Origin of the sequence: Nocardiopsis codii (assembly GCF_036327455.1) — a bacterium.
Taxonomy (GTDB): Bacteria; Actinomycetota; Actinomycetes; order Streptosporangiales; family Streptosporangiaceae; genus Nocardiopsis; species Nocardiopsis codii.
Window position 1 is genome coordinate 1 of the sequence record NZ_JAUZMY010000021.1, and the last position, 115,343, is coordinate 115,343.

Consider the following 115,343-nt stretch of genomic DNA (forward strand, 5'->3'; position numbering starts at 1 on the left):
GTCCGAGGCCGAAAAGCGGGAGGCGTTCACCGGATGGCTGTACCACTACAATCACCACCGGTTCCACACCGCCATAGGCGGCCCTCCCGCCTCCCGCGTCACCAACCTCTCAGGTCAGTACACCTAGTCGAACTGGAAGGAGCGCTTGGCCAGGCCGTGCCAGAAGCCGTCCACGGTGGACTGCGAGCTGCGGTGGCCGTCCAGGCCCGCGCCCAGGGCGACGAACAGCGGCGCGAAGTGGTCGCTGCGCGGGTGGGCGATCGCGGCGGCCGGGGCCTTGTGCCCGAAGTCGAGCAGGGCGTCGACGTCGTGGTCGGCCACGGCGCGGTTCACCCAGTCGTCGAACTCCACCGACCAGGAGGGGGCCTCCCCGTGCGCCTGGCGGGACATCTCGCGCAGGTTGTGCGTCGTGAACCCGCTGCCGACGATGAGGACGCCCTCGTCCCGGAGCGGAGCCAGGCGGCGTCCCAGAGCGAGGAGCTCGGCCGGGTCGAGGGTCGGCATGGACACCTGGAGGACCGGGATGTCCGCGTCGGGGTACATCTCCCGGAGGGGGACGTAGGCCCCGTGGTCGAGCCCGCGGTCCGGGTCCTGGTGCAGGGTCTCACCCGGACCAGTGACGAGGTCGCGCACCCTCTCGGCGAGTGTCGGCGCTCCCGGGGCGGGATAGGTGACTCCGTAGTAGCGTTGTGGGAAGCCCCAGAAGTCGTAGGTCAGAGGAACTCCGTCCGCCGTCGCGCCGACGGTGAGCGGAGCGTCCTCCCAGTGCGCCGAGACGACGAGGATCGCGCTCGGCCGGGTGAGGCCACCGGACCAGTCGGCCAGCTCCCGGGTCCACCGGGTGTCGTCTGCCAGAGGCGGCGCCCCATGGCTGAGGTACAGGGTCGGCATGCGTGTCGGCCGCGGTGCCATGGAGGTCCTCCTGTGACTGGGACATCGGATTTTGACCAGAACACAATTGAACTCTCAAGTATTCCGGGGGGCATGGGCCCGATGGCCGACACGAGGTGGCTCGACGAGGGCGAACAGCGGACCTGGCGGACCTTCCTGGCCGCCGTCCACCTGTTGGAGGGCTCGCTGGACCGGCAGCTCAGAAGGGACTCCGGACTTCCGCACGCCTACTACCAGGCCCTGGTCGCGCTGTCCGAGGCGCCGGGCGGTGCGCTGACGATGACCGAGCTGGCCGGGCGGTTGAGGTCCTCGCCGAGCCGCCTCTCGCACGCCGCGGCCAGGCTGGAGGAGGACGGGCTGATCCACCGGTTCAAGCGGCTGGGGGACAGGCGCACCACGATCGCCGAGCTCACGCCCCGCGGGCTCAAGGTGCTGCGGGAGGCGGCCCCGGGCCATGTGCACGAGGTGCGCCGGGTGCTGTTCGACTCCCTGACGCAGGAGCAGGTCGACCAGTTGCGCGCGATCTCCGAGGTGATGCTCGGCGAGTTGGACCCCGAGGGGCGGGAGCCGCGGTACGCGGGTCCGAACGGTGCCGGGATCCGGGACTGAGTGGTGGTCCGGCACCTGTCCTGACCGGGGTCGACCGTGTGCGGAGGAAAATCAAGGGCCGACACTCTATGTGTTCGGGCAGATGCGTACTATCATCTGGCTTCCCAGGAAAAGGTTGCAGTCTCAAGTGTTGGACTCGGGCTGCGATCTCCCCTGGGATACCCGCTCACAGAACAGGAATCACCCATGACCGAGAAATCAGTCGTGTCCAGAGTAAGCGACACCACCTCGCTCGTCGCGAGAGCGGTCGTCGGCATCGTATTCATCGCCCACGGTTGGCCGAAGGCGACCGACCTCGAAGGCACCGCCCAGGGATTCGCCTCCCTGGGAATTCCCTTTCCCCAGTTCTCGGCCCTTCTCGGCGCGGGCATCGAGATGGGCGCCGGCCTGGCGCTCGTCATCGGATTCGCCCTGCCCCTCGCCGGACTCCTCCTGGCCTTCATGATGGCCAGTGCCTACTACTTCGCCCACCTCGGTGACGCGTTCATCGGCGGTTACGAGTACCTGGTGGTCCTCGCCGTCACCGCCGTCGCCCTCGGGTTCTCCGGGGGGCGCTACTCCCTGGACCGCGTCATGCCGTGGGGTCGCACCTCGCGGCGGACCCCGGAATCACTACCGGCCTCCTGACAGGGGTGCCCGGTCGCCCGCTGCCGGAGGCGGGCGGCCCGGCCGCCAGGAAATCACACTTTTAACTTACTTAACTCCTTTCACAAAACCTACTTAAGTTCGCACAGTCTCGTGTTTCTGTCCGACGCACATGGTGTTTTGGGGTCGATTGGTAGAATCAACGATAAAGAAAATCCACGTTGACAGCGGGGTCGCGTCACCGGTTCCGTCCGCCGTATTCCGACCCCCTGTGCCGAACGGGAGTACCGTGTCCCCTCTGGCCACTCGACCGAACACCCCTGACTGGCAGCTCCGCGTCACCGACCGGGACGGTACCGCCCTCCACGGGGCGGCGGTACTGGTCGCCCCGGAGTACGCGGTCACCTGTGCCCACGTCGTCATCGAGGCCCTCGGACCCACCGCGGGCCCCGGCAGCACGGTCCGACTGGACGCGCCGCGCGGACTCCCCGGATGGGAGTCCGCCGGCACCGTCCCCGCCGACGGGTGGTGGTGGGAGGGCTCCGCACCCTGGGACGTCGCCGTGCTGCGCCTCGACCGCGCCGCCCCCGGGCCGCCCGCCGCCGTCGCCCGGCACCGCGTCGGGGACCGCGTCAGGGTGCTGGGCTTCCCCAACGCCGAGAACGGACGTTGGGTGACCGGACGGATCACCGGCGACAGCGGCAGCCGGTTCGGCTACACGCAGATCGACGTCGACTCCGTCACCGGCTTCACCGTCCTGCCGGGCTTCAGCGGCAGCGGCGTCCGGGAGGAGAGGGACGACGGCCTCCTGGGCGTCGTCTGCGAGGCGGCCGCGAACGGCAGGGCGGGCTGGATGATCCCGATGGACGGGATCCCCCGGGTGTGGGGGCCCGGACCCGACCGGAGCGCCGCGCCCGACACCGGGACCGCTGTCGCGCTCACCGCCCGTGCCATGACCGACCTGCGCACCCTGCTCTCGCCCGACCTGCGGTTCGACCTCTACGTCGCGCTCGACCCGCGGCTGCGGCGCAGACTCCGCGCGGACCAGGACCTCACGGTCTTCGCCTCGCAGCTGGTCTCCCTCGCCCACGGCGAGTACCGCCTCCTCGGAGCAGTCCTCGACCTCCTCGACGAGCGGGAGGACGGGAGCGCGGGCATGCTCCGCGTGCGCGAGGCGGCGGCGCCGCTCCTGACGGGGCACGACGGGTGAGCAGGTCGGCCGGCATCGAGGACCAGCCCCTGGAGGGCCCGGCCCCGCCCCGGGTGGACGAGGCCGACTACGCCAGGCTGGCCAAGGCCCTGTGCTCGGTCACGTGCGTCACCTCCCCGGAGTACCACGATCTGCTGCTGGGCAAGCTCCCCCGGGTCCGCTCCGGCGTCAACCGCAACGCCGTGCCGGTGGTCTTCACCGACGCGCTGGTCGGCCGGTGCCGGGACAGCCGCCTCCTCGGCGTCCTCATGCGGTGGATCGGCTACTGGTCGGACGACAGCCAGAGCTGGAGGACGGCCTCCCTGATCGCCGAACCCCTGGTGCGGGAGGAGGAGTGGGACCAGGTCAGCCAGGCGATCCCCGAGGCCACGCGGCAGCAGGTCGACACCGTCCGCGAGGAGCTGGACCGGTACGACGCCGCCGCCTTCCGGGAGGACGCCGACCGCGTGCGCGGGTCCCGGCACATCGACCGGACCCCCTCCGACACGGCGTGGCACACGTTCGTGGCCCTGGCCGAGATACCCGGCGCCGGAGGGGAGTCCGCGCTGGTCGAGTTCTGCGCGATCCTGGGCGCCGGGGGCGTGCTGCACTGCGCGGGACTGCTGGAGGGCTGGGGCGGGGGAGCGGTGCCCGACCCGGCCGGCGGGCCCCCCGGGCCCGGCGCCTGGCAGGACGTGCCCGCGCGACTGGTCGTCCACGTCGAGAGGGGCGAGGAGCGGGGCCGCCACGACCTCCGGTACTGGACGGTGCTCCGGGAGCACCGGGGCGACCCTCCCGACTTCTGCGACTCGGGCACCCGGAGGGGCGTCACCCAGGACAGGATCGCCGACAGCGTCGGAGTCCTGCTCGGCCTCGTGGAGGTGGACCACCGCAGGGACCTCCACGGGGGGAGGATGCGGGTGGAACTGGTCGGGGAGCTGGACCTGCTCCGGGAGCTGGAGGCCGACCGCTGGCAGGAGGCGTGCGCCGGGCCGGGCCGCCTGCCGCTCGGAGCCCGAGCGGAGGTGATCTACCGTGCGGCGGAGCTGGAGGTTCCGACGTGGCGTGACTACGACGCGGGTAGGAAGTCCCTGGCCCAGCGGTGGGCGGCCCTGTTCCGGTGCGGCTCGGCGCTCCACCTCGACACGGCGCACGAGGCGGAGACGAAGGAGCGGCTGAGCGGTCGGACTTATCGGGAACCATTGGAGGATCGACTCGTGGACGATAGAATCGCACTCCTCTCCGTCCCCTCCCATTTGGACGACTGTCACCAGTCCGTCCGGTCCGCGATCAGGTTCGGAGTTCCGGTTGTGATGTGGCGTTCCGCCAACAATGGCCGGGGAATCGGACCGTGGCTCAATCTGGGGAAGACGGGACGGGAGGTGACGGTGTCATCAGAGAAAATCCAGGCAATCCCCCAGGTGCTCCACAAGTCCCGTGTCGGGGGCGTTTCGCCGGACGATAGCGGGTACATCGAAGAAAGCTTCGAGGTCGCCGTCTTCTATCACGATTCCCTGCCGGTCCTCCCCGACCCCACGCCGCTGGCCGCCAGCAGTATCCGTACCGCCCCCTGTTGACCGAGGCTCGAAGGGCTCGCCATGACCACATCAGCCGAACCCGGGTCCACCGACTCCGTGCCGGAGTGGTGGGTCTTCCACGGCACAGGTCAGCCGCGTGCGCACCTCGACCTCGCGACACGGTTACCTCCCCCTCCGCAGTGGCGTACCTACGGCGGGGCGTTGAACTCCGGTTCGGCGTCCCCCTTCTACGAGCCGTCCGCACCCCTCGGTGAGCCGGGGGAGCCGGAGGAGGACGACCCCTCCCCCGCGGAGGGCACACGGCACCTCGGTCCCCTCCACCGCCGTGCCGGCCCGGTCCCGCTCGGCCCCCACCGCAAGCACCTCCTGGACAAGGTCAACGCGGCGATCCACCTGCGCAGGCCGCTGCTCGTCACCGGACCGCCCGGGGTGGGCAAGTCCAGCCTGGCCCACCAGATCGCCCGCGAACTCAACCTCGGCAGGACGCTCCGCTGGGCCGTGACCAGCAGGAGCACCGTGCGGGACGGCCTGTACTCCTACGACCCGCTCACACAGATCCACGACCTCAACCTCGAGAACGCCCACCGCCGGGCCACGGGGCAGGCGCCCGACCGGCGCTACGCGGGCGACGGCGACGCCCACCTGCGCAGCAGCGCGGAGGCGATCAGCCGCTACCTGGCCCTGGGCGCCCTGGGCACCGCGTTCCTCCCCACGAGGACCCCCCGTGTCCTGCTGATCGACGACTTCGACCTCGGCGACTTCGACCTGCCCGGCGACCTGCTCGACCTGTTCGAGAACGGCGGCTACCGCATCCCCGAGCTGACCAGGCTGTCGGGGGTGGCGCCGACGATCGAGGTGGCCACCGACGACCCCGGCCGCACCGTGCCGGTCTCCCACGGTGAGGTGCTCTGCTCCGCCTTCCCCATCACCGTGCTCACCTGCAACAGCGGACGCGACCTCCCGCCCGCGTTCATGCGGCGCTGCATCCCGGTTCGGATGGGCCTTCCCGACGAGCACGAGCTGCTCGCCGCCGTGGCCGGACACTTCGGGGGCGATGTGCCCGCCGGGGCGCGACTGCTGGTGACCGAGTTCCTGGAGAGGAGCGGGAGCGGGCACGAACTCGCCATCGACCAGCTGCTCAACGCCGTGCACCTGGTCGGCGCGCTCGGTCCGGACGAGACCGGTCCCGAGGGGGAGCAGGTGCGGGAGCTCTCGGAGCTGCTCTGGCACCGGTTGACGGAAAGCCCGGGATGAGTTCGGGGCGGGATCCGGGGAGCGAGGGCCCCCGGGTTACAAGCGACGCGGGCGGGTCTCCACCCCGGGGGTTCGGACTCACCGCCACCGACCTGGCGGACGCGATCCATCTGGCGGCCCTGTGCGACGCGAGCGCGCGGCGGGCCCCGCGGACGCACCGCCTCGGTGAGGACCCGGGCGGCCCCCCTGGCGACGCCGGCCACGAGGACGGATCGGAGCCGTGGCCGCCGGCCCCGGACCGGGGCGCCGACCACGGGTACGTCCGCCCCCCGGACGCCGGGTCCGCCGTCGGCGCGGGAGGCGCCGTGCCGACGGGCCGGAAAGGACACGACCCGCCGGCCGCGGAGCGGCCGGAGGGGCCGGGGCCGCCCCCCGGCTCCGGGCCCGGGAGGGGGACCGAGCCGCCCGAGTTCGTCCAACCGGTCCTGGAGGGGCGGCAGGACCTGGTCGCGGCGCTGTCGCCGTTCAACCTCAAGACCCCGCAGGGCGTGGCCGACCAGGTCGATCCGGAGGGCACCGCGCGCGGCTACGCCCGCTCGCTGCTGGACAGCCTCCACTGGTCGGACGGCGAACGCGAGCGCGCCGGTGTCCCCGTCGTGCCGGTACTCCGGGCACGCGAGCGGAGGGCGGTGGACCTGACCCTGCTGCTCGACGAGGGCGTCACCATGCTGTTCCAGCGGGGCCTGGCGGGCGAGTTCGCCGGGCTCCTCCGGGACAGCGGGGTCTTCCGGGGGGTGCGCACACTGCACTTCGACTCCGAGCGCACGGGGCGGCCGGTCCTGAGGGACGCCCAGGGGCGGAGCCGCAGGCTCGGCGGGCGCCGCCCGACCGGCGCGCACGTCACCCTCATCCTCACCGACGGGCTCGGCGGCGCCTGGAGGGACCGGGGCTTCCAGGAGTGGGTGGCGGGAGCCGCCGGGGACGGCGCCCTCGCGATCCTGCACCTCCTCCGTCCCCGGCTGTGGAGCCGTGGCGCCATCACCACCCTCCTCACGGAGCTGGGCGTGTCCTGGCCGGCCGCGGCCGGCGCCCCGAACACCCGGTACGTGCGCCAACGGACGCTCGCGGACCTGGTCGCCGAGGAGGACGAGCCCGCGGCGGGGGCCCTGGTCCCGGTGCTGCCGCTGAAACCGTCCGCCATCCACGAGTGGGCGTCGTTCGTGATGGGCCTGGGCCGCTCGCGGCTGTGGGCGCACACCGCGGAGTTCCCCGGGCGGCCCGGACCGGTGCTGCCGGAGGCGCCGGACGCCGGGACCGGCGAGGGGTTCGACGCGGACCAGGAGGTCCTCCGCTTCCAGAGGGCGGCGACCCCCGAGGCGTTCGACCTGGCAGTGGCGCTGTCCGCCGTGCCGCTGGACCCGCGCCTCGTGGAGGCCGTGTGCGAGGACGTGATGGGCAGGGCGACGCCGTCCGAGCTGACCGAGGTGTTCTTCAGCGGGCTCGTGAGGATGAGGGATCCCTCCGAGCACGGAGAGGTCCGGTGGGACTTCCGTGAGGGCGTCCGCACGTCCCTCCTGGCCCGGGGAGGGCGGGTGTCCGACATCCGCCGGATGCTCGGCCTGGCGGCGGAGCGCCTGCTGCGGGTGGACCCCTGGTTCGGCGACCTCGCGAGGATGCTCAAGGGTGAGCACGTGGTCTCGCCGACGAACACGGTGACGTCGCGCCCGTGGGTGCGGTTCATGCTCCCGGCCGTGGAGAGCGCGGCCCTCGTCCGCCGATATTCGGCTCCTATCAGAGAGTACGCGGAAGCGGCCCGAAACAACGGATATCGGGATTCTGTCGCGTCAGAGGTCTGGGCCCGGACCGCCCCTGGTTTAGGATTGTCACAGGTTCCCGGATCTGCGCAAACGAGCAAGAGCGACAACAGGAAGACACGGAATACCGCATCCTTTTCTGATCGGTCGGGTGAAACGCCAATTATGTCTACAAACCCGTCAATTGGGGACAGAATGAACGATTCTGGCGAAATTCACACCGGCCACACGAGCAGATCGTCCACCAGCGGTCGGCCGCTGAGCGCTGTCTGGGTGCAGGTTCCCCGCAAGAACAGCGCCTTCACGGGACGTGAGGAGCTGCTCTCCGCGCTGAGGGCCCAGCTCCTCACGGGACAGCGCCAGGTCATCACCGCGCTGAACGGCATGTCAGGGGTGGGCAAGACCGAACTCGCGAAGGAGTACCTGCACAGGTACGCCTCCGAATACGACCTGATCGTCTGGATCCCCTCCGCCCACAGCAACCAGCTGCGCGAGAGCTTCTCCGTGCTGGCGTCCCGCCTCAGGCTGGACAGCGCCGGTGCGGGCAGCGGTCACGTCGTGGAGGACGTGCTCGCGGCACTCCACCAGGGCGGGCTCTTCCAACGCTGGCTTCTCGTCTACGACAACGCGCAGGCCCGGACCGAACTGGAACAGTATCTTCCTGTCGGGGGCGAGGGGCACGTGATCATCACTTCTCGGGACAACAGTTGGACCGTGGCGGGGGGTGACGCCTTCCTGGCCGTCCAGGAGTTCGAGCGCAAGGAGAGCATCGAACTCCTCAAACGGCGGGGACCCGCCACCCTCACCGACGACGAGGCGGACGCCCTCGCGCGCGAGCTCGGCGACCTCCCGCTGGCGCTCAACCAGGCGGCGGTGTGGCTGCACGAGAGCGGTATGGCGACCGAGGAGTACCTGCGCCAGTTCGCGGACAAGAGCGAGGAGATGCTCGCGCTGCTGCGGCCGGACGGAACGTACCCCGTGGCGGTCGCCGCCGCGTGGAACGTCTCCCTGGACCGGTTGGCCATGACCAACCCGGCCGCGCTCCAGATGCTCCAGCTCTGTTCGTTCATGGCGACCTCGCCCATCCCCCGTGCCCTCTTCAACCACGCGCGGGGCATCGACGGCCCGCCGGAGCTGCGGGCCGCGCTGGAGGATCCGGCCAAGCTCGGCATGGCCATCCGTGACATCGGGCGCAACAGCCTCGCCCACATCGACCACCAGCGCAACACGATCTCCCTGCACCGGCTGGTGCAGCGGGCGGTCCAGGCCCCCATGGGCGAGGCGGAGCGCGAGGAGATGCGCCACTGCGCGCACCAGCTGCTGGGCCGCAGCGACCTCCAGGACGTGTCGACCGACGCCGGTCGCTTCACGGACCTGCTCCCGCACGTGTGGGCGGCCCAGGCCTGGGACTGCGAGGACCCGTGGGTGCGCGCCGTCGTGGTCCAGATGTGCCGGATGGCGCTGTTGCGCCAGGAGTTCGACGACGCCCGGCGCCTGGGCGACACCGCGTGGGCGTGGTGGCGCGAGCACCTGGGGGAGAACCACCCGTCCACCCTCAGCATGGCGGTCCAGGTCGCCGTGGCGATGCGCGGCCAGGGCCACCTGGCGGAGGCCCTCCAACTGGGGGAGTCCACCCTGGCCACGCTGCGCGAGCTGCAGAACCCGGAGGACCCGGAGACCCTGGAGGCGGAGATCGAGCACATCCGCAGCCTGCGGTTCGTCGGCAGGTTCCGGGACTCGCTCACCGCCGCCGCGGACGCCTACCACCGCCGGGTGCGCCTGTTCGGCGAGGAGGACCCCCACACGCTGCTCACGGCCCACTTCCGGGCCTTCAACCTGCTGCTCAGCGGTGACCCGGCGGCTTCGGCCGAGCAGTACCGCGACACCCTGACCCGGCTGGAGATCGTCTTCGGCCCCGACCACGGGCGCACCCTCGGCACCAACAACGGGTACGCGGAGGCGCTGATGGAACGGGGCCTGTACCGGGAGGCGGAGGCGATCCAGACCAACCAGGTCGAACGGGTCACCAGTCTGCTCGACGAGGACGACCCGGGGATCCTGAGCAACGTGCGGACGCTCGCCGTCATGCGCCGTCGGATCGGGCGCCACCGGGAGGCCTTCGCCCTCTCCGAGAAGGCCTGGCAGCGCTTCCGGATCAAACAGGGCGCGGACAGCAACGACACCATGTACGCGGCTCTCGTGCACTCGATGTCCCTCAGCGCGGTCGACCAGCACGACGAGGCCCTGGAGCTGGCGCAGACCACCGGTGAGCGCTACGTCAAGCTCCTGGGGGACCAGCACCCGTACGTCGGAGCCGCGAACATCAACCAGGCGATCATCCTGCGCCGCCTCGGCAGGGTCGCCGAGGCGCGCGAGCTGGACGAGCGTGCACTGGTGCTGTTCCGGGAGCGGATCGGCGGCCACCACCCCAGTGCGCTCTCCTGCCTGGTCAACCTGGCCAACGACCACTTCCTCACGGGGGACGTGGCGGGGGCCCGGGAACTCGACGAGGAGGCGCTGGCCGGGTGCACCAGGGAACTGGGGCCGAGGCACCCGCTGACCCTCCTGGCCCGCCGCAACCTGCTCGTGGACCGCAGGGCCCAGGGGGAGGACGTCGACCCGGAGTTCATCGAGGTGGAGGACCAGTACCGGGAGGCGATGGGTGCCGACCACCCCGCGACGCTGAGCATCCGCAAGAGCGTGCGCGGCGACGCGGACATCTACCTCGCCCAGATGTGACCGCAGTGGTCCGGGGGCGACCCCGGACCACGCCCGGTCAGGCGCGGTCGGCGAGCCGGAGCAGCGTGACCCACTGGTGTACGGGCAGGGCGAGCTCCACACGGTCACGGTGCGTGGAGTCGCGGATTCCGACGACGACGGGTTGGCGCAGAACCACCTCGACGCACGAGTTGTTCACTCCGCCGCTGTGGCTCGACGTGCGCCACTGCCCGGGCTCCCGTCCCAACCCCCTCACGAGAGCACCCGTCCGGGATGTCTTTCCTGGTTGTTTCTACGCACGCGGCGGCCTCGATTCTTCCGGTCCGACCATTGGTCGCTCCTGTTTCCCGTGCGGCCCTGTCAGTTCGACCCGGTCCGACTTCGGATCTCCCATATATTCTGCTGACTTTCGAACCGACTTGTACATGCCCACTGGGGTAGTGATCATGTTGTCCGGATGCATCCATCCTCGGACTGTTCATAAAACGATGCTTCCAGAACGTTTCCCGTTCGTCGGGCCGAACACAGCGGACAGGAAGTGTGAGGAGATTTCCGAAGTGTCCTGTTCAGTGGGGGTTCGGTGTTCCCCGGTGCCACTGAGGCCACGGCGTCATCGGAGGTGAGCGCGTGTCGGAAGGTAAAGCTTTTCGGTGGTCCTGACCGGAATCGCGCCAGCTCGCGGTGGTCCCAAAGTGGCGTTGCCCGGGAAAGAGCCGGGACCCTCGGGTCCGCGATGGCGAAGGCCTTGACCGGTGGAAAGCGGGCGGACGTACCGGGATCTATAGGGAGAACTTCGCGAAGTCGGACCGAAGGGGAGTTTCTGCAGGTAATCCATTGTGAGTGCGTCCGGTCGGGGCGGGTTGCCACTTCTCCAGGGAGGCGGAGGGATTGGTGTTCTCCTGGTCCGGCCCGGGAGTGCGGGAGGGAAGCGGTGTGAATCCGGGCAGAACGCGCAATTCCGCCGGTGGCGGAGTCCACGGCGTGTCGGCCGTGCACACCGGGGACGCCGCCCTCCACCGGTGACCGCCCGGACGGAGCCCCGAGGAACCGGCGGAGGGGCCGGGTCCCGTGGCCGCGGTCGACCTCGTGTCCCAGGGGACCGCCTGCCCCGGGAGCGGACCGGCCCCGTCGCGGCCCGTCCGGCAGGCGGGGCGGCCGGACACCTCCACCGGACAGGTGGCGGAGCGGTTCCGACACCGCGCCCCGACCGCGCGGAGACGCCGCGGGGGGCCGCTCCGCGCCTCCCGCCGCGGGAGTCGCGGGGCGTCCGGCCGTGCGCCGCCGTCCGCGGTGGCCCGAAACACTGCCTACCATGCTGGACATGCGCATTCTCGTGGTGGAGGACGACGATCGGGTCGCCCGTGGCCTGGTGACCGCCCTACGGGCGGCGTCCTTCGACGTCCAGCGGGTCGCCACCGCCGAGCGCGCGCTCACCGCACCCGCCGCCGACGTGGTCCTTCTCGACCTCGGCCTCCCCGACGCCGACGGCATCGACCTGTTGCGCAAGCTCCGGGAGCGGCCCCAGACCGCCATCATCGCCGTCACCGCGCGTGGCGAGGAACGCGACCGTGTGCGCGGGCTGCGCGCCGGGGCCGACGACTACGTGGTCAAGCCCTTCGGCGTCGCCGAACTCCTCGCCCGGATCGACGCCGTCCTCCGTCGCACCCGACCGGCGCGGGCCGAGGCCGTCGAGGCCGAACCCCCGCTCACGGTCGGCGCGCTCACCGTCGACCCCGACTCCCGCGAGGCGCGGGCCGCCGGCCGGGAGCTCCAACTGACCCGCAAGGAGTTCGACCTGCTCGTCCTGCTGGCCTCCCGCTCCCCGTCGGTCGTCGCCCGCGACCAGATCCTCGACCAGGTGTGGGGCGACGCCTGGGAGACCTCCTCCAGGACCCTCGACACGCACATCGCCTCGCTGCGCGCCAAGGTCGGCCGCGCCGTCCGCATCCGCACCGTGCGCGGTGTCGGCTACCTCCTCGACGGGGCCTGACCGTTGCTGCGGCGCCTGCTCGCCATCCTGCTCCCGGTCGCGTTCGTGATCGTCGCCGCCGTGTTCGTCCCCCTGGGCACGGTCATCGCCCAGCAGCGCACCCAGGAGGTGTACGTCGACAGGCTGGGGGACGCCGGACGGTTCGCCGCCCTGGCCCGCACCGCCCTGGAGACCGACCGGCTCGACCCCCTCGCCCAGGAGATGGTCCGCTACGAGGAGCTGTACGGCATTCCGGCGCTCGTGGTCGCGCCCGACGGCCAGGTCATCACCGGCTCCGGGGACCGGCACCGGATGCGCGACGTCCTCGACGAGGTCCCCGACCCGCGGACCATCCGCGCCGCGATGGCGGGGGAGCGCCCGGCACCGCCGTCCACCGTGTGGCCGTGGAACCCCGAGCCCCTGGTGGTCGCCGAGCCGATCGGGCGCGACAGCGAGGTCGCGGGCGCGGTGGTGGTGGTCGCCCCCACCCAGGCGCTCGACGCCGACACCCTCCAGGTCTGGGGCCTGCTCGGCCTGCTCAGCATCGCGCCCCTGACGGTCCTGGCGACGGCGTCCCTGCCGCTGTCGCGTTGGGTGCTCCGGCCCATCCGCAAGCTGGACGCCGCCACGACGGCGGTCGCCTCGGGCGACCTCGACGTCCACGTGGACGCCGAGCGGGGCCCTCCGGAGCTGCGCCGCCTAACCGAGTCGTTCAACACGATGGTGGGGGTCGTGCGCAGGGCCCTGGACCGCCAGCGCTCGTTCGTCTCCGAGGCCTCCCACCAGCTGCGCAACCCCTTGGCCAGCCTGCGGTTGTCCGTGGAGAACCTCGCGCCGCACCTGGACACCCCTGAGGCGCGGGAGGCCCACGAGGTCGCCGTCGACGAGGCGGCGGTCATGCACAGGATGCTGAACTCGCTGCTGGCCGCCACGCGGCTGGAGAGCGTCACCGGGACCGAGGCCGTGGAGGTCGCCGAGGTCCTGGAGAGCAGGGTGGAGCGCTGGAAGGCGCTGGGCGCGGCCCGCGGCATCACCGTCGGCACCGAGGTCCCCGCCGGGGTCCGCGTGTACGCCCCGGCGGGCGGCCTGGGCAGCATCCTCGACGAACTGGTCAGCAACGCCATGCGCCTGTCCGGCGGCACCCGGGTGGTGGTGGAGGCCGTTCCGGGCGACCCCGTGAGCATCAGTGTGCTCGACGACGGCGACGGGCTGCCGGAGGACCAGTACACGGCGGCCCTGGACCGGTTCTGGCGTTCTCCGCAGCACCAGAACACGGAGGGCACCGGTCTCGGCCTGGCGATCGTCGCCGACCTGGTCCGGGAGGCCGGTGGACGGCTCACGCCGGGCCCCGGCCTGCCCGGGGGCGAGCGCCGCGGGTTCGGCGTGGTGATCACGCTCCCGCCGGTGCGCGACACCGGGGACTGACCGGTCGGACGGCACTCACGGCCCGCCGACTCAGGCCGGCTTGTTGTCCCGGTACCAGCGTTCGGAACCGGGGTGCAGGGGCACGACACCGGTGGAGATGCCGGTGCGCACGTTGATCTGAGCGGCCTCGGGGCGCTGGGCCGCCAGCCGCGCCTGACCCCGGTAGACGGTGTCGGTGACCCGGTACGCCAGGTCGTCGTCCAGGTCCGCCCGGCACAGCAGCAGGTTGGGGATGGAGATGGTCGGGCAGGCCGGGACCTCCGAGTAGGTGGTCGCGGGGAGCGTCGCCGGAAAGTAGGCCTCCGGGTAGACGTCGGCCATCACGTCGGCCGTGTCGGCCAGGTCGATCAGACGCACCGCGTGCCTCTCGGCGAGCTCGGCGACGGCCGGGGTCGGCAGCCCGGTCAGCGAGAACATGGCGTCGATCTCCCCTGCGGACAGGGCGTCGGCGGAGGCGGCCTGGTCGAGCCGGACGGACTCCACGGTCAGCCCGGTCTCCTCCAGGATCTCGGCGACGGTGAACTCGGTGCCGGAGTTGACCGACCCCACCGACACGCGCAGGCCCTCCAGGTCGGAGAGTTCGCGCACGGGCGAGTCGTCGAGGACGACCAGGTGGACGAAGCTGTCGTAGAGGCGTCCGACGGCTTTGAGCCTGGCGCCCGCGCCGGTGTCGTCCTCGTACGACAGCACCGCGTCGAGGCTGGTGAAGCCCAGGTCGGCCGCGCCCTCGTCCAGCAGGTACAGGTTGTCGAGGGAGGCGCCGGTCTGCACCGTCGCCACCTCCAGGCCGGGCAGCGCCTCCTGGAGCAGGATGGCGAACTTCGCGCCGATCTCCCGGAAGACCGCGCCGGGCGGCCCCGTGGCGACGACCAGCTCGGTGATCCCGTACTCGGGGCCGCGCGAGCAACCGCCCACGGCCGCGGCGACGGCTGCCCCCGCCGCGCTCAGCAGCACGGTGCGCCGGTTCGGTCCCATCGGATACATGCATGCAGCTTAGGCAGGACGGACGGTGGCCGGGGACGGTGTGTGCCGCGGGGAGCGCCGTCCTCGGTCCGGGGCGCCGGCGCCCGCCGGGCGCGGGGCCCGCGGATTCCGACGCCCCGGCCGCCGGGCCCCGTTCGTGACGCCCCGCGCACGCAGGTACGAAACACGCGGAAACACGGGGAAACCCAGGCTTCACGGGGAGGCAGGGCCGTCGAAACACGTCCTTCCTAGCGTCGGGCCCCATGGACACACCGATGTATACAGAGGCGGATCCCGTCCCGGAGGCGTCCGTCCGCGGCGGGCGGCGGACGGGAGCGCGGGCGGAGGGGACCGCCACCTCGCGCCGGGACCGGGTCTACGCCCTGATGCGCGAGGAGGTCCTGAGCGGGCGTATCGCGCCCCACACCCGGTTGGGCGAGGTGCGGCTCGCCGAGCGCTTCGGCGTCTCCCGCACCCCCGTGCGCGAGGCGCTCGCCCGCCTGCACTCCGACGGCCTGGTCGAGCGGCGCGAGAACGGCTTCTACGCCACCGTCCCCAACCTCGCCGAGCTCCGCGACCTCTACGAGCTCCGGGTCACCCTCGAACTCCGCGGCATCTCCCGCGCCATCGAGGACCCCACCGTCCGGCACGACCCCGAGATCCTCCTCGTCGAGCTGGATCGGTGGGGGAAGCTCCGCGCCGACCCGCCCGCGCCGGACCCCTCCTTCGTCCTCCTGGACGAGGAGTTCCACGCCGCCCTCTCCCGCGCCTCCGGCAACCGCGCCCTCACCGACTCCCTCGTCTCCGTCAACCAGCGCATCCGCCGGGTCCGCATGTACGACTTCCTCACCGGCGACCGGATCACCTCCACCATCACCGAGCACATCCAGATCACCGAACACCTCGTCGCCGGCGAGCTCGACTCCGCCTACCGCGCCATGCACGAGCACGTCGGCGCCTCCATGGAGGTCGTCCTGGAGCGCGCCCGGCGCGCGCTGACGCAGATGGCCCTCCACTCCGACGCCCGCTGACACGGGCGCCCCGCCGCACCACGCCCCGCCGCACTGATCATCGGACCAAGGAGAGCCACCGTGTTCGACTCCGTGCTCGTCGCCAACCGCGGCGAGATCGCCTGCCGCATCATCCGCTCCGCCCGTGAACTCGGCCTGCGCACCGTGGCGGTGTACTCCGACGCCGACGCGGGCGCCCTCCACACCCGGCTCGCCGACGAGGCCGTGCGGCTCGGACCGGCCCCGGCCGCCGAGAGCTACCTCGACGTCGAACGCGTTCTGGCGGCGGCCTCGGCGACCGGGGCGGGGGCCGTACACCCCGGTTACGGGTTCCTGTCCGAGAGCGCGGAGTTCGCCCACGCCGTCGAGGCCGCCGGCCTGGTGTTCGTCGGACCCGAGCCCCGCCACCTGGAGGAGTTCGGCGACAAGCACACCGCGCGCAAGGCCGCGGCCGCTGCCGGGCTCCCCATGGTCGCGGGCAGCGAGACCCTGCCCGACGTGGAGCAGGCGGTCACCGCGGCCGAGCGCATCGGCTACCCCGTCATCCTCAAGTCCACCTCCGGCGGCGGAGGGATCGGTCTGCGTCCGTGCGCCGACGAGGAGGCCCTTCGCGCGGCCTTCGACCAGGTCAGCCGGATGGCCGCGACCCACTTCGGCGGCGGGGGCGTGTTCGTGGAGCGCTTCGTCTCCCGTGCCCGCCACGTCGAGGTCCAGGTGTTCGGCGACGGACGCGGCAACGTCGTCACCCTGGGGGACCGCGACTGCTCCCTCCAGCGCCGCAACCAGAAGGTCGTCGAGGAGGCCCCCGCCCCGGGGCTGCCCGACGCGCTGCGCGCCGAACTCCACCGCACCGCCCGCGACCTGTGCGCGGGCGTGTCCTACCGGAGCGCCGGGACGGTGGAGTTCGTCTACGACGTCGAACGCGGCGAGGCCTCCTTCCTGGAGGTCAACACCCGGCTCCAGGTGGAGCACCCGGTGACCGAGGAGATCACCGGGGTCGACCTGGTCGCGTGGATGCTGCGCCTGGCCCGGGGCGAGGACGTCCTCGCCGACGTCCCCCCGGACGGGCCGGTGCGCACCGGACACGCGGTCGAGGCCCGCGTGTACGCCGAGGACCCCGCCCACGACTTCCGGCCCAGCTCCGGTCTGGTCACCCGCTTCGAGACCCCGCCCGGGGTGCGGGTGGACGGCTGGATCGAGGCCGGACAGCGCGTCACCAGCGACTACGACCCCATGCTCGCCAAGGTCGTCGTGCGCGGCACCGACCGCGCCGACGCACTCGACCGGCTCGGCGACGCCCTCGCGGAGGTGCGCGTCGACGGCCTCCAGACCAACCTGGGCCTGCTGCGCGCCCTGGCCGGCCACGCCGACGTCCGCGCGGTCGGGCACACCACCGCCACGTGTGCCACGGTCGGCGACCCGGAGCCCCGCGTCGGGGTGGAGCGTGCCGGAACCCTCACCACCGTCCAGGACTTCCCGGGACGCACGGGCTACTGGCAGGTCGGCGTTCCGCCGTCGGGCGCCATGGACGACCTGTCCCTGCGCCTGGGCAACCGCGCCCTGGGCAACCCGGAGGGCGCACCCGGCCTGGAGTGCACCATGGAGGGCCCGGCCCTGCGGTTCTCCGCCCCGTCCACGGTGTGCGTCACCGGGGCACCCGCCGACGTCACGGTGGACGGGGAGCCGGTCGCCCAGTGGGAGCCTGTGGAGGTCCCCGCCGGAGGCCTGCTCGACGTCGGTCCGGCCCGGGGACCGGGCATGCGCACGTACGTGCTGGTCCGCGGAGGGCTGGACGTGCCCGAGTACCTGGGCAGCGCGTCCACGTTCACGGCCGGGGAGTACGGCGGCCACAGCGGCCGCGCCCTGCGCCTCGGGGACGTCCTCAGACCCGCCCCCGTCCCGGCAGGGGCGCCCTCCCCCCGCCCTGTTCCGGAGGCCGACCGCCCCGACTTCGACGCCCCGCTGCACGCCGCCGCCTCCCCTGACACGGCACCCTCCCCGGAGGCTGCCGGCAGGAACGCCCACTGGGACGTGGAGGTGTCCGAGGGGCCGCACGCCGCGCCCGAGTTCCTGACCCGCGAGGGCCTGGCCGCCTTCTACGCCACCGCCTGGAAGGTTCACCCGCAGTCCGCCCGCAACGGCGTCCGCCTCTCCGGCCCCAAGCAGTCCTGGGCCCGACCGGACGGCGGTCAGGCCGGGCTCCACCCCTCCAACGTCCACGACACCGCCTACTCGATCGGTGCCGTCAACCTCTCCGGCGACACCCCCGTCCTCCTGGGCCCCGACGGCCCCAGCCTGGGCGGGTTCGTCTGCCCCGTCACGGTCGTCACCGGCTCCCGCTGGAAGGTCGGACAGCTCCGCCCCGGCGACACCGTCCGGTTCCACCCGGTCACGGAGGCCGCAGCCGAACGGCTGCACTCCGAGCCGGTCGCGGCCCCGCTCCTGCGCGGCACCGGCTCGGACGGCGACGACGGCGTCCTCGGCCGCATCCAGGCGGGCGAGGGCACGCCCGAGGTCACCTACCGGCGCGGGGGCCACGACAACGTCCTGGTCGAGTACGGGCCCATGGAGCTGGACCTGGGCCTGCGACTGCGTGTCCACGCCCTGATGGCCGCCCTCGACCGGGCCGCGCCCGCCGGGATCGTGGACGTCACCCCCGGGGTGCGGTCCCTGCACCTGCACACCGACCCGGCGGTGCTGCCGCTGCGCACCCTCCTCGGCCTCCTCAGGGAGATCGAGGCCGACCTGCCGCCCACCTCCCGGCTGCGGGTGCCCAGCCGCACCCTGCGCCTTCCCCTGTCCTTCGACGACCCGTCCATCCACGAGGCCGTCGCCCGCTACCGGACGGGCGTGCGCGACGACGCCCCCTGGAACCCCGACAACATCGAGTTCATCCGCCGCATCAACGGCCTCGACTCGGTCGGGCAGGTCCGGGACATCGTCTTCGACGCCTCCTACCTGGTCCTGGGCCTGGGAGACGTGTACCTGGGCGCACCGGCGGCCACCCCGCTCGACCCTCGCCACCGGCTCGTCACCACCAAGTACAGCCCCGCGCGCACCTGGACCCCCGAGGCGGGGGTCGGCATCGGAGGCGCCTACCTGTGCGTGTACGGCATGGAGAGCCCCGGCGGCTACCAGCTCATCGGCCGCACCGTCCCCATCTGGTCGGGGCTGCGCCAGTACGGCCCGTTCGAGCCCGGCACCCCGTGGCTCCTGCGGTTCTTCGACCGGATCAGCTGGTACCCGGTCGGCCACGAGGAACTCCTCGACGTCCGCGCCGACCTGCTCGCCGGGCGCCACGAACTCGAGATCGGGGACGGGGAGTTCGTCCTCGCCGACCACGAACGGTTCCTCGCGGAGAACGCCGGTTCCATCGGGGCGTTCGAGAGGCGCCAGGCCGCCGCGTTCGAGGCCGAACGCCGGGCCTGGGAGGCCGCGGGCGAGTTCGAGGACCGGCCCGAACCCGAACCCGTCGCCCCCGTCGCGCTCGACCTGCCGCCCGGCGCCGCCCTGGTCGAGGCGCCCCTGTCCGCCTCCGTCTGGAAGGTGGACGCGGCGCCCGGCGACACGGTGGAGGAGGGCCAGCCCGTGGTCCGCCTCGAAGCCATGAAGCTGGAGGTCGTGGTCCGCGCGCCCCGAGCGGGAAGGATCTCGGACATCCTCGTCAGACCGGGCCAGCACCTCGACCCGGGGAGCGCCATCGCCGTCATCACGCAAGGAGAACCCGCCTGATGCCCCACCCCACCGACCGCGTCCGCTCCGCCTACCTGCGGATCGCCGAGGCCGACCGGCCCGAGGTATGGATCACCCTGCGTCCGGAGCAGGAGCTGGCCGTGGAGGCCAAGGCGCTGGAGGACCGCCTCGCCTCGGGGGAGGACCTGCCGTTGGCAGGGACGCTCCTGGCGGTCAAGGACAACATCGACGTGGCGGGCCTGCCCACCACCGCCGGCCACCCCGGCTACGCGTACACACCCGGGGCGAGCGCGCCCGCGGTGGCGCGGCTGGTGGACGCGGGCGCGCTCGTGCTCGGCAAGACCAACCTCGACCAGTTCGCGACCGGTCTGGTCGGCACCCGCAGCCCCTACGGCGCGGTCCGCAACGCCTTCGACCCCGACCGGGTCTCCGGGGGGTCCAGCTCCGGCTCGGCCGTGGCCGTCGCCCTGGGGATCGCCGACATCGCCCTGGGCACCGACACCGCCGGTTCGGGGCGCGTACCCGCCGCACTGCACGGCCTCGTCGGTCTCAAACCCACGCTCGGCCTGGTGCCGTCGTCGGGGGTGGTCCCGGCGGCCCGCCCCTACGACTGCGTCACCGTGTTCTCCCGCGACCTCGCCTCGGGGCGCGCGGCCCTGGCCGTGATGACCGGGCCCGACGCCGGCGACCCCTTCAGCCGCGACTGGCCCGCCGACGCCAGGCTCGCCCCGCGCGGGCCGGGAAGGGTGGCGGTGCCCACGGGGGAGGGGCTCGAACCGCTCAGCGCGGCCGAGCGCGCGGCCTTCCACGCCGCTGTGGGCGTGCTGCGGGAGTCCGGGACGGAGGTCGCCGAGGTGGACGTGGCCCCGCTGCTGGAGGCGGCCAGGCTGCTCTACGACGGGGCGCTCGTCGCCGAACGCCACGCCGCCGTCGGCGGGTTCCTGGCCGGGCACCCCGAGGGCGCCGACCCCACCGTGGCCGGGATCATCCTGGCCGCCGGGGACCTCCCCGCCCACCGCCTCGCCGCCGACCAGCACCGGCTGGCCGCCTACAAGGCGACGGCCCGGGGGATCCTGGACGGCTTCGACGCGCTGCTCCTGCCCACCACGGTCGGGCACCCCGCGCTGGCGGAGGTCGCCGCCGACCCGGTCGGCGAGAACTCGCGACTGGGCACCTACACCAACTTCGTGAACCTGCTGGACATGGCGGCGGTCGCGGTTCCGGCGGGGACCGCCGACGGGCACCCGTTCGGGGTCAGCGTCGTCACCCGCGCGTTCGAGGACCAGGTGGCCCTGGACCTGGCGGCCGACCTCGTCGGCGAGGAGCGGGGAGGGGCCTACCCGGAGCCCGGCATCGAACTGGCGGTGTTCGGCGCCCACCTGCGCGGGCAGCCGCTGCACCACCAGCTCACCGACCGGGGCGCCCGGTTCGTCGCGGAGGAGGCCACCAGCGACGACTACCGGATGGTCGCCCTGCCGACCGTTCCTCCCAAGCCCGGTCTGCTCCGCGTCGACGGCGGTGGGGCGTCCGTGCGCTGCGAGGTCTGGCGGATCTCCCCCGCGGGCCTCGGGACGTTCCTGGCGGCGCTCCCCTCACCCATGTCCCTGGGCGCGGTGACGCTGGCCGACGGCCGCACGGTGGTCGGCTTCGGGTGCGACCCGGCGGCGGCCGAGGGGGCGGAGGACATCAGCCACCACGGCGGCTGGCTCGCCTACCGGAGGTCCCTGGAGGGCTGAGGGCCCCGGGAACGGGAACGGGAACGGCCCCCTTCCACAGGTGGAAGGGGGCCGTTCCTCGACGACCGGTGCCGTGCCCCGGGGACCGGGGCGCAGGATCAGCGGCGCGGCCGGCGCCTGCCCCGCGACGGGGGCCTGCTGGACCGGGAGGCCTCCTGGCGGGGCTCCGCCGGAAGCGTCACCGGAACGCCCGTGGGCGTGCGGGCGCCGGTCACCCGGGCCAGCTCCGGGTCCTGCGAGCTGATCTGCGCGGTGCGCGCCTCGATCTGCGCACGGCTCATCAGACGTGCCATCTCACGGCGCTGGTTCGGCAGGACCAGGGTGACCACGTTGCCGGACTCGCCCGCGCGGGCGGTACGGCCGCCGCGGTGCAGGTAGTCCTTGTGGTCGGTCGGCGGGTCGATGTTGACGACCAGGTCCAGGCCGTCGATGTGGATGCCCCGGGCGGCCACGTTGGTCGCCACCAGCGCGGTCACCGTGCCGTCCTTGAACTGCTTGAGGGTCCGGGTGCGCTGCGGCTGCGAACGGCCGCCGTGCAGGGCCGCCGCCCGCACGCCGTTGGCGAGCAGGTGCTTGGCCATCTTGTCCACGGCGTGCTTGGTGTCGAGGAACATGATCACCTGGCCGTCGCGGGCGGCGATGTGCGTCGCCGTGGCCTGCTTGTCGGCGTTGGACACGTGCAGGACGTGGTGCTCCATGGTGGTGACCGCGCCGGCGGTCGGGTCCACCGAGTGCACGACGGGGTCGTTCAGGAAGCGGCGGACCAGGGTGTCGACGTTGCGGTCCAGGGTCGCGGAGAACAGCATCCGCTGGCCGCCGGTCGGCACCTGCTGGAGGATCGCGGTGACCTGGGGCATGAACCCCATGTCGGTCATCTGGTCGGCCTCGTCCAGGACCGCGACGTCCACCTGGTCCAGGGCGCAGTCGCCCCGGTCGACCAGGTCGCGCAGGCGCCCCGGGGTGGCCACGACCAGTTCGACGCCCTGGCGCAGCGCCCGGGCCTGGCGGGAGATCGGCATCCCGCCCACGACGGTGGTCAGGTTGAGCTTCAGCGAGCGCGCGTACGGCGCCAGGGAGTCGGCCACCTGCTGGGCCAGCTCACGGGTGGGGGCCAGCACCAGGGCCAGCGGCTTGTGGGGCTGCGCGGTCCGCCCGTCCAGACGGGCGAGCAGGGCGAGCCCGAAGGCCAGCGTCTTGCCGGAGCCGGTCTGGCTGCGGCCCAGGACGTCGCGCCCGGCCAGCGAGTTGGGCAGGGTCGCGGACTGGATGGCCGACGGCGTCGTCAGGCCCTGGCGGGCCAGGGTCGACTTCAGCGGCGCCGGCATGTCCAGTTCCTGGAACGTGGACACCGGGTCGAGCGCCGGGGTGGTGGAGACGGGGAGGGCGAACTCCCCGGCCGGACGGCCGGAGCGCGCGCCGCCGCCCGAGGGGCGGCCGGAGGGTCGGTGGGGGCGGGAGCGGCCGTAGGAGCCGCCGTGGCCACTGCCTCCGGAGGAACGTCGTTGTCCGTTCACGCGGGACGGATGGTTCATGCGAGCCTTTCGTCGACGGCGCGTGCCGGTCGAGGAAGCCTCTGGGGCTTCGACGTGAAGCATCGGTGGTGCGCCGGAAGATTCTGCGATTTCCACGGCCCACGCGGAGAACACGCTGTGGGGTGGGGTGGTGCGACCGGTGCCTGTCGGAAGTCGACGGCCAGAAAACCGGTCAGGAAAAACATGAAAAAGAGACAGAGGCCCTGCACCCGGAGGGCGGGCCTCTGTCACGGCCGGAGCGCGGGGCTCCGTCAGAGCAGGGTGATGTTCTCAGCCTGGAGACCCTTGGGGCCCTGGGTGGCGTCGAACTGCACGGCCTGCCCCTCCTGGAGCTCGCGGAAGCCGGTGGCCTGGATGTTGCTGTAGTGGGCGAAGACGTCGGGGCCGCCGCCGTCCTGCTCGATGAAGCCGAAGCCCTTGTCACCGTTGAACCACTTGACGGTACCGGTAGCCATGTTTTCTCCTTCGTTCTGGGCAAGGAAAACCGCGATCTGACGGTTTCCCCGTCACCGTGATGACCACCCGAATAACGAACCCTGAAGAAGACCCAGCCTGAAGGCCGAACAACGCAAAATCCAACGGGAATCACAACTGCAACTGGACTGAACCTAGCACACCGTGGTTTCGGTGTCGCGGGAATTGTCGTGTGTGTCAAGGCACGGTCGGACCCGGTATCGACCGTCCCGGTGTGGGCGTTGGACGGTGTCCGCCCCCGCGCCCCGGGGTCACCCCCCTGCCGCGTCGGTGGGGGCCGTGGCGCGCATGAGTCGCCTGTAGTGCCGCGACCGGGCGCCCAGCACGACCGAGGCCAGCAGGGTCGCGATCAGGGACGCGACCAGCACGCCCGTCTTGGCGTGGGCCAGGTGCTCGGGCGAGTCCGCGAACGACAGTTCGCTGATCAACAGGGACACGGTGAACCCGATGCCCGCGAGCTGGGACATGCCGACGATGTCGATCCACTTCAGGCTCGGGTTGAGCTCGGCGCGGGTGAGCTTCGTGGTCAGCCACGAGCCGCCCGCGATGCCGACCACCTTGCCCACGATGAGGCCGGCGATGATGCCCAGGGCCGCGGTGTCCGCGAGGACCTCTCCGACGCCGTCGAAGACCACGCCCGCGGAGAAGAACGCGAAGATCGGCAGGGCCAGCCCCGCGGACCAGGGGCGCAGCACGTGCTCCACGCCGTGGCTGGGGTCGTGCGCCTCTCCCGGCAGCTTCGTGGTCCTCATCAGCAGACCCATGGCCACGCCGGCGATGGTGGCGTGCACGCCGCTCTCGTGCACCAGCCCCCAGACGGCGAGGGCCAGGGGGACGTACACGATCCAGTTCGGCAGCGGGGAGGCGTTGAGCTTCGCGGCGAGGCCCTTGCCGCGCTGGAGGTACCAGAACAGCACCAGGCCGGCGGCGGCGGCCAGCAGCGCCAGGAAGTTGATGCCGGACGTGTAGAACACCGCGATGACGATCACCGCACCGAGGTCGTCCACGATCGCCAGGGTCAGCAGGAAGGTGCGCAGGGCCGGGGGCAGGCCGCGGCCGACGACGGCGAGGATCGCGACGGCGAAGGCGATGTCGGTCGCCATCGGGATGCCCCAGCCCTGGATCGTGTCCGGGGACGTGATGTTGATCGCCGCGTAGATGGACGCGGGCACGATCATGCCGCAGATCGCGGCCACGATCGGCAGCATCGCCCGTCGCGGGTTGCGCAGCTCGCCGTGCACGAACTCCTGCTTGAGCTCGTTGCCGACGACGAAGAAGAAGACCGCCAGCAGGCCGTCGGCGGCCCAGGTCTCGAGGGACAGGTTCAGGTGCAGCGACTCGGGGCCGAAGGTGATCGCGCGCAGGTCCTCGTAGACCGCGCCGATCGGGGAGTTGATCCAGACGAGTGCGACGAGCGCGGCGCCGATGAGGAGGAAGCCGCCGACGGTGTCGCTCCGCAGGGCGTCCGCGAAACGCGTGACGGGTCCCCCGGTCGTGGTGTGCTTGTTCGGGTCAAGGCTCATGTGCGGTTCTCCGGGCATGGGTCGGGGACTCGCCGACCAGTCTTCCCGGCACACCTAGGCGCGGTCACGCCGCGCCCATGCTCGCCGAAGATGGGGTGAATGTCCACTCCAGAGGCCTGTGTCCGTTCCTGGGGGGCGCGCCGGAACGCGTGGAGTACAGTTCATCAGAGGTGTGCCGGGAAGACTGGTCGGCGGTAGCTGTCGCCTATCCGGAAACAACAGGTGTCCGATGTCCGAGTCCAGCCCTCACGGCGCCCACATCTACCGTTCCGCCGCCGGCGCCCGCGCGGTCCGCGCCTGGTGCGAGGAGCGCATCGACGGCTGGCCCGCCCTCACCGCGCTGCCCGACCTCGCCACCTCCCTCGGCCCGACCCGGGCCTTCCAGGCGCCTGGCGGCGGCGCCACCCCCGTGCTCGTCCTCAGCGGGACCAACTTCAACTCCGCGACGTCCGTGGACACCGCGCGGGTCATCGCCGGGGACCGCCCGGTCACCCTCGTCGACCTGCCCGGCCAGCCCGGCCTCAGCATCGGGGTCCGGCCCAGGAGCGACCGTGCGGCGGCGTACGGTGCGTGGTTCGACGAGGTCCTGCCCCTCCTGACGGCGCGGCCCGTCACCCTGCTCACGCATTCGCTCGGCTCCGCGGTGGCCCTGGCGGCGAAACCCTCACCGCTGGTCCACGCCGTGGTGATGATCGGCCCCGCGGGTCTGACGTCGGCGGCCAAGACGTCCGAGCTGATGCGCGCCACCCTGCCGTGGATGATCGGCCCCCGGGACGACAAGAGCACCCGCCTGCTCAACTTCATGAGCGGTCCGGCCTACGTCGCCCAGGGCCCGCACCCCTTCGCCCCGTGGATGACGCTGGTCGGACGCCACTGCCGCACCAGCCTGGCCCCGGGGCCGCTCCCGCTGGAGTGCCTGCGCCCCTGGGAGAACACCCCGGTGGTGGTGGCCACCGGCTCCGACGACGTCTTCTACTCCCCGGCGCGCCTGCACGGACCCGCCCGCCGCTTCCTGGACGCCGACGTCGTCGTCATGGAGGGCGCGGGCCACCTCGCCATGAACGAGCAGCCGGAGCGCGTCGCGGAACTGCTCCGCTCGGTCGACTGACCCCGACACGCGCAAGGGGGGCGGTTCCGCGACCTGCGCGGAACCGCCCCCCCTCACGGGACCGGGGTCAGGCCGGGCCGCCGGAGCTCTCGGGCTCGACCTTGGAGGCGCGGTGGGCCAGGGACACGGCGACGATGGAGATGAGCGCCGTGAACACCAGGTACACGGCGATCGGCACCCACGAGTTGTCGAACCGGGAGAGGAGCCAGGTCGCGATCAGCGGCGCGGTGCCGCCCGCCAGTGCCGCGCCGATCTGGTAGCCGAGGGTGACGCCCGTGTAGCGCACCCGCGTCGAGAAGATCTCCGAGCTCAGGGTGCCGATGGTCGCGGTCACCGGGGCCCAGAACACGCCCAGGCCGATCACGGTGGCCAGGACCAGCAGGGGCACGCTGCCGGTGCCCAGCATGAGGAAGTACGGGGCGGCGAACAGCGCCAGGAGGACCGCGCCGACCAGGTAGACCCTCTGGCGGCCGAAGGTGTCCGAGAGGCGTCCCGCCAGCGGGATGCACACGGTCGCGACGATCGCGCCGGCGGTCACCGCGTTGAGGGCGGCCGTGTTGTCGAAGGACAGCGTGCCCGTGGCGTAGCTGACCACGAAGGTGCCGAAGATGTAGAACGGCGCGGTCTCCACGACCTTGGCGCCGACGGCGACCAGCACCGCGCGCCAGTGGAAGCGGAAGGTCTCCACGACGGGCAGTTTGGCGACGTTCCCCTCCTCCTTGGCCTTCTGGAAGGACGGGGTCTCGTCGATGCCGGAGCGGATCCACAGGCCCAGGAGCACCAGCAGGACGCTGCCGATGAACGGCACACGCCAGCCCCACGCCTCGAACTGGGCGTCGGGCAGCAGCGACATGAGGGTCAGGGCGAGGCTGGCCAGCAGCATGCCCAGGGTGATGCCCATCTGCGGCACGCTGCCGAAGAAGCCGCGGCGCTCCTTGGGCGCGTACTCGTAGGCGAGGAGCAGGGCGCCGCCCCACTCGCCGCCGATGCCCATGCCCTGGACGATCCTCAGCAGGACGAGGAGGACCGGGGCGAGGACGCCGATGCTGTCGTAGGTGGGCAGCAGGCCGATGCACATCGTCGCGCCGCCCATGAGGGAGAGCGTGATGATCAGGGTCTTCTTGCGGCCGATCCGGTCGCCGATGTGCGAGAAGACCACACCGCCCAGCGGACGGATGAAGAACGTCAGCGAGAAGGTCAGGTACGACAGCATCAGCGAGACGAGCGGGTCGTCCGACGGGAAGAACAGCTTGTTGAAGATCAGGGCGGCTGCGGTGCCGTAGAGGAAGAAGTCGAACCACTCGATCGTGCTGCCGGTCAGGCTCGCGATGAGGACCTTGGCCCTCGGCGGCCGCGCCTGCGTGGTGTCCACGCTCATGTCCAGAGCTCCTGCTTGGGTCGGGGATTTCGCGGGCCGACGAGGGGGAAGGACCGCGAGTATGGCCGGGAGCCTAGGTCCGCGCGGCGCGCACCACCGTTGTCCGAACGCACGACATGAGCACCGCAGCGGTGTCGGTTCCGACAATCAGGGGCCGGGGGAGGGCCGGGGGGCGGCCCCCGTGACCGGGCGGAGACCCCACGGGAGCCGTACCGCGATGCGGCGTGCCCCGGTCAGGCCCTCAGCGTGATCGCCGCGAGGAGCCGCTGGTCGGCGTCGTCGAGGTCGAGCCCGGTCAGCGAGCAGATCCGCCGGACGCGGTGCCGCAGCGTGTTGGGGTGGACGTGCAGCCTCCCGGCCGCCGCCGTCACGTCGCCGAAGGCGTCCAGGAACGCGGACAGCGAGCGGCGCTGTTCGCCGTCCAGCGCGTCGAGGCGGTCGTCGCGCAGCCGGGGCGTGTCGGCGAGGGTGTCGAACAGGTCGCGCAGCACCACCGACGAGCGGACCTCCTCGAACGCGGTCACGCGCCGCTCCGGGCGGTCCGCGACGACGTCCAGGGTCCGGCTGGCCACCTTCTTCAGCGAGGGGACCGCGCGCATCCTCGGGGCGGTCCCGGCCACGGCCGCCTGCACGGGCGTGCCCAGGTTGTCCCGCAGGACCTGCACCAGCTCGCCGGTCCACGCGGCAGGGGACCGGCCGGTGGTGGCGGGGAGCAGCACGTACAGCAGTCCGCAGGCGGGGATGACCAGGGCGTCCCTCCGGTAGGCCGCCGCGTACACCGAGGTGATCTCCGCCGCCTGGTCGAGCCGCCAGGGGAGGTCGGCCTCCGGGCCGCGCAGGGCGAGGGCGACCACCGAGACCGGGGTGGAGGGGTCGGCCCCCAGGTGGCGTGCGAGCGCGTCGGTGTCGAAGGCGCCGGTCAGCAGGCCGACGGCCAGCTCCTCGGTGTCCCGCCCCGTGCTGCGCGCCCCGCTGTTGGCGCGCATGACGTGCACCGAGGCGAGCCTGGCCGCGCCGTGCAGCACCTGCGCGCTGGCGGGCGCGAGCGGGCGGTCGCCGACCTGGACCCAGATGGTGCCGAGCGCGCGTTCGCCGGCCCTGATGCCCACGACGAGGCGGCGGGCGGCGCCGAGGTCGGGGCGCTCGGCGACCTCGACGACCTCCCCGGCCCAGATGCGCTCGTTGACGCCCCACTCGCGCATGTGCGCCAGGAACGACTCGGGGCAGCCCCGGCCGAGGATGGTCTGCCTGCGCAGTGCGTCGGCGCCCTCGCTGGACGCGGAGTAGGCGAGGACCTGTCCCGCGGCGTCCTCGACGCTGACGATGCCGCCGGTCAGCGTCGCGACCGTCTGGGCGAGGGAGAACAGGTCGCCGTGCCGGGACTCGGTCGGGTCGGCCTCCAGGACGGACCGGGCCAGGGCGGCGAACTCGTCGGGGCCGATGGAGGGGTCCACGGACAGGACGGGCAGGCCGAGGTCGCGGAGCCCGTCGGCGTCGTCCCCGGTGGCGGCCACGGCGCTCGCGCCCTGCCGCTCGGCCCGCACGGCGAGCGCGGTCGCGCCGGAGGGGATGACGACCAGGGCCGCAGGGGGGACGGTGCCGTCCTCGTCGGCCACGACCGCCGTCCGCACGAGCCCGCCGAGCCCACGGGGTGCGGCGACGAGCCCGTGGACGGCGCCGTCGAGTGCCTCCATCAGGGCTTTGACGGTCAGTCCGGTCTTGCTCACGTTCCACTCCGGGGGTCGGTACGCACTGGTGAAGACCATTGTGCGCCTTCGTCCGGTATGCCCGGTGACCTGGCGGTCAGTGACCGGAGGCTGACAGGACCTGGTCGACGGTGTGCGCGCCGACCGCCGTCTCCGTGGGACACGTGTGCCAACGGTGCCATGTGTACCATTGGTTCCATGAGTGAGATGCAGGTGGAGTCCATTCGCCAGGTGCGCGACCACATCGCCGACGTGGTCGACCGCGCGGACAGAGACGACTCGCCCACCGTGATCACCAGACGGGGGCGGGAGGTCGCCGCCGTCGTTCCCATCGACATGCTGCGCCGCTACCAGCAGTTGGAGGAGCAGGAGGTCATGCGCATGGTCAACGAACGCATGGCCAATCCCGCTCCCGGCATTCCCATGGAACAGGTGATGGCCGAGATCCTGGAGGGGCCCGAGTGAGCTATCGGACCGTCTTTCGGCCCGAAGCGCGGGCCGAACTCCGAAAGCTGCCCCGCAACGTCGCGATGACGGTGTTCCGCAAGCTCACCGAACTGGAGACCGATCCACTGGGCTTCGGCAGCACCGCCCTGGTCGGTGACCCGGACGTGCGTCGTCTCCGTGTGGGTGACTACCGGGTGATCTACACGGTGGAGAGGGGCGAGCTGATCGTCTGGGTCGTCCATGTGGGGCACCGCTCCGGCGTCTGCGAGTGATCCGGGCCGCGGCACGGATCGCCCCGGGGCGGTGCGGTCCGGTATGCCCGGCGACCTGGCGGTCAGTGACCGGAGGCTGACAGGACCTGGTCGACGGTGTGCGCGCCGACCGCAGCCAGGAGCGGGTTGTCGGTCGAGGGCGAGGCCATGAGCGACCCGAAGGAGACCGCCCAGGCGCGGGCGCGGTCCCAGGTGGCGGGGTCGACGGGGGAGAGCCGTTCGCGTGCGGCGCGGAACGCCGCACGGCCGGGGGCGTCGAACATCATCCACGCCACGGCCAGGTCGGTGGCGGGGTCCCCCGAGGTCAGGTCGCCGAAGTCCAGGACCGCCGCCAGCCCCGGAGCGCCTCCGGTCGACGCGAGGATGTTGGCGGGGTGCAGGTCGCCGTGGATCCACACCGGCGGGCCCTGCCAGACGGCGGTCGCGGACAGCCGCTCCCACAGGGGCAGGAGTTCGTCCGCGCGCGGGAACGGAGCGCCCGCCAGCCGTTCGCGGACCCGCGCGTCGCGCGAGGCCAGGGGGACGCCCCGGACGGGGTTGGGCGGTGCGTCGCCGGGAGCGGGAACGTGCATCCGGGCGGTGAAGGCGGCCAGCGGAGCGGCGAGGCGCCCGCGCTCGGGGACCGGCAGTGCGGCGGCGACGCGGCCCTCGAACCACGGGATGACCGACCAGGGCCACGGGTAGCCGCAGCCGGGCCGTCCGACGCGCACGGGTGCGGGGACCGGGACTCCGGCGCGCGCGGCGACCGGTCCGAGCCAGCGCTGCTCGTTGGCGGCCAGTGCGGCGGCGCTTCCGCGACGGGGGATCCGCACGGCCAGATCGTCCCCCAGGCGCAGGATGACGTTGTCCCAGCCGCTGGAGTGGAGTGTCAGGGGGAGCCCGGCCAGGTCGGGGTGCTGTTCCCGGAGCAGGCTCCGGACGAGGTCGACGGTGACGGCGACTTCGGCGGCGGGAGTACGCATGCGCCCATCATCCACCGGGGCCCGGAGGGTCGCGCCCGCCGGGTGCGGGGCGGATGCCGGGCGGCGCCCGGCATCCGCGTGCCCGTCGGGGCTCCCGGGAACCCCGAACCGGCAGTGCGAGCCCGTGACCTGCGAGGACCGGCCGGGGCGGGGTGGGGTCCGGCATCGGGAGCCAAGGATGATAAACGCTCCCCGTGCGGGGCACAGGGGTGCACGCACCCCGAAAAGTCAGCATGGCCGTGCCATGGTCGGGAGGGTCGAGCGCGCTTACTGTTACCTGGAACACAAGAGTGTTCCGTTCACCTTTCCAGGGGAGAGAGCATGCTCGACGCCGAGGCGACGACGCTAGGCCGACGTCGGGGCAGTGACTTCGCCCAGCTGTCCCGCCGTATCCAGGAAGCCGGGCTGATGGAGCGGACCCCGGTGTACTTCGCCGTGCGACTGTCCCTGATCGGACTGTCCTTCGTCGGCGTGTGGGCTGCCTTCTTCCTCCTCGGCGACACGTGGTGGCAGGTGCTCACCGCCGTCGCCATGGCCGCCGTCTTCGGGCAGGTCGGCCTGGTCTCCCACGAGCTGGCCCACCTCCAGATCTTCCGGAGCCGACGCATCAGCGAGGTGTGCGGCCGGATCGTGGGCAACCTGGGGATCGGGCTCGGCTACGGGTGGTGGCAGGACAAGCACACCCGGCACCACGCCAACCCCAACCACGAGGAGCTCGACCCCGACGTCCAGCCGGACATCTTCGTGTGGTCCGAGGACCAGGCCCACGCGGCCAAGGGCGTGCCCGCCTTCATCGGCCGCTGGCAGGCCTTCCTCTTCTACCCGCTCCTGCTCCTGGAGGGCCTCAACCTGCACGTGGGCAGTGTGCGCGCCCTGTTCCGGCCGAGCACCAAGCAGCGGGTCCTGGAGGGTGTGCTCCTCGCGGCGCACTTCGCGCTCTACCTCGGAGCCGTGTTCGTCGTCCTCGAACCCCTCCAGGCCGTCGCGTTCATCGCGGTCCAGCAGGGTCTGTTCGGCGTCTACCTCGGCTGCATCTTCGCGCCCAACCACAAGGGCATGCCCACCCTGAAGAAGGGCGAGAAGCTCGACTTCCTCCGCAAGCAGGTGCTGACCTCGCGGAACGTGCGGGGCGGATGGTTCACCGACATCGCGCTCGGCGGCCTCAACTACCAGATCGAGCACCACCTGTTCCCGAACATGCCCAGCCCGCACCTGCGCCGGACCCAGCCGATGGTGCGCGACTACTGCGCGGAGATCGGTGTCCCGTACCACGAGACCGGCTTCGTCCGCTCACACGTCGAGGCCCTCACCCACATGCACAGGGCGGGAGCCTCGCTGCGCGCGGAGGCGCGGGTCTGACCGGTCAGGGGTGCTCACCGCGCTCGCGGGCCCGCGCCGACTCGGTGCGCGCGTTCTCGGACTCGGGCAGCGGGACAGCCCGCAGCACCTCACCCGGCTCGTAGAAGTCGGCGGACGGCATCGCGCGCAGGGCGCTGACGATCTCCTCGTCACCGCCCGCCTCGAGGGCGTGGGCGACGATCCGGTCCTTGTCCGCCGGAAACTCCATCTGGTCCAGGATCTGCCGTAGCCCGCTGATGCCGCGCTTGACGCCCATGGTCGGTCCCCCCGGATCGTGAGAGGGCCCGACCGCGCCCGCGCCCCGGCGGGGCACGGCACGCGGTCGGACCCGCGAAGTCACGTAGTGGTGACTACCCGGTCACCGAGCGCCCCAATCGCGGGGTCGGCTCCCGCGGCGCGCGCCTGGCTAGGCCTGGCGCAGCCGGGGCATGACCTGCTCGCCGAACGCCGCCAGGTCCGTGTGGTAGTCCGGGAAGATCAGCATCAGGCCGTCCAGCTCCGCGTACTCGACCATCTCGCGGATCCGGCCGGTCACCGTCTCCGGCGATCCGGTGACGAACGGGGTCTGGAACGCCTCGTCCTCGGGCCGCTCGGAGGTCAGGGACAGGGCCTTGTCCAGGGGCAGCCCCCAGGAGAGCTTCATGTTGACGATCGCGTCCACGTCGGCGCCCCGGCCGTACGTCAGCCGCCGCTCCTCGGCGGCGGCGTCCGTCTCGTCCATGATGACGGTGAGCATCGAGTAGGTCCGGATGCTCCGGCCCTTCTTGTCCGCCCTCGCCTTCACGTCCAGGCTGGCCTCGCGCAGGCCGGGCAGGTCCTGCGCGGTCAGGAACGACCCGTCGCAGTGCCGCGCCTGGAAGTCGAGCCCCGTGTCGGAGCGCCCGGCGCTGATGAGGGTGGGCGCCGGGTCGGGGTGCGGCCGGGAGCGGCAGTCGTCGAGCTGGAAGAACTCGCCGTCGTGGGTGACCGAGTCCTCCGTCCACAGGCGTCTGAGGACGCTGGTCCACTCCTCCGTGTACCGGTACCGGTCGGCGTGGCCCAGGTCGTCCCGCCACAGGCCCATCTGCGCGAACTCGCCGGCGTAGGAGCCCACGACGATGTTCATCCCGGCCCTGCCCCCGCTGACCTCCTGCAGGGTGGTGTACATCTTCGCGGCGAGGGCCGGGTGGAACAGGTTCGTGTGGATGGTCGCCCACACCTTGACGCGCTCGGTCGCCTCGGCGAGCCCCGACATCATCGTCATGGACTCCAGGGTGCGCCCCCAGTGGTCGGTTGCCCCGTCGTATCCGCGCCACTTGCCCATGGACATGACGAAGTCGAGTCCGTGTGCCTCGGCGAGGATCGCGGCCTTCTTGTTGTACTCGTACGTGGCCTGCGGATGCGGTGCCGTCTCCGACACGATCCAGCCCCCGTTGCCGATGGGCAGGAAGATCCCGTACTCGGTGTCGGCGGTCGGGGCGCCGCCTGGTGCTGCCATCCTGTGGGCTCCTCGGTCTCTGGCGGCGCTTCGTCGCGCCGCCGTTTCGGGTTCTGCGTGTGCCGCCCGCGCGGCCGGCGCCGCCCCTCCGGGGGAGGGAGGCGCCGACCGCTCGCACGTGCGGCGGGTCCTGCTCGTGGGCGCTACTCGGCCGGCCAGGACACCTCGGTGGCGACGTGCACGGCTTCCAGGTAACGGGGGTCGAACAGGGGCTCGAGGTCGGGGAGCGTGTCCAGCTGACCGTTGTCCACCAGCGTCTCCCCCTCGGCCTCGGTGAGGTTGAGGTCGATGTATCCGGGCGGTGCGTCGTCGGGGGTGGACGAGGTCACCAGTTCGTGCTCGGCGTTCCACACGCGCAGGTTGTGGTCGACGTCGTACCCGGACTCCGCCAGCTCGGCGGCGTAGCCGACGCACTCCTCACCGTTCTCCTGGCAGTACGAGAACGCCTGGGCGATCGCACGGAGGTAGTCCTCGACCACGGTCGGGTTCTCCTCGGCCCATTCGGGGTGCGTGGCCATCACACCGAACGAGCCGACGACCCCGTAGTCCTCGGGCAGCCACTCGTTGTACTCCTCGTCCATGTCGGCGAGCAGGAACGGCTCGTTGGACCGGAACCCGGTCAGGGCCTGTACCTGGTCGCGGGGCAGGACGCTGGGGTCGTAGCCGACCTCCACGATCTCGACGGCGTCGAGGTCGACGCCGTCGGCGACGAGCATCGCCTCCAACGGGGCGGGCAGCATGCCCTTGTGGCCCAGGGTGGTGCCCTCCAGGTCGCCGAGCTCCGCGATGTCGGTGCCCGTCAGCAGGGTGGCGATGGGGACGTGCCCGTACGTGGAGATGCCGATGACGTCGTGACCGGCGTCGTTGGCCTGGAGGACCTCGGCCTCGTTGCCCAGGGACGTGAAGTGCGCCGTCCCGGCGGAGACCAGCTGGGAGTTGCCGATCGTGTCGCCGGTGCCCGGCTGGATCTCGACGTCGATGCAGACGGCGTCGAAGAAGCCGAGCGCGTCGGCGGCCACGGCCTCCAGGATGCTCACGGAGGCCTGGTACTGGTAGCCGGTGATGTAGGTGACGGTCCCGGCGGCACGGTTGGTCTCGCATCGCTCGTCGTCGATCACAGAGGCCACACCGGTCGGTTCCTCGGACGCGTCCTCGCCCGCGCAGGCGGTGGCGAGGAGGACGGCCGAGGTGAGGGTCGCGGCCGCGAGGGGGCGTATGCGTCGGATCCGGGGACGGGGGAGGGAGACGGGGGGGAGTGCCACGAGGGCTCCTTCGGGTGTGTGGGTCACTGCTGCGACTCGTGCCAGAACAGCAGTCGTCGTTCGAGGACGGTGATGAGTGCGAGCATCAGCACGCCCATGGCGGCCAGACAGGCGATGGCCGCGTAGACGTACTCCAACCGGGCGGTCGCGGCCGAGGTGCGGATCATCGTGCCGAGGCCACTGGAGGACCCGGCCGCGACGAACTCCGCGACCACGGCGCCCACGATGGACAGGGGGAACACCACCCGCAGTGCGGCGAGGGCGTAGGGGAGGCTGCTGGGGACGCGCAGCCTGAGCAGCACCTCGAGGCGGGAGGCGTGCAGGGTCGAGAACACGTGCAGGACGGGCGAGGGCACCGACCGCAGGCCGGTCGTCATGTTGATGAGCACCGGGAAGAAGGTGATGATCGCGGTCACGATCACCTTGGGCGCCATGCCGAAGCCGAACGCGACCACCAGGGCGGGGGCGAGGGCGACGACCGGGGTCACGTTCAGCACCACGGCCAGCGGCATGATCGCGCGCCGCACCACCGGCGCCTCCGACATCACCAGGGCGAGGACGAACGCCGTCCCCGCGCCGAAGCCCACGCCCAGGAGGGCGATCTGGAGCGTGGACCACGCGTTGCTGAGGAACAGGAGGGGGTCGCCCACCAGCACCCCGCCCACCTCCGGGAGCAGGGGGAGCAGGTAGGGCTGGTCCTCGGCGACCGCCGTCCAGGCGAAGCCGCAGATCAGCACGGCCACGGTGGCGGGCAGCCACAGCCCGACCCCGAACAGGTCGCGGCGCACGCGTGCTGCGGGACGGCCCGGGCCCTCCTCGCGGTCGGGACGGGGACGGACGGGGGTTTCGGTGGCCATGGCCGTTCCTCCTCTCAGGACGGTGCTCACAGGGGGATGAGGTCGTCGGGGGCGGCTCCGGCCTCCCAGGCGGTCTGGAGGGATGCGCGCACCCTGTCCTCCAGGACGTGCATGTGCGGTCCGGTCACGACGTCGCGGTCGCGCGGACGCGGCAGGTCCACGTGCAGCACCTCGTGCACCCGGCCGGGCCGGGCGGACATCACCACGACCGTGTCGGAGAGGGTGACCGCCTCGCGCACCGAGTGGGTGACGAACAGGACTGTCGTGGACATGCGCTCCCACAGGCCGAGGAGCTGCAGCTGGAGCGCCTCGCGGGTGAACTCGTCCAGGGCGGAGAAGGGCTCGTCCATCAGCAGCAGGTCGGGGCGGATGCCGAAGGCGCGGGCGATGGCGACGCGCTGCCTCATCCCGCCGGAGAGCTCGTGGGGGTACTTGCGGGCGGAGTCGTCCAGGCCCACCATGCGCAGCAGGAGGTCCGGGTCCTCGCTGCCCCGGCCGGCCCGGCGGTTGACGCGGGAGGGCAGGGAGACGTTGCGCCGCACGTTCAGCCAGGGGAGCAGGGCCGGGGTCTGGGGGACGAGGCCGACGGCCTTGGCCGCCGCCATGTTCTGCGGGGTGGACCCGAACACGGAGACGGTGCCGGTGTCGTGCTCCTCGAGCCCGGCGACGACCCGCAGCAGGGTGGACTTCCCGCAGCCGCTGGGGCCGATGAGGCTGACGAAGCGGCCCCGGGGGATCTCCAGGTCGACGTTCTGCAGCGCGGGTCGGAGCGGGTCGGCGCCCTCGTAGGTCTTGGTGAGGCCGCGCACCTCGATACGGTCGCCGCTCACGCCGCGTCCACGTGCCGGAACGGCCGCTCCCCGAGGGGCGACGGGCGGAGGGGGCGGTGGCCGGTCCGGGTGAGGAGCGGGCCCGCATTGGGCGTGCGCGGAACGGTGCTGTGCGTGGACCGGTCGGTCAGCGGCGGTTTCATGCCTGCTCCTCGTGGTGCGTGATCGGATGATCGCACACGGTGGCGCCGTGGTGAGCGGGTCTTCCCGGAGCGGGGAGGGGCGCGCCGTCCGGGGAGGTCGGACCGCTGCGGGGGGAGACGGGTGCGGCGGTGCCCCGCGCGGAGCGGAGGAGGCCGGGGCGCCCGAGGGGGAGAGAGGCTCCGTGCGGCGGCGGTTCGCCGACGCCGGGGGGACGGGGCGCTCGTGCGTGCGGCGCGCGGCGGCGCGCGGGCGCGCCCGCGAGGCGCGGATGCGCGGCGGCGGGGACTACATCCATGAACACCCTCCAGGGATGACTGCCCCCGGACATGGCGAACCATGGACCGGAGACGTTCGTTGGAGAGCGGGTGGGAGCACGGAATGCGGCGGCCCGCGGGGTTTGACGCGTGGAACGTTAGGGCTGATCGATTAACACGTTATGAAGTGTTCATCACGTACTGATATCGAGTGTGCGGATTCTGTGACGGTCGTCGACCAGGGCGACGGTGATCCGGTAGGAGGCGAACGCAGCGGGCAGCCAGGCGCCGCGCCCGAACAGTCGGGCAAGTGGTTCACCGAGCACCAGCAGGACGTGCGCGTCCGGGAAATGGTGGTCGCGCAGCCACACGAGTTTGAAGGCGTCGGCGATGACCTTGTTGCGCTGGGTCGACTTCACCGGCCCCTGGTGGGGGGAGAACTGCACCAGGAGGGTCGGTCGACCCTCGTCGGCGCAGTCGACGCCGATCCTCGTGCCGTCCGCCAGGGTGAACTCGCGGGGTGCGAGTTCGATGCCCAGGTGTGCCGACAGCGCCTCGACCAGGGTGGTGTCACCCTGGCGGGCTGGTCGGGCCGCGGTCACCGACGACGGACTTCTCGCTGAATACGCCATGGTAGGAAGACTTTAGTGCACAGAAGCCCCATAGTCATCGCGGCGGCAACCTTGCGGACAGGGAATCCGCGACTCTCGCCGGTTCCCACCTGCGACTTTATGGAAGGGCTTCATGGCGCTTCCCTCGGGCACTTTTTCTCTTCCTGGCAAGGCATCGCAGGCCCCTCGCGGCGCGGGTTTCCCGACGCTTCGCAGGTCGGACGGCATGGGTCGAAAGGTGGGGCTTCCCCTGTGCTCGAAGGTTAGGGAAAAGGGTTCTTCTATTGTCGTTTCCCATGGTTCTCGAAAAAGGCCAGTTCAGGGCGTGTTTCGGGCCTCGGGATGAAATGTGGGATCACCGGTTGTCCATGAATCGGAGATAACGAATTCGTTGCACGGCTGCTCCGGGGCGCCCGGCGACCCCGTCCTCCGGTCCGAAGCCGGGTCCGGGTGGCCGGTGACCACCGCTCTGTCCGCCCCGGGCACCGGGGGCGACCGTGGTCCACCCGGTGCCCGGTCCCGGTGCCCGGGGCGCGCCCTAACCGGCGGCCAGGAACTCCGTGAGCGCGGGCGCGAGCCGCTTCGGCGCCATCATCACCGCGCCGTGGTTCAGGCCCGGCAGCGTGCGGTGCTCGGAGGAGGGGAGCACCCCGGCCAGGTCCTCCGCCGCGCGGTGGAAACCGGCCGGGCTCCCGCCGCCCGTCAGCACCAGTGTCCGCACCTCGGTCGACCACGCGTCGGCGTCCAGCGGCACCCCCTGCTGGGTGTCGCCCATCACCGCGATGTCGTAGGGCAGGGTGTGCGCCATCGCGGTCAGGTTCGCCCACTCACGGGGCATCAGCCTCATCATGCTCACCATGAACCCGGGCATGCCCTGCGCCCTGGTCATGAACTCCCGCACCGCGTCCGACCGCCGCCCCTCGGCGAGCAGCGCGTCGACGCGTGCGGGGAACCCCGCCGGAGGGCCGAACCCGTCCGACGCGACCACGAACGGCGGCTCGTAGAGGGCGAGCCGGTCGACGTCCAGCCCGGCCACGGCGGCCCGCAGCGCGAGCACCGCACCGGACGAGCTGCCGAACACCGACGCCGAGCCGCCGACGTGCTCGATGAGCGCCGCGAGGTCCTCGACCTCGCGCTCCACCGCGTAGGACGCCGCGTCGCCGCTCGCCCCCCGGCCGCGCCGGTCGTAGTTGACCACGGTGAACCTCCGGGCGAGCAGCCCGGCGAGCTTGCGGGCGTCCTTGCGGTCGGCCAGGGCCGAGGAGACCAGGATGAGCGGGCTCCCCTCGCCGAGGCACTCGAAGGCGATCCGTGTTCCGTCCCGGGAGACGACCGCCGAGTCGGTCGGGGTTTTCCTCTTGTCGGTCGAGGTCATGGGTCCTGCTCCGATCCTGGTGTTCCGTCGTCGCGTTCGACCGTGTGACGGCGGTCCGCCGGAAAAGGAATCGGTCCTGCCGATCCGGTTCCGCCTCCGGCCCCGTGCCCGTGCCCGGGCCCGCAGGAGTGCGCTGCGGTCGTTCCCCCGGTGTTCCCCCCGCGCCTCGCGACGCGGGCCCCGCGCGGAGGCCGCGGCCACCGCCGGGGCGTGGCCTCCGCGCTGCCGGGCGCGGCGGGCGGCCCCGGTCCCCGGCGCCGCCGTGGGGCTTCCCGGCGTCCGACACGTCCCTCACCGAAGGTGAATTCAGCGGGCGAGAACTCGCTTCAGGGGCATTTGCTGCCGCCTTCCCCTCCTTTCTGTAGGCCGAAATTTTATGAGTGGAAAGCACTTTTGTTCGCGCTTGTCACTGGTGTCCGGACTGGGTACCGTGCGCCTTCTGTGTCACGCGTGCGCCCAGGTGGGCGGCGCTCCCGTGTGTCGGGCGCGGATATCCGCCATCGTTCTCCCCCGGAGGTTGTGTGTTCTCCCCTGTTGCAGGTCACAGTGTCACCCGTGCCGAATCCCGCACCGCGTCCGGAGTTTCCGGGGGTGTCTCACGGCGCGGAATGCTCAAGCTCACCGGAACGGCGGGAGCCGCCGTCGCAGCGGCGGGAACGCTCGGAACGGCCCGCGCGTCGGCCGCCGAGCGCACCTGGAGAGTCACAGGCGAGGACGTGGCCCCGCTCGCGCACTTCGACGACGTGATGAAGGACTACATGCAGGCGCGCGGTATCACCGCGGGGTCGCTCGCCGTGGCGCGCAACGGGAAGCTCTCCCTCGCGCGCGGCTACACGTGGGGGGACGAGAGCGTCGCGACCACCGGTGAGACCGACGTCTTCCGCATCGCGAGCCTGAGCAAGCCCGTCGCCGCGACGGCGGCGATGCGACTGGCGCAGGAGGGCGAACTCGACCTGGACGCGCCCCTGGCCGATCTGATCGACCTCTCGCCCCTGCCCGGTGGGACGGCCGACCCGCGCCTGGGAGAGGTCACCGTCCGGCGGGCGCTGCAGCACCTGGGCGGGTGGGACAGGGACCTCTCCGGCGACCCCCTGTGGAGCACGATCGCGATCTCCCGGGAGATGGGCGTGGACCTGCCGCTGGGTGAGGAGGAGGTCGTCTCCTACGTCAGCGGTGCGGCACTCGACCACGCCCCCGGCACGACGTACGCCTACAGCAACTACGGCTACCTGCTGGTCTCCCGGGCGATCGCCGCGGTCACGGGGACGTCCTTCGAGGACTACGTGGTCTCCGACATCCTGGGCGCGGTCGACATCGCGCGTATGCGGGCGGGCCGGTCCCTCGCCCGGGACCAGGCCGGCGAGGTCCGCTACAACTCCCGGTACACGTCCACGTCGGCCGTCGACATGTCGGGCGCGCAGGTCCCCTACCCGTACGGCGGGTTCAACCTGGAGATCCAGCTCGGCAACGGCGGCTGGGTCGCCTCCGCGGCCGACATCGCGCGGTTCTGCACCGTCTACGACACCCCCGAGGCGGCCGGGGTGCTCACCCCGGCGTCCGTCGACACGGTGTTCGCCGCACCCGAGGCCGGAGGAGGGGCCACCCACTACGGCCTCGGATGGTCGGTGCGTCCGACCGCCGACGGGGAGAACACCTGGCACACCGGCAGCATGCCGGGGACCTACACGTTCCTCGCGAGGAGCAACGGCCACACCGTCGTCGCGCTCTTCAACCAGCGCAAGGAGGGCGACGACCTCAACTGGGGGGAGATCGACCCCCGGTTGTGGGGCGCGGTGAACGAGGTCGGGACCTGGCCGACGGAGGACCTCACCCCGATCTACTTCTGAGGCCGACCGGTCGCGGAACCGGTATCCACCACGACAGCGCCCGCCGGAACCCGGCGGGCGCTGTCGTGTCCGGCGCGCCCGGTCCGGGTACCGGCCGCGGATCCCCTCGTCCTCCGGGTCCGTGCCGGCCCACGCCCCCGGGCCGAGCCGGCCTCCCCGTGCCGCGGAACCCCCGCGTCGGCCCGGCGCCGGGCGGGCCGCCCCAGGCCTTGATAACCGTATCTACATATGGTTAAAGTAATACGCCCATACGGTTATCAAGGATCCGCGGAGACCCCATGCCTCGCCGACCAGCCCGCTCAGCACCGCTGTGCGCCGCCGCCCTCAGTGCGGCACTCCTCCTCGCCTCCGTCTGCGGCGCACCGGCCGCGGCGGCCGAACCCCCCGACGACGAGCCCTACGCCGCCGTCGACGCCTACGTGCAGAGGCGCATGGAGGAGACCGGGACGCCCGGGTCGTCCTACGCGGTGGTGGGACCCGACGGGCCCCTCCACCGGGCGGCGTGGGGCACGGACGGCGACGGCGCCCCCGTCACGCCGGAGACACCGTTCCTGTGGGGGTCGGTCGCCAAGCCCGTCACGGCTACCGCCGTCCTCGCCCTGGTCGAGGACGGCGAACTCGGACTGGACGACCCGGTCACCGACCACCTGCCGGGGTTCGGGTTCGGAGGCGTCCACGCTCCGGACACCACGGTGCGCCACCTGCTCGCCCAGACCTCCGGGCTGCCCCCGTCGGCGACGCCCGTGGTCGCCGACTGCCGGGGGGACTGCCCACGGCCCGCCGACCGGCTCGGGGCACTGGACCGGATCGACCCCCTCGCACCGCCCGGCGAGGAGTACGCCTACAGCAGCGCCAACTACCTGGTGCTCGCCGCCGTGGTCGAGTCCGTCACCGGCACGTCCTTCGCCGACCACGTGCGCGGCGCGGTCCTGGAACCGGCGGGCGCGGACGGTGCGGTCACCGATCCCGCCTCGGCCCGCGACCGCGGCCTGCCCCCGGGGCACCTCCCGCTCTGGGGGGTCACCGCACCGGTGGCGACCGGCATGGACCCCCACGGCGCGGCGTACGGCTACCTCGGCGGGGACCTCGACGACCTGGCGGCGCTCGCCTCCCTGTACCTGCGCGAGGGAGGGGACGTCCTCTCGGCGGACTCCTTCGGGCTGATGACCAGCGAGCAGACCACGAACGACGGGGAGGGGATCGGCTACGGGCTGGGATGGCGCGTCGGCGGGCTCGACGCCCCACTGGACGGAGCCGTGTGGCACAGCGGTGGCGCGCCGGGCTACTCCGCCTTGCTGCTCCTGCTGCCCGAGCAGGACCTCGCGCTCGTCATGCATCAGAACAACCACGGGCTGCTGCACGACGCGGCGAGCACGGACGTCCTCTTCGGCGCCTCCGCCATGCTCGCGGGCGCCCCCGAACCCGGATCTGCCCCGTCCCGCACCGTGTACCTGCTGGCCGTCGCGGCCACCACCGGCCTCGCGGTGTGGATGCTGGCAGCGGCCGTCAGGGCGGCCGCGGCGGTGCGCCGGGCGCGCGCCGGAGCCCCGGCACCGTCACCGGCGGCCACCGTGCTCCGGGTGGTCCTGGGCCTGCTCCCCGTCGCGGCCGGAGCGGTCTTCCTCTCCCGGGCGGGTGTCGACGGCGCCCTGGCCTGGCTGCCCGACGTCGCCCTCTCCCTCGCCGTCGCCGCGGCGGCCGGCGCCGCCTCCGCAGTGCTGTGGACGTGGGGCGCCGTTCGCGCCCGGAACGCCGCTCCCGCGCAGGACTCCTCCAGGGACCGGACCGTTCAGGGCTCCCCGGCGTCCTGACACGAGGGAGCGCACCCCGGGGCTGAGCCCGGGCGGGCGGGGGCGTCGGGGACTGCCCCCGACGCTCCGGAGGAGTTGGGACGCGGGACAGCCGCGGCCCAGCCCCCGGGCGCCCGCGCTCGTCGGCGCCGGACCGCCGCCCGGGGAGCCGTCCGCGCCGGTCTCGGCCCGCCCCTACAGCCAGTCGTGTTCGCGCGCGTACCGGGCGGCCTCGTGCCGGGTCCGGGTCTGGGTCTTCTGCATGGCGTTCGAGAGGTAGTTGCGCACGGTGCCCTCCGCCAGGTGGAGCTGGCCCGCGATGTCGGCCACCGAGTAGCCTCCGCCGGTCGCCCGCAGGACGTCGACCTCCCGGTCGGTGAGCGGGCAGTCGTCGACGAGGGCGAGCGCGGAGACGTCCGGGTCGATCCACCGCCTGCCCTCGTGCAGGGCCTTGATGACCGAGGTGATGTGCGCCGGTTCCGCCGACTTGCTCACGAAGCCCTGGACCCCGAGCTTCAGGGCCTTGCGGAGCACCCCGGGCCTGGCGTGGCGGGTCAGCATGAGGATCACCTGGTCCGGCCGGTCGCGGCGGATCTCCGCGACGGCGCCGAGCCCGTCCACGCCGGGCATCTCCAGGTCGATGACGAGCACGTCGGGATCGTGTCGCAGTGTGGCCTGCACGGCCGTCGCGCCGTCCTCCGCCTCGGCGAGCACGGTGATCTCCCCCTCGAGGGGGAGCAGCGACGCCAGCGCCTTGCGGAGCAGGGCCTCGTCATCGGCGAGCACCACGGTGGTCATCGGTCGTCCTTCCGGGTTGTCCGAGGGGCGCCTCGGAGCGCAGGTTCGGGAACATCGCGGCGGTCAGGAACCGCCCGTCCTCCAGGGCCGCGGTCAGCTCGCCGCCCTCGCCCTCCAGCCGCTCCCTGAGGGTGGCGAGCCCGCCGAGCGCCGGCAGGGAGGCCTCCCGGGCGCCGTCGTTGGCGATGGTGATGCCCGCCTTCGTGAGGGTGACCCGCACCTGTGAGGCCTGGGCGTGGCGCAGGATGTTGGTGGTGGTCTCCCGCAGGACCTGGCCGAGCATCTCGCCCGCACGCGGGTCGACGTCGTCCTCACGGTCGACCCGTACGCGGATGCCCGCGGCCTCGAAGAGGTTCTTGGCGTTCTCCAGCTCCGCCGACAGGTTGAGCCGCCGTTGAGCGTAGGCGAGTTCACGGGTCCGCGCGATGGTGTCGCCGACCAGGGCGTGGATCTCCCGGAGCTCCTCCTCCGCCCGACCGGTGTCTGAGCGCACCAGTTTCCGCGCCAGGGCGGTCTTCAGCTTGACCACGTGGAGCGTGTGGCCCTGGATGTCGTGCAGGTCGCCGGCGAAGCGCACCCGCTCCCGTGCGACGGCCAGTTCCGCCTCGCGCCTCCGCGCCTCCTCCAGCTCGGCGGCGAGGCCGAAGACCACCTGGTGGAGGGCCGTGAGGACGACCGCCACCAGGGCGACCGCCGCGGAGACGAGGACGTACTGGACCAGGACGCCGAGAACGTCCCCCGGCTCGATCAGCAGCTTCGCCGCGAGCACCGCGGAGACGAAGGCGGTCACCGCCAGGGCGACCGCGCGGCGGCGGCCCGGCAGCTGGTGGGCGACGACGGCGGTCACGACCGCGAGGCCGTAGGAGGCCGTGGCGCTCTCCGTCACCAGCACTCCGACGAGCCACACCGCCGCGGTGACGACCAGGGACGGGTAGGCGACGCGCGTACGGCCCGCCGTCCACCGCGAGAAGGTCATCAGCGCCGTCACCAGCCCCAGGGTCAGAACGACGGCCTGGTCCCAGGTCCGTGCGTCGATCACCACCAGGAGCGCCCCCACGGTGGAGAGCGACGCCGAGACGATGTTGAGGTTGAGCGTGCGCAGCTGCCCCTGAGCCGTGTCGGCCTGCTCGGACACCGTGCCGTCCCCTGCCGGGGCCGGGCTCACCGGTCCACCGCCAGGGGCGGGGAACACCGCGCGGACCCCGGGCAAGGCGGCTGCGCCGGCCCTCGCCGGGGTACGCGGGAACGGGGGTCCATGGACGGCCCTCCGGGATCGGACTGCAGAGTCCGCACCAGTATTCATCCTGCTCCGCGCCGCCGACAGTGACACCGCGTCATGCCCTGGGCCGAGGAGGCGTCACGCCGGCGCGGTGGCGAGGTCCCGCCGGAGGACCGGCGGGCCGCCTCCCGCACACGGAGCCTCCGACAGCCGGCCCGACCGGCCACGCGCTCGTCCGCCGTGGAGGCCGCGTCACCGCCCGCCATGACATTCCTCGGGGTGAAGACATGACGCGGTGTCACTGGTGGCTCCCCGGAGCGGCAGGAACACTGAGAGTCGATCCCGCGGTCCGCCCCGCGGCACCGGACACGAACGAGAGGAACGACATGGCACTGCCCGACCTCTACACGGTCGAGGACCTCTTCGGCTCTCCCGAGCGGGCACGAGCGTCCATCTCTCCCGACGGCACCCGGATCGCCTTCCTGGCCCCGTGGAAGAACCGGCTCAACATCTGGGTCCAGGACCTCGACGGCGCCGACGAGCCCCGCTGCGTGACCGCCGACGAGACCCGCAGCGTGCAGAACTACGAGTGGACCGACGACCCGCGCTGGCTCCTCTACACCCAGGACAGCGGCGGCGACGAGAACTGGCACCTGTTCCGGGTCGACCTGGACACCCCGGGAAGCGAGGCGGTCGACCTCACCCCGTTCCCCGGCGCCAGGGTCGTGAGCTTCGAGCCCTCCAGAGGGCGGCCGGGAAGGATGACCCTGTCGATGAACGCCAGGACGGCCGCGGAGTTCGACGTCCACGAGGTCGACGTGGCCACCGGCGAGCTCGTGATGCTGGCCCGGAGCCCCGGCCCCGGGCAGGGGCTGTTCCAGGTCGGCGACGAGTGGTTCGTCGCCGGGTTGACCGCCGAGGGCGACCAGGAGATCTCCCGGCAGGACCCCGGGACGGGCGCCCGCCACCGCATCCTCGTGTGGGAGGGAGCCGACTACCCGGTGGGCGTCTTCCCGTTCGAGCCCACCCCGGACGGGACCGGCCTGTGGGTCGGTTCGAACCGGGGCAGCGACCGCACCCGGCTGGTCCGGGTCGACCTGGCCACGGGTGAGGAGACCGAGGTCGACAGCCACCCGGTCCTGGACCTCGACATGCGTGCGCAGGTCTTCCCCGTCCTGCCCCCGCCCCTGATCCGTGACCGGCGGGGCGAACTGCTCGGCGTGCGCTACCTCGGGGAACGCCAGGTCATCCATGCCCTGGACCCCGGTTTCGCCGAGGTCCTGGCGAACCTGGAGAAGCTGTCCGAGGGCGACGTCGGCGCACTGTCCTGCGACGACAGCGGGCGGCGCTGGATCGTCTCCTTCACGCACGACCGCGATCCCGGGGCGACGTGGTTCTACGACCACGCCACCGGGGAGCACCGTCTGCTGTTCCGGCCCTACCCCCACCTGGACCCGGAGTCGCTGGCCCCGATGCGGCCGGTCACCGTCACCGCCCGCGACGGGCTGGAACTGCCCTCCTATCTGACACTGCCCGTGGGCGTCGAGCCCTCCGGGCTGCCGATGGTGCTGATGGTCCACGGCGGACCCTGGGCCCGCGACGCCTGGGGGTTCAACGCGGGTGTCCAGCTGCTGGCCAACCGGGGCTACGCGGTGCTCCAGGTCAACTTCCGCGGTTCGGCCGGGTTCGGCAAGGCGCACATGCAGGCCGCGATCGGCGAGTTCGCGGGCAAGATGCACGACGACCTCATCGACGCCGTCGACTGGGCCGTCGAGCAGGGCTACGCCGATCCTGACCGGGTCGGGATCTTCGGCGGCTCCTACGGCGGCTACGCCGCGCTGGTGGGGGCCGCGTTCACCCCGGACCGCTTCGCCGCGGCCGTCGACGTCGTCGGCATCTCGAACCTCGCCACCTTCATGCGGACCCAGCCGGAGTTCGTCCGGCCGGCGCTGGTCAACAACTGGTACCGCTACGTCGGCGACCCGGACGTCCCCGAGCAGGAGGCCGACATGCTGGCCCGCTCGCCGATCTCCCGGGTGGACGACATCACCGCCCCGCTGATGGTCGTGCAGGGAGCCAACGACGCCCGCGTCGTGCGGGCCGAGTCGGACCAGATCGTCGACGCGCTCCGGGCACGAGGCGTCGCCACGGAGTACATCGTCTTCGACGACGAGGGCCACGACCTCGTGAACCCCGAGAACCTGATCACCGCGTTCGGTGCCGCCGAGCGCTTCTTCACCCAGTACCTGGGAGGACGGAAGGACCATGGCTGACCACCGCACCGCCCCGGACACCACCGACGAGACCACCCACCCCATCGCCCCGGAGACCACCGAGGAAACCACCCGGGCCGAGCCGCCCGTCGACCTGAAGCAGGCCGTGATGGACGGCATGGGCGGACCGTCCGGCATGGTGTACTCGGCCCTGCCCGTCGTGCTCTTCGCCGCGGCCGTGCCCTTCGTCCCGCTGACGACGGCCGTCGCGGTGGCGATCGCGATCGCCCTGGCGCTCGCCGTGTTCCGGATGTGGCGCGGAGAGGGCTTCGGCTCGGCGATCGGCGGCGTACTCGGCGTCGCCGTCGCAGGCGGTATCTCCGCCTGGACCGGGTCGGCCAACGACTTCTTCCTCATCGGGATCTGGGCGTCCCTGGCCGGGGCCGTCGTCACGCTCGTCTCGCTCGTGCTGCGCCGCCCCCTGACCGGGGTCATCTGGAACGCGGTGCACGGCGGCACCCACCCCTGGCGCCAGGACCGGCCCACCCTGCGCATCCACGACCTGGCCACCCTCGCCGTCACGGCCGTGTTCGCCGGCCGGTTCATCGTCCGCCAGTGGCTCTACCTCGCCGACTCCACCACCGGCCTGGCCATCGCCGACACCGTCACCGGCTTCCCCCTGACGGCCCTGGCCGCCGTCGTCGTCATCTGGGCCTTCCGCCGCTCCACCAAGCGCCTTATCGGCGACGGCGACACGGGGAGCACCACCCGGACCTGACCGGCCCGCCCGCGACGGGCCGGGGCCCCGACCGCCCCGGCCCCGCGGACCACCGCATCCGCCACCGACATGATCCGGCGCACGACCCCGGCAGGGGGTTGTGTGCCGCAGCGGCATGGAGTCCACCGGTCGTACCCGCTCCACAGCACGGAACCGGCGCCGGAGCGGCCGGCCGGGGACGTGCGGGAGCCCGGTGGCCCTGTTCCGTCCCCGGACCTCCGTGCTCAGGACACCGTCGTGAACATGCGAGAGAGGTGACCGCCACCATGGCCACGGTCCAAGGCCCCGTCGTTCGACCGCTGGGCGCGTTCGAGCGGACCATCGACCACTCCTCGTGATCGGTGGGGCCCGCGACGTGTCCGGGAAGGCGGCATCCACCGTTCGGTGGATGCCGCGGGTCGACCGGATCCGCGCGGGATCGGAGTCGGACGGGCGATCCGCCCCGGGACCCGGTCGGCCAGGCTTGCGGGTATGGCGATCATCGAGGTCGAAGAGCTCAGCAAGAGGTACGACGACCAGGCGGTCCTGGACCGGGTCTCCTTCTCCGTGGAGGAGGGGGAGGTCTTCGGGATACTCGGTCCCAACGGGGCGGGCAAGACCACCGCCGTCGAGTGCGTGGAGGGGTTGCGGCGTCCTGACTCCGGGACGGTGCGGGTGCTCGGGTTCGACCCGCTCCGGCAGGGCGCGCGGCTCCGTGAGCACATCGGCGTCCAGCTCCAGCACACGCAGCTCCCCGAGAACATCAAGGTGTGGGAGGCCCTGGACCTCTACGCCTCGTTCTACGACAGGCCCCGCGACTGGCGCGAGCTGCTGGAGCAGTGGGGTCTCGCCGACAAGCGGAACGCGCGGTTCTCCAAGCTGTCCGGCGGGCAGAAGCAGCGCCTGTTCATCGCCCTGGCCCTGGTCGGCGACCCGAAGGTCGCGTTCCTCGACGAGCTCACCACCGGGCTCGACCCCCAGGCGCGCCGGGCCACCTGGGAACTGGTCCGGCGGGTCCGCGCCGAGGGCGTGACCGTGGTCCTGGTCAGCCACTTCATGGACGAGGTCGAGGAGCTGTGCGACCGGGTCGCGATTCTCGACCGGGGCGGCATCGTCGCCCTCGACAGCCCCGAGAGCCTGATCGACGGTGTCGACGCCGAGTACCGGATGAGCTTCCGGCTCATGGAGGGGACCGCCGCTGAACCGGTCCGCCTGCTGGGGAACCTCGACGGGGTGGCCTCGGTGTCCCGCACCGGCGAGCTGGTCGTCGTGGCCGGGCGCGGCGACTTCGCCACGGCTGTCACCGCCTCCCTCGCCCGCGAGTACGTCACCGTCCGGGACCTGCGCATCGACAAGCACACCCTGGACGACGCCTTCATCGCTCTGACCGGACGCTCCCTCCAGGTCTGACCGACCCGCGCCGGGACCGGTCCCGAACGGCCCGACCCACCCCCACGAACGGAAGAACCGCCGTGAAGTCCCTCGTCAAGCTCACCACCGTCGAGACAAAGCTGCTGGTGCGCGAACCGGGCGCCGTGTTCGCCCTGCTCATCCCCCTCTTCATCCTCCTCGTGTTCGGCGGTGCGATCACGGAGGGGGACACCGTCCTCCTGCCGATGGCGGTCACCCTGGCGATCGGCATGGTCGGCCTGTACCTGCTGCCCACGACCCTGGCCACCTACCGGGAGAGGGGCGTCCTGCGCAGGCTCTCGGTGACCCCGGTCCGCCCCGGCAGCCTGCTCACCGTGCAGCTCCTGCTCCAGCTGGTCCTCACCGTGGTCGCGGTGCTCCTGCTGCTCGTCGTCGGGGTCGGCGTCCTCGGGGCCCGGTCGCCCGTGCCCCTGCGGTTCCTGGCCGCCTTCCTGCTCGGCACGGCCGCGCTGTTCTCCGTGGGCCTGCTCATCGCGGCGCTCGCCCCCAACGGGCGGTCCGCCAACGGTTTCGGCGTGCTGCTCTTCTTCCCGCTGGCCTACCTGGGCGGACTCATGCAGCCCGTCGACCACATGCCCGATATCCTGGCGCTCGCCGGCGGGTACACGCCGCTGGGCGCCCTGCGGCAGAGCCTCCACGACGTCTGGAGCGGCGGAGCCCTCGGTCTGCCGCCCCTGGTCACCATGGCCGTGTACGCCGCGGCCACCAGCCTCGTCGCGGCCAGGTCCTTCCGCTGGGAGTGAGCATGGAGACGGTGTCGGAACGCGACCTCGACCTGCGGGAGGAGCGGCTGCGCCGTCTCACGGGTTCCGTGCCGTACGTCCTCCTGGCGGCCTCCACCGCCCTGACCCTGGTCACCCACGACCTGTCCCGGGCGCGGCTCCTGGAGACACTCGGCCTGGTGGCCCTCACCGCGGTCCTCATGTGGACGATGAACCGCCTGAACCCCGACCGGGCCCACCGCCCGGGGCTGCTGCCCGCCTTCGTCGCCGCCCTGATCGTGATGATCGCCGTGCTCAGCACCCGCAGCGTCTGGTTCGCGGGCTTCTTCGGCTTCGCGGGCTACGTGTACTCCTGGGAGTTCCTCCGGGGCCGGTGGAGGTTCGCGGGGGTGGCTGCCACCGCCGCCGCCACCGTCACCGCCTACATGGGCGGGCTTCCCGAGCCCGCCCCCGCCTCGGTCCTCCTGTACCTGTTCTTCGTCGCCTCCATGGTCGTCCTGGTCGCGGTGTTCAGCCACCTCGGCGAGGTCACCACGGAACGCGGCGACGAGTACAGGCGGATGGTGGCGCGGTTGCGGGAGACCATCCGGGAGAACGAGGGCCTCCACGCCCAGCTGCTGGTCCAGGCGCGCGAGGCCGGGATGCACGACGAACGCGAACGCATGGCCCGGGAGATCCACGACACCCTGGCCCAGGGGTTCGTCGGCATCATTACCCAGCTCCAGGCGGCCGAACGGGCAGGGGGAGGGGCCGGGAGCTCCACGGAGGGCACCACGGTCTCCGCGCGCGGCGCCGGCACCGCCGACGAGGTGGAGCGGGGCGGTGCCGAGTGGCGGCTCCGGGTCGCCAACGCCACCCGTCTGGCCCGGGAGAACCTGGCGGAGGCGCGCCGGTCCGTGCACGCCCTGGGCCCGGCGCCCCTGGAGGCCGCTCCGCTGCCCGACGCCCTGGCCGACCTCACGGCCGAGTGGGCCCGGCTCAACGGGGTGCACGCCGACTTCACCGCGACCGGCCCGGTCCGCCCGCTGCACGGTGAGGTCGAGGCCGCCCTGCTGCGCACCGTCCAGGAGTCCCTGGCCAACGTGGCCAGGCACGCCCGGGCCACCCGGGTCGGGGTGACCCTGTCGTACATGGAGGACGTGGTCGTCATGGACGTGCGCGACGACGGTGTGGGCTTTGTACCGGCCTCCGACCCCGCGCCGGCCCCGGATGCGGTTCGGGGTCCCCGCGGCGCACCCGGTGACGACGGCGCGAACGGCGGATTCGGCCTGACGTCGATGCGGCAGCGGGTGGCCCGCCTGGCGGGCACCCTGGAGATCGAGTCCGAACCCGGTGCCGGAACGGCGGTCTCCGCCGCCGTTCCGGCCGTTCCGAGGGAGTCCCCCGGTGAGTGAACCCCCCATCCGCGTTCTGATCGTCGACGACCACCCCGTCGTCCGGGACGGCATCCGGGGCATGTTGGCCGGTGATCCGGGGTTCGAGGTCGTCGGGGAGGCCGGCGACGGCGCCCGTGCCGTCGAGCTCGCGCGGTCCCTGGGACCCGACGTCGTCCTCATGGACCTGCGCATGCCGGGGACAGGGGGAGTGGACGCCATCCGTGAGCTGGCCCGACTGGGACTTCCGGCCCGTGTCCTGGTCCTGACCACCTACGCGACCGACGGTGACGTCGGTCCCGCCATCGAGGCCGGGGCCACCGGGTACCTCCTCAAGGACGTCCAGCCCGAGGAGCTGGCGCGCGCCGTCCGCCTGGCCGCGCGCGGCGAGACCGTGCTCTCCCCACTGGTGGCGACCCGGCTGGTCGGCAGGGTCCGCGAGCCCGCCGTGTCCCTGAGCGACCGCGAACTGGAGGTCCTCCGGATCATCGCCGGCGGCTCCACCAACCGGGAGGCGGCGGCCCGCCTGTTCATCAGCGAGGCCACGGTCAAGACCCACGTCCTGCACATCTACGGCAAGCTCGGCGTCAACGACCGGGCCGCCGCCGTCGCGGTGGGCTTCCGGCGGGGTCTCCTGGACCTGGGCGACGGGTGAGCCCGGTGGTACCGGTGGTCCTCGTGGTGCGAAGCCCTGGAACAGGGGGGCACCGGCCTTCGCCTCCGGGCCCAGGACACGCGAAAACCCCAGGTCTGAGCGGTGTTGAGTGCGCTCTGACCTGGGGTTTCCTCTGGTAGGGCCCCAGGGGATCGAACCCTGAACCCGCGGATTAAAAGTCCGCTGCTCTGCCAGTTGAGCTAAGGCCCCACGACACGGCCGGGCCACGGGCACCGGGCATCGCCGGGACAACTGTACCGCAGGGCCGCGGCGAGCGCGGAGTAACGGTTTCAGCCCGTTTCGTCACACCGCTCCGGAGCCGGTTCCCGCCGCCGGGGCGGGGCGGGAGGCGGCTCCGGCAGGGTGCTCCCGGGCGCCGCCCCGCAGGCCCGGACCGCCTGGCCGGGCGCGCCGCCGGGCGGGGGACGGGCACTGTTGGTGTACTCGGACAGTCGGGAGACCGGCCACAGACCGACGGCCGTGGTTCGGCGGCCGAGGAGCGACGACCAAGGAGCGGCATGGCGTTCTCGGAGAAACAGCAGGCGGTACTGCGCAAGCCCGCGTTCGGGCACGTGGCCACACTCGGACCGAATGGCGAGCCCCAGTCGAGCCCGGTGTGGATCGACTGGGACGGGGAGTTCCTGAGGTTCAGCCAGACGACCACGAGGCAGAAGCTGCACAACCTCGAACGCGACGGGCGGATCGCGGTGTCGGCCACCGACCCCGACGACCCCTACATGTACGTGGAGGTCCGCGGCGTGGTGGACAGGATCGAGGAGGACGAGGGCAAGGCCTTCATCGACGAGATGTCCCAGAAGTACATGGGCACCCCGTACCCCTGGGGCGACCCCGCCGAGAAACGTGTCATTGTCTACGTTCGGCCCTCACGTTTCGTGGGCCGGTAGGCAGTCGGTAGGACACGGGCGCGGCTCCGCTCCGGCGGAGTCGCGCACTCCCCGGCACGGGCGGCTCCGGCGCCGCCGCGGAGCACACTCGTTGAGAAATATTGCATGGTCTGCAAAGGTTGGCCGTGTACGGGGAGGACCAGCATGGGACTTCGGGAACGGAAGAAGCGGGCGACCCGCCGCGCCCTCCAGGAGGCCGGCATACGCCTCACCCTGGAACGCGGCCTGGAGAACGTGACGGTCGAGGAGATCGCCGTGGAGGCGGACGTCTCGACGCGCACCTTCTTCAACTACTTCGCCACCAAGGAGGAGGCCCTCCTCGGTGACGTTCCCGCGACCCCCGACGAGCAGGTGCGGCAGGCGTTCGTCGACGGCGGCCCCACCGGGGACTTCGTCGAGGACCTCATCACGGTGCTGATCACGTTCCTGGTCAGCACCGAGGACCTCGCCACCCAGCGGGCCGACATGCTCCTGCGCAAGCAACTCACGGAACGCGAGCCCCAGCTCGTGCGAGGACTGCTCGCCCGCTTCCACAACGTGGAGCTGGAGCTGGCCGGGGCCATCGCCGAGCGGACCGGCGCGGACCCCGAGGACGACCGGCCGCAGCTGCTCGCCGCGGCGAGCATGGCGGTGATGCGCCACACCATGAAGCGTCTGCACTACTCGGAGACCGAGGAGCCGGCGGACGTCCGCGCCAAGATCCGAGAGGCGTTCCGCCGCCTCGGCGAGACCTTCGCGCCCCCTTCGAACACGGACTGACCGGCCCGGGCACGCCGCCCGTCCGAGGTCTCCCAGCAGGCGAACGGAACCGTCTATGCCCACCACCAGTCCCACCCGGCTGCGCTGGATCCTCCTGGCGATCATCCTGACGATGCTGCTGGCCTCGCTCGACCAGACCATCGTCGCCACCGCCCTGCCCACGATCGTCGGCGAACTCGACGGCCTGGAGCGCCTGTCCTGGGTCGTCACCGCCTACATGCTCGCGGCCACGGTCGGCATGCCCGTCTACGGCAAGGCCGGGGACGTCTTCGGCCGCCGCCACGTGTACATCTTCGCCATCGCGGTGTTCCTGCTGGGATCGGTCCTGTCCGGCCTGGCGCAGAACATGACCCAGCTCATCGTCTTCCGCGCCGTCCAGGGCATCGGTGGCGGCGGCCTGATGATCAGCGCCCAGGCGATCATCGGCGACGTGGTTTCGCCCCGCGAACGCGGCAGGTACATGGGGGTCATGGGCGCCGTGTTCGGCGTCTCCGCCATCACGGGACCGCTCCTCGGAGGGTTCTTCACCGACCAGCTGGACTGGCGCTGGATCTTCTACATCAACCTGCCGCTGGGAGCGGTCGCGCTGGTCACGGCGCTGGCCGTGATCCACCTGCCCAAGCCGGCCGGGCCCCGGCCCCGGCTGGACTACGCGGGCACGGCACTGCTCGCCGCCACGAGCGTCTGCCTGGTGCTGGTGACGAGCCTGGCCGGGCACACGTACGGCTGGACCGACTGGCAGATCATCGGCCTGGGCGCGGGCGCCGTCGTCTCCGGCCTGCTGTTCGTGGTGGTGGAGCGGCGCGCGGCCGACCCCGTCGTCCCGCTGCGCCTCTTCCGGGACCGCGACTTCGTCCTGACGGCCCTGGTGGGCGTCACCGTCGGCATCGCGATGTTCTCGACGGTCGCCTACCTGCCCACGTTCCTGCAGATGGTCGGCGGAGCGTCCGCCACCGAGTCCGGCCTGCTCATGCTCCCCATGGTGGCCGGGATGCTCACCAGCACCATCACCACGGGACGACTCATCTCCGCCACCGGCCGCTACAAGCACTGGCCGATCATCGGCACGGCCCTCATCACGGTGGGCCTGGTCCTGCTGTCCCGGATGACCGCGGACACCCCCTACGCCTACAACGGGACGGCGATGCTGGTCCTGGGCCTGGGTGTGGGCATGGTGATGCAGAATCTGGTGCTGATCGTGCAGAACACGGCCCCCCGCCGCGACCTGGGGGCCGCCACGTCGGCGAACAACTACTTCCGGCAGATCGGCGCGTCCTTCGGTATCGCCGTGTTCGGGTCGCTGTTCGTGTCCCGCCTGAACCAGCGACTGGAGGGCGCGCCCGGCGGTGGCGTGGAGTTCGGGGGCGGCGAGGCGGGGATCAGTTCCATGACCCCGCAGATGCTCCAGGGCCTGCCCGCGCCGCAGCGCGAGTTCATCGTCGACGCCTTCGCGGGAGCCCTGCCGCCGATCTTCCTGTACGCGGTCCCGGTCGCCCTGGCCGGTTTCGCGCTCTCCTGGTTCATCACGGAGAAGCCCCTGGCCACCAGCGTCCCCGGCCACGGTCAGGACGAGATCCCCGGCCGCCCCGGGGAGGCCGACGAGCCCGACGAGACCGGAACGTCGGAGGGCACCGCCGGAGGGCTCACCACCGGCAGGGACTGACCCCGGGGCCCACCGTCGCCAGGGCGGGAGCCCCGGGCGCAGCCGACGTTCCCCCTCCGCCCGCCACCCCTCAGGGCGTCGACTCCCAGCGTCCTGACCACGGGGCGGGGTGTGAGGCGTCGCCCTCGGGGGAGGAGGTGGGGAGACGGTCCGGTGATCCCGTGTCGGAATGTGCCCCACGCCTCAGGAACGCCGTGGGACTCCGTTCCGTCGAACCCTGCACGGGGGTGTCCGGACTCCCCCGGGCGGCCCCTCCAGAGGGGTCGGGGGGATGTCAGGGGAGGGCCAGGGCTGTCCCCGATGGGAATCGTCGTGGGGAAGGGGCATGGTGGAGACATGAACGAGAACTACCAGAGCAAGCGGTTCCGACGCAGTGGGACCGACCGCTACCTCGCCGGCGTCTGCGGCGGCATCGCCGAGTTCCTCAAGGTCGACTCCACCCTCGTCCGTCTGGTCCTCGTGGTCCTGACCTTCTTCGGGTTCAGCGGTGTCTTCGTCTACATCCTGGCCTGGCTGGTCATGCCGGCCGCGAACGAGCAGCGCTCCCTGCTGGAGCAGATCATCCGCAACTTCCAAGGAAAGCCGAGCGAGAACTGATGTGGACCCTCAGAGCACACCCGGGATGGGAACGCCGCGAACTCCGCTCCCCACGGGAGGAACGCGAGACCGAGGAGGCCCGCGAACCCTCCGTGGAGTGCCGCGGAGAGCGCTAGGGCCGCTCGGTCGCGTCCATCCGCGCGATGGTCTCGCCCGAGAGGCGTGACCACGGGATCGCCAGAAGCGCGGCGAAGCCCACCCCGAGCACACCGGCCGAGACGATGACCACGCCGGTGCCGAAGAACTCGGCGAAGAACCCGGCGAGCAGGATGCCGACGCCCTGCGCGGCCTGGAGCCCGGACGCGACCAGCCCGAAGGCCAGTCCCCGGCCCTCCTGGGGCACGCACAGCACGAACGCCGCGTTGGCCACGAATTGGTAGGAGCCCGCGACGCCGCAGAGGGCGAGGGCGGTCACCATCAGCCACAGCGGCGGGTCGAACAGCCACAGCAGCAGCGGCACCGACGTGAGCACCGCCAGCGGCCCGAGCAGGCGCATACGGGTCGGCGGCGGGATCAGGCGGGTGAGGACGAACCCGCCGAGGAACGCGCCGATCGACGAGCCGGCCATGATGAACCCCGCCGCGGCCGCTCCGGCGCCGATCTCGGCGGCCATGGGGTTGGCCAGCCCGTAGGGGATCATGTAGAGCCCGGCGAGCCAGGCGAGCAGCGCCAGGGTGCGCAGCCGCGGGTCGCCGAAGACGAGCTTGGCGCCGTCCCGGGTCATGGCCAGGAACCCGGGCCGCTCCTCCTTCTCGCCGCGGGGTGCCGGGCGGGCCCGCACCCCGATCAGCACGACGGCCGCGGACAGGACGAACAGGATCCCGGTCGACATGACGGTGATGTTGGGGCCGACGTGCGCGACGATCACCCCGCCCGCCACGAGTCCGGCGAGCATGCCCAGTTGCGAGGTCAGCTGGATGATGGCGGTGCTCGCGACGTAGCGCTCGCCCTGGATGATCTCCGCCATCATGGCGGCGCGGGCCGCGGAGAAGGGGATGGACGGAAGGACCGAGCAGAACAGCAGGAGCCAGATCGCCCAGATCGGCATGCCCGGGATTCCGATGAGCACGATCACGGCGGCGCGCGCGAGGTCGCAGATGATCATCATCCGGCGCCGCGGGAAAAGGTCGGCGAGCCCCGCGATCAGGGGGCTGATGATCGGCGGCAGGAAGGTGAGGGCCAGGGTGACGCCGGCGGCGAGGGCGGAGCCCGTCACCTGGAAGACGAGGATGGTGGTCGCGATGTTCAGCAGGTTGGTGCCGATCATCGAGAGCGCGTGGGCGAGCCAGATGGCGCGGAACTCACCGATCGCCATGACGTCGCGGTAGCTGCTGCGCCAGTCGTCCTTGCCCGGTTCGCCTGAGGTCGCGTGGTCGGGGGCGCTCGAAGACTCGTGGTCTCCGTTGTCAGGTGTGTTGTCGAGGCGCGGTTTGGCCACCCGGCACTCCCTTACTGTTACAGGGTTGAAATCACGCTGTGTCGTGTCTCAATGACCAACCGTTCCGGAAGGTGAGCTTCCTCGCAAGCCACTTGGGCACATTCGTGTCTGATTCGTTGCTGCGGGTAATGGACGGCGGGTCGAATCGGCAATGTCGAATCCGGCGTGCACACGGAATGTTTTCGCTGGTGACAATGTGTACACGTGCGATCGCGGTGCCGTCACGGGGTTTCGGTTGCGGGGCAGTGGTTTCCGAATGTGTACGCAGAGCACTGAAAATGGAACCCCGTACCGAAAAACGGGGGCGGGATTCGGAGCCCCCGGGCAGGGGTCAGCCCCACCCGAGTTCGGTCAGGCGCGCGTCGTCGATCCCGAAGTGGTGCGCGATCTCGTGCACCACTGTGACCAGGACTTCCTCCACCACCTGCTCGGGGGTCTCGCAGATCGCGCAGATGTTCCGGCGGTAGATGAAGATCTGATCCGGGAGGACGCCGAAGTAGGAATCGCCGCGCTCGGTCAGCGGGATGCCCTCGTACAGGCCGAGCAGGCCGTCCGGGGACTCGTCCTCCACGGTGATCACCACGTTGTCCATCAACCGGGACAACTCGGACGGGATCTCGTCCAGGGCGTCGACGACCAGCTCCTCGAAGGCCCTGCGTGTCAGTTCAACCACGCCTGCCATTGTGCTGCCTCCCGGGGTGGGGCGGAAGCGCGTCCCAAGCGACATAACACTCTGGAAAGGGAGGAAATATTGGGAACGAACCCTGTCGGCGGCATGATGGGGGTGTGTTGTCTTGGGAATCTATCCGCGGTCACGATCTCCGTGGGGCCTTCGCGCGGCTCCGCGTCTCCCTCGACCGGATGCGCGCCGGGCGAACGTGGCGGTGGGGGTGCGTCGTCGTCGCCGGCCTGGTCGGGGGCTGGCTCGGCCTTGCGCTGGGCGGGCAGGTGGTCACCCCCATCGGCCCCGCCGACGTCACCCTGGGGCTGACACCCCAGTGGCGCGGGGAGACGGTCGTCGACGTGGCCCCGCTGGGCCAGCTCGCCTTCGACACGCACAGCGCGCCCCTCAAGCTGGAGGCGACGATCTCCGACATCCGGCTGTCGGCGGCCCAGGAGATGTTCGCCGACCCGGACGCCATCAACAGGATGGCCGCGGGCATCGGATCGGACCTGCGCGACGGTGTGGTCGCGCTGCTGGTCCGCGCAGTCCTCGCAGCGACCCTCGGCGCCGCCCTGATGGGCCTCCTGCTCTTCAGGAGCGCCCGCCGGGCCGCGTGCAGCGCGGCGGTCTCCCTCGCCGTCCTGGTGGCCTCCGGCGCCGCCGCGGCGGGCACCTTCAACCCGAGCGCCATCGCCGAACCCCGCTACACCGGCCTGATCGCGGGCGCCCCGCAGGTGGTGGGCAGCGCCGAGGAGGTGGTGGGCCGCTTCAGCCAGTACCAGGAGCAGCTCGCGGGCCTGGTCGGCAACGTCGCGATGCTCTACGAGGCCACCTCGACCCTCCCCGTGTACGAGGAGGACGAGTCGGTGATCCGTGTGCTGCACGTGTCGGACATCCAGCTCAACCCCGCGTCCTGGAGCATCATCCGCACCCTCCAGGAGCAGTACGGGGTGGACGTGGTCGTGGACTCCGGGGACCTCACCGACCGCGGCAGCGCCACCGAGGACGTGTTCGCCGACGAGATCGGCAAGCTCGACGTGCCGTATGTGTGGGTGCGCGGCCAGCACGACTCCATGGGCACGCAGCGCGCGGTCGAGGCCCAGTCGAACGCCGTGGTGCTCGACGGCGGCATCGAGGAGGTGGGCGGACTCACCTTCTACGGTTCGGGGGACCCCCGGTTCACCCCCGACGCCACCCGCCTCAACCCCGACGCCGCCGGGGTGTCCGCCCAGGGCGAGGAGGAAGCCGGTGAGGTGATCGGCTCACGCGAGGACGTGGACGTGGTCCTCATGCACACGCGCACGCAGGCGGAGGCGTTCGACGGGGTGGTGCCCCTCGTGCTGACGGGCGGGGACCACCTGAGGTCCACCGAGCTGACCGATCTCGGCACCCGGTTCCTCGTCCAGGGCTCCACCGGGGGTGCGGGTCTGCGTGGCCTTGATCACGGTCCGGACCGTCCGACCCCCTACCAGGCGTCGCTGCTGTACTTCGACGCCGAGAGCGGGCGCCTCCAGGCCCGCGACGACATCGATCTGGGCGGCATCGGACTCACGTCCGCGCAGGTCGAGCGGCACATCGAGGCCGACCCCGACCGTCCGGTCGGTGACCCCCCGGAGGACGCGGAGACGGAGGGCGGCGAAGGCGGCCGCACGCCGTAGCGCCCGTGTGTGCGCGAGCGTTCGCGCAGGTCGTGGAGGTGGGCTCCGACAGAGGCAATCGCTTTGGCGTTGGTGGGAATCTCCCCTATGCTTGACCTGTCACACGGGCCCCCATCGTCTAGCGGCCTAGGACGCCGCCCTTTCAAGGCGGTAGCGCGGGTTCGAATCCCGTTGGGGGTACGACGCGGTTCGAGCACTGTCGGACGTCTGGCAGAATAAGAACCGCAACAACGCGCCAGGTCGAGCGCCGGGCGCGACAACAGAACAAGGTCCTGTGGAGCAGTTAGGAGTGCTCGCCACCCTGTCAAGGTGGAGGCCGCGGGTTCAAATCCCGTCAGGACCGCCGTCGCCGAGTGATCGGCGAGTGCGGCTAGGTAGCTCAGTTGGTACGAGCGTCCGCCTGAAAAGCGGAAGGTCGGCGGTTCGACCCCGCCCCTAGCCACCCAGATTGAGCAGCATCAAAGCCCGGTAGCCCTTTGGCTCCGGGCTTTTTTGGCGGCTACGTGACAGCAACCGGGTCACCCGAGAGCGTCCCCGAGCTTCCCCGGAGCCCTCCGCTTGTCATCGGGCGGGGCGTGCGCGTAGATGGTCATCGTCACCCCGATGTCGCTGTGCCCGACGATCTCCCGGACCACCCGCGGCGGCACCTCCAGGTTCAGCAGCAGCGTCACGCACGTGTGCCGCAGGTCGTGGAAGCGCGTCCCCTCCAGCCTCCCGCCCCTCCGCTGCCCCGCCTGCCTCCGGGGCAGGGGGCTTCGGTCGCCGTTCCCGATTCGCCGGGTCAGCGTCTTGACCTTGACCCAGGGTCAACCCTCCATCGTTGTTCCGGAGCCGCTTCGCAGAGGGCGGGAGGCTCGGACAGGAGGCAGACGATGACACCTTTCGCCGAAAGAACCGCGGGTGATCCGGTGGGCGGGCCCGTGCGGCGAGAACCCGCCCGGGCAGGGGACGAGGTGACCCCCGCATGACCCCCGACTTCCCGATCAGCGTCAAGGGCCTGGAGAAGTCCTACAAGGACCTGCACGTGCTGCGGGGCGTGGACTTCGAGGTGGCGCGGGGGAGCATCTTCGCACTGCTCGGCTCGAACGGTGCGGGCAAGACCACCGTGGTGAGAATCCTGGCCACCCTGCTGAGGGCGGACGCCGGGACGGCGCGGGTGAACGGTTTCGACGTCGCCACCCAGGCGCGGGACGTGCGCGAGTCCATCAGCCTCACCGGCCAGTTCGCCGCGGTGGACGAGATCCTCACCGGCCGGGAGAACCTCGTCCTCGTCGCGAGGCTTCGACACCTGCCGACCCCGGGCGCGGTCGCGGACGACCTGCTGGCACGGTTCTCGCTGACCGAGGCCGCGGGCCGCAGGGTGGCGACGTATTCGGGTGGCATGCGACGCCGCCTGGACATCGCGATGAGCCTGATCGGGAACCCGCCCGTCGTCTTCCTGGACGAGCCGACCACCGGGCTCGACCCGCAGGCGCGCATCGAGGTGTGGGAGACGGTGAGGGAGCTGGCCTCGCACGGAACGACGGTGCTGCTCACGACCCAGTACCTGGAGGAGGCCGAACAGCTCGCCGAGCGGATCGCGATCCTGCACCGGGGCCGCATCATCGTCAACGGCACCCTCGCCGAGCTCAAGAAGCAGTTCCCGCCGGCCGAGGTCGAGTACGTCGAGAAGCAGCCCGCCCTGGAGGACATCTTCCTGGCCCTCGTCGGCGACAACGGCGCCACCGCCACCAGCACGGACACCGCCACCGGCCCGGCAGCGTCGGCGCCGACGATCAGGGAACAGGGATGAACACGCACTTCCTCGGCGACACCGCCGTCCTCACCGGCCGCTCGTTGCGGCACATCATGCGCAGTCCCGACACCATCATCACCACCGCGATCATGCCGATCGCGTTCATGCTGTTGTTCGTCTACGTGTTCGGCGGAGCGATCGACCTCGGGTCCGGATCCGGCGCGGGCGCCGCCGAGTACGTGAACTACCTGCTGCCGGGCATCCTGCTCATCACGATCGCGTCCGGCATCGCCTACACCGCGTTCCGGTTGTTCCTGGACATGCAGGGCGGCATCTTCGAACGGTTCCAGTCGATGCCGGTCGCCCGGTCGTCCGTGCTCTGGGCGCACGTGTTGACCTCGCTCGTGGCCAACCTGGTCTCGCTCGGCGTCGTCGTGGGCGTCGCGCTGATCATGGGCTTCCGCTCGGGGGCGGGCCTTGGGGCGTGGCTCGCCGTGACCGGTCTCCTGGTCGTCTTCACACTGGCGCTGACCTGGATGGCCGTGATCCCCGGCCTGACCGCGAAGACGGTGGACGGTGCGAGCGCGTTCTCGTACCCGCTCATCTTCCTGCCGTTCCTCAGCTCGGCCTTCGTGCCGACGGAGTCGATGCCCGGCCCGGTCCGGTGGTTCGCCGAACACCAGCCCGTCACCTCCATCGTCAACACGATCCGCGACCTTCTCGCGCAGGAACCGGTGGGCGGGGAGGTGTGGACCGCCCTCGCCTGGTGCGTCGGCATCCTCGTCCTCTTCTACGCCCTCGCCATGGTGGTCTACCGGCGTAAGACCGGCTGAGGCAGTCTGGGATCCATGCTCACCATCAGCCAACTCGCTGCCTACGCCGGGGTGACGGTGCGGGCCGTGCGCCACTACCACCGGATCGGACTGCTGCCCGAGCCCGCGCGTGACCGCTCCGGGTACCGGGTCTACGATGCCGACGCGGTCGTGCGACTGATCCGTATCCGTACCCTGGCGGACGCGGGAGTGCCGCTGGCCCGGGTGCAGGAGCTCCTCGACGCCGGACAGGAGGAGTTCCTCAGGGGTGTTCGGGAGATCGACAAGGAGCTGCGCGCCGAGGCGCGTCGGCTGCAGGACACCCGCAAGAGGCTCGCCAGGCTCGCTGCCGGAGATCATCTGGCGCTCCCGCAGGGCGTGGTGGACTACCTCGACCGGCTGCGCGGACTCGGCCTCGACGAGCGGTACATCGAAATGGAACGGGACGCGTGGATCATGATCGCGGGCCAGATCCCGCACAAGATCGACGCCGTGATCGCCACGAAGCACAGGGAGCTGGACGATCCCGACATGGTGGAGTTCTATCGCCTGGTGAGCGAGGCGCTCGACTGGTCGGCCGACGACCCGCGGATCGTCCGGATCGCCGACATCCTGGAAGGGTTGATGATCCGCGCCGTGGAGGCCGACGGACTGCAGGAGGACGGCTTGGACGACCCCTTCGTCGACCTGATGGACTCCACCATGCTCGAATCCTCACCGGTCGCGGAACGGCTGCTGGCGATCCTGGGGGAGCGGGGCTGGAAGGGCTGGACGCGCGTTGAGCGCGTGCCTTCCGCCAGGCTCCGCGACGAGTGCTCCGGGGAGGGGGAGATCGCCGCCGCGCGTGCGTCCGGGGAGGCGGCTCGGTCGGAGACGTCCGGCCACTGCGGTGCGGGCCAGCGGCGCGCAGACGGTTGACCCGGCGGCCCGCTTCTGGGAACCGGCTACGCGCACACCGGGGGTCCGGCATCCGACGGGGGCCGTCCCTCCCGGACCGCCCCTGATCGGCCTCCTTCCCCCGCCCCCGCGGTACCGGCCTCCCGGGCCCCGGGCCGTTCCCGCGTGCCCGGCGGTCAGCGGTGTCACTCGCCACACGGGACGGGTTCCACGCGGCGTAGAAGCACGTCAGAGGCGTCGAGAACGCCCCCTCCTGAGACGGTCCGGGGCTCGGTGTCCTCCGCCGGGCTTGACCGTGCCCCCACGGCATGGTCTGCAATGGCACCTACCAGCGCGGGACACGGGGTGCTGGATCGTTGAGGGAGGAGCAGCCATGGCGTGGAGCACCCGTCAGCTTGCCGAACTCGCCGGAACCACGGTGAAGGCCGTGCGGCACTATCACAGGATCGGTCTGCTCGAAGAGCCCGAGCGTGCCGCCAACGGCTACAAGCGCTACGGCGCCGAGGACCTGGTGCGGCTCCTGCGCATCCGGAAGCTCGCGGACATCGGGTTGTCGCTGGCGCAGATCGCGGAGACGGTGGACACCGGCGAGCCCCCCGAGGAGGCGCTGCGCCGGCTGGACGTCGAGTTGGCGGCAGCGGTGGACCGTCTCCAGGAGGTGCGCTCCGAGCTGTCCCTCATCCTGTCGCAGCGGCTGCCCGTGGACCTGCCCGTGGAAATCGCGTCGGTCGCCGGGACGCTCACGGAGACGGACCGTTCACTGGCCCTGGTGATGACGCGGGTGACCTCTCCGGAGACGGCGGGGGCCTACGTCGAGCTGCTGCGGGACTCCGAGCCGCACCCCTCGGACGAGGCGTTCGCGAGTCTGTCGGCGGACGCCGACGAGCAGAGGCGGCGCGACGTCGCCGAGCTGATGCTCCCCCTGGCCCGTCGGCAGCTCGCCGACTACCCCGAGCTGGACTGGGCCTCCTTCCCCACGGCCTCGCCCCGGATCGTGGAGGCGGTGGTCGCGATGATGCCCGCCCTGTTCAACCCCGCCCAGCTCGACGTCCTGGTGCGCGTCGGACGCGAACTCCTGACGGACCGCGAACGTGACGGACAGACCTGACCGGACACCCCTGACACCGACCGCCGACGGGAAGGAACCCGCCAGCATGACGACCGCCCACTCCGAAGCCACGGCCCCGGAGCCACCGGCTCCCGCCGAGGCCCCGGTGCGTTCGACGCCGGTCTCGGAACGCGCCCTCGCCCCCGACCTCGCACGCGGCATGATGCTGCTGCTGATCGCGCTCGCCCACGTGCCGTGGTTCCTCTACGACGCCCCCGCCGGCCTTGCCATGCTGCACCCCGCCGACGGCAACCTCGCGGACAGGGTCGCGCAGGTCGCGTCCCTGATGGTGGTGGACGCCCGGACCCACACGATGTTCGGGTTCCTCTTCGCCTACGGGATCGGGCAGATGTACGCCCGGCAGAAGGCGCGCGGAACGAGTGAGAAGGACGTCCGCGGGATCCTGCGGACACGGCACCTGTGGATGCTCGCCTTCGGAGCGGTACACGCCCTCCTGCTGTGGCAGGGCGACATCCTCGGCACCTACGGCCTCATCGGCCTCATCATGGTCCCGCTCTTCTTCCACCGCAGCGACCGCACCCTCAAGATCTGGCTGGCCGTCCTGCTGGCCCTGGGGGCCCTGTTCACCCTCGTGTCGGTCATCGCGGCCCTCGCGACGCCGGACGCCGTGTCCGCGGTCACGGCGGCCGACATGCAGAGGGCCAGCATCGCCGAGACGAGCTACCTGCTCTCCGCCGTAATCCGCTTCCCCACCTGGGTCTTCGCCCTGGGCTCCGGCCTGATCAGCCTCGCCCTGCCGACCGTGTTCCTGATCGGCGTGCTCGCGGCACGGCACCGGTTCCTGGAGGAGCCGGAGCGCCACCTGCCGCTGCTGCGCCGGGTCGCCGTCCTGGGCATCGCCGTCGGCTGGATCGCCGGACTGGCGCTGGGACTCCAGCACATCGGTGTCCTCGACCTCGCGAACGGCTCGGCGCTCGCCTCGGTGCACTTCTACACCGGCATCTTCGCCGGGGTGGGCTACGCCGCCCTGTTCGGGCTCGTCGCGCACCGGATCGCTGCCCGCGGGGGCCGGTGGTCCCTCCCGGTCCAGGCGCTGGTCTCCCTCGGCCGCCGGTCCCTGAGCGGCTACCTCGCCCAGTCGCTGGTCTTCGCGCCCTTCCTGGCGGCCTGGGGCCTCGGGCTGGGGGTGCACCTGTCCAGCTGGACGGCGGTGCTGGTGGCCGTGGGCACCTGGCTGCTGACCGTCGTCGCCGCGTACCTGCTGGACCGTTCGGGCAGGCGCGGACCGGCGGAGGTCCTGCTGCGGAAGCTGACCTACCGCAGGACGAGCCGCCGGAGCCCGGCCGCGCCCGACGCGGCGCCGGCGCAGGTGTGACGGAGGCGCCCGCGGAGCCCCGGCACCACAGGCGCCCACGCCCACGGAGCCGGCCACCCGGGATGCCGAGCCGGTCCGGGGAGGCCGGTAGGCACACCCGGGAGGCGGAAGCCCGGCGGACCGTCCCCGCCCCCACCCCGTGATGGGCGCAGGCGACGCCCGGAGGCCGACAGGCTCCGGGCGTCCTCCGTGTCCGGGACGGACCCGGGGTGCGGGGAGGGGGAATTGGGTCGCGGTGTCCGCCTCCGTGCGGCACAGTGCGTCCATGGACGACACGCGGGGACTGGATCCGGACGGCACGATCGCGCGCGAGGGCTCGCCGGCACGGGTCGCCCCGGCCTTCGCCCCGGTGGTGGAGGCCGCCCGCGCCCGGATCGCCGCCGGGTTCGGCGACGCCCTGCACAGCGCCTACCTCTACGGGAGCGTCCCCCGGGGCACCGCCGTCCCCGGAACCTCCGACCTCGACCTGCAACTGGTGTTCCGCGAGGCGGTGACCGAGGAGCAGCGCGCGGCGGCCAGGAGGATGGAGGCCGACCTCGACGCCGCCTTCGACCAGGTCGACGGGGTCGGGATCCTGTCGGGATCGGTCCATGACGCGCTCAGCGAGCGCGAACGGCACGACTTCGGGTTCTTCCTCGCCTGCCTGTGCACGCCACTCCTCGGCGAGGACCTCGCGGACCGGCTGCCGCGCTACCGCCCCACGTCCCTGCTGGCCCGCGAGACCAACGGGGACCTGCACCTGGTCCTGCCGCGCTGGCGGGAGAGGGCCGCGCGGGCGGAGACCGCGGACGAGCGCGCCGCGCTCGGACGCAGTGTGGGCCGCCGTCTGGTCCGCGCCGGGTTCACCCTGGTCATGCCCCTCTGGGGCGGCTGGACAAGTGATCTGGGGGAGTCCGCCGAGATCTTCGGCCGCTACCATCCCGAGCGGCTCGCCCCGATGCGGGTGGCGGCGGCCGAGGGGCGCGCCCCCTCGGGGGACCCCGGGACACTGTCCGCGCTGATCGACGGCCTGGGGCCCTGGCTCGCCGCCGAGTACAGGGCGGTGCACGGGGAGAAGGCGCCCCGCCCCTGACCCCTGGGCCGGTGCGGGGAGGCCTCGGAGGCGGGTCCCGGGCGCGGCGGTCGACGGCGGGGAGCACGCCGACCGCGGCGCCCCTCCGGCGCGACGGGCACCACCGGTACGGCCCCTCGGGCCAGGGGTGACGAGGGCCACGGCCTCCGCCCGCGACATCGGGTAGGGTCCGGACCCGTGAGCCATGTGACCGCGGCGGACGGAACCCGCATCTGGTACGACGCCCTCGGTGAGGGCGATCCCCTGCTGCTCCTCAACGGGCAGTCTCTCGACCACGGGATGTGGGACGGGGTCCGCGGCGGGTTGGCGCGCGGGCACCGGGTCGTCCGGGTGGACTTCCGGGGCACCGGCGGCAGTGACGCCCCCCTCGGGGAGCCCTACGACCTGGAGCTGTTCGCGGGGGACGCCCTGACCGTCCTGGACGCGCTGGAGATCCCGAGGGCCCACGTCTACGGGTTCTCCATGGGCGGCAAGGTCGCCCAGGCGTTCGCGGCCTCGGCGCCCGACCGCCTCGGCGCGCTCGTCCTGGGTTCCACCGGCCCGGGCGGGAGCAACGAGGTGGAGCGCCCGGCGTCGTCCACCCTGGCGCTGCGCAGGGCCAACACCGCGGCCGGGCGGGACGCGATCGCCGAGCTGTTCTACTCGCCCGCGTGGGCGTCCGCCCATCCCGACACGGTGACCCGCATCCTCCCCCACGGACCGCTGCGCGCCCAGCGCCTGCACTTCGGGGCGAGCACCGGGTACGACGGCTGGGACCTGCTGCCGCGCATCCAGGCGCCGACCCTCGTCGTGCACGGTGAGGACGACGACCTGACGCCGGTCGGCAACGCCGCCCTCCTGGCCGAGCGGATCCCCGGCGCGCGCCTGCTCGTGCTGCCGGGCATGCGCCACGGGTACCTGCACGAGGACGAGTCGAAGGCCACCCGCGAGGTGCTCGACTTCCTGGCGGGCCACCCGCTCTAGGCCGCGTTCCGCGGATCATTCCGGGCTCGCGTCCCCCAGGCTGCCTCTCGCTGCGCCGACTGCGCTTGGACAGCCAAACCCGGGCTGACCTGCGCTACTCGTCTTGCGAGAGATGGCCTGGAAGCCGCTCGCGTCGATCGGCGCAAGCGCCGAGTCAACCGAAAGCATCCACAGAACACGCCCTAGCGGGGCCCGAGCCCACCGCGTGCCCGGCAGGGGAGCGCCGTCCCGGGCCTCCTCCGGGCGCACGGGCGCCCGCGTCGCGGTCCGACGCGGGGACCGCGCAGGCCGCGGAGCCGCCGTGCGTCAGGCGGGCGGGGGGAAGTCCGTGCGGAGCCGGTCCAGTACGCGCCGGTCCCGCTTGGTCGGGCGCCCGGCGCCCCTGTCCCGCCGGATGACCGGAAGGTTGGCCTCCGGGGGAGCCTCGGGGGTGTTGTCGACGTAGCAGCGGACGGCGACCGGGGCGCTGACGCGCTTCTCGATGACGTGGCCGACGTCCACGATCCGCGTGGTCCCGTGCAGGCGGACCCGCACCTCGTCGCCGACCTTGACCGGGGACGCCGGCTTGGCGGGGCGGTCGTTGACGCGCACGTGCCCGCCGCGGCAGGCCTGCGCCGCGTCGGCACGGGTCTTGACCAGGCGCACGGCCCACAGCCAGCGGTCGACCCGGGTGCTCTCCGGTCCGGGTGGCAGGGGTGCCGGTGACTCGTTCACGCCGGGTCCTCTCGGGGTCTCGTCGGGGGTGAAGCGGATGCCAGCCACTCTAGGGGGATGCCGGTACGAAGTACTCCGAAGTCGCGCTAGAGTTGTACCAGCAACGAGGTCCTGTGGAGCAGTTAGGAGTGCTCGCCACCCTGTCAAGGTGGAGGCCGCGGGTTCAAATCCCGTCAGGACCGCATGAGAAGGCCCGGTGTCCCAGGACACCGGGCCTTCGGCGTTCCACGGCCGTACCGGGTTCCGGGCCGTGACCGGCGACCGGGTGTCCCGGATCCCCAACCGGGACACCCGGTCGGATCCTCCGGCCCGCGGGGCGAGCCGCCCTTCGTGCCCCTTTGACCTGGGAGAACATGGTGGTCTACGCGCGGGCTGTCCGCCGCGAACTCCGTGCGCGGCCATGCGGACCGCTGTCCCGCGGTTCCGCACCGCGGAGGCGGGGGAGACCCGTGCCGGGGCCGGTCGAGGCCGCCCCCGGGTGTCGCGGGCAGGACGCCGAAGACGCAGGACACGGAAGGGCAGGGGCACTGTGAGCTACCGGTACGCCGTTGAGCGGACCGACCACTCGGCTCTGGCGAGCGGGCAGGTGCTGCGGTCCGCGCCCGGCTTCCCGGGGTTCCCGGTACGGATGGCCAGCGAACTGTTCCAGCGGGCGATGGTGCACACCAAGGAGGAGCGCGTGCGCCTCTGGGACCCCTGCTGCGGCAGCGGCTACCTGGTCACGGTCCTGGGCTTCCTGCACCGGGACCGGCTCACGCGGGTCCGCGCGAGCGACGTGGACCCGGATGCCGTCGCCCTGGCGGCCCGCAACCTCCGCCTGCTCTCCGCGGAGGGCCTCGCCGAGCGGGAGGACGAGCTCCGCCGCTCCGCCCGCGACTTCGGGCGCCCGGAGTTCGTCGAGCGCGCCGAGTCCACCCGGGACCTCGCCGCCGGGCTCTCCGCCATGGGCGGCGACCTGCCGCACGAGGCGGTCGTCGGGGACGTGTTCGCGTTGCGGGAGCCGGTGGAGGCCGACCTGGTGGTGACCGACGTGCCCTACGGCGAGATGACCTCCTGGGCGGGCGACGTCCCGGGAGGCGCGGGCGACGGGTCCGCGGGGCATGACGCAGGCGGCGGGGACGGCCGGGCGTTCCGCCCCGGAGAGGGCGGGGGCGGGGGCGGAGAGCCCCTGCGGGCGATGCTGGCGTCCCTGGGACGGGTCCTGCCCGAGCACGCCGTGGTCGTGGTGACGGCGAGGACGAGGCGGATCTCCCTGCCGGAGGGCGTACGGGCGCTCGAGCGCGTCAAGGTGGGCAACCGGGCCGCCGCCCTCGTCCGAGCCCGGGACATCGCCCCGTAGCGACCGGACCGGGGCGCCCGGCACGCTTCCCCTCCGGGCGACCGTGCCCCCACGGCGGGTATCGCCGCCGGTCCCCGCCGTGCTCACACGGTCACGGCAGGCTGCGGCGGGCCGGAGCCGGTGGGGACGCGGCAGGGGCGCGGTCCGGCCGGGGCTCTGCCGGGCGGACTCAGGCGGACACGTCGCGGAAGGCCCGGGAGGTGTACAGGGCCACCGCCAGCGAGACCGCCGCCAGCAGCACGAAGCCCAGCGTGTAGGCGCCCGTCGCCTGGTAGACCACCCCCATCAGCAGCGGCGGGAAGTAGCCGCCCAGGCCGCCGGCCGCGCCCACGAGACCGGTCACCGTACCGACCCTGGACGGGTCGACCAACTTCGCGACCAGCGCGAACACGGCACCCGTGCCCAGCCCCAGCGACAGCGCGATCAGCACGAACGCCGCGCCCGCCGGGAACTCCGCGGGCGGGTGCAGGGCCAGCACGATCGCGAACACGCCCGTGCCGGCGAACGAGGCCAGGCACACCCTCACCGGACCGATCCGGTCCGACAGGATGCCGCCGATCGGCCGGGCGATCACGGCGGCCACCGCGAAACCGGCGGTGCGCAGCCCGGCGGCGGTCTGCGCGTAGTCGTACGACATCGTCAGCAGGGTCGGCAGGTAGGTGGAGAAGGCCACGAACCCGCCGAAGGCGACCGCGTACAGCAGGGACGCCTGCCAGGTCGCCCTCAACTTCAGCGCGGCGCGCATCCCCGGCAGGGCGGGCTCCGTCCGGGGCTTCCACGCGGGCGCGTCCCGGCTGAACACCCACATCACCGCGCCCATCGCCGCCAGTGCCGCGCACATCAGCAGGTGCGTGGTGAGGATCCCCAGCGTCTCGACGAGCAGGGGGGTGAGGAACGACGACAGGGCGGTGCCGCCCATGCCCGCTCCGAACACGCCCGTGGCGAAGCCGCGCCGCCCGGCCTTGTACCAGGCGTTGACGAAGGGGATCCCGACGGCGAACGACGTGCCCGCGATCCCCAGGAAGAAGCCCCAGAGCAGCAGCATGCCGTAGGACGCCGACGAGACCCCCACCAGGAAGGTCGGCACGATGCTCACGAAGCAGAGGACCGTGAACATCAGCCGGCCGCCGTAACGGTCGGTCAGCGATCCCACCGGGATGCGCCCCAGGGAGCCCACCAGCACCGGGAACGCGACCAGGATCGAGGTCTGCGTCGGTGTCAGGTCGAGCTCTTGCGTGTAGGTCCGCGACAGAGGACCGACGAGGTTCCAGGCCCAGAACGTCAGCGCGAACGCCGCCGTGGCCAGGGCGAGGTTGGCGCCCGCTGTTCCCGAGCGGGTGGACCGCTCCCCGACTTGCGCTCTCATCGCGGCTCCTCACGTCCTGTCGACCAGGCCTGCTGTGTCCCGTTCAGCCGCGATTGTCACCCCTTCCGGTGTGGGATACGTGACTTCCCCGCCGGAGAAGGCATATTCATTAACGGAATGTGGTGGGTGATGGACTCCGGAAACACTCCGAAATGCCATGCGCGGCAATGAGCTGTTAAACGAGGTGTCTCCTGAATGGCGGAAAACAGCAAAGGCGGCGGTGCCGGGGACGCCCTTCTCCGGATGGGCAGCCGCCTGGTCCGGGCGGAGCCGCTCGACGGTGTCCGCGCACAGGTCAGGCACGGAGGCCGCGACGGTGACGTCTTCTACAGGGACCGTTGGAGCCATGACCGGGTCGTGCGTTCCACCCACGGCGTGAACTGCACCGGTTCGTGTTCCTGGGACGTGTACGTGAAAGACGGGATCATCACCTGGGAGACGCAGGCCACCGATTATCCCTCCGTCGGCCCGGACCGCCCCGAATACGAGCCCCGCGGCTGTCCGCGAGGTGCCGCCTTCTCCTGGTACACCTATTCTCCGACCCGTGTCCGCTACCCCTACGCGCGCGGTGTCCTCGTGGAGATGTACCGGGAGGCGCGCGGGCGCCTCGGGGACCCGGTGGCGGCCTGGGAGGAGATCACCACCGATCCGGTCAGGCGCCGCCGCTACCAGCGGGCGCGGGGCAAGGGCGGCCTCGTGCGGGTCACCTGGGACGAGGCCCTGGAGATCGCCGCCGCCTCCCACGTATTCACCATCAAGCGGTACGGGCCGGACCGCGTCGCCGGGTTCTCGCCGATCCCCGCGATGTCGATGGTCTCGCACGGGGTGGGCGCCCGCTTCGTGAACCTCGTCGGCGGCTCCATGCTGTCGTTCTACGACTGGTACGCGGACCTGCCGGTGGCCTCGCCGCAGGTGTTCGGCGACCAGACCGACGTCCCCGAGTCCGGCGACTGGTGGGACGCCGCCTACCTGGTCCTGTGGGGCTCCAACGTCCCCGTCACCCGCACCCCCGACGCGCACTGGATGGCGGAGGCCCGCTACCGGGGCCAGAAGGTGGTCGTGGTCTCCCCGGACTACAGCGACGCCACCAAGTTCGCCGACGAGTGGCTGGCCCCCCACCCCGGCACCGACGGGGCGCTGGCCATGGCCATGGGCCACGTCATCCTCAAGGAGAGGTTCGTCGACCGGACCACGCCGCGGTTCGAGGACTACGTCCGCCGGTACACCGACCTGCCGTTCGTGGTCTCCCTGGAGAGCCGCGACGGCCGCCTGGTGCCCGGCAAGTTCCTCACCGCGTCCGACCTCGGACCCGACCGGGAGCAGTCCCGGAGCGAGAACGCCGACTGGAAACCGGTGATCTGGGCGGACGGCGAGGACGCACCGGTCGCGCCCAACGGCACCATCGGCGACCGGTGGGGCGAGGAGGGCGTGGGCAGGTGGAACCTCGACCTGGAGGGCCGCACGCCCGCCCTCACCTTCTACGAGGTGGGCGGTGAGGCCGCCGAGGTCGCCCTGACCCGCTTCGACACCCCCACCGGTTCCGCCGACGTCGCCACCCGCGGCGTCCCGGTCCGCAGGGTCGGCGACCGCCTCGTCACCACCGTCTTCGACCTGCTCCTCGCCCAGTACGGGGTGTGGCGCGACGGCCTGCCCGGAACCTGGCCGACCGGCTACGACGACCCCTCCGAGGCCTGCACCCCCGCCTGGCAGGAGGCGGTCACCGGGGTCCCGGCCGAACGGGCGGCCCGCATCGCCCGCGAGTTCGCGGACACCGCGGAGGCCTCCGGGGGCCGGGCCATGATCATCCTCGGGGCGGGCACCAACCAGTGGTTCCACGGGGAGAACGCCTACCGCGCCTTCCTGTCCCTGCTCCTGCTCACCGGCTGCCAGGGCGTCAACGGGGGCGGTTGGGCGCACTACGTCGGCCAGGAGAAGTGCCGTACCGCCACCGGATGGGCGGCCTACGCCTCCGGGACGGACTGGTCGAGGCCGCCGCGCTTCATGGCCGGGACCGCGTACTGGTACTCCCACACCGACCAGTGGCGCTACGACACCTACCGCGCCGACGCCCTCGCCTCGCCGCTGGGGCCCGGGCGCGTCCGGGGCATGCACACCGCCGACCTGGTGGCGGCCTCGGCCCGGATGGGCTGGATGCCGTCCTTCCCGACGTTCAACCGCAACCCCGTCGACCTCGGCCGGGAGGCCGCCGAGCGCGGTCAGGACCCCGGCGAGTACGTCGCCGGCCAGCTCACCGACGGCACCCTGCGCTTCGCGGCCGAGGACCCCGACGACCCCGCCAACTGGCCCAGGACGCTCACCGTCTGGCGGTCCAACCTCTTCGGCTCCTCCGCCAAGGGCAACGAGTACTTCCTCAAGCACCTGCTGGGCACCCACTCCAACCTCCAGGCGGAGCCCGCCGGGCCCGACGACCGGCCGCGCGACGTCACCTGGCGCGAGGAGCTCCCCGAGGGCAAACTCGACCTGCTGCTGTCGATGGACTTCCGGATGACCAGCACCACGCTGCTGTCCGACATCGTCCTTCCCGCCGCCACCTGGTACGAGAAGCACGACCTGTCCACCACGGACATGCACCCGTTCGTGCACGCGTTCAACCCGGCCATCGACCCGCCGTGGGAGACCCGCACGGACTTCGACGCCTTCCACGCACTGGCGAAGGCCTTCAGCACCCTCGCCGCCGTCCACCTGGGCGAGGTCACCGACCTGGTGGCGGTCCCGCACCAGCACGACACCCCCGGCGAGCTGGCCCAGCCGCGCGGGGTCCCGACGGACTGGAAGGCGAACGGGGAGCGGCCGGTGCCCGGACGGACCATGCCCGCCATCGTGCCCGTGCGCCGCAACTACTCGGCCGTCGCGCAGAAGATGGCGGCCCTGGGCCCGCTGACGGAGTCCAAGGGGCTTCCCGTCAAGGGGATCTCCTTCACCCCCGACAAGGAGGTGGAGTGGCTGCGCGAACGCAACGGGACCGTGCGCGGCGGCGTCGCCGACGGGCGGCCCTCCCTCGACACCGACGTCAAGGCATGCGAGGCGATCCTCGCCCTCTCGGGCACCAGCAACGGCCGCCTTGCCGCCCAGGGTTTCGCGCGACTGGCGGCCCGCACCGGAACCGACATGGACGAGCTGTCGGCCCACTCGGCCGAGCGCCGCGTGGTCTTCGACGACGCCCGCCGGGGCCCCACGCCGGTGGGCACCAGCCCCGAGTGGTCGGGCAAGGAGGCCGCGGACCGCCGCTACTCGCCGTTCACGATCAACGTCGAGCACGACAAGCCCTGGCACACCCTGACCGGACGCCAGCACTTCTACCTGGACCACGACTGGATGCACGAGTTCGGCGAGGCCCTCCCCGTGTACCGTCCGCCGCTCGACATCAGCCGCCTGTTCGGCGAGCCCCGGATCGGCCCGAACGGCCGGCGCGAGGTCACGGTCCGCTACCTGACCCCGCACTCGAAGTGGTCCATCCACTCCGAGTACCAGGACAACCTGCTCATGCAGACCCTCTCCCGGGGAGGACCGACCATCTGGATGAGCGTGGAGGACGCCGCCGCCATCGAGGCCTCCGACAACGACTGGGTGGAGGCGGTCAACCGCAACGGCGTGGTCGCCGCGCGCCTGGTGGTGTCGCACAGGATGCCCGTCGGCACCGTGTACATGCACCACGCCCAGGAGCGCACCATCGACGTCCCCAAGACGGAGACGACCGGCAGGCGCGGAGGCATCCACAACTCGCTCACCCGGCTCCTGGTCAAACCGACGCACCTCATCGGCGGGTACGCGCAGCTCTCGTACGCGTTCAACTACCTCGGCCCCACCGGAAACCAGCGCGACGAGATCACCGTCGTGCGCAAGCGGACCACGGAGGTGCGGTACTGATGGCACACCGGAAGGACACGGGCCGGGCGCACGGGACCGGGACCGGCGGTGCGCGTGGGGAGCGCGCCATCGGCCGGGTCATGGCCCAGGTCGCCATGGTGATGAACCTCGACAAGTGCATCGGATGCCACACCTGCTCGGTCACGTGCAAGCAGGCGTGGACCAACCGCAGCGGAGTCGAGTACGCCTGGTTCAACAACGTCGAGACCCGCCCCGGCCAGGGGTACCCGCGCACCTACCAGGACCAGGACAGGTGGAAGGGCGGCTGGGTCCGCAACGCCAGGGGCCACCTGGTGCCGCGCGCGGGCGGGCGCATCAAGCGGCTCGCGACGATCTTCGCGAACCCCGTCATGCCGTCCATCCAGGACTACTACGAGCCCTGGACGTACGACTACGACACCCTCCTCAACGCACCCCTGGGCGACGACTTCCCGGTGGCCTCGCCCCGGTCCGCGCTCACCGGTGAGCCCATGCAGGTCACCTGGAGCGCCAACTGGGACGACGACCTCGGGGGCGGCCCGGAGCTGGCCCGGCACGACCCGGTCGTGCGCAAGCTCGGCGACAAGGTGAAGTTCTCCTTCGAGGAGACCTTCATGTTCTACCTGCCGCGCATCTGCGAGCACTGCCTCAACCCGACGTGCGTGGCGTCCTGCCCGAGCGGCGCCCTGTACAAGCGGGTCGAGGACGGCATCGTGCTCGTCGACCAGGACCGCTGCCGGGGCTGGCGCATGTGCGTGACCGGCTGCCCGTACAAGAAGATCTACTTCAACCACAAGACCGGCAAGGCCGAGAAGTGCACGTTCTGCTACCCGCGGGTGGAGGTGGGCATGCCCACCATCTGCTCCGAGACGTGCGTGGGAAGGCTCCGCTACCTCGGTGTCGTCCTCTACGACGCGGACCGGGTCGGCGAGGCGGCGGCGGTGGAGGACGAGAAGGAGCTGTACCGCTCCCAGCTGGACGTGTTCCTGGACCCGTCGGACCCGGCCGTGCGCGCGGCGGCCCGGCGCGACGGCATCCCCGACCGCTGGGTGGAGTCCGCCGCCCGCTCACCCGTCTACGCGCTGGCCAAGCGCTTCCGGGTGGCGCTGCCGCTGCACCCGGAGTACCGGACGATGCCGATGGTCTGGTACATCCCGCCGCTGTCGCCCGTGGTGGACTCGCTCGCCTCCACCGGCCACGACGGGGAGGACGCCGGCAACCTGTTCGGCGCCATCGACAGCCTGCGCATCCCGATCGAGTACCTGGCGGAGCTGTTCAGCGCGGGGGACACCGGCCCCGTCGACCTGGTCCTGCGGCGCCTCGCCGCCATGCGGTCCTACATGCGCCGCGTCAACCTCGGACAGGAACGGGACGAGGGCATCGCGGCGGCCGTCGACATGACCGGCGCCGAGATCGAGGACATGTACCGGCTCCTCGCCCTGGCCAAGTACGACGACCGCTACGTCGTCCCCACCGCCTACGGGGTGGACGAGGCCGACCGGGGGGTCATCGAGGAGGTCGGGTGCAGTCTCGACTTCGACGGGGGGCCCGGGATGGGCGGAATGGGGGACGTGCCGTTCGGTGAGGCGTCCGGCCGCCCGGACGCCGCGTCCGTGGAGACCTTCCACGCCCTGCGCACCCGCCAGTCCAGCGGCGCGGCACAGGGGGAGGGCCGCGACCGCACGGACGGTCGCGTCAACCTCCTCAACTGGGACGGCAACGGCCGGCCCGACGGGCTCTTCCCGCCCCGACCGGGCGGGGACGGCGACGACACCGACGGCGGTGACGGGGGCGGATCCCCCGCACCGCGTGAAGGGGGTCAGGCATGAGCACCACCACCGATGCGGACGGAGCGGACGGGAACGTCGGCGGCGCGACCGGAGGAGGCCGGGAGACGGCCGACGGGGGAGCGGACGCGCCCCGGATCCCCGCGCCGCGCGGTCCGGGCTGGCTCGGCGCGGGCCGGTCCGCCCGCCGCACCCACAGGATCGCGGTCACCCACCAGGTGGCGTCCGTGCTCCTGGGCTACCCGGACCAGGCTTTCTTCGAGCGCCTGCCACTGGTCGCGCGCGCGGTCGCCGAACTGCCCAGGGGCTCGGTGCGCACCGAGCTCCAGGAGTTCTGCGAGCACGCCTCCAGCACGCCCGAGCTGGAACTGTGCGAGCACTACGTCGACGTGTTCGACCTGCGCCGGCGCCGCTCGCTGCACATGACCTACTACACCGACGGCGACACCCGGCGGCGCGGGCACGCGCTGGCCGAGGTCAAGCGGGTCTACACCGAGTCGGGGTGGTCGGTGACCGAGGGGGAGCTGCCCGACCACCTGGCGGTCCTCCTGGAGTTCGCGGCGCGGGGGGACGCCGCCAGGGGCGGGTCCCTGCTGCTGCGCTTCCGGCCGGGCCTCGACCTGCTGTGGGAGGCGCTGCGCGCCCACGGGACCCCGTACGCGCGGGTCGTCGCCGCGGTCCGCATGACACTGCCCCCGCAGCGGAGGGACGACCGGGAGGCGGTGCGGCGGCTCGCCGCCCAGGGTCCGCCCGCGGAGGACGTGGGCCTGGAGCCGTACGGGGTCCGGGTCCCGCTGCCGCTGACCGACGTCTCCGGACAGGGCCGCGCGGTCCCGCCCGGGACCGCTCCGTCGGGGGCCGGTCCGGGCGCCGGGACGCCGCCCGTGCCGGGGCCGCGGCCGTCGGATCCGTCCGCGCGGGACACGCCGGGACCCGACGGCGCGAACGGCGCAGGGGGGCGGCCGTGAACGGCATCGGCCCGCTCGACCTGATCCTGTGGGGCGTCCTGCCCTACGCCGTGCTCGTGATCGTGGTGGGCGGGCTGGTCTGGCGGTACCGGTACGACCGGTTCGGGTGGACCACCCGCTCCTCGGAGCTCTACGAGTCGCGGCTGTTGCGCATCGGCAGCCCGCTGTTCCACGTCGGCCTGCTCTTCGTCATCCTCGGCCACGTGGTGGGGCTCCTGGTACCCGAGGGGTGGACCCGGGCGCTCGGGGTGTCCGACGCCGTCTACCACGTCACCGCCCTGAGCCTGGGGCTCGTGGCGGGGGTGTGCACGCTCGGCGGGATCACCCTGCTGATCTGGCGCCGCCGCACCACGGGCCCCGTCTTCAGCGCCACCACCCGCAACGACAAGCTCATGTACGTCGTCCTGGTCCTGGCCATCCTCACCGGGCTGGGCATGACGACCTACTTCGCCGGGGTGGAGCTGGCGGGCGGGCACACCCAGGACTACCGCCGGACGGTGTCGCCGTGGTTCCGCTCGATCTGGATCCTGCGGCCCGACCTCGCCGCGATGGCCGCCGCCGAGGCGCCGTACAAGCTGCACGCGCTGGTGGGGCTGGGCCTGTTCGCGCTGCTGCCGTTCACGCGGCTGGTGCACGCGTTCAGTGCGCCGGTCGGCTACCTGTTCCGCCCCTACGTCGTCTACCGCACACGGGACCCGCACCCGGCCGCCGCCGGACAGGCCGAGCGGTCCACACGCCGGGGCTGGTGAGCCCCGCACGGTCCGCACCGCAGGAGCCGGGCCCCGGGCCCGGGGCGGAACGGCCGTGTACGCCGACACGCGCCAAGGAGAGAAGGAGAGTCCCGTGGAGCTGTTCCCAGCCATCCCGCTCGAATCGTGGTACGACACCAAGCAGACCCTGCACCGCTTCGAACAGGTCGTCGGCAAGGTCCGCCTGCACCACAGCCCGCGACGCAACCACTGGTGGAACGTGCCCTTCCACGTCACGGGCCGGGGGATCACCACCCGTCCCATGGGGATCGTCGACGGGAACCCCGTCTTCACCATCGACTTCGACTTCGTCGCGCACCGGCTGATCGCGTCGAACCTGGACGGGCAGACCGCCGACTTCCCTCTCCAGGGCCTCAGCGTCGCGTCGTTCTACCTCCAGCTCCAGTCCGCCCTGGACAGCCTGGGCGTGGACGGCAGCATCGCGCACGCGACGCCGTTCGACCTGCCCGACACCGGCCGGCCGTTCACGGAGGACCGTGAGCACGCGACCTACGTTCCCGAGCACGCCACCCGGTACTGGCAGGTGCTGAGCCAGGTGGGCCTGGTGCTGGAGGAGTTCGCCGCCGGGTTCTCCGGCAAGACCAGCCCGGTGCACCACTTCTGGCACACGTTCGACATCGCGGTCACCCGCTTCTCCCCGCACCCCGTCCCCCAGCCCCGCGCGGCGGGGCAGCTGGTGCGCGAGGCGTACTCCCGGGAGGTGGTGAGCTTCGGCTTCTGGTTCGGCGACGACGCCGTCCCCGAGCCCTGCTTCTACTCCTACACCTCGCCCGAGCCGGACGGGCTGACGGAGCAGCCGCTGAACCCCCCGTCCGCGGAGTGGGCGAGCAGCGGCAACGGGCACCTCGCGCTGCTGCGCTACGCCGACGTGCGCAAGTCGTCGGACCCGCGCGCCGCCGTCCTGGAGTTCCTGGAGAGCGCCTATCGGGCCGGCGCCCGCCTGGCCGGATGGGACATCGAGGCACTGGCCTGCCCGCGGGGGATCACCGACCCGTACCTCGGCGGGCGCTGAACCCGGTCGGCCTCCGGCGGCCCCGGAACGGGGGCGGAGCCCGTAGTGTGCGTGGTGGGTATGTGTGGGAACGTGGCCCCTTGGGCCCACCCATCACGCGCACACGGCGTGCGCGGACGCAGTGAGCGGGGGAGTGTCATGGACCTGACGGTCGTCGACGTGCCGGAACGGTCGCGTTACGAGATCAGCGCCGACGGAGAGGTGGTGGGGTTCTCCGCCTACCACCTGATCGACGAGGGCGTGTACGCCCTGCCCCACGTGGAGGTCGACCCGGCCTTCGAGGGCAAGGGCGTGGCCAGCGCGCTCATGCGGGAGTCCCTGGACCACATCCGCGGGCGGGGACTGAAGATCGTGCCGATCTGCCCGTTCGCGCAGGCGTACATCAAGAAGAACCAGGGTTACGCGGACCTCGTCCACGAGGGCTGAGGTGGCGCACTCTCAGTAACGGAATCATCACCATTCCCCCTCCGTGGGCTCCGGGTGGTGATTCGGTGTATTTCACGGGTAGGTGGGGGCGGTTGTCCTTTCCGGAGCAGAGGAGCCCCGACCCCCGTGACATCAGCAGACGCAGCGCCGGCGCTCGACGCACGCCTCACCGAGGCCGTGGCCTCCTTCAACGACGACTTCTTCTGGGCCTGGGTGCTGATCCCACTCCTGGTGGCGGTCAGCGTGTACATCACGGTCAGGACCGGATTCGTCCAGATCCGGCTGATCCCCGAGATGTTCCGGGTCCTGCGGAGCAAACCCGGGACCGCACCCGACGGCAAACGGGCCGTCTCCTCCCTCCAGGCGTTCATGATCTCCGCGGCGGCCCGTATCGGCACGGGCAACATCATCGGGGTGTCCATCGCCATCTCCCTGGGAGGGCCCGGCGCCGTCTTCTGGATGTGGGCGATGGCGGCCGTCGTGAGCGCCGCGAGCTTCGTGGAGTCCACGCTCGCCCAGCTCTACAAGGTCCGGGACCCGGCAGGGTACCGGGGCGGCCCCGCCTACTACATCGAGCGGGGGCTGGGCCAGAAGTGGGCGGCCGTCCTCTTCTCCCTCACGCTCATCGTGACGTTCCCGCTGGTGTTCAACGCGGTGCAGAGCAACACCATCACCAACACCGTCGCGAACTCCGCAGAGGACCTGGGCGGCGTCACCGGCCCGTGGCTGTCGCCGACCATCGGCGTGCTGCTCGTGGGCCTGACCGCGCTGGTGATCCTCGGCGGTGTCCGGCGGATCGCGAACACCGCGCAGGCGCTCATCCCGTTCTTCGCCGGGATGTACGTGCTGCTCGGCCTCGTCGTGATGGCCCTCAACTGGCAGGCCGTCCCGGGCATGTTCGTCCTCATCCTCGAGCACGCCTTCGGGGTCCGGGAGTTCGCCGCGGCGAGCCTGGGCGTCGTGGTCATCCAGGGTGTGCGCCGGGGCATGTTCTCGAACGAGGCCGGCCTGGGATCGGCCCCCGTCGCGGCGGCCAGCGCCTCGGTCTCCCACCCGGTCAAGCAGGGACTGGTCCAGACGCTCGGCGTCTACCTGGACACCCTCGTCGTCTGCTCGGTGACCGCGTTCATCATCCTGCTCGGCTACGAGGGGGCCGGCGACGGTCAGCTGCAGGGCGACCTCACCCAGTTCGCGCTCCAGGCCGCGCTGGGCCCGTGGGCGCTGCACCTGATGACGCTGATCATCTTCCTGGTGGCGTTCACGTCGGTGCTCGGCAACTACTACTACGGCGAGTCCAACGTGGAGTACCTGACCGGCGACGGCAGGGTCCTGGTCGGCTACAAGGCGGTGTTCCTGACGGCGACCTTCCTGGGGGCGCTGGGCTCGATCGACCTGATCTGGACGCTGGCCGACACGACCATGGGCCTGATGGCGCTGGTCAACCTGGTGGCGCTGGCGCCGCTGACGGCGGTCGCCTGCCGCCTGCTCAAGGACTACCGGGACCAGCGGAGGCAGGGGATCGAACCGGTCTTCACCCGGGACCGGATGCCGGACCTGCGCGGTGTGGAGTGCTGGGGGCCCGAGGACGTGCTGCGGCCGGAGGAGCCCGAGCGCTCGCAGGTGTGATCCGGCGACCGGGGGGCGGATCCGCCCCCCGGGCACGCACTTGAGGACTTTCTTCCATGAATGACCAGAAAGTGTTCGATCGAGGGCATCCGTGTTCTTTCGGTCACGGCGAATAATCGCTAGTGTGCTGGATCACAGTCGTGGCGGCCAGTGTGTCTCGTCGAGGGAGTCCGATGTCCATCGTCTCAATCGAGCCCGCCACCGCCGAGCGGTGGGATGACCTGGAGAATCTTTTCGGACCGACCGGAGCGTACGGGCACTGCTGGTGCACGTTCTTCCGCAGGCGGGCCAAGGACCACACGGCGAGCACCTCCTGTGACCGGTCCATGCGCGGAGTGGACAACAAGGAGGAGTTACGCCGTCTGACCCTGGACGGCCGGGTGCCCGGCCTTCTCGCCTACGACGACGAGGGGCCGTGCGGCTGGGTGTCGGTGGCTCCTCGCGACGACTTCATCCGGCTCTCCCGGTCGCGCTCCCTGCGGCCGGCCGACCCCGACGAACCGGGGGTCTGGGCTCTGGTGTGCTTCTGGCTGCCGCCGCGCCGGCGCAGACGGGGGCTGGGCAGCCGTCTGCTGGACGGGGCCGTCGAGTACGCCCGGACCAACGGCGCGCGCGTCCTGGAGGCCTATCCGGTGGACACGGTCGGCGGTCGCGCCCCCAGCGCCGAGGTCTACACGGGCACCGTGGAGATGTTCCAGAGGGCCGGATTCACGCTGAGCGGGCACCACCTGAGCGAGCGCGTGGTCGCCCGGTTGGAGCTGAAGACCGAGTAGCGCCCTCGTGCCCCGGGTCCGGTCGGTGAGGAAACGGGGGGAGGGTATACGGGCATGTGTCCCCGGGAGCGGGGAATGTCCTCCGCCCCGCGGGGCGGAGGAGTCGAGGTCCCCGCGCGGAGCGCGGGGGCCTCGCGTCGTGTCGGTCGGGGTTGCACCTCATGGGAGTACCCCCCTGGGGTAATCTGGGCGCCGAGGGATGCGTCGGGGTCGACGGTGCTGCCCCCGAGGGCGGCGGGCGGCCCTGTCCGAGGTGCTCCGTGGCGGGCGTTTGACAGGCGCATACCCCTGGGGGGTATATTGAGTCCTGTCGGAGCGGTCCATCACGGAGACCGGCACACCACACACGTCTCAGGAGGCGAAATGGCTGTCACCACCACTGCTGTTTACACGGTCGACGGCATGACCTGCGGGCACTGCGTCAACTCCGTCACCGAGGAGGTCGGCGGGGTCAGCGGGGTCACCGACGTCCAGGTCGACCTCGGCGACAAGAGGGTGACCGTCACCAGCGACGGCCCGGTCGACGACGCGTCGATCCGCGCCGCCATCGACGAGGCCGGTTACGAGGTGCGTGACTGACATGAACGTGACCGCGAAACTCGGGCTCTACGCCCTGGGTCTCGTGGCCGTGTTCGCCGCGGCGTTCGGGGTCGGCGGCCTGGCCGGCCCCGTCCTGCCGCAGGAGGCCCCGGAGCACGCGCGGAGCGCGGAGAGCGGGGACGGCTCCTCACCGGGCGGACGGGACCACACGGAGGACGCGGAGCACGGGGACGGCCCGAGCGACGCCACCAGGGACCACGAAGAGCGCCAGGAGATCCGGGAGGGCCCATGAGCGGCGGCAGAACCACGGCGGGACCGGCCGACACCGCGTCGGTCGAACTGTCCATCGGAGGAATGACCTGCGCAGCCTGCGCGAACCGGGTCGAGAAGCGGCTCAACAGGATGGAGGGCGTCACCGCCACCGTCAACTTCGCCACCGAGAAGGCCCGGGTGTCCTTCGAGGGGCCGCCCGCCACCGTCGAGGAGCTGGTCGCGCAGGTGGAGAAGGCGGGCTACACCGCCACCGTCCCCCGCCCCGACCCCGAGCCCTCCGCCGCGGAGCCGGCCGACCCCACCGCCGCCCTGTGGAACCGGGCCATGGTCTCCCTCGTGCTCTCGGTCCCCGTCATCGCCATGGCGATGGTCCCCGCCCTCCAGTTCACGTACTGGCAGTGGGCCTCCCTGGCCCTGGCCGCGCCCGTCATCGTCTGGGGCGCCCTGCCCTTCCACACGGCCGCCTGGAAGAACCTCAGGCTCGGCACCGCGACCATGGACACGCTGGTCTCCCTGGGCGTCTCCGCCGCGTTCCTGTGGTCGCTGTACGCCCTCTTCCTCGGCACGGCCGGAACACCGGGCATGACCCACCCGTTCGAGTTCACCATCGCGCGGACCGACGGCTCCGCCAACATCTACCTGGAGGTCGCCGCCGGGGTCACGACCTTCATCCTCCTCGGCAAGTACTTCGAGGCGCGCTCCAAGCGCCGCGCCGGAGCCGCCCTGCGCTCCCTGCTCGAACTCGGGGCCAAGGAGGTCACCGTGCTGCGCGGGGAGGGGCCCTCCGCCCGTGAGGAGCTGGTGCCCGTGGCGGCCCTCTCCGCCGGCGACCGGTTCCTGGTCCGCCCCGGAGAGAAGATCGCCACCGACGGCACGGTCGAGGAGGGCACCTCCGCCGTCGACATGAGCATGCTCACCGGCGAGTCCGTGCCGGTGGAGGTCTCCCCCGGCAGCACCGTCGTCGGGGCGACCGTCAACGCCGGGGGCCGCCTCGTCGTACGGGCCTCCCGGGTCGGCTCCGACACCCAGCTCGCCCAGATGGCGCGGCTGGTGGAGGACGCCCAGACCGGCAAGGCGGCCGTCCAGCGGCTCGCCGACCGGGTCTCCGGGGTGTTCGTCCCGGTCGCCATCATGATCGCGGCGGCCACGCTCGGCTTCTGGCTCGGCACGGGCGAACCCGCCGACGCCGCCTTCACCGCCGCCGTCGCGGTCCTGATCATCGCCTGCCCCTGCGCCCTCGGCCTGGCCACGCCCATGGCCCTGATGGTGGGCACCGGCCGGGGCGCCCAGCTCGGCATCCTCATCAAGGGTCCCGAGGTCCTGGAGAACACCCGCCGCGTCGACACCGTCGTCCTCGACAAGACCGGCACCGTCACCACCGGGAGGATGGCCCTGACCGGGGTGGCCGTCACCGAAGGCGAGGACGAGGAGGAGGTGCTCCGCCTGGCCGGGGCGCTGGAGAACGCGTCCGAGCACCCCATCGCCCGGGCCGTGGCCTCCGGGGCCGCGGCCCGGGTGGGCGCCCTGCCCGTGCCCGAGGACTTCGCCAACATCGAGGGCCTCGGCGTGCAGGGGGTCGTGGACGGCCGCGCCGTCCTGGTCGGCAGGGTCGCACTGCTGGAGGAGTGGTCGCAGGCGCTGCCCGCGGACCTGTCCCGGGCGCTGGAGGCGGCCCGGGCCGAGGGGCGCACCGCCGTCGCCGTCGGCTGGGACGGCCGTGCCCGGGGGGTGCTGGTGGTGGCCGACACGGTCAAGCCCACCAGCGCCGAGGCGGTCCGCCAGTTCCGCGAGCTCGGCCTCACACCGATCCTGCTGACCGGCGACAACGAGGCGGTGGCCCGCTCCGTGGCCGCGGAGGTCGGTATCGACGAGATCTTCTCGGAGGTCATGCCCGCGGACAAGGTCGACGTCGTCACCCGCCTCCAGGCCGAGGGCCGCACCGTGGCGATGGTCGGCGACGGGGTCAACGACGCCGCCGCACTCGCCCAGGCCGACCTGGGCCTGTCCATGGGCACCGGCACCGACGTGGCGATCGAGGCCAGCGACCTGACCCTGGTGCGCGGCGACCTGAGGGCGGCGGCGGACGCGGTCCGACTCTCCCGACGCACCCTCACCACCATCAAGGGCAACCTGTTCTGGGCGTTCGCGTACAACACGGCGGCCCTGCCGCTGGCGGCCGCCGGGCTGCTCAACCCGATGCTCGCGGGTGCGGCCATGGCCGTCTCCAGCGTGTTCGTGGTGACCAACAGCCAGCGCCTGCGCAGGTTCCGGCCGCTGTCGGACCACGCGGAGGCCTCCCCGGCCGCCCGCTGAGGACGACGCGCGACGGCGCCCCGCCCGGAGAAGGTCCTCCGAGGGCGGGGCGCCACCGCGCGCACGGGGCCCGACCTGGTGGTCCGGGCGCGGGAACGGGGCGGGCCCGCGCGTGCGAGGGGGACGGCGACTCGGGAAAATCCCTCCGCATAACAGCAGATCGCCACCAATTCTCGCCGCGGCGGAGGAGAATCGGGTCTCGCGCCCCCTGGGGCGGGCCGCTAGGGTGTGCGCCGAGTGGCACCGGTCGCGGGCCCTTCCGCGCGAGGCCGGGGCGGTCCCGCCGTGCCCGGCAGCCCCAAGGACGCGAAGGACGGACTCCAACCCGTACCCGACCAACCCCCCGGGAGGTCCCTGTGTCCACTGGTTGTCCCCACGCCGCACTGCACCGGCGCGATCCGCACCCCGACCCCTACGCCGTGTACGCCAGGATGCGCGCCGACCACGGCCCCGTGATCCCGGTCGAACTCGAACCGGGTGTGCACGGGTGGCTCGTGACCGACTACTCCACCCTCATCTCCTGGTCGCGGGACACCACCGTCTTCACCCACGACGCCCGGCTGTGGCGGGACTTCACCGAGGGCCGGGTCCACCCGGACTCCCCCCTGCTGCCGATGATGGCCCCGCGCGCCAACGCCCTCTTCGTGGACGGGACCGAGCACCAGCGCTACCGCAGGGCGATCACGGACAGTCTCGGCGCCGTCAGCACGGCACGCCTCTGCAGGATCACCGGCATGTACGCCGACCGGCTCATCGACGAGTTCTGCGGGCGGGGCGGGGCGGACGTCCTCAACGAGTACGCGCGCATGCTCCCGCTCCTCGTCATGAACGACCTCTTCGGGTTCGACGAGGACCAGGGCCTGCGCTTCGTCACCGCCATGCGCAACCTGTGGCTGGGAGTGGACGCGGAGAAGTCCAACGCCGACGCCGAACGCGCCCTGTCCGAGGTGGTGTCCGACAAGCACCGCGCACCCGGCGACGACCTCACGTCCAGGCTGATCCAGCACCGCGCCGGGCTCAGCGACGAGGAGGTGATCATGCAGCTCCTCCTCGTCGTCGCCGCGGCCAACGAGCCGACCTCGAACCTGATCAACGCGGCGGTCCGCTCTGCCCTCGCCGACCCCGCGGTCACCGGCGGCGACGCCGTGTCCCTCTCGGACGCCGCCCTCAACGACCTCGTCGACCAGGTCCTGTGGGAGGACCCGCCGATCACCAACTACCCGGCCATCTACCCCCGTGTCGACATACCCCTCGGTGACGGCCGGGTCATCGAGGCCGGATCGCCGATCCTGCTCGGCTTCGCCGCCGCGAACCACTTCTTCCTGCAGGACAACGCGGAGCAGATGGCGGAGTCCTCCAACCGCGCCCACGTGGCCTGGGGTGCGGGTCCGCACCGCTGCCCCGCCCGCGACGAGGCCACCTCCATCGCGATCATCGCCACGCGCACGCTCCTCGCCCGGCTTCCCGGGCTCCGCCTGGCGGTCCCGCCGGAGGAGCTGCGCTGGCACCTGACCGGGTTGTCCTGGATCCCCGTCGAACTCCCGGTCCTCTTCTCCCCGCAGTCCCCCCTGCTCCCCATGCCTGTGGAAGGAACCCCTTGGAGACCGTCAGACTCGCCCCTGGAAACCTCCGAGCGCAAGCAGCCCACCTCAGGGACCTCGCCCCTGTCGTCCCTGTCGAACTTCCTGGTGAGGTTGCTGCGTGGGTCGTGACCACGCACGCCGCGGTCACCGAGGCCCTGGCCGACCCGCGGGTCCAGAAGGACAAGCGGCACTGGAGGGCGTTCAACGCCGGTGAGATCCCGGCGGACTGGCCGCTGATCTCCTGGATCATCGCCGAGAACATGCTGACCAGCGACGGCGAGGACCACACCCGCCTGCGCAAGCTGGTTTCCACGGCGTTCACCCCCCGCCGGGTCGACCGCATGCGCGGGAGCGTCGTCGCGATCGTCGACTCCCTGCTGGACGAGGCCGAGGCAGCGGCCGGGCGCAGCGCGGACGGCGTGGTCGACCTCAGGGCGCTGGTGGCGCAGCCGCTGCCGATGGCGGTCATCAGCGACCTGTTCGGCCTGGCCGAGGAGGTCCGTCCCCGGCTCCACCGCCTGGTCGGCTCGTTCTTCGACCAGAGCGTCACGCCCGAGCAGGCGATGACGGCGTTCATGGAGATGTGGGTCCTGCTCGCCGAGTTGGTCGCCGCCAAGCGCGCGGAGCCCGCCGACGACCTGACCTCCGCCCTCATCGCCGCCCGCGACGAGGACGACAGGCTCAGCGAGGACGAGCTGCTCTGGAGCCTGGTGCTCATCATCAGCGCCGGCTACGAGACCACGATGCACCTCATCACCAACGCGGTCCGCGCCCTGGTGGACCACCGCGACCAGCTCGACGCGGTCATGGAGGGCCGGGTCGCATGGCCCAGGGTGACGGAGGAGGTGCTGCGCTGGGACAGCCCGGGAGGGTTCGTGCCCATGCGCTACACGACCGAGGACCTGGTGCTGGCCGGGGTGAGCGTTCCGGCGGGCGAGCCCCTGCTGCTGGGCTACGGGTCGGCGGGCCGGGACAGGGCGCGGTACGGCGGGACCGCCGACGAGTTCGACATCACCCGGGAGGACGCCTCGCACCTGACGTTCTCACACGGGCGGCACTTCTGCCTGGGCGCGAACCTGGCCCGCCTGGAGGTCAACGAGCTGTTGCCCCGCCTGTTCGGGCGCTTCCCCGGGCTCGACGCGGCCGTGCGCTCCGAGGAGCTCGTGCCGCTGCCCTCGATCATCGTGTCCGGGGTCGAGACCCTGCCCGTGCGTCTCCATTGAACGGGTTCCGGGTGTGACACTCCCGGTGATTCGGTCCCGCCGGATGAGCGCCCTCGGGTGTTCCCGGCGGGATTCCCGCATTTCAGAGAGGTTCCACGGGGTCAAGCCTCCGCACGGGAACACACATGACACCCCGGCGAAGAGCGGCAGGAGTCGCCCCGGGCTCCTAGAATCGTGGCGTCCCCGGATCTTCCCTCCACGCCCCGGACCCTCTCCCACACCGCCCTCCCCCCACAGAGGAATCGCGCCTTGACGAACAGTTCGGAAGCCGACCCCGGCCGCCTCCTGGCCAACCGGTACCGCCTGGACGAGGTCATCGGAGCCGGCGGCATGGGACGGGTCTGGCGGGGTACCGACACCCTCCTCGACCGCCCGGTCGCGGTCAAGGAACTGACCACGCCCCCCAACCTCCCCGCGCACGAGGTCGACGTGCTGCGCACCCGGATGCTCCGCGAGGCACGCAGCGCCGCACAGCTCAGCCATCCGTCCATCATCACCGTGTTCGACGTGGCCGAGGAGGACGGCCGCCCGTGGATCGTGATGGAACTCGTCCTGGGCCCGTCCCTGGGCGACCTCATCCGCTCCGACGGGGCCCTGTCGACGAAGAGGGTCGCCGACGTCGGCGAGCAGATGGCGGCCGGGCTGGCCGAAGCGCACGCACGGGGCATCGTGCACCGCGACATCAAGCCGGGCAACGTGCTCATCGCCGGGAACGACCGGGCCGTCCTCACCGACTTCGGTATCGCCCACCTGGACGGCTCCACCCACCTCACCAGCACCGGCCTGCTGATCGGATCGCCGAGCTACCTGGCGCCGGAGATCGCGCACGGGCACTCGGCCACCCCGGCCTCCGACATGTGGGCCCTGGGCATCACCCTCTACCAGGCGGCCGAGGGCACGCTTCCGTTCGACCGGCCGACCCCCATGGCGACGCTGACCGCCATCGTCACCCAGGACCTGCCCGACGCGGTCAACGCCGGGCCGCTGCGCCCGGTCCTGGAGTCGCTGTGCGAGAAGCGGCCCGAGGACCGGCCGTCCGTGAGCGAGGTCCGGGCCCTGCTCCGTGAGATCCGGGACGCCTCCGACACGCCGGCCGCGACGCCCGCCCCCACCCTGGTCACGACGAGGCCCACGGAGGAGCCGGTCGCGGTCGAGTCCGCAGCCCGCGCCGAGCCCGCCGCGCCCGACCCCGAGCCGGCCGCCGCCACCCGGCCCCCGGGCGACCGCTCCCGCTCCGGGCGCGGTCCCCTGCTGCTGGTCGCCCTCGTGCTCGTCCTGGTCGTCGCGGGCGCGACCACCGGTGTCCTGATGACGGTGAACCGGCCCGGCGACTCCGGAGCCGGCCTCGTCGGCGACACCGAGCAGGCCGGAGTCGAACCGTCCGCGGAGAGCGGGGCCGGAGCCACGGAGGAGGAGGCGGACGCCTCCTCCGACCCTCCCGCCGAGGCGGAGGACGAGCCGGAGCCGGAGGAGACCGAGGACGACGAGGCCGACGACGACAAGTGGGACTACCTCGTCCGCCACGAGGACGACAACGGATTCGCCGTCGACGTCCCGGAGGACTGGAACATCGACCGGTCGGGCCTCCAGGTCTACTTCCGCAACCCCGACGGCGGGTACCTGCTCGTGGAGTACACGGACAGCCCCAACCCCGACGCCGGTGACGACTGGCGCGCGGCGGAGCCCGGCGTACGCGGCAACTTCTCGGGCTACGACCTCGTCGGCATCGAGGACGTCGACGCCGACTGGGCCGACGACTACGTCAGCGCGGCCGACTGGGAGTTCACCTTCGACGGGCGTGGCGGCCAGCGCATGCACGCCATCAACCGGGGCTTCCACACCGAGGACAGGGGATACGCCCTCTTCCTGGTGGCCAGCAACGACCACCCGGACCTCAACCGGGAGATGCTGGACCACATGGCGGAGAACTTCGACCCGGACGCCTGACCCGTCGGGGCGGGTGCGGCGTCCCGGCCCGGCCCGCACCGGGGTCGGCGGCCGTCCGCGGCGGAGCTCACCGGCCGGGCTCTCCCGGAACGCGGCTCCGGGACCCGGCGCCGTGGTTGAACCCGCCCGCCTCCGCCTGGGTGAGCGACGGTGAGGGCGTGTGCCTGCGCAGGTGGCCGACGCAGTCCACCATGTCCTCCAGGAACAGGTCGGCCATGTCGCGGCTGAACCCGTGCCGGACGAGGACGCGCTGCACGATCTCGTCGTCCCGGTCCCGCGGCAGCGGGTACGCGGGCACCAGCCACCCCCGGGTGCGCAGCCGGTCGGCCAGGTCGTACGGGGTGAACGACTCGTCGCCGGCCATCCTCCAGGCGACCGCGGTGATGCCCAGGTCGGGGTCGCCCCCGCTGATCACCTCGAACGGGCCCATCCCGGCGACACCCGCGGCGATGTGCCGGGCGGTCTCGTACTTGGCCCGGTGGACGTGCGCGTAGCCCTCGTGTCCCAGCCGGACGAAGTCGTAGTACTGGGCGACGACCTGGCCTCCGGGGCGGGAGAAGTTGAGGTTGAACGTGGCCTCGTTCCCGCCCAGGTAGTCCACGTCGAAGACGAGCTCCTCGGGAAGGTCGGAGGCCTCGCGCCAGAGCGCCCAGCCCGCGCCGAGCGGTGCGAGGCCGCCCTTGTGCCCCGACGCGTTGAGCGAGCGGACGCGGGGGAGGCGGAAGTCCCAGACCAGGTCGGGGTTGACGAACGGGGCGACGAACGCGCCGCTGGCGCCGTCCACGTGGAGGCGGACGTCGAGGCCCGTGCGCTCCTGGAAACGGTCCAGGGCGTCCGAGATCCCGCGGACGTCCTCGAACAGGCCGGTGAAGGTCTGACCGAAGTTGCAGACCACCATGATGGTGTTCTCGTCGCAGTAACGCCCGACGTCGTCCGGGGTCATGAGGAGTTTGTCGCCGCTGAGCGGGACCTGCCGGATCTCCACGTCGAAGTACCGGGCGAACTTCTCCCAGCACACCTGGACGGGCCCGCACACGAGGTTGGGGCGGTCGGTGGATTCCCCCGCGGCCGTGCGGCGCCCGCGCCACGCGAACTTGGCCGCCAGCCCGCAGAGCATGGCGGCCTCGCTGGACCCCGTCGTGGAGGTGCCCCTGGCGGAGGCGGGGTCGGGTGCGTTCCACAGGTCGGCGAGCATGCGCACGCAGCGCCTCTCCAGCTCGGCGGTCTGCGGGTACTCGTCCTTGTCGATCATGTTCTTGTCGATCGACTGGTCCATCAGCTTGCGCACCTCGGGTTCGACCCAGGTGGTGCAGAAGGTGGCGAGGTTCATCCGGGAGACGCCGTCGAGCATCAGCTCGTCCTGTACGAGCTGGTAGGCGACCCGGGGGTCCGTGCCGCGCCGGGGGAAGCCGCGCCTGGGCGCGCCGTGGCGCATCAGCCCCCGCGCATAGACGTCGTCGTCCTCGTTGTTGCTCTCACCGGGACCGCTCACCGAAGTGCCCCCTACTCCATGTGATGGAATGGCCACGGTAAGTATGGGTCGGGGTCGGAGGCGGCTCCGGGAGGCGGGGAGGGGCGCGGCGTGTCACCGCTCGCCGCACCCCTCCGGCCGGTCAGAACACCGAACAGCCGGTGACGTCGGTGAAGGCCTCCAGCGCCAGCGCCGCCGTCACCGAGTTGCCCTTGTCGTCCAGCCCCGGCCCCCACGCCGCCACCGTGCAGCTACCCGGAACGACCGCGAGGATGCCGCCGCCCACGCCGCTCTTGCAGGGAAGCCCGACCCGGTAGGCGAACTCCCCCGCGGCGTCGTAGGTGCCGCAGGTGAGCATCACCGCCAGGATCCGGCGGGCGTCGGAGGGACTGAGCAGCTCCGAACCGTCCGACCTCTTCCCGCGGCGGGCCAGGAACAGGCCGGCGCGGGCCAGCTCCTCGCAGCTGACGGTGATCGAGCACTGGCGGAAGTAGTGGTCCAGCACCTCCGGAACCGGGTTCTGCATGTTGCCGAAGCTCGCCATGAGGTAGGCCAGCGCGCGGTTGCGGTCCCCGCTCCGGGTCTCGGACTCCGCGACGAGGTTGTCCGCGTGCAGATCGGGGTCCCCGGTCTCCTCGCACAGCAGCTCCCGCAGCGCGCCGACCGCGTCCCCGGTGTCGGACAGGAGCTGGTCGGTGACGATGAGCGCGCCCGGGTTGATCATGGGGTTGCGCGGAACGCCGCTCTCGAACTCCAGCTGGTGGAGGGAGTTGAAGGCGTTGCCCGACGGTTCGCGATGGACCCGTTGCCACACGTCGGAGCGCGAACGGCCGCGCATCACCAGGGCCAGGGTGAACACCTTGGTGATGCTCTGCATGGAGAACCGGGTGCGGGCGTGGTCGCCGACGCTGTACAGGTCGCCGTTCACGGTGGCCAGCGAGAACCCGAACTCGTCCGGGTCCACGCAGGCCAGTTCGGGGATGTAGTCCGCGACCCTCCCCTCGCCGATGTGGGAGCGCACCCGTTTCATGACGGCCTCGAGAACACCGGTGTAGTCGTCGCTGTCGTCCACCTGATCCTCCCTCCCGCGGGTCGTTCTCCTCGGGGAGTACCCGGTACGGCCCTACCCGCCACGGAGAAGGGCACGCCCGCGCCTCGGGGCGCCGGCGGACGGGCGGGCGGGGCGGGCGCGGGGGCCGCCCGCCCCCGTCCCGGGGTGTGCGGGCGGGTGTGCGGGGACCGCTGCCCTCCGTCCCCCGCGGGCCTCAGCCGCCGTCCAGGAGCTGCGCGTCGTGCACCAGGAGGGCCACCTGCACACGGTTGTTCAGTCCCAGCTTGGTCAGGATGCTCGACACGTGCGTTTTGACCGTCGGCACGCTGAGGAAGAGGCGCGACGCGATGTCGGCGTTGGACCGGCCTTCGCCGACCGCCACCGCCACCTCCAGCTCGCGGCCGTTCAGCGCCGCCAGCCGCTCGCGCGCCCGGCCCGCCCGCGCGCCGTGGTCGCTGTTGCCCACCCGGTCGACCAGGCGGCGCGTCACGGCCGGGGAGAGCACCGACATGCCCCGGGACACCTGCCGCACCGACTCCACGATCTCCGCCGGAGGGGTGTCCTTGAGCAGGAACCCGGCCGCACCGGCGCGCAGCGCGCGCAGCACGTGCTCGTCGGCGTCGAAGGTGGTCAGCACCAGCACCTCGGGCGGGTCCTCCAGCGCGCGCAGCCGTTCCGTGGCGGTCAGGCCGTCCACCGTCGGCATACGGATGTCCATCAGCACCACGTCGGGGGAGTGCCGTTCGACCAGGTCGAGCACCGTCCCGCCGTCCTCGGCCTCGGCCAGCACCCGGATGTCGGGCGCGCCGCCCATCATCATCACCAGGCCGACCCGGACGAGCGCGTCGTCGTCGACGATCACGACCCCGATCTCCCTGGCACCCCGCTCTGTTCGACTCATACGGGCCACGGTAGCCAGGCGTACAGGCGCCAGCCACCACCGGCGGCCGGGCCGTGCTCCAGGCGCCCCGACGCGAGGGAGACCCGCTCCGCCAGGCCGACCAGGCCCTGGCCCGAACCGCTGCCGGAGGACGGGGGGCGCGGCTCGGGGGAGCGGCCGTTGAGGACCTCCACCACGAGACCCTCGCCGGGGGCGCCTTTCACCCGGACCCGGGTGTCAGCGCCGGGGGAGTGCTTGCGCACGTTCGTCAGCCCCTCCTGGACGATCCGGTACGCGGTCCGGCCCGCGCGCTCCGGGACCGTCCCGGTGTACTCCTCCGCGAACTCCACGCGCGCGCCGACCTCGTCGGCCTCCTCCACCAGCTGGTGGAGGTCGGCCATGGTCGGCTGCGGAAGCTCCCCGACGGGCGCGCGCAGGACCCCGATCACCTCCCGCAGGTCCTGGAGGGCCTGGTGGGCGCTCTCCCTGATCACCTTCGCCGACCGGGCGACCTCCGCCGACGGGGCGTCGGGCCGGTACTCCAGGGCTCCGGCGTGCACGCTGAGCAGCGACAGGCGGTGTCCGAGCACGTCGTGGATCTCACGGGCCATCGCCTCCCGGACCTGGTGCTGGGCGTGCTCGGCCCGCAGTTGCGCCTCGGTCTCCGCGTGGACGGCCCGGTCGCGCAGAGACTCCACCAGCTCGCGCCGGTGGTGGACGGTCAGCCCCCAGCCGATCACGGCGCCCTGGATGGCCACGCTCAGCAGAACGACGACCAGGAGCGGCAGGTGCGGGTCCGGCCACAGGACCGCGTGCAGGTAGGCGGTGGCCGCGCTCACCCCGAACACGGCCAGGCTCGTGCGCGGCGACCGGTGGACGGCCAGGGAGAAGAGGGCGATGAGCATCGCACCCATGGCCAGTGTGAAGACGGCGGAGACCAGCACCAGGATCACGGCGAGCTGGACGGGCCAGCGGCGGCGCCACCAGAGGGCCAGGCAGGCCAGGAACGCGGCGAGGCGCCCCGCGCCCTCGAACCAGGTGGACGGCGGCCCCGGCGGGACCAGCTCCGGGCCGGCCCCGGCCCCGGGGGGAGACGCCCCCGGCAGTTCGAGGGAGGTCATCACCGCGAAGGCGAGAGCGAGCAGGAACATGGACAGGTCCACGATCCAGTCACGCGCACTGCACCGCTGCGCACCGGTCATCGTGGAAGCGTTCATCGCTGCGAAGTCTACGTTCGGCTCCCCGCCCCGGACGGTCGTCCGGCGGCACGCCCTACCGATGGCGGCCAGGTCCATACTTTGGTCGGCCGGTCGGGGACGTCGGAGGAGGTGGCCGACCCGGGCGCCCTCCTGGTCGCGACCGCTCCGGCGGCCGGCACGGCGGCCCGGCGGGGCGGGGGCCGCGCCCGAAATCGCGGCCCCGTGTGCGGTTCGTGTCCGGTGGGCCGTGCGCCGTCGGTACGGTGGTGCCAATGAGCACACTGGTCACCGGAGCCACCGGAATGGTGGGCCGCCGCGTCCTCACCGAGCTGACGAGGCGCGGCCTGCCCGCGACGGGAGCGTCCCGCACCTCCCCGACACGCCTCGACTGGACCGACACGTCCAACTGGGACGAGGTCCTCAAAGGCGTGAGCAGCGTCTTCGTGGTGACGCCGGTCGGCAGCGCCCTGGGCAACCGGGTCGCCGGGTTCCTGGAGAAGGCCGCCGACGCCGGGGTCCACAGGGCCGTGGTCATGTCGGCCATGGGCACGGAGCACGCCCCCTCCGACTCGGACCAGCGCGCCGCCGAACTGCGTGCCAAGGACCTGTTCACGACGTGGACGGTCCTGCGGCCCAACTGGCTGTTCCAGGACTTCACGGAGGGCACGTTCGCGAGCCTGGCCCGGTCCCGCAACGGCCGCCTCGAACTCCCCGTCAAGCGTCGGACCGCGGTGAGCTTCGTGGACGCCCGCGACGTCGCGGACACCGCCGTCGCCGCCCTGCTGGGCGACCACGGGGGGCGGGAGTACACGCTGACCGGCCCGCAGGCCCACACCTTCCGCGAGGTGGTCAAGCGGACCAAGGGCACCGAGAGTCCCGTGTGGCGGTTCAAGTCCGTGGACGAGGCGGGCTTCTACTTCCGCGCCACCAACCGGGGCTGGGGCGACAGGTACATCGACACCCTCAACGAGCGCTTCGCCGCGGCCGTCGCGGGCCGGGCCGCCGAGGTCACCGAGGGGGTGCGGTCGGCCCTGAGCCGCGATCCCATCCCGCTGGCCCGCTTCATGCGGGAGTCCGTCCTCTGACCCGCGCCGTCCGCCCCTGACGGGGGCGTCCCCGGGCCGTCGAACGCGGAGCGCCCACCCCCCAGGGGGCGGGCGCGCGCTCGCGGGACGGCCTACTTCTTGAGCAGCTGGCGGGCCATGACCATGCGCTGGATCTGGTTGGTGCCCTCGTAGATCTGCGTGATCTTCGCGTCGCGCATCATGCGCTCCAGCGGGAAGTCCTTGACGTAGCCCGCGCCGCCGAGCAGCTGCACGGCGTCGGTCGTGATCTCCATGGCGGCGTCGGAGGCGTAGCACTTGGCGGCGGCGCCGTAGAAGGCCAGGTCGTCGTCGCCCCGCTCGGACTTGGCTGCGGCCACGTAGACCATCTGCCTGGCGGTCTCCAGCTTCATCGCCATGTCGGCGAGCATGAACTGGATCCCCTGGAAGTCGGCGACGGCCTTGCCGAACTGCTTGCGCTCCTTGACGTAGGCGACGGCGTGGTCCAGGGCGCCCTGGGCGATGCCGACGGCCTGCGCGCCGATGGTGACGCGGGTGTGGTCGAGGGTGCGCAGGGCGATCTTGAGCCCCTCGCCCGGGGCGCCGACGATGCGGTCTCCGGGGATCCGCACGTTGTCGAAGAACAGCTCACGGGTGGGGGAGCCCTTGATGCCGAGCTTGCGCTCGGGCTCGCCCAGGGTGAAGCCCGCGTCGTCGGCGTGGAGGACGAACGCCGAGATGTTGCGGCCGCGGGCGCCCTCGGGGTCGGTCACGGCGAGCACCGTGTAGTACTCGCTGACTCCGGCGTTGGTGATCCAGGACTTCTGGCCGTTGAGGACCCAGTCGTCGCCGTCGGCCACGGCCTGGCTGCGCATGCTCGCGGTGTCGGAACCGGCCTCGCGCTCGGACAGGCCGTAGGAGAACATCGCCGCACCGCTCGCGACCTCGGGCAGGTACCGCTGCTTGACCTCGTCGGAGGCGCCGAGGATCAGGGGCATGGTGCCGAGCTTGTTGACGGCGGGGATCAGGGAGGAGGAGGCACAGACGCGGGCGACCTCCTCGATGACGATGCAGGTGGCCAGTGCGTCGGCGCCCACGCCGTCGTACTGCTCGGCGATGTGCGGGGCGTGGAAGTCCGTGGCGACCAGGGCCTTGAGGGCGTCCTGCGGGAAGGCGCTCTTCTCGTCGACCTCCGCCGCGTGGGGCGCGATCTTGTCCTCGGAGACGGAGCGCACGGCCGCACGCAGCTCCTCGTGCTCCTCGGTGGTCTTGAACAGGTCGAAGTCGCTCATCCGATTCCCTTTCCCGGCACTGCGTGCCTTTCTGTGGCATCCAGTGCCAGAATAGGGGGTGGGACGGACGAAGTACACAGTCGGATAGCTTCTGGACAGCTTCCGGACGTGAAGGGATCGCCATGGCGGGGGAACGGACGGGTGGGCGCGTGGCCACCCGTGAGGTCGTGCTGGCCTCCGTGCGGTTGTTCACCGAGGACGGGTTCGACGCCACCACGATGGAGGGGATCGCCGCCGCCACCGGGGTGAGCCGCCGGAGCCTGTTCCGCCGCTTCGGGTCGAAGGAGGACATCCTCTTCGCGGAGCACGACGAGTTGTTCTCGACCGTGGTCCGCTACCTGGACGCGTCCCCGGACGACCCGTTGAGCTCGGTGTTCGCCGCCGCGCGCCTGGTGCTCCAGGGGTACCTGGGAGACCCGGAGATCACCGTGCCGCGCTACCGGCTGGTGCGTGCGCACCCCCGCCTGCGGGACCGCGAGGTCGCGATGACCGCCCGCTACCAGGCCGCGTTCAGCCGCTACCTGGCCGACAGGCAGGACGGCGGGGGAGAGGAGCGCTCCCTGGCCGCCGGCGTGGCCGCCGCGTCGCTCATCTCGGCGCACAACCACGTCCTGCGCGGGTGGTTGCGCAGCCCGGAGCAGGACCGCCGCGAGGTGTGGGCCAGCTTCGACGCCGCCATGGAGTTCGTCCGCCGCGCCGCCGAACCGGTGCTGCGCCCCGCGGACCGTCCCTCCCGGGACCGGGTGCTGGTCGCCGTCTACCCCGGCGACCTCGGCCGGGACGAGCTGATCCGCCGCGTCACCGCCGCCGTCGAGGAGTCGGAGGGCGCCTGACTCCGCGGGGCGCCGTCCCCCGGGCCCCGCGCCACTGGACCCCGGCGGGCGGACGGGGGACACTGGCGGGCATGGCGCGGTACTTCAGGATCCACGCGGACTACGTCGGACGCCTCGGAACCGGGGTCGGCGTCTTCGTCGCGGTCGACCACCTGCGCCGCGCCGGACGGCTGTCGGAGGCGGAGGAGGCCCTCTACTTCGACATCGACGACTGGTTCAGGGAGGCCCTGCCCAACCCCCCGTTCTACGCGGACGGCAACACGGTCGGCGCCGTGACCTGGTTCAAGCCGGAGGGGAGCGCACACTTCGCCGGTCGCCTCGACGCCCTCCGGGGCCTGCTCACCGCGCACGGTGTGGCCCACCGCAGGACCGTGTCGGACGACCCGGGCCGGATCGTCTACGAGGACGACCACCAGGTCGGGGCGGTCCCCCGTGTCCGCAGGCCGCCCACGCCCCTCCCCGCCGGGACGGTCCTCGGCCCCACGACCCCCGGCTCCAAACGCCACCTGGGCGGGCGCGCGACCGGGAGGCCCGAGGGCTGAACCCGGCGCCCGGCACCGCGGAGGGGCGCACCGGCGCGGGGCCGCGGGCCCGGGGGCGGTTCCTGTCACCCGCACGCCGCGGCGAGCGTAGGCTGGACAGGGCCCACGGGCCGGTCGGACGACAGCACACGAGGTGGGGCGGACAGCGGGAATGAGCGTGGACACGGCGGGCGTGACCAAGCAGGAGACAGAGGTCGCCCACGAGGCGGGGCGCCGGAGGACCTTCGCGGTCATCTCCCACCCCGACGCCGGTAAGTCGACGCTCACCGAGGCCCTGGCCCTGCACGCGGCGGCGATCTCCTCCGCGGGCGCCGTCCACGGCAAGGGCGACCGCAAGGGCGTCACGTCCGACTGGATGGACATGGAGCAGGACCGCGGGATCTCCATCACCTCGGCGGCCCTGCGCATCGACTACGACGACCGCGTCCTCAACCTGCTCGACACCCCGGGCCACGCGGACTTCTCCGAGGACACCTACCGCGTCCTGTCCGCCGTGGACTGCGCCATCATGCTGCTGGACTCGGCCAAGGGCCTGGAGCCGCAGACCCTCAAGCTCTTCGACGTGTGCCGGGCCCGCAAGATGCCCGTGATCACGTTCGTCAACAAGTGGGACCGCCCCGGCCGCGAGCCGCTGGAGCTGCTGGACGAGATCGAGCAGCGGATCGGCCTGCGCCCCACGCCGATGAACTGGCCCGTGGGCATCGCGGGCGACTTCCGCGGCCTCGTCGACCGGACCAGCGGCGTCTACACCAAGATGACCCGCACGCCCGGTGGCGCCACCAAGGCCGTCGAGGAGGTCCTGGAGCCGGAGCGCGCCGCCGAGGTCGAGCTGGACGCGTGGGAGCAGGCCCAGGAGGAGATCGAGCTCCTGGAGGCGCTCGGCGCCGACTTCGACCCCGAGTCGTTCATGGCGGGGGAGTCCTCCCCGGTCCTGTTCGGAGCCGCGCTGTCCAACTTCGGCGTCGGGCAGCTGCTGGACACGGTCGTCAACCTGGCCCCGGCCCCCTCGGCCAAGATCGACGCCAGGGACCGGCCGCGCAGGGTGGAGCAGCCCTTCTCCGGCCAGGTGTTCAAGATGCAGGCCAACATGGACAAGAACCACCGGGACCGGATGGCGTTCCTCCGGGTCAGCTCCGGCCGGTTCGACCGCGGCATGGTCCTCACCCACGCCTCCACCGGCCGCCCGTTCGCCACCAAGTACACGCAGGCGGTGTTCGGGTCGGACCGCTCCACCATCGACACGGCCTACCCGGGCGACGTGATCGCGCTGGTCAACGCCCAGGCGCTGTCGGTCGGGGACACCCTGTACGACGGGCCGAAGGTGGACTTCCCGCCGATCCCCAGCTTCGCCCCCGAGCACTTCGTGGTGGCGAGGGCGGTCGACGCGGGCAAGTACAAGCAGTTCCAGCGCGGTATCGCCCAGCTCGACGCCGAGGGCGTGGTGCAGGTCCTCACGTCCGAGGTGCGCGGCGAGCAGGCCCCTGTGCTGGCGGCGGTCGGCCCGCTCCAGTTCGACGTGGTCAAGCACCGCATGGACCAGGAGTTCCGCAGCCCCATCGAGGCGTCGCCGCTGGAGTACTCGGTGGCGCGCCGCACCGACGAGGAGTCGGCCCCCGTCCTCCACGCCCTGTCGGGGGCGGAGGTGCTGAGGCGCCGCTCCGACGGAGAACTCCTGGTGCTGGTGCACAACAAGTGGCGCCTCAGGGTCATCGAGCGGGACCACCCGTCGCTGCTCATGGAGGCCCTTCTGGCCGGCGGGGTGGACGAGGGCGAGTGACGTCCTCCGAGGCCGCCCGCTAGTCGGCTCCGACGGTCCTGTCGGCCGGTTCCCCCGCGCGTCCGCGGGGTGCCGGCCGCGGTCGCGTCCGGGCACGGCTCCCGGCGCCGTCCCCGCCGCGGGGCGTGTGCGACCCGTGTGGCGTCACCGACGCGGCGCTGTACTGCTGCCGGTGAGGCCCGTGTGAACTCTCGTGCCACACGCACATCCTGTGCCCATGAAGACCCCGGTCTCCTGTGGCCCGAGGTGCCCTGGGGAGTGCAGAAGCGCAGGCAGAGGTCAAGATCACCAAGCAGGGGGTACCCCGTGCCGACCCCCGTGATCAGGCCGAAGGTACCCTGAGCTAAGGCCGCTAGGGCGCGATCGATCATCCGACCGCACTGAGCTTCGTTCAGGTATGTCCGCTTCTGTGAAGGGCATGCGCGCGAAGCCGGTTCGGACGGGTGGTGGGGTGCTCAGGGGACCTACTACAGGAGACGGGACGGCGCCGGGAGGATCCCCGGTTCCGTCTGCGACGTCTCAGGGCGATCACGGAGTAATCGACAATCGGCAAAGTTTGCAAATCTTCACCGTGCGGTAATTCTTATCACGTCTGGGTATGTGTTGCATGTCACCTGTCCGTGAATCGGTGAAACTTATATGATTTTGCTTAACAGTCGTTTAACAAAACAGAACAATAACGAGTGAATCAAGAACGTGGCGGCAGACCGCCCCGCGTCTGACGCACCTCACGTATCCCCCGCCTGGAAAGGTTGACCTCGGGCATGAGCGAAGACGACAAAGACCGCACGGTGGAGCTCCACTACGAGGGCGGCGTGCTGAAGCTGCCGGTGTTCACCGGTACCGAGGGTGAACGCACCATCGAGCTGAAGACCCTGCTGGGGTCGACCGGTATGACGACCCTGGACCCCGGGTTCGGCAATACCGCTTCGTGTAGCTCGAAGATCACCTATATCGACGGGGCCGCCGGGATCCTGCGCTACCGCGGATACCCGATCGAGGACCTCGCCGTGGGCTCGACCTTCCTCGAGGTCGCCTACCTGGTGATCTACGGCGAGCTGCCCGAGCCCGGTCAGCTCAAGGAGTTCTCCGACAGCCTCCGCGACAACGCCGACATCCCGGCCGAGATGGGCGCGTTCATCGACGCGATGCCCCGCAACGGCCACCCGATGGCGCTCATGGCCAGTGCCGTCAACACCCTCGCCGCGTACTACGACGACAGCGTCGACCCCGGCGACGAGAGCCAGGTGGAGCTCGCCACGATCCGGCTGTTGGCCAAGCTGCCGACGATCGCGGCCCGCATCTACCGCAACTCCATCGGCGAGGCCCCCCTCTCCCCGGACGACTCGCTCGACTACGTCGACAACTTCATCCGGATGACCTTCGGGGACAAGGCCCCCGTCGGTGAACTCGGCGAGCTGTTCAACAAGGCCGTCGGCATGCTGCTGGTCCTGCACGCCGACCACGAGCTGAACTGCTCCACCGCCACCGTGCGCGTGGTCGGGTCCTCGCAGGCCGACATCTACGCCAGCGTCGCCTCCGGCATCAACGCCCTGTCCGGCCCGTCCCACGGCGGCGCCAACCAGGCCGTGCTGGAGATGCTGGAGGAGATCCGCGACTCGGGCATCTCCATCGACGACTTCCTGGAGAAGGTCAAGGCGCGCGAGATGCGCCTCATGGGCTTCGGCCACCGGGTCTACAAGAACTTCGACCCGCGCAGCAAGGAGATCAAGGTTCTGGCCAGCCAGATCCTCGACCGGGACGAGAACCCCGACGAGCTGTTCGCCCTGGCCCTCAAGCTGGAGGCCGCGGCGCTCGCCGACTCCTACTTCACCGAGCGCAAGCTCTACCCGAACGTCGACTTCTACACCGGCGTCATCTACCGCACCATGGGTTTCCCCACCAACATGTTCACCGTGTTGTTCGCGATCGGCCGTCTGCCCGGCTGGATCGCCCACTACCGCGAGCAGCTGCACGACCCGGCCTTCCGGATCGCGCGCCCGCGCCAGCACTACGTCGGCTCCGCCGAGCGGCGCCTCCCGGGCCAGGGGTAGACCCCACCCGAGGCACCACACCTCAGTGCCCGCCCACGCCACCGGCGAGGGCGGGCACCGTCGTGTCCGCCCTCGCCGGAGCCGTGCCGCCGAGTACCGGGCTCCGTCACCGGCTCTACCGGTACATCACCGGCCCTTTCCCCGCATTTTGCGCACACTCTGTCATCCATGTGCGACGTTGAGGGAAGTGGCAGGGTGTGGCCCGGACGGGCCGCACCGGTGAAGGGGAGGCGACGATGGTCAGGTACGCGTTGACCGGTGACCTGCTCGGTGAGCTGAGCCGGAACTGGTGGGTAGTGGTCCTCCGCGGGGTCGCCGCGGTTCTCTTCGGACTGATCGCCCTGGTGTGGCCCGGGGTGACCCTGATCGCCCTGGCGATCGTGTTCGGTGTCTACGCGCTGGTCGACGGCGGCGCCCTGGGGTACGCCGCCTACCGTGCGGCGCCGGGCAGCCGCGCCTCCCTCGCGGTGCAGGCGGCCCTCAGCGTCATCGTCGGCCTCATCGCGCTGATCTGGCCGGTCGCCTTCGGCCTGGCGGTCGTGTTCGTGATCGGGGCGTGGGCCGTCATCACCGGTGTGGCCGAGATCGTCACCGCGATCCGCCTGCGCGCGCAGATCAGTTCGGAGTGGCTGCTGATCTTCGTCGGCGCCCTCTCCATCGTGTTCGGCCTCCTGCTGTGGTTCTGGCCGTTGGAGGGCGCACAGGCCATCGTGTTCGTGGTCGGCGTCTACGCCATCATCTTCGGCGTCGTCATGGCGGCGGCCGGGTTCCGGCTCCGCGGCGCCACCGCCGTCGCCGCCGGGGACGACGCCCCGCACATCGAGGACTCCGACGCTTCGGAGGAGGAGCCCCGGATGAGCGCGTTCGACGACGGCTACGCGGACGGGTACGCCGACGGCTTCCGCGGGGACGAGCGGGCCGAGCCGGGCTCCGACCAGGAGCAGACGGGCGGCGAGGGCGCCTCCCGACCCGGGGGCTCGGGGCGCCACCGTGCCCCGAAGGACCGACCGGACGACACGGAGTGAGCCGGCTCAGCCCTCGCTGACCACGAGCGAGCCGAGGTGGTCGACCTGGCTTCCGGGGACGACCACCTCGGCTTTCTCCTTCTGCCAGGCCAGGAAGTGCGCGGTCCCGCGATGGGCGAGCAGGGCCTCCCTGTCGGCGAACACCTCGTACACCCGGAAGACGTCCGGGTCGGCGCCGTCCTCGACCACGTCGAAGCGCAGGCATCCCGGCTCGTCGCGCACCGCCGCCGCGGCGTTGCGGGAGATGCCGGAGAGGAAGGCCTCCCGGCGGCCGGGAAGGACCCTGAGGGAGATGACGAGCGCGACCGGAGGCGGAACGGGCGCTGAGTCGGGGACGGGTGCGGGCACGGGACCTCCGGAGGTGTGCGGGAACCGGGGTGGCGGTCGCCGCCCCGACGGGGGCGGGCGCGGGCGGCGCACGGCCGGGGCCCGGCCGTCCGGGAAACGACTTGTCGCCCCTCGGACCCCATGGATACCATCCCGCCATGCACCTGCTTCAGATGTACGCCTAGGGGCCCGCGTCCGAGGACGCCCCCGCGCACCGCCCCGACACGGGGCCGGGCGCGCCACAGCCCTACCCGCAGACATCTGATCCAGGAGAGACCGCGATGACCCGTCGCGCCCATATCGCCATGGTCGGCATCCCCGCCGTGAGCCACGTCCTGCCCGGCCTGGAGGTCGTCAGGGAGCTGGTGGCCCGCGGCCACCGCGTCACCTACGCCAACGACCCCCTCGTGGCCGACCTGGTCACCGGGGCCGGCGCCGAGCTCGTCCCCTACGCCACGACCCTCCCGGTCGCCGACGCGGACTGGCCGGAGGACCCGATCGAGGCGATGGACGTCTTCCTCCAGGACGCGATGACCCAGCTCCCCGTCATCCGCGAGGCCTACGAGGACGACCGCCCCGACCTCTTCCTCTACGACATCGCCGGGTACCCGGCCCGTGTGCTCGGCATCGAGTGGGACGTCCCCACCGTGCAGCTCTCACCCACCTACGCGGCCTGGGCGGAGCACGAGGCCACCGTCATGGAGGCGCTGCGCGCCCTGCCCGGCGCCGAGGAGCACTTCGCCAGGTTCGACGCCTGGCTGGTCCGGAACGGCGTCACCGAGCTGGACCACACCGCGTTCTCCGGGCGCCCGGACCGGGTGCTGGCACTGATACCGCGCGAGATGCAGCCGTTCGCCGACACCGTGGCCGACACGGTCACGTTCGTCGGCCCGTGCCTGGGGACGCGGGCCGACCAGGGTGAGTGGACCCGCCCCGCGGACGCCGACAAGGTGCTGCTGGTGTCCCTGGGGTCGGCGTGCACCGACCGGCCCGGGTTCTACCGGGAGTGCCTGAAGGCCTTCGGCGACCTGCCCGGGTGGCACGTGGTGCTGCAGATCGGCGCGTTCGTCGATCCCGCCGAGCTGGGGGACATCCCGGCCAACGTGGAGACGCATCCCTGGGTGCCGCAGCTTGCCATCCTGCGCCGGGCCGACGCCTTCGTCACCCACGCGGGCATGGGCGGCTCCAACGAGGGCCTGTACTGCGGGGTGCCGATGATCGCCGTCCCCCAGGCCACCGACCAGTTCGACAACGCCGACCGGCTGGAGTCGCTCGGCGTGGCGCGGAGGATCGACACGGCGGACGCCGACGCGGACGTGCTCCGCTCCACCCTGCTGGAACTGACCTCCGACCCGGAGGTGGCGAGGCGGCTGGACGGGATCGGCTCCCGGCTCCGGGCGAGCGGCACCGCGTACGCGGCAGACCTGGTCGAGGCGGAGCTCCCGTTCCGGACGCGGTGACCTGGGAGGTCGGTACGCGGGTGGCGGGAGGGGCCGGCCCGGGCCGTGCGGTTCCGGCGCCGCGGCAGGCTGTGGGGGCCGCGCCCGCGGACGCCCCGCGTTCTCCGGCGACGCGGGGTCCGAGGGGACCGCAGCCTCACGTCCCGGCCGTTTCCCCGCCTGCCCCCGGTGGTGCGCCGTGTCCACGGGGACACGGCGCACCGGCACCGCCCCCTGCCGACCCGCCTCCTGCCCGCCCCGTCCCGGCGCCCGCCCCGGCGGTCCGCCGAGCGCTCCTCATCCGTCCGCCGAGCCCCCTGGGCGCCCGACCACCAAGGAGAACCATGGACCACCTCGTCGTCGTCACCGGAGGCCCCGGCTCCGGCAAGAGCACACTGATCGACCACCTGGCCTCGCTCGGGTACGCGCACACCGCGGAGGCGGGGCGGGCGATCATCCGCGACCAGCGCGAGATCGACGGGCCCGGACTGTCCTGGCGCGACGACGACCTGTTCGCCGAGCTCATGCTGACCTGGGAGATGCGGTCGCACCGCGAGGCGTCCGCGTGGGCGGGGCCGGTCTTCTGCGACCGGGGCGTCCCCGACCTGGTCGGCTACTTCCTCCTGCGCGGTCTGCCGGTGCCCGCGCACGTGGCCGAGGCGGCCCGGCGGTTCCGCTACCACCGCCGGGTGTTCGTCGCCCCGCCGTGGCCCGAGATCTTCGCCGGCGACGCGGAGCGTCACCAGTCACCGGAGGAGGCGGAGCGCACACACCGGGCGATGGCCGAGGCCTACCCCGCCCACGGCTACGAGCTGGTGGAGCTGCCGCGCGTCCCCGTCGCGGAGCGGGCGCGGTTCGTCCTGGACGTCCTGGGGGCGGATCCGCGCGTCCCGGGGGCGTAGAGCGCGGGCGCTCCTCCCGGCGGGGCGCCCCGACCGTGGTGGGGCGGCTGCGAGAGACAACGGGGGGAGCGACATGGGAGGGTGTCTGTCACGTCACGGTACTTCTGGTTCACAAATGGGGTCCAAGTGGCCGTTCGCGGCCGTAAAGGGGCACTCTCTTGTGGTTCGCGAACCTCGCCGCCAGACTCGTGTCTAGGTAAAGGAACATTGACCGTTTCCGCTCGGGTGCACGCACGGGCGGGGACGCGGTGAGGGGACTGGTACGGAAGGTGGCGAGTGCGTCGGGGGCCGGGATACCGCCCATGAGCTGGGAGGGCATCGACCACGAGCTCAACCGTGTGCGCGGTGAGGCCGACCGGATCACCCTCAACCTCGCGGACCTGGACGGCCACGTCGGCCACCAGCTGCTGAAGGGCGCCGCCCTGGAGGGCCGGACCCGGAGCCGCTGGGAGCACGCCGACGGCCACATCCACAGCCTGTGGACGGTCTACGACGCCTTCCGCCGCGTGGTGGACCGGGCCGTGCGGCTGCGGGGCGCCGGAGGAGGCGCCGCCGAACAGGCCGCGCTGACCGCCCTGTTCAACGGACCGTCCGTGGTGCTCCCCGCCGCGGAGGTGCCCCTGAACGAGCGGGGGCTCCTCGACGCCGGTGAGGAGGCCGTCACCCTCGCCGACGCCGTCGCCCGCATGTCCGCCGCCTACGAGGAGGCCACCGAGGTCATCTCGGCCGCCGAGACCGCCTGGGACGCACTCCACCCGAGGCTCGGCGAACTCGACGCGATGTGGCACGAGATCGGCACCCTCTCCGACATGATCGAACTCGGGGAGGACGAGCACGAGGCACTGCGGTCCGACCTCGCCGCGGTGGGCGCCACCGTCCGCAGCGACCCCCTCTCCCTGGTCGAGGACGGGCGCGTCGACACCTCCTCGCTCGAACGCCTGCGACTGGTCCTGGAACGCGTGCGCGGTGAACTCCGCGACGCCCTGCGCATGCGCGACTCCTACACCGAGAGCGTCGAACGGCTCAGCTCCGCCATCGACGACGTCGAGGAGGCCACCGCCCGCGCACGCGGCCTCCGCGCCCAGGTCGTCGCCAAGGTCTCCTCGCCGGCCGCGGTCGAGGTCCCGGACCCGGTCCCGTCCCTGCGGGCCGGGATCGATGACATGGACTCCCTGCGCGCCCGGGGGCTCTGGCGCGAACTCGGCGCCCGGCTGGGCGAACTGCAACGCGCGGTCCACGAGGCCGCCGACGCCGCCCGCGACCGCGAGGGCAACCTCACCGGTCTCCTGGAGCGCCGGGCCGAACTCCGCGGGCGCCTGGACGCCTACAGGGCGCGCGCGGTCCGGCTCGGGCTCGCCGAGAACGAGCACCTCGCCGAACTCCACGGTCAGGCCCACTGGGAACTGTGGACGGCCCCCTGCGACCTGCGCGCCGCCACGGTAGCCCTGTCGTCCTACCTCCGGACGCTCCAGGAACTCAGCGGAACCGAATCGCCCGGGAACAGAACCACACGGGGATCGGATGCGTCAGACGGCGAGAGCGATGGTGGTGTGAGCAGATGACCAAGTGCACGTCCCCCGGCTGCCACGGCCAGATCGATGACGGCTTCTGTGGTGTGTGTGGGCTGGCCCCAGTACACGTGCAACCCCCCCAGGGAAGCGCACCCCCGACGACCGGTCCTCCCGGACCGACCCCCCAGGGGGGCGGCGGACGGCCGTCAGGCCCCCAGGGGGCGTTCGGCGCGCCCCGGCAGGGGTCCTGGCCCCAGCCCGGGGCCCCCGGCCCGCCCCCGGGGTCCGGGCCGCAGCACGCCTTCGGCGCGCCCCACCCGGGCTCGGGCCCCCGGGCCGCGTCCGGCCCGGGACCGCGGGTTCCCCCGTCGGGCCGGTGGCAGGGCTCCGGCCCCCACTCGCCGCCCGTCGGGATCCGGCCGGACGACGGACCCGACCAGTGGCTCTCCTCGACGCCCTCCTCCGAGGACGCCGTCAGCGGCGACCCCGTCCACTCCCACCCGATCTCCGAGAACATCAAGCTCTCCGGACGATCCGGCCTCGCCAGCATCTCCGGCACCGTCGGCACCAGCGTCACCGGTTCGGGCTCCGTGCGCTCCGGCCGGCGGGGGTCCTCCCGCGGCATGCTCGGCATGGGCATGGTGCTGGTGCCCCCGGTGCCCTACCGGGACCCCGCCGAGGCCGTCATGCAGAACCCGGTGGTCGCGGAGAAGAACCGCTTCTGCGGCAACTGCGGGGAGAAGGTCGGCCGCACCCGGGGCGAACAGCAGGGCCGGACCGAGGGCTTCTGCCGCAAGTGCGGCACCCAGTTCTCGTTCACCCCCAAGCTCTCCCGCGGCGACAGGGTCGGCGGACAGTACGAGGTGCTGGGCTGCATCGCCCACGGCGGCCTCGGCTGGATCTACCTGGCCCGCGACCGCAACGTCAACGACCGGTGGGTCGTCCTCAAGGGCCTGCTCAACGCCGGTGACGCGGAGGCGCACAAGGCGGCAGCGGCGGAGCGCGCGTTCCTCTCCGAGGTCGAGCACCCCAACATCGTCAAGATCATCAACTTCTCGCAGCACCCCGACCCGCGCACCGGCATCCCCGGCGGGCACATCGTCATGGAGTACGTCGGAGGCAAGTCCCTGCGCGAGCTGCTGGTTGAGCGCCGCGAGGACGACCCCGAGGCCGTACTGCCCGTCGCCCAGGTCATCGCCTACGGCCTGGAGGTCCTGCGGGCCCTCGGCTACCTGCACTCCAGGGGCCTGCTGTACTGCGACTTCAAGCCGGACAACGTCATCCAGAGCGAGGAGCAGATCAAGCTCATCGACCTCGGAGGCGTCCGGCGCATGGACGACACGGTCAGCCCCGTGTACACGACCCCCGGCTACCGCGTGACCGAGGACGAATTGCGGGGGCCCGGCCCCACCGTCAGCGCCGACCTGTACTCGGTGGGCCGCGCCCTGGCCGTGCTCAGCTTCCGCTTCAGCTTCATGCGCGAGCACCCGCACAGCATCCCCCGGCGCGAGACGGTACCGGTGCTCCAGCGCTTCGAGTCGTTCGACCGGCTCCTGCGCCGCTCCACCCACAGCGAGCTCGAACTGCGCTTCCACGACGCCGGCGACATGGCGGACCAGCTCACCGGAGTGCTGCGCGAGGTCCTGTCCGAACTGGAGGGGTCCCCGCACCCGGCGCTCTCCACGCTCTTCGGCGGCGAGAACCTCACCAGCGGCAACGACGCCGGCCGGCACAGCTCCGACCGCATCCTCGTGCCGCCCACGCCCACCGCGGCGGCGGCCCTGCTGCCCGCCCCCCTCATCGACCCGGGCGACCCGGCGTCGCAGCACCTGCGCGGTTTCCAGGCGCTTCCGCCGGAGGAACTCGTCGCCGCCCTGCGCGCCATGCCCGCGCCCACGCCCGAGACCCTGCTGATGCTGGCGCGCGCGCTCATCACGCTCGGCCGCCACGGAGAGGCGATGGACGTCCTCCAGGCGTTCAGCGAGGCCATCCCCGGCGACTGGCGCACCATGTGGTACCTGGCCGTCGCCGAGCTGAGCACAGGCCGGTTCCGCGAGGCCCGGGACCACTTCGACGAGCTGTACGACCACCTCCCCGGGGAGATCGCCCCCAAGCTCGGCCTGGCGATCGCCTGCGAGCGGACCGGTGAACTCGACACCGCGGCCAGCCAGTACCAGACGATCTGGAACACCGACCACTCCTACGTCAGCGCCGCGTTCGGGCTGGCCCGCATCCGCCTCGCCCAGGGCGACCGGGACGCCGCCATCGCCGTCCTGGACAGGGTCCCGGAGATGTCGAGCCTCCACGTACACGCCCAGACCTCGCTGATCGCCGTACTCGCCGCCCCGCACCGGGGCAGGGGCGTCGCCGACTTCCTCCAGGCAGGACAGCGCCTGGAACGGCTCGGACTGGACAGCGAGTCCGCCGACAGGCTGGCCGCCCGGGTCCTGGAAGCCGCACTGGAGTGGCTCCGAGGCGGGGGCGGCGCACCCGGCGGTGAGAGGCTGCTCGACGGTCCGTTCACCGAGGAGGGGGTGCGGACGAACCTGGAGCGGCGCTACCGGGCGCTCGCCCACCGCGCCACCGCGGCCCCGGAGCGGTACGAGCTGATCGACAAGGCCAACTCCCTGCGTCCCGTGACGCTGCTGTGAGGATCGAGGGAACGGCGATGACAACGGTGCGGACCTGCCCTGCCTGCTCGGACAGAGTGGCGGCGGGCGACGTCTTCTGCGAGGGGTGCGGACGCCCCCTCCCGGAAGGAGTGAGGAGCGCTCCCGTGGAGCACACCGACAACGTGCGGACGGCCCCGCAGCAGAGCATGTCGGGGGCTACCCGCGGCGGCTCGGGCACGCCCGGCGGCAACGGCGGGCGGACCGGTGACGGCTCCCGCCCCGGCCTCGTCCCGTCCGACGGCGGACCGACCGCTCCGCAGGTGAGCCTGAACGGTGCGACCGCCGGTCCCGCGGCGGGTACGGGAGGGGGACGGTCCGACTCGTTCACCACCCAGTCGATGCGCCGCGACTCGGTGACGCCCCGGCCCGCGGCGGCGCCGCCCGGGACGGCGCCCGACTGGCCGCCGCCCTCCGTCGGCAGCAGCCCCGTCCAGCCCACCAACCCCGACATGTGCGTGTGGTGCCCCGGACGGGTCAGCGACGGCTACTGCGAGAAGTGCGGCTTCCTCCAGCCCACCGGGCGCGACCACGTCGAGGTGCGCACGCGCGCCGCCGTCGGGGTCAGCGACCGGGGGCTGCGCCACCGGCGCAACGAGGACGCCATGGCCATCCGCGTCATCGCCGCCGACGACGCCCGCGCTCCGGGCACCGTCTGCGCCGTCGTCTGCGACGGCGTGTCCAGCTCACCCCGGTCCGACGAGGCCTCCCGGGTCACCGCCGAGACCGGGGCGACCGTCCTCGCCGAACAGATCCGGCGCGGAGCCGACCCCCGCGAGGCCACCGGTGTGGCCATGACCAGGGCCGCCGAGGCCGTCGCGGGGATCGCCGAGTCGCTGGACTCCGCGCCCGCCTGCACGTTCGTGTCCGCGGTCGTCGACCCCGCGGCCGGGACGGTCACCGTCGGCTGGGTCGGCGACAGCCGCGCCTACTGGCTCTCCGGAGGGCCCGAGTCCAGTGCCTCGACCCTGCTCACCAGGGACGACTCCTGGAGCGAGGCCATGGTGCAGATGGGGGCGCTCTCCCGCGACGAGGCCATGAGATCGGCCAACGCGCACGCCCTCATCGCGTGGATGGGCGCCGACTCCGGCGAGATCGACGCGCACATCTCCACCGTCACCCCGACGGGACCGGGCACCGTCCTGCTGTGCAGCGACGGCCTGTGGAACTACTACCCCGAGGCGGAGTCCCTCACGGACGCCGTGCCGGGGGCGGGAACCAGACCCCACGAGGCCGCCCGCACCTATGTCAGCCTCGCCCTGAGGGCCGGCGGCAAGGACAACATCACCGCCGTCCTCATCCCCGTACCCGGTGCACAAGGGGGGCTCCGTGCCGAACAGGACTGACCGATCCGCCGAACCGGAGTTCCGGATCGACGTCGACCAGAACAGGTTCCTGCCCATCGGCGGGCGCGAGGTGCACGCCGTCGTCAGCGTCACCTCCCGCAGCCCCGTGCTCGTGGGGTCGTCGGTGCGCGCCTCCGAGGTGATCATCGTCGACACCTCCGGTTCGATGTACGGGGAGAAGCTCGACGAGGCCAAGCGCGCCGCCCGCGCCGCTGTCGAGGCACTGCGCGAGGGGGTCAGGTTCGCCGTGGTCAGCGGCGGCAGCAAGGCCCGGATGGCCTTCCCCGAGGGGGAGCGGCGGTTCGCCGAGTGCGACGACACCACCCGGGCCGCGGCCCTGGAGGCGATCGGCCGGATGCGCGCCGACGGCGGCACCCGGATGGGCACCTGGCTGGAACTGGCGGGGGAGCTGTTCGCCACCGTGGACGAGGGGATCAAGCACGCGATCCTGCTCACCGACGGGCAGAACAACGAGCTCACCGAGGAGTTCGAGCACGCGTTGCGGAAGGTCACCGGCCGGTTCGTGTGCGACTGCCGGGGCGTGGGCACCGACTGGAAGGTCGAGGAGCTCCGCCGTATCGACTCCGCCCTGCTCGGCGGAGGCCCCGGCATCATCGCCGACCCCGCCGACCTGGTCGCCGACTTCCGCGCCATGGCCCAGGCGTCCATGGGCAAGGCCGTCGCGGACGTCGTCCTGCGGTTGTGGACCCCCCAGAACTCCGTGGTGCGCTACGTCAAGCAGGTCTCGCCCACGGTGCGCGACCTCACCCACCGCTCGGTGGAGCGGGCTCCCCAGGCGGGCGACTACCCCACGGGATCGTGGGGCACGGAGAACCGCGACTACCACGTGTGCGTGGAGGTTCCCACGGGCGACCCGGGGCGGCAGTTGCGCGCCGGGTGGGTGCGCGTCGTCCTCCCCGGCTCCGGAGGGGCCGAGGACCAGGTCCTCGCCTCCGGGAACATCCTCGCGGAGTGGACGGCGGACGAGGCCAGGGCCACCGAGATCAACCCGCGGGTCGCCCACTACACCGGCCAGGTCGAACTGGCCCAGGCCATTCAGGACGGGCTCGCGGCCCGTCGGGACGGGGACGGGGGCACCGCCACCACGCGGTTGGGCCGAGCCGTCGCACTCGCGGAGGAGACGGGCAACCAGGAGACCGCGAGGCTCCTACGGAAGGTGGTCGACGTCATCGACCCGGTCACCGGAACCGTCCGCCTCAAGACCAGCGTCGACAAGGTCGACGAGATGACCCTGGACACCAACTCGACCCGGACCGTACGGACCCGGCCCGAGAACGGGCCCGGAACCGACGACGCCCCCGGCCCCGGGTAGGAGGGACCCATGCCGAGTTGCCCCTCCGGGCACCACTCGACGGCGACCGACTTCTGTGACACCTGCGGGCTGCGCCTCCAGGCGTACTCCCCCTCGCCGCCGCCCCAGCCGTACCGACCCCCGCCCCCGACGTCACCGTTCCCACCGCAGGCCCCGCCCCGCACCCCTGCGCCGAGGCGGCCCTCCGCCGCGCCCCGGGGAGGCCCCTGCCCGGAGTGCACGACCTCCCGCACCGGGCGCTTCTGCGAGGAGTGCGGGTACGACTTCGCCTCGCAGCCCGACAGCCCCGTGCGCAGACACTCCGGTCCCGGCGAGGCCCCGGCCGCGGCGCAGTGGCGTGCCGTCATCACGGCCGACCCCGCCTACTACCAGTACATGGTCGACCAGGGCATGCTCGACCCCGCCCAGATCTCGTTCCCCGCCATGAACAGGCAGCGCCGGGTGAACCTCAGGGGCGACCGGCTCCACATCGGTCGACGCAGCGCGTCCAGGGGTTTCACGCCCGAGATCGACCTGGGCGGACCGGGAGGGGACCCCGCGGTCTCCCACATCCACGCGATCCTGGTCGCCGGGCCCGACGGGACCTGGGCGATCGTCGACCCGGGCTCCACGAACGGGACAATGATCAACGGGACCGCCAACACGATCCCCCGCAAGGTGGAGGTGCCCCTCAATGACAGCGATCGGATCTATGTCGGCGCATGGACCGTCATCATCGTCCAGAAGGGGTGACCCCCGTTGATGCCCCCCGACTCCGACCAGGCACGGCGCCCTCCCGGTTCCGGGCCGCCGCAGGACCCGGCCCCGGCGCCCCCGGTGCGGGGCGGCCGGGCCGCCGGCGCCGGACCGGTGCCCGCCCCCTCCCCCCGGCGGACCGGCGGTTACGCGCGTGCCCGCCTGGCCCGCACGCGCCTCTGGCTCGGCACCACCCCCGCGCGGGTGTGGCTGCTGACGGTGGTGTGCGTGGTGTCCGTCGTCGGACTGTTCGGTTCGGCGACCTTCACCCTCAACCAGGCGCGCGCGAGCCTGGACGTGCTCGGACGCGGAGCCGGGCCGCAGGCCATGGCGACCACCGACCTGTACCTCTCGCTCGCCGACATGGACGCCCAGATGGCGGACGTCCTGCTCATGGGTACCGACCACGACCTGGGCTCGGGGCGTGACGAGGCGATGGAGCGGTACGAGGAGAGCCGGGGCAAGGCCAACGCGGCCCTGCTCCAGGCCGCCTCGCTCACCGAGGGCGAACCCGTGGGGGAGCGCAACGTGCAGGCCGTCCTCGACGGGCTGGGCGTCTACGAGCAGTTGGCCGCCGAGGCGCGGCTCCTCAACGACGAGGCGCAGGCGCCTCCGGGGCGGGCGGACACGGCGGCGCTGGAGTCGTACCGCGAGGCCACCCGGCTGATGCACGCCGAACTCCTGCCCAAGGCGTTCAACCTGGGGCTGGACTCGTCGGCGATCGTCCGCGTCAACCACGAGGAGGGCCGGTCGTCCGTCGCGCTCGGCCTGGCCTGGGTGGGCGCCGTCGGCGCGGTGACGACCATCGCGCTGGCCGGCCTCCAGCTGTACCTGCGGGTGCGCTTCCGCCGCCGTTTCAACGCCCCGCTGCTCGCCGCGACAGCCGGGACGGTGGCGCTCACCGTCGGCGTGGTCCTCTCCCTGGTCTCCGGCGGCGCACACCAGAGCGCCGCCAAGGAGGAGGGCCTGGACACCGCGATGGCGCTGTCCCGGGCCGGGGCGATCGCCACCGACATGCAGGCCGACGAGAGCCGCTACCTGGTCGATCCGACCCTGGCCGACAACTACCAGCAGGTGTACCTGGAACGGGCGCAGCAGGTGCTGTTCCGGCCCGCCGACAACCTGGACGCCTACTACGAGGCGATCGACGAGGTGGCCGCCGCGTACCCGGAGCTCCCGGGATCGGACGGGGCGGACCCGGAGGACCCGGGCACACTCGGCTACCTGGGGGAGGACGCCCAGGAGGCGCTGCTCCCGGGCCAGGAGGCCGCGCTCGCCGACGTCCTGGCCTCCTACAACGACTTCCAGGGCGAGGACCGCGCGCTGCGCGAGGCCGCGCGGGAGGGTGACCTCGACTCCGCCGTCGCCATCCGGATGGAGATCGCCCACGCCGAGAACGGCACCTTCCGCACCTACGAGGTCGCGCTCACCGAGCTGACCGACCTGCACAGGGGCGCGTTCACCGAGGGCATCGAGAGCGGTGACGCCGCGCTGGCCCCGTGGGGGTGGCTGCTGCCCGCCGGTGTGCTCGCGCTGCTGGCCCTCGTCGCGCTCGGGGTGCGCCCCCGGCTGGCCGAGTACCGCTGACCCCACGAGAGACAAGGAACAGGCCGATGATGCTTCGACACCGTCGCACCGTCGCCGCGGCCGCCCTGGCCGCGGCGGCGGTGTCGGGACTGCCCGCCTGCTCGGCGGTGCTGGGCGAGGAGGCGTCGCTCCTCGACGCCACCTCCCTGACCGTGGGCGTCAAGGCGGACCAGCCCGGTCTCGGTCTGGAGGACGGGGACGGCGGGTTCGAGGGCTTCGACGTCGACGTCGCCCTGTACATCGCCGAGCAGCTGGGCATCCCCGAGGAGAACGTGGAGTTCGTGCCCGTCACCTCCGCCGAACGGGAGCAGAAGCTGGACGACGGGGAGGTGGACATGGTCGTGGCGACCTACTCCATCACCCCGGCCCGCAAGACCGAGGTCACCTTCGGCGGCCCCTACTACGTGGCCAAGCAGGACGTGCTCGTGCGCGCGGACGCCACCGGGATCCAGGGCGTCCGCGACCTGGAGGGGCTCGACGTCT

General features: G+C 72.0%; 95 protein-coding genes, 5 tRNA genes and 1 pseudogene (1 of these 101 running past the window's edge). 70 read left to right on the forward strand and 31 right to left on the reverse strand.

The features are described 5' to 3' along the window. A pseudogene (locus Q8791_RS20230) lies at positions 1–127 on the forward strand (IS481 family transposase); the annotation flags it as partial. Here Q8791_RS20230 and Q8791_RS20235 read toward each other — a convergent pair. Further along, on the reverse strand, positions 124–912 hold the full coding sequence (locus Q8791_RS20235) for a dioxygenase family protein (RefSeq protein ID WP_330093328.1): 789 nt from the start codon (positions 910–912) through the stop codon (positions 124–126). The pseudogene Q8791_RS20230 and the gene Q8791_RS20235 overlap by 4 nt on opposite strands. An 81-nt stretch (positions 913–993) precedes the next feature. Here Q8791_RS20235 and Q8791_RS20240 point away from each other — a divergent pair, with 81 nt between their 5' ends. From Q8791_RS20240 to fxsT, 6 genes are all read left to right on the forward strand, one after another. After that, positions 994–1,500, forward strand: a complete 507-nt coding sequence (locus tag Q8791_RS20240) for a MarR family winged helix-turn-helix transcriptional regulator (RefSeq protein WP_330093329.1) — start codon at positions 994–996, stop codon at positions 1,498–1,500. Positions 1,501–1,686: 186 nt separating this feature from the next. Continuing rightward, positions 1,687–2,127, forward strand: a complete 441-nt coding sequence (locus Q8791_RS20245; protein ID WP_330093330.1) for a DoxX family protein — start codon at positions 1,687–1,689, stop codon at positions 2,125–2,127. A gap of 247 nt (positions 2,128–2,374) precedes the next feature. Then, positions 2,375–3,295, forward strand: a complete 921-nt coding sequence (locus tag Q8791_RS20250) for a trypsin-like serine peptidase (RefSeq protein ID WP_330093331.1) — start codon at positions 2,375–2,377, stop codon at positions 3,293–3,295. Continuing rightward, positions 3,292–4,851 carry a hypothetical protein gene (locus Q8791_RS20255; protein ID WP_330093332.1) on the forward strand — a complete coding sequence of 520 codons (1,560 nt, stop codon included), beginning with the start codon at positions 3,292–3,294 and terminating at the stop codon, positions 4,849–4,851. Before Q8791_RS20250 ends, Q8791_RS20255 begins: the two co-directional genes overlap by 4 nt. A gap of 21 nt (positions 4,852–4,872) precedes the next feature. Then, the gene (locus tag Q8791_RS20260; RefSeq protein ID WP_330093333.1) at positions 4,873–6,066 is read left to right on the forward strand and encodes an AAA family ATPase; all 1,194 of its coding nucleotides are present in this window, start codon (positions 4,873–4,875) and stop codon (positions 6,064–6,066) included. Continuing rightward, positions 6,063–10,559 (forward strand): FxSxx-COOH system tetratricopeptide repeat protein, encoded by a 4,497-nt coding sequence (gene fxsT / locus Q8791_RS20265; RefSeq protein ID WP_330093334.1) that lies wholly within the window; start codon positions 6,063–6,065, stop codon positions 10,557–10,559. The genes Q8791_RS20260 and fxsT overlap by 4 nt, the downstream gene beginning before the upstream one ends. Before the next feature lie 37 nt (positions 10,560–10,596). Here fxsT and Q8791_RS20270 read toward each other — a convergent pair whose 3' ends face one another. After that, entirely contained in the window at positions 10,597–10,794 is a 198-nt protein-coding gene (locus Q8791_RS20270; protein ID WP_330093335.1) for a DUF397 domain-containing protein, read from the reverse strand. Between the two features lie 1,056 nt (positions 10,795–11,850). Here Q8791_RS20270 and Q8791_RS20275 point away from each other — a divergent pair. After that, a complete protein-coding gene (locus tag Q8791_RS20275) occupies positions 11,851–12,528 on the forward strand; it encodes a response regulator transcription factor (RefSeq protein WP_330093336.1) in 678 nt (225 codons plus the stop codon). A gap of 3 nt (positions 12,529–12,531) precedes the next feature. Further along, positions 12,532–13,932 carry a HAMP domain-containing sensor histidine kinase gene (locus Q8791_RS20280; protein ID WP_330093337.1) on the forward strand — a complete coding sequence of 467 codons (1,401 nt, stop codon included), beginning with the start codon at positions 12,532–12,534 and terminating at the stop codon, positions 13,930–13,932. Positions 13,933–13,962: 30 nt separating this feature from the next. On the opposite strand, the gene Q8791_RS20285 is transcribed toward Q8791_RS20280, so the two are convergent. After that, positions 13,963–14,916 carry a TAXI family TRAP transporter solute-binding subunit gene (locus tag Q8791_RS20285; RefSeq protein ID WP_330093338.1) on the reverse strand — a complete coding sequence of 318 codons (954 nt, stop codon included), beginning with the start codon at positions 14,914–14,916 and terminating at the stop codon, positions 13,963–13,965. Between the two features lie 242 nt (positions 14,917–15,158). Here Q8791_RS20285 and Q8791_RS20290 point away from each other — a divergent pair, with 242 nt between their 5' ends. Genes Q8791_RS20290 through atzF form a run of 3 tightly spaced genes read left to right on the forward strand, consistent with a single transcriptional unit; the run spans position 15,159 to position 21,334 of the window. Next, the gene (locus Q8791_RS20290; RefSeq protein ID WP_330093339.1) at positions 15,159–15,926 is read left to right on the forward strand and encodes a GntR family transcriptional regulator; all 768 of its coding nucleotides are present in this window, start codon (positions 15,159–15,161) and stop codon (positions 15,924–15,926) included. A 60-nt stretch (positions 15,927–15,986) separates the two neighbouring features. Next, complete coding sequence (gene uca / locus Q8791_RS20295; RefSeq protein ID WP_330093340.1) at positions 15,987–19,637, forward strand: urea carboxylase; 3,651 nt, start codon at positions 15,987–15,989, stop codon at positions 19,635–19,637. Next, positions 19,637–21,334, forward strand: coding sequence for an allophanate hydrolase (atzF, locus tag Q8791_RS20300; protein ID WP_330093341.1), 1,698 nt, complete (start codon positions 19,637–19,639; stop codon positions 21,332–21,334). Before uca ends, atzF begins: the two co-directional genes overlap by 1 nt. A gap of 98 nt (positions 21,335–21,432) precedes the next feature. On the opposite strand, the gene Q8791_RS20305 is transcribed toward atzF, so the two are convergent. The 3 genes from Q8791_RS20305 to nhaA form a co-directional block, all read right to left on the reverse strand. After that, positions 21,433–22,848 carry a DEAD/DEAH box helicase gene (locus Q8791_RS20305; RefSeq protein ID WP_407942029.1) on the reverse strand — a complete coding sequence of 472 codons (1,416 nt, stop codon included), beginning with the start codon at positions 22,846–22,848 and terminating at the stop codon, positions 21,433–21,435. 269 nt (positions 22,849–23,117) lie between these two features. Further along, positions 23,118–23,321, reverse strand: coding sequence for a cold-shock protein (locus Q8791_RS20310; RefSeq protein WP_267947035.1), 204 nt, complete (start codon positions 23,319–23,321; stop codon positions 23,118–23,120). Positions 23,322–23,591: 270 nt separating this feature from the next. Then, a complete protein-coding gene (gene nhaA / locus Q8791_RS20315; protein WP_330093343.1) occupies positions 23,592–24,863 on the reverse strand; it encodes a Na+/H+ antiporter NhaA in 1,272 nt (423 codons plus the stop codon). 229 nt (positions 24,864–25,092) lie between these two features. On the opposite strand from nhaA, the gene Q8791_RS20320 reads away from it, so the two are divergent. Next, positions 25,093–25,971, forward strand: coding sequence for an alpha/beta fold hydrolase (locus tag Q8791_RS20320; RefSeq protein WP_330093344.1), 879 nt, complete (start codon positions 25,093–25,095; stop codon positions 25,969–25,971). A 67-nt stretch (positions 25,972–26,038) separates the two neighbouring features. Here the strand turns inward: Q8791_RS20320 and Q8791_RS20325 are convergent, their stop codons facing one another. Both Q8791_RS20325 and Q8791_RS20330 read right to left on the reverse strand, forming a co-directional pair. Continuing rightward, positions 26,039–27,349: an MFS transporter gene (locus tag Q8791_RS20325; protein WP_330093345.1), complete on the reverse strand. Its 1,311-nt coding sequence runs from the start codon at positions 27,347–27,349 to the stop codon at positions 26,039–26,041. 233 nt (positions 27,350–27,582) lie between these two features. Beyond that, the gene (locus tag Q8791_RS20330) at positions 27,583–29,076 is read right to left on the reverse strand and encodes a PucR family transcriptional regulator (RefSeq protein ID WP_330093346.1); all 1,494 of its coding nucleotides are present in this window, start codon (positions 29,074–29,076) and stop codon (positions 27,583–27,585) included. A 177-nt stretch (positions 29,077–29,253) separates the two neighbouring features. Here Q8791_RS20330 and Q8791_RS20335 point away from each other — a divergent pair, with 177 nt between their 5' ends. Then, entirely contained in the window at positions 29,254–29,520 is a 267-nt protein-coding gene (locus Q8791_RS20335) for a type II toxin-antitoxin system prevent-host-death family antitoxin (RefSeq protein ID WP_330093347.1), read from the forward strand. Then, the gene (locus Q8791_RS20340; RefSeq protein WP_330093348.1) at positions 29,517–29,774 is read left to right on the forward strand and encodes a type II toxin-antitoxin system RelE family toxin; all 258 of its coding nucleotides are present in this window, start codon (positions 29,517–29,519) and stop codon (positions 29,772–29,774) included. The genes Q8791_RS20335 and Q8791_RS20340 overlap by 4 nt, the downstream gene beginning before the upstream one ends. Before the next feature lie 62 nt (positions 29,775–29,836). On the opposite strand, the gene Q8791_RS20345 is transcribed toward Q8791_RS20340, so the two are convergent. After that, positions 29,837–30,736, reverse strand: coding sequence for an aminoglycoside phosphotransferase family protein (locus Q8791_RS20345; RefSeq protein ID WP_330093349.1), 900 nt, complete (start codon positions 30,734–30,736; stop codon positions 29,837–29,839). A gap of 408 nt (positions 30,737–31,144) precedes the next feature. Here Q8791_RS20345 and Q8791_RS20350 point away from each other — a divergent pair, with 408 nt between their 5' ends. Further along, positions 31,145–32,095 (forward strand): fatty acid desaturase family protein, encoded by a 951-nt coding sequence (locus Q8791_RS20350; RefSeq protein WP_330093436.1) that lies wholly within the window; start codon positions 31,145–31,147, stop codon positions 32,093–32,095. A 4-nt stretch (positions 32,096–32,099) separates the two neighbouring features. On the opposite strand, the gene Q8791_RS20355 is transcribed toward Q8791_RS20350, so the two are convergent. The 8 genes from Q8791_RS20355 to Q8791_RS20390 form a co-directional block, all read right to left on the reverse strand. Beyond that, positions 32,100–32,351 (reverse strand): DUF2795 domain-containing protein, encoded by a 252-nt coding sequence (locus tag Q8791_RS20355; RefSeq protein WP_330093350.1) that lies wholly within the window; start codon positions 32,349–32,351, stop codon positions 32,100–32,102. 150 nt (positions 32,352–32,501) lie between these two features. After that, complete coding sequence (locus Q8791_RS20360) at positions 32,502–33,572, reverse strand: LLM class flavin-dependent oxidoreductase (RefSeq protein WP_330093351.1); 1,071 nt, start codon at positions 33,570–33,572, stop codon at positions 32,502–32,504. A gap of 143 nt (positions 33,573–33,715) precedes the next feature. After that, positions 33,716–34,834 (reverse strand): ABC transporter substrate-binding protein, encoded by a 1,119-nt coding sequence (locus Q8791_RS20365; protein WP_330093352.1) that lies wholly within the window; start codon positions 34,832–34,834, stop codon positions 33,716–33,718. Positions 34,835–34,857: 23 nt separating this feature from the next. Continuing rightward, complete coding sequence (locus tag Q8791_RS20370) at positions 34,858–35,691, reverse strand: ABC transporter permease (protein ID WP_330093353.1); 834 nt, start codon at positions 35,689–35,691, stop codon at positions 34,858–34,860. 26 nt (positions 35,692–35,717) lie between these two features. Beyond that, a complete protein-coding gene (locus Q8791_RS20375) occupies positions 35,718–36,521 on the reverse strand; it encodes an ABC transporter ATP-binding protein (RefSeq protein ID WP_330093354.1) in 804 nt (267 codons plus the stop codon). Beyond that, positions 36,518–36,664 carry a hypothetical protein gene (locus Q8791_RS20380; protein ID WP_330093355.1) on the reverse strand — a complete coding sequence of 49 codons (147 nt, stop codon included), beginning with the start codon at positions 36,662–36,664 and terminating at the stop codon, positions 36,518–36,520. Before Q8791_RS20380 ends, Q8791_RS20375 begins: the two co-directional genes overlap by 4 nt. 449 nt (positions 36,665–37,113) lie before the next feature. Further along, positions 37,114–37,551: a hypothetical protein gene (locus Q8791_RS20385; protein ID WP_330093356.1), complete on the reverse strand. Its 438-nt coding sequence runs from the start codon at positions 37,549–37,551 to the stop codon at positions 37,114–37,116. 517 nt (positions 37,552–38,068) lie between these two features. After that, positions 38,069–38,905, reverse strand: coding sequence for an alpha/beta fold hydrolase (locus Q8791_RS20390; protein ID WP_330093357.1), 837 nt, complete (start codon positions 38,903–38,905; stop codon positions 38,069–38,071). A 608-nt stretch (positions 38,906–39,513) separates the two neighbouring features. Here Q8791_RS20390 and Q8791_RS20395 point away from each other — a divergent pair. Next, positions 39,514–40,752, forward strand: a complete 1,239-nt coding sequence (locus Q8791_RS20395) for a serine hydrolase domain-containing protein (RefSeq protein ID WP_330093358.1) — start codon at positions 39,514–39,516, stop codon at positions 40,750–40,752. A 278-nt stretch (positions 40,753–41,030) separates the two neighbouring features. Further along, complete coding sequence (locus tag Q8791_RS20400) at positions 41,031–42,563, forward strand: serine hydrolase domain-containing protein (RefSeq protein ID WP_330093359.1); 1,533 nt, start codon at positions 41,031–41,033, stop codon at positions 42,561–42,563. Between the two features lie 174 nt (positions 42,564–42,737). Here Q8791_RS20400 and Q8791_RS20405 read toward each other — a convergent pair whose 3' ends face one another. Together Q8791_RS20405 and Q8791_RS20410 are read right to left on the reverse strand one after the other, a co-directional pair. Further along, positions 42,738–43,340 carry a response regulator transcription factor gene (locus tag Q8791_RS20405; protein WP_330093360.1) on the reverse strand — a complete coding sequence of 201 codons (603 nt, stop codon included), beginning with the start codon at positions 43,338–43,340 and terminating at the stop codon, positions 42,738–42,740. Further along, on the reverse strand, positions 43,315–44,505 hold the full coding sequence (locus Q8791_RS20410; RefSeq protein WP_330093361.1) for a sensor histidine kinase: 1,191 nt from the start codon (positions 44,503–44,505) through the stop codon (positions 43,315–43,317). Before Q8791_RS20410 ends, Q8791_RS20405 begins: the two co-directional genes overlap by 26 nt. A gap of 440 nt (positions 44,506–44,945) precedes the next feature. Between Q8791_RS20410 and Q8791_RS20415 the strand changes: the two genes are divergently transcribed. The 6 genes from Q8791_RS20415 to Q8791_RS20440 all read left to right on the forward strand — a co-directional run bounded on the left by Q8791_RS20415 (position 44,946) and on the right by Q8791_RS20440 (position 51,710). Further along, positions 44,946–46,832 (forward strand): S9 family peptidase, encoded by a 1,887-nt coding sequence (locus Q8791_RS20415; protein ID WP_330093362.1) that lies wholly within the window; start codon positions 44,946–44,948, stop codon positions 46,830–46,832. Further along, a complete protein-coding gene (locus Q8791_RS20420; RefSeq protein ID WP_330093363.1) occupies positions 46,825–47,550 on the forward strand; it encodes a DUF3159 domain-containing protein in 726 nt (241 codons plus the stop codon). The genes Q8791_RS20415 and Q8791_RS20420 overlap by 8 nt, the downstream gene beginning before the upstream one ends. 471 nt (positions 47,551–48,021) lie before the next feature. After that, positions 48,022–48,939: an ABC transporter ATP-binding protein gene (locus Q8791_RS20425; protein WP_330093364.1), complete on the forward strand. Its 918-nt coding sequence runs from the start codon at positions 48,022–48,024 to the stop codon at positions 48,937–48,939. A 62-nt stretch (positions 48,940–49,001) separates the two neighbouring features. Further along, complete coding sequence (locus Q8791_RS20430; protein ID WP_330093365.1) at positions 49,002–49,703, forward strand: ABC transporter permease; 702 nt, start codon at positions 49,002–49,004, stop codon at positions 49,701–49,703. A gap of 2 nt (positions 49,704–49,705) precedes the next feature. Then, on the forward strand, positions 49,706–51,076 hold the full coding sequence (locus tag Q8791_RS20435; RefSeq protein ID WP_330093366.1) for a sensor histidine kinase: 1,371 nt from the start codon (positions 49,706–49,708) through the stop codon (positions 51,074–51,076). Then, positions 51,069–51,710, forward strand: coding sequence for a response regulator transcription factor (locus Q8791_RS20440; protein WP_330093367.1), 642 nt, complete (start codon positions 51,069–51,071; stop codon positions 51,708–51,710). Before Q8791_RS20435 ends, Q8791_RS20440 begins: the two co-directional genes overlap by 8 nt. A 134-nt stretch (positions 51,711–51,844) precedes the next feature. On the opposite strand, the gene Q8791_RS20445 is transcribed toward Q8791_RS20440, so the two are convergent. Further along, a tRNA-Lys gene (locus Q8791_RS20445) sits at positions 51,845–51,920 on the reverse strand. A gap of 308 nt (positions 51,921–52,228) precedes the next feature. Between Q8791_RS20445 and Q8791_RS20450 the strand changes: the two genes are divergently transcribed. The 4 genes from Q8791_RS20450 (at position 52,229) to Q8791_RS20465 (ending at position 55,634) form a co-directional block, all read left to right on the forward strand. Further along, entirely contained in the window at positions 52,229–52,615 is a 387-nt protein-coding gene (locus Q8791_RS20450; RefSeq protein WP_330093368.1) for a PPOX class F420-dependent oxidoreductase, read from the forward strand. A gap of 144 nt (positions 52,616–52,759) precedes the next feature. Further along, entirely contained in the window at positions 52,760–53,374 is a 615-nt protein-coding gene (locus Q8791_RS20455; protein WP_330093369.1) for a TetR/AcrR family transcriptional regulator, read from the forward strand. Positions 53,375–53,429: 55 nt separating this feature from the next. Then, positions 53,430–55,037, forward strand: coding sequence for an MDR family MFS transporter (locus tag Q8791_RS20460; protein WP_330093370.1), 1,608 nt, complete (start codon positions 53,430–53,432; stop codon positions 55,035–55,037). A gap of 336 nt (positions 55,038–55,373) precedes the next feature. Further along, a complete protein-coding gene (locus Q8791_RS20465) occupies positions 55,374–55,634 on the forward strand; it encodes a PspC domain-containing protein (RefSeq protein WP_330093371.1) in 261 nt (86 codons plus the stop codon). 112 nt (positions 55,635–55,746) lie between these two features. Here the strand turns inward: Q8791_RS20465 and Q8791_RS20470 are convergent, their stop codons facing one another. Continuing rightward, the gene (locus tag Q8791_RS20470) at positions 55,747–57,072 is read right to left on the reverse strand and encodes an MFS transporter (protein WP_330093372.1); all 1,326 of its coding nucleotides are present in this window, start codon (positions 57,070–57,072) and stop codon (positions 55,747–55,749) included. 331 nt (positions 57,073–57,403) lie between these two features. Continuing rightward, on the reverse strand, positions 57,404–57,754 hold the full coding sequence (locus Q8791_RS20475) for a metallopeptidase family protein (protein WP_330093373.1): 351 nt from the start codon (positions 57,752–57,754) through the stop codon (positions 57,404–57,406). 107 nt (positions 57,755–57,861) lie between these two features. Here Q8791_RS20475 and Q8791_RS20480 point away from each other — a divergent pair, with 107 nt between their 5' ends. From Q8791_RS20480 to Q8791_RS20495, 4 genes are all read left to right on the forward strand, one after another. Beyond that, complete coding sequence (locus Q8791_RS20480; protein ID WP_330093374.1) at positions 57,862–59,394, forward strand: metallophosphoesterase family protein; 1,533 nt, start codon at positions 57,862–57,864, stop codon at positions 59,392–59,394. 107 nt (positions 59,395–59,501) lie between these two features. Continuing rightward, positions 59,502–59,574 (forward strand) — tRNA-Glu (locus Q8791_RS20485). Positions 59,575–59,662: 88 nt separating this feature from the next. Beyond that, positions 59,663–59,737 (forward strand) — tRNA-Asp (locus Q8791_RS20490). A 25-nt stretch (positions 59,738–59,762) separates the two neighbouring features. Beyond that, positions 59,763–59,836, forward strand: a tRNA-Phe gene (locus Q8791_RS20495). A 76-nt stretch (positions 59,837–59,912) separates the two neighbouring features. Here Q8791_RS20495 and Q8791_RS20500 read toward each other — a convergent pair. Continuing rightward, positions 59,913–60,179, reverse strand: coding sequence for a tyrosine-type recombinase/integrase (locus Q8791_RS20500; RefSeq protein WP_330093437.1), 267 nt, complete (start codon positions 60,177–60,179; stop codon positions 59,913–59,915). Between the two features lie 179 nt (positions 60,180–60,358). On the opposite strand from Q8791_RS20500, the gene Q8791_RS20505 reads away from it, so the two are divergent. From Q8791_RS20505 to Q8791_RS20535, 7 genes are all read left to right on the forward strand, one after another. Further along, positions 60,359–61,186, forward strand: a complete 828-nt coding sequence (locus tag Q8791_RS20505; RefSeq protein ID WP_330093375.1) for an ABC transporter ATP-binding protein — start codon at positions 60,359–60,361, stop codon at positions 61,184–61,186. Then, complete coding sequence (locus Q8791_RS20510; RefSeq protein WP_330093376.1) at positions 61,183–61,962, forward strand: ABC transporter permease; 780 nt, start codon at positions 61,183–61,185, stop codon at positions 61,960–61,962. Before Q8791_RS20505 ends, Q8791_RS20510 begins: the two co-directional genes overlap by 4 nt. 15 nt (positions 61,963–61,977) lie before the next feature. Next, entirely contained in the window at positions 61,978–62,859 is an 882-nt protein-coding gene (locus tag Q8791_RS20515; RefSeq protein ID WP_330093377.1) for a helix-turn-helix domain-containing protein, read from the forward strand. 352 nt (positions 62,860–63,211) lie between these two features. Beyond that, positions 63,212–63,946: a helix-turn-helix domain-containing protein gene (locus Q8791_RS20520; protein ID WP_330093378.1), complete on the forward strand. Its 735-nt coding sequence runs from the start codon at positions 63,212–63,214 to the stop codon at positions 63,944–63,946. Between the two features lie 46 nt (positions 63,947–63,992). Further along, positions 63,993–65,282, forward strand: a complete 1,290-nt coding sequence (locus Q8791_RS20525; RefSeq protein WP_330093379.1) for a DUF418 domain-containing protein — start codon at positions 63,993–63,995, stop codon at positions 65,280–65,282. 265 nt (positions 65,283–65,547) lie between these two features. Then, on the forward strand, positions 65,548–66,354 hold the full coding sequence (locus tag Q8791_RS20530) for a nucleotidyltransferase domain-containing protein (protein WP_330093380.1): 807 nt from the start codon (positions 65,548–65,550) through the stop codon (positions 66,352–66,354). A 177-nt stretch (positions 66,355–66,531) separates the two neighbouring features. Next, positions 66,532–67,317: an alpha/beta fold hydrolase gene (locus tag Q8791_RS20535; RefSeq protein ID WP_330093381.1), complete on the forward strand. Its 786-nt coding sequence runs from the start codon at positions 66,532–66,534 to the stop codon at positions 67,315–67,317. 306 nt (positions 67,318–67,623) lie between these two features. On the opposite strand, the gene Q8791_RS20540 is transcribed toward Q8791_RS20535, so the two are convergent. Beyond that, positions 67,624–68,031: an RNA-binding S4 domain-containing protein gene (locus tag Q8791_RS20540; protein WP_330093382.1), complete on the reverse strand. Its 408-nt coding sequence runs from the start codon at positions 68,029–68,031 to the stop codon at positions 67,624–67,626. Positions 68,032–68,138: 107 nt separating this feature from the next. On the opposite strand from Q8791_RS20540, the gene Q8791_RS20545 reads away from it, so the two are divergent. Beyond that, positions 68,139–68,213: transfer RNA gene (locus Q8791_RS20545), tRNA-Asp, on the forward strand. A gap of 347 nt (positions 68,214–68,560) precedes the next feature. Continuing rightward, a complete protein-coding gene (locus Q8791_RS20550) occupies positions 68,561–69,370 on the forward strand; it encodes an rRNA methyltransferase (RefSeq protein ID WP_330093383.1) in 810 nt (269 codons plus the stop codon). A gap of 169 nt (positions 69,371–69,539) precedes the next feature. On the opposite strand, the gene Q8791_RS20555 is transcribed toward Q8791_RS20550, so the two are convergent. Then, positions 69,540–70,736 carry an MFS transporter gene (locus tag Q8791_RS20555; RefSeq protein ID WP_330093384.1) on the reverse strand — a complete coding sequence of 399 codons (1,197 nt, stop codon included), beginning with the start codon at positions 70,734–70,736 and terminating at the stop codon, positions 69,540–69,542. 195 nt (positions 70,737–70,931) lie between these two features. On the opposite strand from Q8791_RS20555, the gene Q8791_RS20560 reads away from it, so the two are divergent. The 14 genes from Q8791_RS20560 (at position 70,932) to Q8791_RS20625 (ending at position 89,844) form a co-directional block, all read left to right on the forward strand. Then, entirely contained in the window at positions 70,932–74,624 is a 3,693-nt protein-coding gene (locus Q8791_RS20560; RefSeq protein WP_330093385.1) for a nitrate reductase subunit alpha, read from the forward strand. An 80-nt stretch (positions 74,625–74,704) separates the two neighbouring features. Continuing rightward, positions 74,705–76,432, forward strand: a complete 1,728-nt coding sequence (gene narH, locus Q8791_RS20565) for a nitrate reductase subunit beta (RefSeq protein WP_330093438.1) — start codon at positions 74,705–74,707, stop codon at positions 76,430–76,432. Further along, positions 76,429–77,358 (forward strand): nitrate reductase molybdenum cofactor assembly chaperone, encoded by a 930-nt coding sequence (gene narJ, locus Q8791_RS20570; RefSeq protein ID WP_330093386.1) that lies wholly within the window; start codon positions 76,429–76,431, stop codon positions 77,356–77,358. Before narH ends, narJ begins: the two co-directional genes overlap by 4 nt. Beyond that, the gene (narI, locus tag Q8791_RS20575) at positions 77,355–78,107 is read left to right on the forward strand and encodes a respiratory nitrate reductase subunit gamma (protein ID WP_330093387.1); all 753 of its coding nucleotides are present in this window, start codon (positions 77,355–77,357) and stop codon (positions 78,105–78,107) included. The genes narJ and narI overlap by 4 nt, the downstream gene beginning before the upstream one ends. A 94-nt stretch (positions 78,108–78,201) precedes the next feature. After that, complete coding sequence (locus Q8791_RS20580) at positions 78,202–79,140, forward strand: DUF5996 family protein (RefSeq protein WP_330093388.1); 939 nt, start codon at positions 78,202–78,204, stop codon at positions 79,138–79,140. 138 nt (positions 79,141–79,278) lie between these two features. Further along, a complete protein-coding gene (locus tag Q8791_RS20585; protein ID WP_330093389.1) occupies positions 79,279–79,566 on the forward strand; it encodes a GNAT family N-acetyltransferase in 288 nt (95 codons plus the stop codon). 126 nt (positions 79,567–79,692) lie between these two features. Beyond that, positions 79,693–81,192 carry an alanine/glycine:cation symporter family protein gene (locus Q8791_RS20590; RefSeq protein ID WP_330093390.1) on the forward strand — a complete coding sequence of 500 codons (1,500 nt, stop codon included), beginning with the start codon at positions 79,693–79,695 and terminating at the stop codon, positions 81,190–81,192. A 173-nt stretch (positions 81,193–81,365) separates the two neighbouring features. Next, positions 81,366–81,965, forward strand: a complete 600-nt coding sequence (locus Q8791_RS20595) for a GNAT family N-acetyltransferase (protein ID WP_330093391.1) — start codon at positions 81,366–81,368, stop codon at positions 81,963–81,965. A 363-nt stretch (positions 81,966–82,328) separates the two neighbouring features. After that, positions 82,329–82,544 carry a heavy-metal-associated domain-containing protein gene (locus Q8791_RS20600; RefSeq protein WP_330093392.1) on the forward strand — a complete coding sequence of 72 codons (216 nt, stop codon included), beginning with the start codon at positions 82,329–82,331 and terminating at the stop codon, positions 82,542–82,544. A gap of 1 nt (position 82,545) precedes the next feature. Next, positions 82,546–82,797, forward strand: coding sequence for a hypothetical protein (locus tag Q8791_RS20605; RefSeq protein ID WP_330093393.1), 252 nt, complete (start codon positions 82,546–82,548; stop codon positions 82,795–82,797). Further along, positions 82,794–85,091: a heavy metal translocating P-type ATPase gene (locus Q8791_RS20610; RefSeq protein ID WP_330093394.1), complete on the forward strand. Its 2,298-nt coding sequence runs from the start codon at positions 82,794–82,796 to the stop codon at positions 85,089–85,091. Before Q8791_RS20605 ends, Q8791_RS20610 begins: the two co-directional genes overlap by 4 nt. A gap of 419 nt (positions 85,092–85,510) precedes the next feature. Further along, a complete protein-coding gene (locus Q8791_RS20615) occupies positions 85,511–86,803 on the forward strand; it encodes a cytochrome P450 family protein (RefSeq protein ID WP_407942031.1) in 1,293 nt (430 codons plus the stop codon). Next, on the forward strand, positions 86,800–87,897 hold the full coding sequence (locus Q8791_RS20620; RefSeq protein ID WP_330093395.1) for a cytochrome P450 family protein: 1,098 nt from the start codon (positions 86,800–86,802) through the stop codon (positions 87,895–87,897). The genes Q8791_RS20615 and Q8791_RS20620 overlap by 4 nt, the downstream gene beginning before the upstream one ends. A 249-nt stretch (positions 87,898–88,146) precedes the next feature. Continuing rightward, complete coding sequence (locus tag Q8791_RS20625; protein ID WP_330093396.1) at positions 88,147–89,844, forward strand: serine/threonine-protein kinase; 1,698 nt, start codon at positions 88,147–88,149, stop codon at positions 89,842–89,844. Between the two features lie 67 nt (positions 89,845–89,911). Here Q8791_RS20625 and Q8791_RS20630 read toward each other — a convergent pair whose 3' ends face one another. The 4 genes from Q8791_RS20630 to Q8791_RS20645 all read right to left on the reverse strand — a co-directional run bounded on the left by Q8791_RS20630 (position 89,912) and on the right by Q8791_RS20645 (position 94,463). Continuing rightward, positions 89,912–91,336 carry a glutamate decarboxylase gene (locus tag Q8791_RS20630; RefSeq protein WP_330093397.1) on the reverse strand — a complete coding sequence of 475 codons (1,425 nt, stop codon included), beginning with the start codon at positions 91,334–91,336 and terminating at the stop codon, positions 89,912–89,914. 121 nt (positions 91,337–91,457) lie between these two features. Then, on the reverse strand, positions 91,458–92,387 hold the full coding sequence (locus Q8791_RS20635; protein ID WP_330093398.1) for a glutaminase: 930 nt from the start codon (positions 92,385–92,387) through the stop codon (positions 91,458–91,460). 193 nt (positions 92,388–92,580) lie between these two features. Next, the gene (locus Q8791_RS20640; RefSeq protein ID WP_330093399.1) at positions 92,581–93,267 is read right to left on the reverse strand and encodes a response regulator transcription factor; all 687 of its coding nucleotides are present in this window, start codon (positions 93,265–93,267) and stop codon (positions 92,581–92,583) included. Beyond that, positions 93,264–94,463 carry a sensor histidine kinase gene (locus Q8791_RS20645; protein WP_330093400.1) on the reverse strand — a complete coding sequence of 400 codons (1,200 nt, stop codon included), beginning with the start codon at positions 94,461–94,463 and terminating at the stop codon, positions 93,264–93,266. The genes Q8791_RS20640 and Q8791_RS20645 overlap by 4 nt, the downstream gene beginning before the upstream one ends. Before the next feature lie 254 nt (positions 94,464–94,717). Between Q8791_RS20645 and Q8791_RS20650 the strand changes: the two genes are divergently transcribed. Continuing rightward, positions 94,718–95,530: an NAD(P)H-binding protein gene (locus Q8791_RS20650; protein ID WP_330093401.1), complete on the forward strand. Its 813-nt coding sequence runs from the start codon at positions 94,718–94,720 to the stop codon at positions 95,528–95,530. Positions 95,531–95,622: 92 nt separating this feature from the next. Here Q8791_RS20650 and Q8791_RS20655 read toward each other — a convergent pair whose 3' ends face one another. Continuing rightward, positions 95,623–96,780 carry an acyl-CoA dehydrogenase family protein gene (locus tag Q8791_RS20655; RefSeq protein WP_330093402.1) on the reverse strand — a complete coding sequence of 386 codons (1,158 nt, stop codon included), beginning with the start codon at positions 96,778–96,780 and terminating at the stop codon, positions 95,623–95,625. Positions 96,781–96,902: 122 nt separating this feature from the next. Here Q8791_RS20655 and Q8791_RS20660 point away from each other — a divergent pair, with 122 nt between their 5' ends. The 5 genes from Q8791_RS20660 to Q8791_RS20680 all read left to right on the forward strand — a co-directional run bounded on the left by Q8791_RS20660 (position 96,903) and on the right by Q8791_RS20680 (position 103,011). Further along, a complete protein-coding gene (locus Q8791_RS20660; protein ID WP_330093403.1) occupies positions 96,903–97,613 on the forward strand; it encodes a TetR/AcrR family transcriptional regulator in 711 nt (236 codons plus the stop codon). 71 nt (positions 97,614–97,684) lie between these two features. After that, positions 97,685–98,155, forward strand: a complete 471-nt coding sequence (locus Q8791_RS20665) for a hypothetical protein (protein WP_330093404.1) — start codon at positions 97,685–97,687, stop codon at positions 98,153–98,155. Positions 98,156–98,306: 151 nt separating this feature from the next. Further along, positions 98,307–99,932, forward strand: a complete 1,626-nt coding sequence (locus tag Q8791_RS20670; RefSeq protein ID WP_330093405.1) for a peptide chain release factor 3 — start codon at positions 98,307–98,309, stop codon at positions 99,930–99,932. 764 nt (positions 99,933–100,696) lie between these two features. Then, positions 100,697–101,986, forward strand: coding sequence for a citrate synthase (locus Q8791_RS20675; protein ID WP_330093406.1), 1,290 nt, complete (start codon positions 100,697–100,699; stop codon positions 101,984–101,986). 236 nt (positions 101,987–102,222) lie between these two features. After that, positions 102,223–103,011 (forward strand): HdeD family acid-resistance protein, encoded by a 789-nt coding sequence (locus tag Q8791_RS20680; RefSeq protein WP_330093407.1) that lies wholly within the window; start codon positions 102,223–102,225, stop codon positions 103,009–103,011. Positions 103,012–103,017: 6 nt separating this feature from the next. Here the strand turns inward: Q8791_RS20680 and Q8791_RS20685 are convergent, their stop codons facing one another. Then, on the reverse strand, positions 103,018–103,359 hold the full coding sequence (locus Q8791_RS20685) for a putative quinol monooxygenase (RefSeq protein WP_330093408.1): 342 nt from the start codon (positions 103,357–103,359) through the stop codon (positions 103,018–103,020). Between the two features lie 260 nt (positions 103,360–103,619). On the opposite strand from Q8791_RS20685, the gene Q8791_RS20690 reads away from it, so the two are divergent. From Q8791_RS20690 to Q8791_RS20730, 9 genes are all read left to right on the forward strand, one after another. Beyond that, positions 103,620–104,798 (forward strand): macrolide family glycosyltransferase, encoded by a 1,179-nt coding sequence (locus Q8791_RS20690; RefSeq protein ID WP_330093409.1) that lies wholly within the window; start codon positions 103,620–103,622, stop codon positions 104,796–104,798. A gap of 323 nt (positions 104,799–105,121) precedes the next feature. Beyond that, positions 105,122–105,679 carry an AAA family ATPase gene (locus tag Q8791_RS20695; protein WP_330093410.1) on the forward strand — a complete coding sequence of 186 codons (558 nt, stop codon included), beginning with the start codon at positions 105,122–105,124 and terminating at the stop codon, positions 105,677–105,679. A 302-nt stretch (positions 105,680–105,981) separates the two neighbouring features. Then, positions 105,982–107,241: a hypothetical protein gene (locus Q8791_RS20700; protein ID WP_330093411.1), complete on the forward strand. Its 1,260-nt coding sequence runs from the start codon at positions 105,982–105,984 to the stop codon at positions 107,239–107,241. After that, the gene (locus Q8791_RS20705) at positions 107,238–109,841 is read left to right on the forward strand and encodes a serine/threonine-protein kinase (RefSeq protein ID WP_330093412.1); all 2,604 of its coding nucleotides are present in this window, start codon (positions 107,238–107,240) and stop codon (positions 109,839–109,841) included. Before Q8791_RS20700 ends, Q8791_RS20705 begins: the two co-directional genes overlap by 4 nt. 17 nt (positions 109,842–109,858) lie before the next feature. Further along, on the forward strand, positions 109,859–111,205 hold the full coding sequence (locus tag Q8791_RS20710) for a PP2C family protein-serine/threonine phosphatase (RefSeq protein ID WP_330093413.1): 1,347 nt from the start codon (positions 109,859–109,861) through the stop codon (positions 111,203–111,205). After that, positions 111,189–112,538 carry a vWA domain-containing protein gene (locus Q8791_RS20715; protein ID WP_330093414.1) on the forward strand — a complete coding sequence of 450 codons (1,350 nt, stop codon included), beginning with the start codon at positions 111,189–111,191 and terminating at the stop codon, positions 112,536–112,538. Before Q8791_RS20710 ends, Q8791_RS20715 begins: the two co-directional genes overlap by 17 nt. 9 nt (positions 112,539–112,547) lie before the next feature. Continuing rightward, a complete protein-coding gene (locus Q8791_RS20720) occupies positions 112,548–113,270 on the forward strand; it encodes an FHA domain-containing protein (RefSeq protein WP_330093415.1) in 723 nt (240 codons plus the stop codon). A gap of 9 nt (positions 113,271–113,279) precedes the next feature. Continuing rightward, positions 113,280–114,860, forward strand: coding sequence for a hypothetical protein (locus Q8791_RS20725; RefSeq protein ID WP_330093416.1), 1,581 nt, complete (start codon positions 113,280–113,282; stop codon positions 114,858–114,860). A gap of 26 nt (positions 114,861–114,886) precedes the next feature. Next, a protein-coding gene (locus tag Q8791_RS20730) for a glutamate ABC transporter substrate-binding protein (RefSeq protein WP_330093417.1) crosses the window boundary here: on the forward strand, positions 114,887–115,343 show its 5' portion. Its footprint extends 383 nt past the window's final position; the window shows 457 of its 840 coding nt (coding positions 1–457); it begins with the start codon at positions 114,887–114,889; the stop codon falls past the right edge of the window.

Bases quoted from the DNA above. Each gene is read 5' to 3' on its own strand.
- Q8791_RS20690 (WP_330093409.1), top strand. From the start codon at position 103,620: ATGACCCGTCGCGCCCATATCGCCATGGTCGGCATCCCCGCCGTGAGC.
- Q8791_RS20670 (WP_330093405.1), top strand. From the start codon at position 98,307: ATGAGCGTGGACACGGCGGGCGTGACCAAGCAGGAGACAGAGGTCGCC.
- Q8791_RS20675 (WP_330093406.1), top strand. From the start codon at position 100,697: ATGAGCGAAGACGACAAAGACCGCACGGTGGAGCTCCACTACGAGGGC.
- Q8791_RS20465 (WP_330093371.1), top strand. From the start codon at position 55,374: ATGAACGAGAACTACCAGAGCAAGCGGTTCCGACGCAGTGGGACCGAC.
- Q8791_RS20335 (WP_330093347.1), top strand. From the start codon at position 29,254: ATGAGTGAGATGCAGGTGGAGTCCATTCGCCAGGTGCGCGACCACATC.
- Q8791_RS20420 (WP_330093363.1), top strand. From the start codon at position 46,825: ATGGCTGACCACCGCACCGCCCCGGACACCACCGACGAGACCACCCAC.
- Q8791_RS20405 (WP_330093360.1), bottom strand. From the start codon at position 43,340: ATGACCACCGTGGTGCTCGCCGATGACGAGGCCCTGCTCCGCAAGGCG.
- Q8791_RS20245 (WP_330093330.1), top strand. From the start codon at position 1,687: ATGACCGAGAAATCAGTCGTGTCCAGAGTAAGCGACACCACCTCGCTC.
- Q8791_RS20720 (WP_330093415.1), top strand. From the start codon at position 112,548: ATGCCGAGTTGCCCCTCCGGGCACCACTCGACGGCGACCGACTTCTGT.
- Q8791_RS20260 (WP_330093333.1), top strand. From the start codon at position 4,873: ATGACCACATCAGCCGAACCCGGGTCCACCGACTCCGTGCCGGAGTGG.
- Q8791_RS20660 (WP_330093403.1), top strand. From the start codon at position 96,903: ATGGCGGGGGAACGGACGGGTGGGCGCGTGGCCACCCGTGAGGTCGTG.
- Q8791_RS20600 (WP_330093392.1), top strand. From the start codon at position 82,329: ATGGCTGTCACCACCACTGCTGTTTACACGGTCGACGGCATGACCTGC.
- Q8791_RS20610 (WP_330093394.1), top strand. From the start codon at position 82,794: ATGAGCGGCGGCAGAACCACGGCGGGACCGGCCGACACCGCGTCGGTC.
- Q8791_RS20560 (WP_330093385.1), top strand. From the start codon at position 70,932: ATGGCGGAAAACAGCAAAGGCGGCGGTGCCGGGGACGCCCTTCTCCGG.
- Q8791_RS20455 (WP_330093369.1), top strand. From the start codon at position 52,760: ATGGGACTTCGGGAACGGAAGAAGCGGGCGACCCGCCGCGCCCTCCAG.
- Q8791_RS20285 (WP_330093338.1), bottom strand. From the start codon at position 14,916: ATGTATCCGATGGGACCGAACCGGCGCACCGTGCTGCTGAGCGCGGCG.
- Q8791_RS20665 (WP_330093404.1), top strand. From the start codon at position 97,685: ATGGCGCGGTACTTCAGGATCCACGCGGACTACGTCGGACGCCTCGGA.
- Q8791_RS20515 (WP_330093377.1), top strand. From the start codon at position 61,978: ATGCTCACCATCAGCCAACTCGCTGCCTACGCCGGGGTGACGGTGCGG.
- atzF (WP_330093341.1), top strand. From the start codon at position 19,637: ATGCCCCACCCCACCGACCGCGTCCGCTCCGCCTACCTGCGGATCGCC.
- Q8791_RS20395 (WP_330093358.1), top strand. From the start codon at position 39,514: ATGCTCAAGCTCACCGGAACGGCGGGAGCCGCCGTCGCAGCGGCGGGA.
- Q8791_RS20645 (WP_330093400.1), bottom strand. From the start codon at position 94,463: ATGAACGCTTCCACGATGACCGGTGCGCAGCGGTGCAGTGCGCGTGAC.
- Q8791_RS20310 (WP_267947035.1), bottom strand. From the start codon at position 23,321: ATGGCTACCGGTACCGTCAAGTGGTTCAACGGTGACAAGGGCTTCGGC.
- Q8791_RS20525 (WP_330093379.1), top strand. From the start codon at position 63,993: ATGACGACCGCCCACTCCGAAGCCACGGCCCCGGAGCCACCGGCTCCC.
- Q8791_RS20290 (WP_330093339.1), top strand. From the start codon at position 15,159: ATGGACACACCGATGTATACAGAGGCGGATCCCGTCCCGGAGGCGTCC.
- narH (WP_330093438.1), top strand. From the start codon at position 74,705: ATGGCCCAGGTCGCCATGGTGATGAACCTCGACAAGTGCATCGGATGC.
- fxsT (WP_330093334.1), top strand. From the start codon at position 6,063: ATGAGTTCGGGGCGGGATCCGGGGAGCGAGGGCCCCCGGGTTACAAGC.
- Q8791_RS20360 (WP_330093351.1), bottom strand. From the start codon at position 33,572: ATGGCAGCACCAGGCGGCGCCCCGACCGCCGACACCGAGTACGGGATC.
- Q8791_RS20705 (WP_330093412.1), top strand. From the start codon at position 107,238: ATGACCAAGTGCACGTCCCCCGGCTGCCACGGCCAGATCGATGACGGC.
- Q8791_RS20505 (WP_330093375.1), top strand. From the start codon at position 60,359: ATGACCCCCGACTTCCCGATCAGCGTCAAGGGCCTGGAGAAGTCCTAC.
- Q8791_RS20555 (WP_330093384.1), bottom strand. From the start codon at position 70,736: ATGAGAGCGCAAGTCGGGGAGCGGTCCACCCGCTCGGGAACAGCGGGC.
- Q8791_RS20695 (WP_330093410.1), top strand. From the start codon at position 105,122: ATGGACCACCTCGTCGTCGTCACCGGAGGCCCCGGCTCCGGCAAGAGC.
- Q8791_RS20385 (WP_330093356.1), bottom strand. From the start codon at position 37,551: ATGGCGTATTCAGCGAGAAGTCCGTCGTCGGTGACCGCGGCCCGACCA.
- Q8791_RS20650 (WP_330093401.1), top strand. From the start codon at position 94,718: ATGAGCACACTGGTCACCGGAGCCACCGGAATGGTGGGCCGCCGCGTC.
- Q8791_RS20345 (WP_330093349.1), bottom strand. From the start codon at position 30,736: ATGCGTACTCCCGCCGCCGAAGTCGCCGTCACCGTCGACCTCGTCCGG.
- Q8791_RS20510 (WP_330093376.1), top strand. From the start codon at position 61,183: ATGAACACGCACTTCCTCGGCGACACCGCCGTCCTCACCGGCCGCTCG.
- Q8791_RS20595 (WP_330093391.1), top strand. From the start codon at position 81,366: ATGTCCATCGTCTCAATCGAGCCCGCCACCGCCGAGCGGTGGGATGAC.
- Q8791_RS20460 (WP_330093370.1), top strand. From the start codon at position 53,430: ATGCCCACCACCAGTCCCACCCGGCTGCGCTGGATCCTCCTGGCGATC.
- Q8791_RS20725 (WP_330093416.1), top strand. From the start codon at position 113,280: ATGCCCCCCGACTCCGACCAGGCACGGCGCCCTCCCGGTTCCGGGCCG.
- Q8791_RS20530 (WP_330093380.1), top strand. From the start codon at position 65,548: ATGGACGACACGCGGGGACTGGATCCGGACGGCACGATCGCGCGCGAG.
- Q8791_RS20240 (WP_330093329.1), top strand. From the start codon at position 994: ATGGCCGACACGAGGTGGCTCGACGAGGGCGAACAGCGGACCTGGCGG.
- Q8791_RS20275 (WP_330093336.1), top strand. From the start codon at position 11,851: ATGCTGGACATGCGCATTCTCGTGGTGGAGGACGACGATCGGGTCGCC.
- Q8791_RS20655 (WP_330093402.1), bottom strand. From the start codon at position 96,780: ATGAGCGACTTCGACCTGTTCAAGACCACCGAGGAGCACGAGGAGCTG.
- Q8791_RS20475 (WP_330093373.1), bottom strand. From the start codon at position 57,754: ATGGCAGGCGTGGTTGAACTGACACGCAGGGCCTTCGAGGAGCTGGTC.
- Q8791_RS20435 (WP_330093366.1), top strand. From the start codon at position 49,706: ATGGAGACGGTGTCGGAACGCGACCTCGACCTGCGGGAGGAGCGGCTG.
- Q8791_RS20425 (WP_330093364.1), top strand. From the start codon at position 48,022: ATGGCGATCATCGAGGTCGAAGAGCTCAGCAAGAGGTACGACGACCAG.
- Q8791_RS20400 (WP_330093359.1), top strand. From the start codon at position 41,031: ATGCCTCGCCGACCAGCCCGCTCAGCACCGCTGTGCGCCGCCGCCCTC.
- Q8791_RS20380 (WP_330093355.1), bottom strand. From the start codon at position 36,664: ATGAAACCGCCGCTGACCGACCGGTCCACGCACAGCACCGTTCCGCGC.
- narJ (WP_330093386.1), top strand. From the start codon at position 76,429: ATGAGCACCACCACCGATGCGGACGGAGCGGACGGGAACGTCGGCGGC.
- Q8791_RS20605 (WP_330093393.1), top strand. From the start codon at position 82,546: ATGAACGTGACCGCGAAACTCGGGCTCTACGCCCTGGGTCTCGTGGCC.
- Q8791_RS20450 (WP_330093368.1), top strand. From the start codon at position 52,229: ATGGCGTTCTCGGAGAAACAGCAGGCGGTACTGCGCAAGCCCGCGTTC.
- Q8791_RS20520 (WP_330093378.1), top strand. From the start codon at position 63,212: ATGGCGTGGAGCACCCGTCAGCTTGCCGAACTCGCCGGAACCACGGTG.
- Q8791_RS20355 (WP_330093350.1), bottom strand. From the start codon at position 32,351: ATGGGCGTCAAGCGCGGCATCAGCGGGCTACGGCAGATCCTGGACCAG.
- Q8791_RS20390 (WP_330093357.1), bottom strand. From the start codon at position 38,905: ATGACCTCGACCGACAAGAGGAAAACCCCGACCGACTCGGCGGTCGTC.
- Q8791_RS20350 (WP_330093436.1), top strand. From the start codon at position 31,145: ATGGAGCGGACCCCGGTGTACTTCGCCGTGCGACTGTCCCTGATCGGA.
- Q8791_RS20700 (WP_330093411.1), top strand. From the start codon at position 105,982: ATGAGCTGGGAGGGCATCGACCACGAGCTCAACCGTGTGCGCGGTGAG.
- Q8791_RS20710 (WP_330093413.1), top strand. From the start codon at position 109,859: ATGACAACGGTGCGGACCTGCCCTGCCTGCTCGGACAGAGTGGCGGCG.
- Q8791_RS20370 (WP_330093353.1), bottom strand. From the start codon at position 35,691: ATGGCCACCGAAACCCCCGTCCGTCCCCGTCCCGACCGCGAGGAGGGC.
- nhaA (WP_330093343.1), bottom strand. From the start codon at position 24,863: ATGAGCCTTGACCCGAACAAGCACACCACGACCGGGGGACCCGTCACG.
- Q8791_RS20415 (WP_330093362.1), top strand. From the start codon at position 44,946: ATGGCACTGCCCGACCTCTACACGGTCGAGGACCTCTTCGGCTCTCCC.
- Q8791_RS20235 (WP_330093328.1), bottom strand. From the start codon at position 912: ATGGCACCGCGGCCGACACGCATGCCGACCCTGTACCTCAGCCATGGG.
- Q8791_RS20640 (WP_330093399.1), bottom strand. From the start codon at position 93,267: ATGAGTCGAACAGAGCGGGGTGCCAGGGAGATCGGGGTCGTGATCGTC.
- Q8791_RS20320 (WP_330093344.1), top strand. From the start codon at position 25,093: ATGTCCGAGTCCAGCCCTCACGGCGCCCACATCTACCGTTCCGCCGCC.
- Q8791_RS20585 (WP_330093389.1), top strand. From the start codon at position 79,279: ATGGACCTGACGGTCGTCGACGTGCCGGAACGGTCGCGTTACGAGATC.
- Q8791_RS20325 (WP_330093345.1), bottom strand. From the start codon at position 27,349: ATGAGCGTGGACACCACGCAGGCGCGGCCGCCGAGGGCCAAGGTCCTC.
- Q8791_RS20680 (WP_330093407.1), top strand. From the start codon at position 102,223: ATGGTCAGGTACGCGTTGACCGGTGACCTGCTCGGTGAGCTGAGCCGG.